Origin of the sequence: Clostridium sulfidigenes, from assembly GCF_000732635.1 — a bacterium.
GTDB lineage: Bacteria > Bacillota > Clostridia > Clostridiales > Clostridiaceae > Clostridium_J > Clostridium_J sulfidigenes.
Genome location: NZ_JPMD01000001.1, coordinates 1 through 115,343 on the forward strand (window position 1 = coordinate 1; position 115,343 = coordinate 115,343).

The window sequence follows — 115,343 nt, forward strand, 5'->3', positions numbered from 1 at the left end:
AATAATATAGATAAGGATATAAAGTAAAATTAGTATTAATAAACTAAATAATTTTTAGATTTTATTGTATAATGTTTGTATAAGATAAAATAATTTATAATTACTATTATAAAAAATTTGTTTTTACTATTTACAATAAGAGGTAAATTTAAATTAGGTAAACAGATTATAAGATTGTTAAATTTCAGGAGTAGGAGATGTTAATGATGAATCTTGCAAATAAGCTTACAGTGCTAAGAATAATGTTAGTTCCGATATTCTTAATATGTGCAATGATTGATACCACCACAACTAATATTATTGCTTTATCAATATTTATTATAGCTTCAGCAACAGATAAATTAGATGGCTATATAGCTAGAAGCAGAAATCAGATAACTAACTTTGGAAAATTCATGGATCCTCTAGCAGACAAGCTTTTAGTTACCTGCGCTCTAATACTTTTAGTTGAAAAAGGAATTGTTGCTGCCTGGGTAGTAGTTGTAATAATTGCTAGGGAATTTATAGTATCAGGATTAAGGACATTAGCTGCTTCACAAGGCGTGGTAATAGCTGCAAGTAATTGGGGAAAGCTGAAGACTGTAATTCAGATGATAGCTATCATAATGGGACTATTATCTCTAGTATATAATCCAGGGTGGCTTAATATTACAACCCAGGTTACCATATACCTAGCAGCTGTTATAACTATTGGATCTGGAGTGGATTATTTTATTAAAGGAAAAGATATTATAAATATTAATGAATAATGTTTATAATTCTATAACTATGTCAAAAATGGTAAAGAGTTCCTTGAAAGAAATTTAAAGGAACTCTTTACTATAACACTTGACCTGATAAATTAAATACTATATAATAAATACATAAGAACTATTGTTCGTGATGGAAGGATGTGAACCCTAAAGGGGAATTTATGAATAACGATAAATTAAAAGCATTAGAAGCAGCTATGGGTCAAATAGAAAAGCAATTTGGTAAAGGCTCAATAATGAAATTAGGGGAAGAGAGCACTTTAAATATAGACTGCATATCTACAGGATGTTTAGGGCTAGATATTGCACTTGGAATTGGCGGAGTTCCGAGAGGAAGAATAATTGAGATTTTTGGACCAGAATCCTCTGGTAAAACTACTGTAGCTTTACATGTAGTTGCAGAAGCTCAAAAGAACGGTGGCTGTGCAGCATATATAGATGCAGAACATGCCCTTGATCCAGTTTATGCAAAGGCATTAGGCGTAGACATAGATAACTTAATAGTATCTCAACCAGATACAGGTGAGCAAGCGCTTGAAATTACAGAAGCCTTAGTTAGATCTGGTGCAATAGATATAGTAGTTATAGACTCTGTTGCTGCCTTAGTTCCAAAGGCTGAAATTGAAGGTGAAATGGGAGATGCCCATGTAGGTCTTCAAGCTAGACTTATGTCTCAAGCTTTAAGAAAACTTACAGGTTCTATAAACAAATCAAAATGCTCTACTATATTTATAAACCAATTGAGAGAAAAAGTTGGAGTTATGTTTGGAAATCCAGAAACAACTCCAGGAGGAAGAGCTCTTAAATTCTATGCCTCTGTAAGAATTGATGTAAGAAAGATAGATACTATTAAACAAGGAGAAACTTTTTTAGGAAATAGAACTAGAGCTAAGATAACTAAGAATAAAGTTGCACCACCATTTAAACAATCAGAATTTGATATTATGTATGGAGAAGGAATATCTAGGGTTGGAGATATATTAGACATTGGTGTTAAAGAAGAAATTGTCCAAAAAAGTGGCGCTTGGTTTGCCTACGGAGACGTAAGACTAGGCCAAGGAAGAGAAAATGCTAAAAACTTTTTTAAGGAAAACCCAGAAATTGCCAATGAAATAGAAAATAAAATAAGAGAAAAATACTCTTTGCCATTAAATAACAATCCAGTAAAAGTTGAGAATAAAGTAGAAGAAAAGTAAATTACTTTATTAAATCAGATAAAAGATATGTGAAGCTTTAAGTAAAAATATATAACTTAAGCTTTACATATCTTTTTTAATTAAAATTTTAAATATTGTGTATGAAATATACAAATAAATGTATAATTAAAGTATGTGATATTTTAATGTAAAAATTAAAGGTGATATTCTAATTAAAAATTTTTTTTAAAAGGTTCAAGTCGAGCCTAAGAGCTAAGTTGAGAGAATTTGTAGTATTTAGTAATAACCTTGACAATGATGTTAAAGTAATATAAAATGAATACAAATACTGGTTTAATATAAGAGGAATTGAATAGAATATGCACCTTTTCGAGCTTTCATTTTACTGCTAATATATGTCATAAAAAAAGCAAAGGAGGTGTTGGAAATTGACTGAACCAAGTCAAATTATTTTAATAATAGCTATTGCGCTAGTTGTTTGTTTAGTCGCTATTTTTGTTTTTATTTATACAAGAAAGAATATATCTTTAGCTAATGTATCTAAATCAGAGGAAGATGCTAAAAAGATTTTAGGTGAGGCACAAAAAGAAGCAGAATCTAAAAAGAAAGAAGCAATCCTTGAAGCTAAAGAAGAAGTTCATAGATTAAGAGCTGATTTTGATAAAGAGTCCAGAGAAAGAAGAAATGAAATTCAGCGATTAGAAAGAAGGGTTCTTCAAAAAGAGGAAACTTTAGATAAGAAAACCCTATCAATAGAAAGAAAAGAAGAAGTATTATCTAAAAAACAACAAGAGGTTGAGACATTAGAATCAGGAATACAAGAATTATATAATAGTGTAAGAGAAGAATTACAAAGAGTAGCAGGATTAACCTCAGAAGAAGCAAAGCAAATACTATTAGACGAAGTAAAAAAAGAAATTAAACATGAAACAGCAATAATGATTAAAGAAATTGAAGCTAAAGCTAAAGAGGAAGCCGATAAAAAGGCAAGAGAAGTTATAACATATGCTATACAGAGATGTGCAGCAGACCATGTAGCTGAATCTACAGTACATGTTGTATCACTTCCTAACGATGAAATGAAGGGAAGGATTATTGGGCGTGAAGGTAGAAATATAAGAGCCCTTGAAACTTTAACTGGAGTTGATTTAATAATAGATGATACTCCGGAAGCTGTTATTCTTTCAGCTTTTGATCCTATTAGAAGAGAGGTAGCTAAAATTGCCTTAGAAAAACTAATAGTTGATGGAAGAATACACCCAGCAAGAATTGAGGAAATGGTTGAAAAAGCGAAAAAAGATGTTGAGAATGACATAAGAGAAGAGGGCGAGCAAGCCACCTTCGAAACTGGTATCCATGGATTACATGTGGAAATAATCAGACTTTTAGGAAGATTGAAATATAGAACTAGTTATGGTCAAAATGTATTAAAACATTCTATAGAAGTTTCATACTTAGCAGGTCTTATGGCGTCAGAGCTTGGAATGGATCCTACCATGGCAAAAAGGTGTGGATTATTACACGATATCGGCAAAGCTGTAGACCATGAAGTAGAAGGACCACATGCACTAATTGGTGCTGAGTTAGCTAAAAAATGTCATGAATCTCCAATAGTTGTAAACGCTATTGCAGCTCATCATGGAGATGTAGAGTATCAATCTCTAGAAGCAGTACTAGTTCAAGCGGCAGATGCTATATCAGCAGCTAGACCAGGTGCTAGAAGAGAAACTCTAGAAGCCTATATAAAAAGATTAGAAAAATTAGAAGAAATCGCAAACTCATATGAATGTGTAGAAAAGTCATATGCAATTCAAGCCGGAAGAGAAATCAGAATTATGATTAAACCAGATGATGTTGATGATGCAGGTGCTATTGAAGTGGCTAGAGATATTGTGAAGAAAATAGAATCAGAACTAGAATATCCAGGTCAAATAAAGGTTAATGTTATCAGAGAAACAAGAGCAGTAGAATATGCAAAGTAAAATTAGGTAATGAAAAAGGTGAGTCTCCTATTTAATAGGAGGCTTTTATTTTTGTCTATTATTTTAAGTGAAACTATAATTTGCAATAATCTAAAATTGTATTTTCAATAAAAGGAATTTTCAATTAAATGTAGAAATAATATATAGGATTCTAATAATATTAGTTTAATAAGTAGTAATAGTAGTAGGAGGTTTAATATGGAAGTATTAAAAGTTTCAGCAAGATCTAATCCTAATTCAGTAGCAGGAGCCCTGGCAGGAGTACTAAGACAAAGTAGTGGGGCAGAAATTCAAGCTATAGGAGCAGGAGCAATCAATCAAGCAGTAAAGGCTGTAGCTATAGCTAGAGGATTTGTAGCGCCTAGTGGAATGGACCTGGTGTGTGTACCGGCATTTACAGATGTAGAAATTGATGGGGAAGAAAGAACTGCAATTAAATTGATAGTACAATCTAAAAATAATTTTTAGGTTATAAAGACATGAAATTAAATTTTTAATTTCATGTCTTTAGTCTTTATATGTAGGTAAATAAGTTTTAAAACTTTGGACAAATGTTATAAAAAGTTAGTATGTAAATATAAAAAGTTAGTATGTAAATATAAAAAATGAGAATAATAATAGTAAGTTAAAATTACCATATAATCTTTACACTATATAGAATAAGTGGTATCATACAGATATGAAGTATATCTTTCATATGAAGTTCTAATGCATTTTAAAATTCATTAGATGTAGAATATACAACTCGTTTATTATATTTTTGAGAATATAATCGAATGAAAAGGTTTAAATAATATTTCTTTTATTTGGATAGTTTTAATTATTTTATATTGTAAAGAATAAATATTAATGGGGGTAGTTATAATGATGCTATCAAAAAAAGCAATGGAAATTTCACCATCACTTACATTAGCAATTACAGCAAAGGCTAAAAAGATGAAAGCAGAGGGGATTGACGTTATAGGCTTCGGTGCAGGAGAGCCAGATTTTAATACTCCAAAAAATATACAGCAAGCTGCTATAAAGGCAATTGAAGCAGGTCAAACAAGATATACAGCGGCTTCAGGTATAATTGAATTAAAGGAAGCAGTTGTAAATAAGTTTAAAAAAGATAATAACTTAACTTATAAAACTTCTCAAATAATTATTTCAACAGGAGCTAAACAATGTTTAGCAAATATTTTTCAATCTATATTAAATCCGGGAGATGAAGTTTTAATAGGTGCTCCATATTGGGTTAGTTATCCAGAACTTGTACAATTGGCTGATGGAGTTCCAACTTTTGTTGACACAGAAGAAAGTAATTCTTTTAAACTAACAATTGAATCTTTAGAAAAAGCAGTAACTAAAAAAACTAAAGCTATGATACTAAATAGCCCTAATAATCCAACAGGAACAGCTTATACGAAAGAAGAGTTAGAGAAAATTGCAACTTTTGCACAAAAACATGATATAATAATTATATCAGATGAAATATATGAAAAACTTTTATATGGAGAAAGTGGTCATATTTCTATAGCAAGTTTATCTGAAGATGCTTATAATAGAACAATAGTAATAAATGGGGTTTCAAAAGCTTATGCTATGACTGGATGGAGAATTGGTTATGCAGCAGCTAGTGAAAAGATAACTTCATTAATGTCAAACATACAAAGTCACACTACTTCAAATCCATGTTCAATATCTCAATATGCATCTGTAGAAGCTTTAAATGGAGATCAAAGCGAAGTTGAAAAAATGAAACAGGAATTTAAAAAGAGAAGAGATTTTATGGTAGATAAAATTAATTCTATAAATAACTTATCCTGCGTTAAACCAGAAGGTGCATTCTACGTTATGGTAAACATATCAAAGGTGTTAAATAAGGAAGTGGACGGAAAGATTATAAAAGACTCTCTTACATTCAGTGACTTACTTCTTGAGAAGGAGAAGGTTGCAGTAATACCTGGTATTGCTTTTGGAGTAGATGATTTTATAAGATTATCTTATGCTACATCTATGGAAAACATAGAAAAAGGATTGAATAGAATAGAAGACTTTGTTAATGGCATAAAATAATTTCTCGTAAATGAGGTGATAATATGCTAACAAAGGAAATAATCATTAATAATCCACAGGGATTGCATGCAAGACCAGCAACTTTATTAGTTCAAAAGGCTACTACTTTTAAGTGTGAAGTTACTATAGAATGTAATGGTAAAGGAGCTAATGCAAAAAGTCTCATTGGAGTATTATCCTTAGGAGTTAATAAGGGATATACAGTAAAAATTATAACTAACGGAACTGATGAGGAACTTGCACTTACAGAAATCATTTCTACTGTAGAAGGATTATAATTCAAATAAAAGAACTGCTTAGGCGGTTCTTTTGTTCTATAGTAGCCTTTGTAAAGGAGGAGGATTTTATGAATGAAATAATATTACATAGTAAAAAGGAACTTTATTTAGAAAAAAATAAACATTTTATTCAATGCTTCCTAGATATTAAGGGTGGAAGAAGTAAATATACAGCCATTAGCTATGAGAAAGACATAAAGGATTTTTTTAATAAGTCAGATGTAACTGAAATAACCATAGAAAATATAAGAGAAATAAATATATTTCATGTTCAAAAATTTATCCTTGATTTGCAAAATCAAGGATTATCTTCTGCAACTATTAATAGAAAGATATCATCTCTTTCTGCTCTTTATAAGTGGCTTATGAAGTATGAAGATAATTACAGTGATATAAGAATTATTAAGTTTAATCCTTTTGCTAATGTGAAGGAAGAAAAACCTATTGTAACTAATAAAGTTACAGAATTTTTGACTGAGGAAGAAACTAAGATTTTACTGGGAAGTATTGATACTACAACTGTATTAGGACTTAGGAATAAAGCTATATTAGCCTTAGCACTCACCACTGCACTAAGAAAATCAGAAATGATAAATATAAAAATATGTCATATAAAAAAGTATGGAGAGTATGATGTAATAGAAGTCACTAGAAAAGGAAATAAAAAAGATTTAGTAAAGCTTCAACCTAAGGTGAAAAGTTTAATTGAAAAATACATTTTAGTTACAGGAAGAGATAAAGAAGAGTATAACAATAGTTATTTATTTATAGGACACTCCTCTAATAATAGAAATGGAGAGAAGTTAAATCCTAGTACTTTAAACTATATGCTTAAAAATATATGTAGTAAGTGCAATATAAATAAAAAATTAAAAGTTCACTCCACTAGACATACAGCTATAACTATGGCCATTACTCAAGGAGCTACCATAGAAAAAGTTAGAGAATTTGCAGCTCACAGTAGTATTGCTACTACCAATAGATATGTTCACTCTATAGACAAGCTTAAAGATAATCCAGGAGATAATATGGATATAATATAAAGTTATAGGAATTTATTAGAGGTTAAAGGCATACATTTTTAATGTAATATAAAAAATGGAGGTATGTTCATGGCTTTTGATAATGAATATGAATTTGTACCCTTGGCGCCTATGACACATAATTCTTTGCCCGATGAAATGAAAGATTTCATATCTGTATGTGGCATGATGGGAATAATGCCAAGAAATAATTTTATACATCCAATGCAAAAAGAGCTGGCTCAAGTTATAGATTTAAAAGAAACTAATGAGGACATAGATATTCCTGCGGAGACTTATTTAGATGAAGACTTTGAAGATGATGTAGAGAGATATGTAGAGGAGAATGGAAATAGATTATTGAAAGACTTTGATGATGAAAAAGACTTTAATCCTACACCGGTTTCATCAAAAGAAGATAATAATGATGAACTTATGAGGATAGAAAAAGTTATTAAATCCATAGAAAGAAATAATCTAGGAGTATTCAAATTTTTAGAAGTTAATGGAATGCCTTATGACAAGGCAAAAAAATTTATTAGAAGAGTAGTAAGGCTATCAATTCGTTATAATGAATAACATGAATAAAAAAAAATCGACTATGTCGATTTTTTAATTTTTATAATAAATTATAATAGTAATATTTACCTTTAATTATATATATAAATTAATAGGACACATTATTTTAAGGTTTAAATTTTAAAGTATAAAATAATGTTTATTAATTAGAAATGGGGGTATAAAATGAAGTACACAAGATACAATATTAAATCTAAACCAAAGAGTAGTAACAGTTTTTTATTTTATTTAGCTATAACCTTACTTTTGGCATTACTATTAGGAACTTTTATATTTAAATTTGTACTTAAAGACTCAGGTAAAATAGGATTTATTAAGGGTATAGATATGAATAATTCTCAGCAACAACAAAATAGCGGTAAAGTGCCTGGTAAAAGTGAAGTAAAGGAAGAAGGAAATTCAACTGAAATAAAGGAAGAAAAAGCTGTGTCAGAATATAATTTTTATATACTACAGTGTGGTGTATTTAAAGTTAAAAGTAACGCTGATGAAACATTAAATAAATTATCAGCCTTTGGTAATCCTTTTATAGGGCAAGAGGGAGAACTATCTAAGGTGTATTTTGGAATGTATTCTGATAAAAACATAGAAAATGGAGCTTCAATATTAAAAGAAAAGGGAATAGATAATACTAAAGTAACTATAAATATACCTATGGAAGATAATTCTACAAAACAATTTTGTGAAATTGTAGATAGTTTGTTGCAAGTTGTAAATAAGACTTCAGAAAGTGGTGTAAAATCTATTAATACCAGTGAACTTAAAAAGTGGATAGATGGATTGGAGAAAATAGATGAGAACATGAAACAATACAATGAAGTTAATTCTTTGAAGGAATATATAAAGGCTCTTCCAGATGAAGTAGATAAAAATAAGGATGGAGAAGTATTAAAATATGTTTATGACCAGCTAATAAAGTTTAAAAAATAAGGTATATATTATTTTTAATAAGTTGATATAAGGCTATCTGTGAACAAAAGTTCACAGATAGCCTTAATTTATAAAAAAAAGTTTAAAAAATTTGTTATAGTCTTGTGTAAAAAAATATTAAATGTTACACTATATTAGATATAAAATGTTATATTGGTTAATACAAATAGTATATTGCACATTTTAAATATACTGGGGGATGTTTTTTATGGGAAAATCATATAAAACCGCTAAAGAGTATGTATTTATAACTCTTCTGGGGGCTATTTCTGGAAGCTTTATTGGAGAATTTTTAGGAAATACTTTTAAAGCCTTAGATTTTTTAGGAAAAAACTACTTTATAGGATTAAAAAATCCTTTAGTCATTGATTTAAAGGTCTTAGAATTAACTTTTGGACTAGGATTTGGTCTGAATTTAATGGCTATAGTAGGTATGGTTTTAGCAATAGTATTATTTAAGAGATTCTAGGAGGAAGTTATGGATATAGTATTAGCTTCTGCATCACCAAGAAGACAGGAATTATTAAAAAGGTTAGTAGATAATTTTAAAATAGAGATTAGTAACTTTGATGAGGATTCTGTTGAATTTCAAGGTGATATAGATAAACATGTGTGTGATTTAGCTGAAGGAAAAGCTAGAAATATTTTGAATAAAGTGCAGAAAGATTGTATTGTCATAGGCTGTGATACTGTAGTATATTTAAATGGGAAAATTCTTGGGAAACCAATAAATGATAAAGATGCATTTGAAATGCTAAGGTCACTCAGTGGAAATGTACATAAAGTTTATTCCGGGCTAGTTTTAATAAACAGTAAAACCAATGAATTAATAAGAAAAAGCGTTTGTACTGAAGTTAAATTTATGAACCTATCTGAGGATATGATACTTAGTTATATTGAATCAGGTCAATGTAATGGTAAAGCTGGTGCCTATGGGATACAAGATAATGCTGCTATTTTTGTGGAGAATATTAATGGCTGTTATTACAATGTAGTAGGATTGCCTTTAAATACTTTATATTTATCACTAAGGGAGATGGGGGTAAATCAATAAAGGAGTTAGTTTATGAACTATAAATTAAAGATTAAAGATTTACCTAAAAATGAAAGACCTAGAGAAAAAATGTTAAGGTATGGGGCAGAATACCTGTCTAATTCTGAACTTTTAGCCCTTATATTGAGGACTGGAACAAAGGAAGATAGTGTTTTAAATCTATGTGATAGGTTATTATCTCATTGTGGAGGCATAAATGGAATTTCCAGCCCCAGTATTAATGATTTAAAGCAGGTAAAAGGAATAGGGGAGGTTAAAGCTACCCAAGTTTTAGCCCTTGCAGAGCTAGCTACCAGATTTAATTCTTTTAAATCCGGTGAAGAGCATATTGTAAGTAGTCCTAAAGATGTGTCTAATTATATGATGAGACAAATGAAAGGTTTAAAAAAAGAATATTTTAAGCTAATTATGTTAAATACTAAAAACATAATTATATCAGTTAAAGATATTTCTATAGGAAATTTAAATAGTTCCATTGTTCATCCGAGAGAAGTCTTTATAGAAGCTATAAAGCTTAGTAGTGCATCAGTGATATTGTGTCACAATCATCCATCAGGTGATCCAACACCTAGCAAAGAGGATATACTAATAACTAAAAGACTAAAGGAGTGTGGAACATTACTAGGAATTGAAGTTTTAGATCATATTATTATTGGTAACGAAGCTTATATAAGCTTAAAAGAAAAAGGTATTATATAGATTGAGAGGAGAGTTTTTATGGGTTTTTTTGGAAGTTCTAGAGACATTGGAATAGATTTAGGAACTGCAAACACATTAGTATATATTAAAGGAAAGGGTATCGTACTTAGAGAGCCTTCCGTTGTAGCAATAAATAAAAATACAGGAAAAGTTTTAGCTGTAGGTAATGAAGCTAAAAATATGATAGGTAGAACACCAGGAAATATTGTAGCTATAAGACCAATGAAAGATGGAGTTATAGCAGATTTTGATGTAACTGAAAAAATGCTTAGACATTTTATTGAAAAAGTTGGAGGTAAAAATTCCTTTAAAAGTCCAAGAATCGTAGTTTGTTTCCCATCTGGAGTAACTGAAGTAGAGAAGAGAGCAATTGAAGAAGCAACTAAGAGTGCTGGAGCTAGAGAAGTTGGATTATTAGAAGAACCAATGGCAGCAGCTATAGGTGCTGGACTTCCAGTTGGAGAACCTACAGGAAGCATGGTTGTAGATATCGGTGGAGGTACTACAGAAGTAGCAATAATATCTTTAGGTGGAGTTGTTACAAGTATGTCATTAAGAGTTGCAGGTGATGAATTAGATCAAGCAATTATAGCATACATAAAAAAACAATATAACTTAATGATTGGTGAGAGAACTTCAGAAAATATAAAAATACAATTAGGTTCAGCTTACGAGGTAGAAGAAAAGGCAGAGAATATGCAAATTAGAGGAAGAGATTTAATAAGTGGTCTTCCTAAAGTAGTAGAAATAGGTGAAGATGAAGTAAGAGAAGCTTTAAGAGAACCTGTATACTCTATTATAGAGGCTATAAAAACAACACTAGAAAAAACACCACCAGAACTTGCAGCAGATATTATGGATAAAGGTATAATGCTTACAGGTGGAGGAGCCTTATTAAAAGGATTAGATGCACTAATAGCCCATGAAACCCATATGCCAGTAAATATAGCAGAAATACCATTAGATTGTGTAGCTGTAGGAGCTGGAAAAGCATTAGATAATGTAGATATTATGAGTAGAAGATAAAAAATGAAGATATTCAAGAATAAGCTGGCAGTAATAGTTATACTACTGTCAGTGTCCTTTTTGGGGTTAATTGGTTATTCAGTTCAAAAAGATAATATGTCAATGGTGGAAAATGGTGTAGGAAGTGCTATAAACTCTGTTCAAGGTGTTGTTTATAAAATAGGTAGTAAAATAAAAAGTTCTTTTAGTTTAGTACTTAATATAGGAAATATAAAAAGTGAAAATGATGAGTTAAAAAGTCAAAATGAGAAGTTGAAATTTAATGCTATTCAAAATGATATTTTAAGAAAAGAAAATGACAGACTTAGAGGCATGTTAAACTTTGCTGATGCAAATGGTCAGTATAATTATATAGGTGTAGATATTTTGGGGTTAGTTGGAAATAATTTTTTGGATGGATATGTAATCAATAAAGGCGAAAAAGATGGAATAGAAAAAGGTATGATTGCATTGGAAGGAGAAGGACTAGTTGGTCAAGTTACTAGTGTTGGTAGTAATTGGAGTATAGTTCAATCTATTTGTAATGAGAATATGGCTGTAGCAGGATATGTATTGAGCACTGAAGAAAGTAATGGTATTGTAAAGGGTTATAAGGGAAATGAAGATAAATTTCTTACGGAAATTACAGGACTTTCCTTAGATTCAAAAATTAAAGAAGGGGACACTATACTAACCTCTGGACGAGGTGGCATATATCCAAAAGGAATTAAAATAGGAGAAGTTCTAGAAATTTATGAGGATAGAGCAAAGGTTGTAAAGAGTGCAATTGTGAAGCCTGCAGTAGATTTTAATAAGGTAGAGCAACTTGTAATTATAGTGCCAAAGGAAAAAAGAGATGTTAAAAACTAATAATAAATTTAAAAAAATATTATATTTATTTTTAATAATCACCATTCTTTTTATTTTTGATAATACCATTATAACTTTTTTTGCTATTAAAAATATATATCCAAGCGTTCTTTTTGTATTTATAGTTTGTTATTCCATTATAAATGGATATGGTGAAGCAACAATTATTGGTGTTATAACAGGGATTCTTCAAGACATTTATTTTCCGGGAGTCATGGGAATTAACATGTTAATAAACATGTTAATTTGTTTAATGGCAGCTAAAATTGGAAAAGGAATTTTTAAGGATAAGGTTGTAATACCTATTTTTTCAACATTCCTACTAAGTTTACTAAAGAGTATTGCTATTTTTGCTATATTTATATTAATAGGAGCTAGTAATAATTTTTTACACTTAATTATATATAAAGCTATTTATGAGATGATAATAGCTTTACTGATATATAGGATTATACTTAAGTTTAGTGAAACCAAAACTATAAAAAAGGAATGGAGATTCTAAAGAAAGTATGAAAAAAAAATAAAAAAAATAATTAGAAATAAAAAAAATAAAAAAAAGTTTTTCAAGATATAATTTATTTTATATAGCTATGGTAGTTATCTTCATTGGAATTACTTCAAGATTACTTTTTTTACAAATAGTAATGGTAGAGGATTATAGAGAAAGAGCAAATAGCAATAAATATAAAACAGTATCCGTTGCAGCAGCTAGAGGAGATATAGTAGATAGAAATGGTAAAGTTTTTGCCCAAAGTGTTCAAAATTATGTATTACAATTTAGTGAGACAGAAGAAAGTAAAGAGCATTTCTTTAAAACTATGTCTAAAGTTTTTGAAATATTAGATAAAAAGCAAATACCAATTGTAGATGAATTTCCTATAATTATAAATAATGAAGGAAAGCTAGAATATAACTTTAAAGCTACCGATGAATCAAGCAGAAAATGGCTAGAACTTAGATTTAAAAAGGATAGAGGTTTTTTAGAGCTGGTAGTAAAGAAAGAATATGGTGAGGGCAAGAAGGTTTCAGAGCTTACGGAAGAGCAAAAAAAATATATGGATGCTTTGTTATTACAGATAACTGCAGAAGAGGCCTATAAAACTTTAGAGAAAGATTATGGTGTAGATAGATACTATGAGTTAACCCTTCATGAAAGAAGAAGATTTTTACTATTAAAAGATGCTATGAAGATGCAAAGTTTTTCAGGGTATAGCCCAGTAGTAATTGCAAATACTTTAGATCAAGAAACTGCCTTTGTATTTGAGCAACTACAACCAGATATGCCAGGTATAATAGTTGATACTCAGCCTATGAGATCTTATCCTAATGGAGAGTTAGGTTCAGCATTTCTAGGGTATATGTCTCAAATTAACCCTTGGGAACAAGATAAATATGAAGAAAAGGGTTATGATGTAAGTACTGATGACATAGGAAAAGCAGGTATTGAAGCAGCCTATGAATCCTATTTAAAGGGAACTAAGGGACAAGAGAGTATAGAAATTAATAAGCAGGGACGTAGAGTTAGAACTCTAGGACAGGTAGAAGCTTATCAAGGAAAAACTGTGCAATTAAATATTGATATGGATGTACAAAGAGCTGCAGAAATGGCACTGGATGAAGTGATGACTAATCTTCAAAAGAGTGGAAAAAATTATTATGGAGATAGTACTAATGCCACTAGAGGAGCAGCCGTAGCCATAAGTACTAAGGGGGAAGTGTTAGCCCTTGTTAGTAAACCAGGTTTTGATCCTAATATATTTACTGACCCTGGAAAATTAACTACTGAATTGTCACAACAATACTTTAACCCAGATTTAGAAGCCATGGGAAAAGAATATATTAAAAAAAGAGGTCTTGCAAATATAAAGGGTATTTTAACAGCTGATGAATTAACAACTTTAAGCTTAGAAAAAAGAGAACAACTATTGCTTGATAGAATGTTCCCAATAGATAAAAGTATACCAGGAAATACTACAAGAAGAGAAGATAGATATGATATATTCCCTAAACCATTTTATAATTACGGAACATTATCACTAGTTCCACCAGGATCTACCTTTAAACCGGCTACTGCCCTTGCGGGATTAGAGGAAGGTGTTATTACTGAAGACACTACGGTTATAGATGATGGATATTATAATCACAGATACCCTAGTTATGAAGGAGCATGTTGGATATATAATATGCATCGTGGCTCTCATGGACCTACCAATGTGAAAAAAGCTTTAGAGGTTTCGTGTAACTATTTTTTCTATGATGTAGCTGATCGTCTTTTTGTAAAAGGTGGTGCAGAGAAAAGCCCTAAAAATGCTTTAGATTTAATAGCAAAATATGGTTGGCAACTAGGACTAGGATTACCACAAGGGAGTGAACTAAAGGCATCTACTGGTATAGAGATTGAAGAAAACTTTGGTCAAGTGTATAATTATGAATCAAATAAAAATGTTCAAGCGAATACATTTATAAATCAAATGGCTGAATATTTACAAAAGGGAATCAGCTCAGTGAATGCATCATCTCACTACAAGCCTTTTGATATTACCCAACAAGATGAAAGTGGTAATGGAAAAGAATTAGAGAAAATAAAGCTTACAAACGCTAAGAAAAAGACTTTAGTAGATACCATTAGGGGTGAAATGAAAAAAGATGAAAGACCTGACTATGATAATATTATGAAAATAATGAAACCTTTAGTTGAAGATATTATTAACACTAATGAAGATATAAAGGCATTAGGATATTCTGAAGATGATATAGATAATATTGTTTTAGCAATGTATAATGCTGTAAATGACACTAATGGATATATTAAATCCGCAGCTAATGCCTATGATGCATCCATAGGTCAAGGTATAAATCAATTTACACCACTACAATTAGCTAGTTATATTGCTACCCTTTTAAATGGTGGAGAAAGATATGAGGTAAAGCTAGTTGATAAAATTATCGATAGTAAGACTAAAGAAGTTATAGAAGATATAGAACCAAAACTTATAAGCAAAGCTAGTTTCAATAAGGCGAATATTGAAATTATTAAAGAGGGAATGGGAAAGGTTACCCAAGGAGAAAATGGTACATCATCTACAGTATTCAATGGGTTTCCTATAACTACAGGAGGTAAAACTGGTACTTCTAACGTGGTAACTCAAACACTACAAGAATCACTAGGAAGGGATGCAGCTTCTGTATATGTAGGGTTTGCACCTTATGAAAATCCAGAGATTGTAGTATGTTCTATAGTATTCGATGCTGCCCATGGTGATGGAACTATTGCCAAGGCAATGTTTGAAGCTTATTTTAAGGAACAGATATTAAAAACTAATCCTAATTATGAATTTAAATATAAATAAAAAAATAACAAATGGATTACCATTTGTTATTTTTTAAAGGAATATTGTTATATAATAAGTATTTCAACAAAAAAATTATTTTTTCTTAATATAAAGAAGGAATTTAGGCTCTATACGTTGAAATAGTAAGAATATCTCGATATGTGGAGGTTGCATATGCAAGATGATGGTATAAAATTTAAAGGCGAAAAAGATGGACTTAATTTAGTTGTAAATATTAAACTCTTTAGCTCTATAGAAAGCTTAATTGAAGCATTGAGAGTAAAGCTTCGAAAGGGTAGAAGGTTCTATAAGGGTGCCTCCATTAAAATAACTGTAGATATGAGGCAATTAGAAGCTAGAGATTTAAGAGCAATAAGAGACTTTTTATCAACGGAATTTATGATAAAGGATTGCTCCTTTATAAATTTAGAAGATAGTAATAAAAAGGTTTTTAATGGTATACATGAAGGAAAAACTAAATTTGTCAGAAAAACTATAAGAAGTGGTCAAAGATTTGAATATTCAGGAAACATAGTTATTGTAGGAGATGTAAATTCTGGAGCAGAGGTATATGCCGCAGGAAATATAGTAGTATTAGGCTCTGTTAAAGGTAGTGTGTACGCTGGGATTAATGGTAATAATGGTGCTATAATAGCAGCCTTTGCATTAACACCACAAATAATGCAAATTGCTGATCTTATCACTAGATCTCCAGAAGATATGGACAAACCTAGGTATCCAGAATTGGCAAGAATTAAAAATGGAAATATTGTTTTAGAACCATATTCAATAAATAAATATATTTAATCGGAGGTATTAGTAAATGGGAGAGGCTATAGTTATAACATCTGGGAAAGGTGGAGTAGGAAAAACTACTACTACAGCAAACATAGGTACAGCTTTAGCATCAATGGATAAAAAAGTAGTTGTTATCGATGGAGACACAGGATTAAGAAACTTAGATGTTCTCATGGGACTTGAAAATAGAGTAGTATTTACATTAGTTGATGTTATTGAAGAAAAGTGTAGATTGAAACAAGCACTTATAAAAGATAAGAGGTTTAACAATTTATTTCTTCTTCCAACAGCACAAACTAGAGATAAAAATGATGTAGATATAAATGAAATGTTAAGAGTGGTAACACAGTTAAAACAAGAGTTTGATTATGTAATTTTAGACTGCCCTGCAGGTATTGAACAAGGTTTTGAAAATGCTATTGTAGGAGCAGACTGGGCTATTGTTGTTGTAAATCCAGAAATCACATCTGTCAGAGATGCAGATAGGGTTATTGGAAAGTTAGATGCTAAGGGGATAGAAAGACAGGAGCTTATAGTTAACAGAATGAACTTTGATATGGCTAAGAATGGGGAAATGTTGACTATAGAAGATATAAAGGAGTGTTTAGCTATTAAAGTTATAGGGGTAGTGCCCGATGATAGAAAGGTAACCATATCTACTAATAAAGGTGAGCCTATAGTGTTAGACAGTTCTGCTTATGCTGGTCAAGCCTTTAAGAATATTGGAAGTAGAATTTTAGGAGAAGAAGTACCATTCCTAGATTTTAATGAAATATACGGTCAAAAAGGATTTATGGGTGCAATAAAAAAATTATTTGGAGGAGGTAGAAATTAGATATGGACTTGTTTAAAATTTTTTCAAGCAAAGTATCTTCAAAGGATATTGCTGCAGATAGATTAAAACTTATTCTAGTCCATGATAGAGCTACCGTTTCGCCAGATTTTTTAGAAAATATTAAAATGGAGTTACTTAAGACTATATCTAATTATGCAGAAATTGAAAGTGAAGAAGAAATTGAAATAAGAATAACTACTAGTGATGAATATGATGGGAATTCCCCAGCTTTAGTGGCTAGTATACCTATTAAAAAAGTTAAGAGAAGGTAATCAAAAAAGCTATGTTTTTCATAGCTTTTTTTCCTTGTTATGATATAATAGGAACAGGTATGGAGGGAGATGCAAATGAATAAATTATTAGAGAAATTTAAAATTAATGATAAGTTAATTAAAAATATAGATTTTAGTATTTTAATTGTAGTATTTTTAATTGTAGCCTTTGGTATAGTTAATATTTACTCTGCAATTGGAGCTAAATATGCCATGCTTCAATTTGCTTGGATGATTGTGGGTATGATAACTATATACTTCATATTAACTTTAGACTATGTACAAATATTAAATTATGCACCTGTTATATATTGGGCAGCAGTTATACTTTTGCTTTTCAATGATATAACTGGTAAGGCAGTAAATGGGGCTAATGCTTGGATTAGTTTAGGAAATAGAGCTATTCAGCCCGGAGAGTTTGCAAAAATTGGGATGATTCTTATGGTTGCAAAAGTTATAGAGGATGCTGAAGGTGATATAAATAATATAAAAACATTTTCTAAAATAGCCATGTATGCAGCTATTCCAATGATACTCATTGTAATACAGCCAGATATGGGGCTTACCATGGTTTCATTTTTTATAATGTTGGGAATTGTAATTGTAGCAAACTTAAATTGGAAAATCATAGTTGGAGGTCTTTCTGCAGTAGTAGTGGCAGTTGTAGGAATTTGGAACTCACCTTTTATGAAAGAATATTGGAAAATAAGATTTAAAGCTGTTATTGATCCAGATAGCTATGCACAAGCAGAAGGGATGCAGCTAATTCAATCTAAAATAGCCATAGGTTCTGGCGGAATATTTGGTATGGGATTTATGAATGGAAAACAATATAAGTTTGTACCAGAAAACCATACAGACTTTATCTTTGCTGTATTAGGTGAAGAGTGGGGATTAGTTGGCGCTCTAGTACTTATGATGTTATATGGAATACTTTTATGCAAACTTATAAATATAGCAAAGAACTCAAAAGATATAGCTGGAGGTATTATAGTGGTAGGTGTAATAGCATCTATACTATTTTCAATAATTCAAAATATCGGGATGACCATTGGATTACTTCCTATATCAGGTATAACATTACCTTTTGTTAGTTATGGTGGAAGTTCTATGTTAACTTATTTTATATCTTTAGGATTAGCTTTAAATATAGGTATGAGAAAGAATAAAATTAATTTTTAGGAGTGATTTAAATGAGAGTTGCATTGGTTGCACACGATAAAAAGAAGGATGACATCATTGATTTTGCTAAAAGATATAAGGATGTGCTAAAGGATCATGAACTTTATGCTACAGGCACTACAGGAAAACTTATAAATGAAATAGTTGGTCTTCCTATATATAGATTTTTATCAGGCCCCTTAGGCGGCGACCAACAAATAGGAGCAAGACTTGCAGAAGGAAATATGGATATGATAATTTTTTTAAGAGATCCTCTTACAGCTCAACCCCATGAACCTGATGTAACAGCCCTTATAAGACTCTCAGATGTTCACTGTATACCTCTTGCAACTAATATAGGTACAGCAGAAGTATTCATGAAGGCTTTAAAAAACAGATAATAAAATTAATAATAATATTAATAAAAGAAGCTGTCTCAACACAATTTGTCAATCTTTTTAAAATGTTGAATTTGTACTTTAATATAAGTCCATGATTAACATTATTTTAGGATTGACATATACTGAGACAGTCTTTTTTTATTATGCTCTTATGAAAATAAATTTTCACACCCATCATAAAGTTAGTTTTTTTTAATATATATAAATTAGTAATAATAAATTATGGGGGGATATTTTATGGGAATTTATAATGAATATTATCAAAAATATTATTCTAATATGAAAAAACAAACAGGGACCAGTGAGTATAAACCTACAAAATATAGTGGAAATAGTACTAAAGGTAGTAACTATAAATTAAATAGTAGAAGAAATACCTTCCCCATTTATTTAAACATTTTTGGGAAAGGCTTTGCTAATATATTGATTATTCAATGCGTAATAGTTCTAGTTCTTCTAGCTGGACTATTTTTCGCTAGAACATATCCTAACAGTTACGTTAATAAGGTATATGATAAGAGCATAGCAATTATAAATAATGGTTTATTGAAGGAAAAAAATATTACTGTGGAAAATATAGTCCAAGCATTTAAAGAAAAAAATATATTGGATGTATTTAAGGAAGAAAAAATAACTGAAGTTTTTAATGAAGTAAAGTCTATGGTTAATTTTGAAGAAAAGAAAGAAAATTATATAAAAGAAAACTATGTAAACCCCATAACCATAAAGGATAAAAATCAAATCACTATAAAAGATAATAGACTTTCTTTAAGCCTAACTAATGAAACTGATATAAAGGCATCCTTCCCAGGAAAGGTAAAGAGTGTAACTGAAGGAAAAGAAATTACCTTAATCCTAGACTATGGTGATGGTATTGAGATGAAATATTATGGTATTAGTGGTAGCAAAGTTAAAATTGGAGATGCTGTTGATACAGGAGAAGTTATTGGTACAGTTAAGGGAGATGAAGGCAATATATTAAGTATAGAAGTATTTTATATGGGAAATATTTTAAACCCAGAGAAATGCTTTAATTTTGAAACTATGATATAGCAAGATTATTAGGGGGAAATCATTGATACGAATAAGCAAATACTTAATACCCTATATAATTTTAATATTGATTATAGGATTTAAAAGTGAGTTAATTATAGGTTTTATAATCATAATCATCCATGAAATCATTCATTTAATAACAGCAAGAATATTAGGTTATTCAGGATTTTCTATAGATATATTACCAATAGGTACTACACTAAAACTAAAGGAGCTAGAAGAGGCAACTCCTAAGGAAGATATTATTATATCCTTAAGTGGTCCTATAGGGAATTTTTTAATTGCTTTAACTAGTTATTTTTTAGGCAGATATTTTTCTAATTCTAGTTTTATTGAGTTTTGCAATTATAATTTAGTTATAGGCATATTTAATCTTATACCAGCATTTCCTTTAGATGGAGGTCGTATATTAAGAGATATTCTTAATATTAAGCTCATATATAAAAAAGCTAATAAGATTGCGCTAAATATAAGTATAGTAATAGGATATATATTTGGAGCAATCTTTTTAATGGGATTATGCATGGAGCGACTGGTTTTAGATTTTGCCTTTTTTTCTATATTTATATTAATGATTTCCTATAAGGAAAAAGGGAGGATAGCTTATATAATAATGGGATATATCATCAAAAAAAAGGAAAAGCTAATAGGTAGAGGATACCTAGAAAATAAAAGTATTTCTGTTTATTACAAAATAAATATATTACAATTAATAGAATTAATAGATAAAAACAAGTATAATGTATTTACTGTACTTGATGATGAAATGAACATGATAGGAGTTTTATATGAAGAGGATATATTAAATGGAATTAAGGAATTGGGAAATATAACTCTTGAAGAGCTTCTAGAAAGCTATGAAAAATAGTATAGTTACTTGAAATATTATATAGTTGTGCTAAAATGAAACTTAGCTTTAGCGGATGTAAAATCCTCTTAAGCTAAGTTGAATTAACTTAAGGAGGATACTCAATGAATAAAATTTCCGACGATATTTTGTACAGAGTTGAGAAACCAGCTAGATATATAGGTGGAGAATTAAACTCATATAATAAAGATAAAAACAGTGTAGATATTAGATATGCTTTCTGTTTCCCAGATGTTTATGAAGTGGCAATGTCCCACTTGGGAACAAAAATTCTATATCATCTTATGAATGAGAGAGAGGATACCTTCTGTGAAAGATGCTTTGCACCTTGGCCAGATATGGAAAAACTACTAAGAGAAAATAACATTCCACTAGGAACTCTTGAAACTAAGGATTCCCTTAGTGAATTTGATATTTTAGGATTTACTCTTCAATATGAAATGAGCTATACTAATATCTTAAATATGTTAGATATGTGTAATATACCAGTTAGAGCTTCAAAAAGGGGAGAAGAATATCCTATCATCATGATGGGAGGTCCTTGTGCTTATAACCCTGAGCCTTTATATGATATAGCTGATGTCTTCATATTAGGTGAAGGAGAAGAAGTTACCCATGATGTTTTAGATGTTTATAAGGAAATGAAGGGTAAATCAAAGGCCGAATACCTAAGAGCTATTTCAAAGATTCAAGGAGTTTATGTACCATCCCTTTATGACGTAAATTACAATGAAGATGGCACTATTAAGGACATGACTCCAAAGTATGAGGATGTACCTAAAACTGTTAAAAAGAGAATAGTTTCAGATTTTAATGCTAACAATTCTCCAGAAAAATTCATAGTTCCTTATACAGAAATTATTCATGATAGAATAGTTATAGAGACCTTTAGAGGCTGTACAAGGGGATGTAGATTCTGCCAAGCAGGAATGATATACAGACCAGTTAGAGAAAAAACCACAGAAAAGCTTATGGAAGAAATCGATGTTCTAGTAAAAAACACAGGTTATCAGGAGATTTCTCTAAGTTCCTTAAGTATTTGTGATTACTCTAATATCCAAAACTTAATATTTTCTTTAATTGAAAAGTATGGAGAAGAAAAAATAGGAGTATCTATACCATCAATTAGAATAGATGCCTTCTCTGTAGATTTAATAAAGGAGATACAAAAGGTAAGAAAGACAGGATTAACCTTTGCTCCAGAAGCTGGAACTCAAAGGATGAGAGATGTAATAAACAAAGGGGTAACAGAAGAAGACTTATTAAGATCTGCTAGAAATGCCTTTGAATCAGGTTGGTCAACTATAAAGCTATACTTTGTTATAGGACTTCCTTACGAAACCGTAGAAGACGTAGAAGGAATTGCACATTTAGCAGAAAAGGTAGTAGAGGAATACTTCCATGTACCTAGGGATGTAAGAAAGAGGGGCTTAAGAGTTACAGTAAGTACTTCTATATTAGTACCAAAGCCATTTACACCTTTCCAATGGGCTCCAATGAATCAAGTGGCTGAAGTGAGAGAAAAAATTTCAAGTCTTAGAGATGCTATAAAAAGTAAGGCTATTAACTACAATTGGCATGAATCGGCACTTAGCTACCTAGAAGCAGTATTTGCAAGAGGGGATAGAAAACTTTGTGATGTTCTAGTGAAGGCCTTTGAAAAGGGTGCTAGGTTTGATGGTTGGAACGAGTATTTCAACTTTGAATTGTGGCAAGAAGCTTTTGAAGAATGTGGGGTAGATGGAGATTTCTATGCTTATAGAGAAAGAAGTTATGATGAAATCTTACCATGGGACTTCATTGATATAGGAGTAAGTAAAAGCTATCTAATAAGTGAAAATGAAAAAGCTAAAGAAATGGTTTTAACACCAGACTGTAGAGAGAGATGTACAGGATGTGGAATCAATACTAGCTTTAAGGAAAGGGAGTGCTTTCATGGTGCGTTATTTAATAAAATACACTAAAGAAAGTGAAATAAAGTTTTTATCTCATTTAGATTTAATGAGAACTATACAAAGAGTTATAAGAAGAGCAAAACTACCAATAGAGTATTCTAAGGGGTTTAATCCTCATATGAGCATATCTATAGCACAACCCCTATCAGTAGGGGTATATTCTACAGGAGAATACTTAGATGCAGTGTTTATTGAAGCATTTGATGAAAAGGAAATCCTAAAGACTTTAAATGAAAATACAGTAGGTGGAGTAAAATTTTTATCCGTTACCAAAGTAGCCAGAAAAGAAGGACAGAAAAATCAACAAGCCATGGCTACCATAGATGCAGCTAAGTATATAATAAAGTTTAAACTTCAGGATGAGTCTGCACTAGATATGGATTCTTTAATGAATTTAAGTCAATGGACAATTTTAAAGAAATCTAAATCAGGAGAAAAGGAAACAGATATTAAACCTTTAGTTAAAGAGATAAAGTACTCCATAGATAATAAAATGTTAACTATAGAAGGACTTCTTAGTTGTGGAAGTAGAGAAAACCTATCAGCAAGTTTACTTAGTGAATTTATAAAAACTCACGTAAAGGGAATTAAGGAAGATGCCTTTGTTGATATAAAAAGAGTAGAAATGTATGCTTTTAAAGGAAAAGAACTACTTACACTTCAAGCGTATTTTGCACAGTACTAGGAGTTGATTTAATGAAAAAAATATTCATTGAAAGACAAAATACATTATTAAAGATTGCAGTGAAATATGGTGATATTCTTAAAGAGTGTTTTATAGAAGAAGATACAGAAGGACCTAAGGTAGGAGACATATATAGAGGTGTAATTAAAAATATAGTACCTTCTATTCATGGTGCTTTCATAGATATAGGTTATGAAAAAAATGGATATCTTTCCCTAGAAAAAAATCAGCATATAAACACCTTAAAAAAAGGTGATGAAGTTATGGTAGAGGTAGTAAAGGAAGAGATAGATAAAAAAGGCCCAAAGGTAACTAGAAACCTTTCCTTACCAGGAGCCTATGCAGTACTTACTAAAGAACATAGCCATATAGAAATTTCAAAAAAGATTAAAACACCAAATTTTAAAGAATTAATAGAAGAAGATATATCAAAACCTGAGGATGTTGGAATAATAATTAGAACAAAAGCAGAAAATATTGATATAAACATTTTAAAGGAAGAAATAAGTGAGTTAATACATAGATATGAAGAAATATGTAATAAGTTTACTTACTCATCTAAAGTAGGACCTCTCTATAAAGATAATGGGATCCTAAGTAGGGTCTTAAGAAATTATACTGAAGGTGGAGCTGAGATAGTAGTTGATAATTATGAAGATTACCTTTACTATGAAAAGTTAATTAAAGAAAAGCGCTTAGAAAATCTTCATCTAAGTTTTTATGAAGGAGATTTATCCATATTTGATAATTATGGCATAGAAAAAGAAATTTTAGCGTTAAGACATAATAAAATTAACTTATCCAGTGGTGGTAACATTGTGTTAGAACGTACTGAAGCCATGAATGTGGTGGATGTAAATACGGCTAAAAACATAAAGCCATCCTTAAAGGAAAAAAATATTTTAGTAACTAATATGGAGGCTGCTAAGGAAGTAGTAAAACAGATAAGACTGAGAAATCTAGGTGGGATAATAGTAGTAGATTTTGTAGATATGAAATCTCATGAAGATAAAGCTGAAGTTTTAAAAGTTTTACAAGAAGAGTTTAAGGATGATAAGCATAATACTAAAATATATCCTTTCACAGAATTAAATTTAGTTCAGATAACTAGAAAAAAATATGGTAAATCCATATGTGATTATGTTTTTAATTCCTGTGTTTATTGTAAAGGTACAGGAGAAAAAGTATCTTTAGAATATATATTAAGCATTTTAAAAGGTAAAGTGAAAAAAATAAAATCAGAGCAGGGAATTAAAAATATCTATATAGAACTAGATAGAAACTATGAGAATGAAATAAACAATGATATTGTAACTTTTGTGGAGAAATTAGATGGGCTAGACTGTGATATTTTTATTAGATTTCAGGAAAATCTAGATAATTTTAAAGTTGAATCTTTAATTTTTCATAGCCAAATTGAAGCTATGGAAGAATTAAAAGTATTTTCTGCAAAAACTAGATGTAAGTAATAATTTTGAATAAGATGGCAATATTAGAGATGATAGTCATCAATAAAAAAATACCATAAGTTGCTTTACAATCATCAGCGTATGTGTTAAAATGTCATTTGTAGACCGCACACATAAGGTTTTTAAACTAACTTATAAAATTTTGTAAAGAATTTGTAAGTTATACCTGAGATGGCGAGACTGGATTGAGGAGGTGTATTTAATGTACGCAGTTTTACTTACTGGAGGAAAGCAATACAGAGTTCAAGAGGGAGACGTTTTATTCGTTGAAAAACTTGAAGCTGAAGTTGATTCAACTGTAGAATTCGATAAGGTTTTAGCAGTTGGAAAAGAAGACGGTTTAGTAGTTGGAAAGCCTGTAGTTGAAGGAGCTAAAGTTGTTGCTAAAGTAGTAGCACAAGGAAAAGCTAAGAAAGTTATAGTTTTCAAATATAAGCCAAAGAAAGACTACAGAAAGAAACAAGGTCATAGACAACCATTTACTAAAGTTGTAATTGAGAAGATTGAAGCTTAATTATGATTAAGGTAACTTTCAAAAGAAAAAAAAGCATGTTAGTATCATTTCATGTATATGGGCATGCTGAGTATTTTGATGTTAAGCAAAATACAACTGTTTATGATGATGTTGTTTGTGGTTCTGTAAGTAATTTAGCCCAGGTAACAATCTTAGGAGTGTTAGAGGTGCTAAAGTTAAAACCTACATATATCGCGGAAGAGGGAAACATAGCTTTAGATGTATCTAAGTTATCTCATGTGGAAATAGAAAGTACACAAGTCCTACTAGAAACGATGTTATTGGGATTAAAGAATTTAGAAATTAGTTATGGAAAATATATCAAAGTTGTAGTAGAGGAGGTGCAGTGATATGTTACTAATAAACCTTCAGTTATGTGCTCATAAAAAAGGAGTAGGTAGCTCTAAGAACGGTAGAGATAGTGAATCTAAGAGATTAGGGGTTAAACGTGCAGACGGACAATTTGTACTTGCAGGAAACATCCTTGTAAGACAAAGAGGAACAAAAATTCACCCAGGTACAAACGTTGGTATCGGTGGAGATGACACTCTTTTCGCTAAGGTTGATGGAGTTGTAAGATTTGAAAGAATGGGTAAAAACAAGAAAAAAGCTAGTGTTTATCCAATCGATGTAGAAATTGCAATAGCTGAATAGTTAATTAAGCACCCGTAAGGGTGCTTTTTTATGACATAGGACAATTATTTACTCATAGGGCAATTATTTATTCTATGTTATAAAAAAACATCCCTAGGTGTTAATTAGTTTTAAAATAAAACATAGGTAAAATTATTATTTTTGTAAATAATAATAATATACTCATACTTAATTCGTAAAAATATCAAAGGATATTTTGTTAGGAAGGTGAAATAATAATGTTTATAGATACAGCCAAGATTTTTGTACAGTCCGGAGATGGTGGTAATGGTTCCATTCATTTTAGAAGAGAAAAATTTGCTCCACTAGGTGGACCAGATGGTGGAGATGGTGGAGATGGTGGAAGTGTCATATTAGTAGTAGATAGTAATATGACTACCCTATTAGATTTTTCTTATCACCGTAAATTCGTAGCTCCTAATGGAGGAAAGGGTGAAGGCTCTAAATGCTACGGAAGAGGTGGAGAAGATATTATTATCAGAGTTCCAATGGGAACTATAGTTAAAGACTTTGAAACAGATAAAGTTATGTGTGACTTAGCTCATGATGGCGATAAATTTGTAGTATGTAAAGGTGGAAAAGGCGGAAAAGGAAATGCAAAATTTTGTACTCCTACAAGACAGGCGCCAAACTTTGCAGAGCCAGGTATGCCAGGAGAAGAAAGATGGATTAAGTTAGAACTTAAACTTTTAGCAGATGTAGGACTTCTAGGATTCCCTAACGTAGGGAAATCAACACTTTTATCCATGGTATCTAAGGCTAGACCAAAGATAGCTAACTACCACTTTACTACTATAAAACCAAACCTTGGAGTAGTAGCTGTGAAGGGTATAGAACCTTTTGTTATTGCTGACATTCCAGGTATCATAGAAGGAGCAGCAGAGGGAGTAGGATTAGGATTAGAGTTCTTAAGACATATAGAGAGAACTAGAATGCTTATTCATGTAGTTGATATTTCTGGAGTTGAAGGAAGAAATCCTATAGAAGACTTTAAAAGGATTAATGAAGAACTTAAAAAATATAGCATAAAGCTATGGGATAGACCACAGATAATTGCAGCAAATAAATCTGATATGCTCTATGATGAAGAAGTTTATGAAAACTTTAAAAAAGAATTACAAGCTATGGGCTATGATAAGATATATAAGATATCTGCAGCTACCAATGAAGGTGTAGATGATCTTATGAAGGCTGCAGCTGAAATGCTTAGCACAATTCCTGTTAAGGAATTAGAGATTTCAGAAGACGATAAATTTATTCCTGAAGAAAAGAGATTTACATATGAAATAAATGAAGTCGAAGAAGGTATATTTGAAATTACAGGATCCTTTGTAGATAGATTATTGACTAGTGTAAATGTAAATGAGCCAGATTCATTAAGATACTTCCATAAAGTTTTAAGAAACAAAGGAATTATCAATGAGTTAAAGGATATGGGAATACAAGATGGTGACCTAGTAAGATTAAATGATTTTGAATTTGAGTTCTTATTATAAAATTAGGGGGAAATAAATAACATGATAACAACAAAACAAAGAAGCTATCTTAGATCTCTTGGAAGTCAATTAGCACCTATATTCCAAGTAGGAAAAGGTGGCATAGAAGAAAACTTTCTTAAGCAGATAGATGGGGCTCTAGAATCAAGAGAGCTAATCAAGATAAAAACTTTAAATAATAGTGGGATTACAGCAAGAGAAGCTTCAGAAATTTTATGTGAAGAATTAGGTTGTGAAGGAATTCAAGCTATAGGAAGTAAATTAGTTATATATCGCAAATCTAAGAAAAATCCTAAAATAGAACTTCCTAAATAATATACATTTAATAGAGTTTTAGAAACCTTTAAATATATGTAACTTTTAAACAAGTATTCCAATTGCAGTTGGTAAAATACTTCATATATGGTATTATAATTTAAAGAGGTAATAGCATGAAAAAGGCGATTTTTGGAGGAACTTTTGATCCTATACATATAGGACATATTCATATAGCTTATGAAGCACTATATAATTTAAGCCTAGATGAAGTCATATTTATGCCAAATGGTCGACCACCACATAAAAGGGCTAGGGCTGTGACAGAGGAGAAAATTAGGTATAAAATGGTTTCTCAGGCCATAAAAGGTGAGAAAAAGTTCTCCATAAGTGATTTTGAGATAAAAAGTGACAGTTTAAGTTATACTTATAATACTCTAATGCAGTTTAACCATAGAGAACCTTATACTCAATGGTATTTCTTAGTTGGAGTAGATAGTTTAATGACTTTAAGGCAGTGGAAAAATATTCACATCATATTAGATAACTGCACTTTAGTTGTGTTTTCTAGAACTGGATATGCTATGGATGATGTATTAAAAATGAAAAAGGATTTAGAGAAAGAGTATGACAAAGAGATAATTTTGTTAGAAATGTCTCTTTTAGATATATCATCTACAGAAATTAAAAAGAAAATTTCAGAAGATAAAATGGTTAATTACCTTCTTCCCCAAGGGGTAGAGGAGGTAATTAATCAATATAATTTATATAGAAATAAGGTGTAAGGTATGTGGCAGGAAAATAGAATAAAAGATTATATAAAAATTCATCTTACCAAGGAGAGATATAACCATAGTTTAGGTGTAATGAAAACTAGTGAAGACCTTGCAAAACATTATGGTATAAATCCTAATAAAGGTAGAATAGCTGGGCTTTGTCATGATTGTGCTAAAAATTTTTCTGCCAATGATTTAATTAATAAAGCAAGGAGTAATGGAATAATTATTTCAGATATATATTACAAATCTCCTCAGCTTTTACATGGTTTAATTGGAGCATATATATCAAAGGAAATGTTCCATGTGGAAGATGAAGATATTTTAAATGCAATAAAATATCATACTACAGGACGAGAAAATATGTCAACATTAGAAAAAATAGTTTATATTGCGGATTGTATAGAGCCTTCAAGAAATTTTAAAGGTGTGGAAGAATTAAGGAATTTAGCCTATGAGGATTTAGATAAAGCTCTTTTAAAATCCTTTGACGATACTATAATGTATATTTTATCTAGAAACTCAATAATGCATATAGATACCATTAAAGCTAGAAATTATTTGTTAGTTACTAAAAGAAACTGATATTACTAGGTAAAAATTATCTAATAATATATAATAATTTAATTTGGGGAGGCAAAAAAATGGATAAAATCATAATCAACACTGAAAAAGCACCTGCAGCTTTAGGACCATACTCACAGGCAGTAAAGGTAGGAAATTTACTATACACTTCAGGTCAATTACCAATAAATCAAGCTGGAGAATTAGTAAATGATGATATACAAAAGGCTACAGCTGTGTGCTTAGAAAATGTTAAAGCTATTCTTGAAGAGGCTGGTACATCCTTAGATAAAGTTGTAAAAACTATGGTATTTATAAAGGATATGAATGACTTTGCAGCCATGAATGAAGTATATGGAAAGTATTTCAATGCAAATCCACCTGCAAGATCTTGTGTTCAACCAGGTAAATTACCAAAAGATGCTTTAATAGAAATAGAAGTAATAGCAATAGTAGAATAATTAAGTATATGATTAAGCCTCCTACACAAGGAGGCTTAAATATTTATAAATAGAGGTGACTAGAAGATGAGTTTTATTACATATAAGGTAGGAAAAGAAGGCCAGGATGTGAAGATAAGAGACTACATGAAGGAAAATTTAAATCTTTCCGGTAGATTCATTCGTGGTTCCGCTATGGATAGAAGATTAAGAGTAAATGGTAAGGAAGTAAAGCTTAACTATAAACTTCAAGAAGATGATGTTATTGAAGTTACTGTTAATGCAGAGGAAAGCCAAAATATAGAAGGTGAAGATTTAAACATAAAGGTTATTTATGAAGATGATGATCTATTAATAGTTGATAAGCCTCCTTTTATGGTAGTTCACCCAACTAAAAGTCATCCTATGGGAACCTTAGCCAATGGAGTTATTCATCATTTTAGAAGTAATAATGATAATTCAATAGTAAGATTAGTTAGTAGATTAGATAGAGATACTTCTGGACTTATTATGATAGCTAAAAATCAATTTTCTCACATGAATTTAGCAAAATCCATGGAGAAGAATTTAATTAAAAAGTCTTATTTAGCTATAATTCATGGAAACCTTGAAAATCAAGAAGGTACTATAGACTTACCTATAGGAAGACCTACAGATGAAACAATAAAAAGAGCAGTTTTAGAAGATGGTCAAAGAAGTATTACTCATTACAAGATAAAAGAGAGCTATAAAGAGGGAACTTTAGTAGAATTGGTCTTGGAGACTGGAAGAACCCATCAAATAAGGGTACACTTAAGCTATGTAGGATGTCCTATATATGGAGAACAACTCTATAGTGATTTTAATGATGAAGAATTAATAAGTCGTCAAGCTCTACATGCTTATGCTCTAACATTGCCACATCCTCGAAGTGGTGAGATTTTAAACTTTGAAAGTACTCTGCCAGAGGATATGACAAAGCTTATACATAACCTTCAATCCAAATAGAAAATTCATAGCCGGAGACCTAGCAGCTCTTTACTCCCACTTTGAAAAAGATAGGAGCCTTAGAGTTGGTAGTCATGGGATAAAGAAATGGTGCTTCATTAGTTAATAATGCAGCACCATTTATATTTTGATAAATTAATATTTGTTTTTATATGAATTATAAGAAGAGAAAAGTTTTTTTTCGTTTTTTAGCTAAATTTCTTTTCTTAATAATATATATAGTAGCCAATATTAGAAGAATAATTCCTAAAACTATTCCACCTATAATCATAAATAGATTTTTATAGCTTATAGTGTTATCCTCTGTAGTAACTAGATTACCAACTACAGGAAGCACTTCTTCTTCATAATCACTACCACTTAAAACCTCACTACTATAGCCTTGACCATTATAATTAACTGCAACAGTGGTAATAGGCTCCCCCTTATTAAAAAATTTATTACTAAGAGTATCCTTATTAATTACTATGGATGGCTTTTCTTTAGAACTGTTATCTTTGGTATATAGTATGTCTTTATCAGCCAACAAAGGAATAATTGAACCATTAGTAGTTTCGTAAGTACCTATTTCTTCACCTTTTGAAAAAGCTTTTTCAGTGGAAAAGTTTTTAAAGGCCCAATCAAAAAGTTTAGGAGTTTCATCATAATAGGCTTTATTTTCATCAAATAATATTGCTATTATAAACTTGTTATCACCCTTACAAGCAGAAGCTACAAAAGAATGACGAGATTCATCAGTATAGCCTGTTTTACCAGCAATGGCATCTGGATAATAGCATTCATAAGCATCGTGAAGTAGTCTATTATCGTTCCAAAGAGGTCTTTTTTCTTTGAAAATATTTGTAGGCTGTAAGAAAGTAGATTTAGTTTTAGATATTTCAATATATTTTTCGTGATTTAATAATTCTTTTTCCATAAGAGCTAAATCATAAGCTGTAGTTCTATGTTTATCATCATAAAGTCCATGAGGATTTACAAAGTTGGTATTTTTACAGCCAAGTTCCTTTGCACGTTGATTCATTAATAGGGCAAACTCTTCAATGGAGCCAGAGATATGCTCTGCTAGAGCAGCAGCACAATCATTTGCAGAAACCATTATTACTGAATATAACATTTCTTCTACAGTCATCTTTTCTCCCACATCTACATAGATTTTTGAACCTTCAATGGTAGGAGGAAATTCACCTACAGTTACAACTTCATCTAGATCACAATTTTCTAGAGTTAGAAGTACTGTCATTAGTTTTGTTGTAGATGCTGGTGGATAAGGTTTATTTTCATTTTTCCCATAGACCACTGCCCCAGTATTAGCATCCATAACTACCACGCTTTTACCAGTTATTGAAGGTGGGTCTGAGTATGCATATGCATTACCATAACTTAATAGGGTTATAGCAAAAAATGATAATATGATAAATAATAGTTTTTTCATAGAAATCTCCTTACTATACATATTTAATTTTTATCTAGTAACTTTTTTAACACATAATACATAATTATATCAAAAAAAAGTTGGAAGTACGATAATAATTTATAAAAAATATGGATAAGATGTTAATTGAGAGGTGTATTAAAGTGAAATTAAAAGAAAAAATAATTGGAGCATTATCCATATTAATACTTAGTATTATATTTTTGGTAGCAGGATACATAATTAATCATAATAAAGAAGAAGAATATAAAGAGGTATTTCTTGATGAACAACAGTATTTCCAAAGCCAAAATTCAAAAGGTAATGGAGAAAATGAAAATACTGAGAATAAAGATAGTAATAATAAAGATAGTGAAAATCAAGAAAATGTAAATGATAGTAAAATAGTTGTAGATATAAAAGGTGCAGTGAAAGCTCCTAAAGAATATGAATTAAAGGCAGGTTCTAGAGTAAGAGACTTAATTGAAATAGCAGGGGGACTGACACCAGAAGCAGATGAGGAAAAGATATATTTTTCTAAAATACTAGAAGATGAACAATGTATTAAAATATATAAAGTAGGCGAAGAAGTATTAGATTCAGAAATTGAAGTTGAAGAACAGCAGGAAAAGGGTACAGGAGCTGTAGATTCAAAAGGAAAAATAAATATAAATAAAGCAACAGTGGATGAACTAATGACCATTCCAGGTATTGGTCAAGTAAAAGCTCAAAGTATAGTAGATTACAGAAATGAAAATGGAAAATTTAACTCCGTAGATGAACTGACAAATATAACGGGTATAGGAGTAAAAACCTTAGAGAAATTGAGAGATAAGGTAGACATAAAATGAGTATTAGTATAGAATTATTAAAGAATTAGTATAATTTTCAATACTAAATAAAGTTAAATTTAATAAAAAATAGTGTTTGTTTTTATTATAAAATAAGGAGGTAAAACCATGTCAAAAAGATTAACAGAACTTTCAAAGACCTCTGGATGAGCAGCGAAAATAGGGCCGGAGACCCTTTCAAAAATACTAGACAAATTACCTAAAATGTCAAATGAAAACCTATTAGTAGGAATAGAAACTTCTGATGATGCAGCAGTTTACAAGCTAACAGAGGATATAGCAGCTATTCAAACCTTAGATTTCTTTACACCAGTGGTAGATGATCCTTATACCTTTGGAGCCATAGCAGCTGCAAATTCCCTGAGTGATGTTTATGCCATGGGAGGAAAGCCTACAGTAGCCATGAATATAGTTTGCTTTCCTAATTGCCTTAATATAGATATATTAGGAGAAATTTTAAAAGGTGGCGCTGATAAAGTCATAGAAGCAGGTGCCGTAGTGATTGGTGGACATACTGTTGAAGATGACGAACCTAAGTATGGGTTATCTGTTATGGGAATAGTACATCCTGAAAAGGTCCTTAAAAACCATGGTTGTAAGGTGGGAGACGTACTTATATTAACAAAGCCTATAGGTACAGGAATTGTTAATACAGCTATAAAGGCAGAAATAGCATCCAAGGAAGTATATGATGAAGCTGTAAAGGTTATGAGTACCTTAAATAAATATGCAGGTGAAATTATAGTAGATTACAACATAAATGCATGCACAGATGTTACTGGCTTTGGAATAATGGGTCACGGATATGAGATGGCATCAGCTTCTGATATCACTATAAAGTTATTTAAAGATAAAATTCCAGTGATTAAAGGTGCTAGAGAATATGCAGAGATGGGTTTAGTGCCTGCAGGAACCTATAACAATAAAGGATATTTAGATGGCAAGTATAAATTAGAGGATATTCCAGAATGGTTAGAGGATGCTTTATTTGATCCACAAACCTCAGGAGGTTTATTAATATCTACTCCTCAAGATCAAGTTCAGTCTATGATGGAAAGATTAATGAAGTTAGATATAAAACCTGCTATTATTGGTGAAGTAATTGAAAAGGGTGAAGTACCCCTAGTGGTGGAATAGATAGCCATACATAAGTTGTATCTTATTAAAATGCATGGGAGAAGTAAAATGAATAAGGAATTATTAAGAAAATTACCTAAGATAGATGAACTTTTAAAACTTCAATCAGTAAATAAGTTAATAGAAGAAAATTCTAGAACCATAGTTTTAGAATCCTTAAGGGAAGCCATAGAATTTTATAGAAATGGTATATTAAAAGGCAATGTAGATAGTTTAAATACAGAGCAAGTACTAGATTTTGCAGTCCATACTCTAGAAAGCAAAAACAAAATGCACCTAGAAAGGGTGATAAATGCCACAGGAACTGTTATACATACTAATTTAGGTCGTTCACTTTTAGGAAAAAAAGCTATAGAAAATGTGATAACAGTGGCAGGGAGCTATAATAATTTAGAATATGACATTGAAAGTGGGAAAAGAGGTTCTAGATATTCTCACATAGAAGAAATTATTAAAAAGGTTACTGGAGCAGAAGCTGCCATGGTAGTAAATAATAATGCAGCAGCTATAATGTTAGTTCTAGATACCTTAGCAAAGGAAAAGGAAGTCATAGTTTCTAGAGGAGAACTAGTAGAAATAGGTGGCTCCTTTAGAATACCAGAAGTTATGAAGTTTAGTGGAGCTAAGCTAGTGGAAATAGGAACTACTAATAGAACTCATCTATATGATTATGAAAATAATATAAGAGAAAATACAGGAGTACTTTTAAAGGTTCATACCTCTAACTTTAAAGTTTTAGGCTTTACAGAAGGAGTGTCCTTAGAGCAGCTTGTAGAACTGGGAGAAAAGCATGAAATTCCAGTGGTAGAAGATATAGGTAGTGGAGTTCTTATAGACTTTGGTAAATATGGTTTTACCTATGAACCTACCGTGCAAGATAGCATAAAAAAAGGTATTGATGTAGTAACCTTTAGTGGAGATAAAATGCTAGGTGGTCCACAGGCGGGAATCATTGTTGGAAAAAAGAAATATATGGATAGAATGAAAAAGAATCAATTAACTAGGGCCCTAAGAGTTGACAAAATGACTTTAGCAGCCTTAGAAGGTACCTTAAAATATTATATAGATGAAAAAGAAGCTATAGATAACATTCCATCTTTAAATATGATTTTGATGCCTAAGGAAGAAGTTAAGAAAAAATGTATACTTCTAAAGAGAAAGCTACAAAGTAAGACTAATGACTTTAAATTTTATATAGACAAAGGTGAATCCATGGTAGGTGGAGGGTCTATGCCTACAGAAAAAATTGAAACCTATGTAGTTAAAGTAACCAGTGAAAAATTTTCTCCAGAGGATATGGAGAGAAAACTTAGATTAGGGGAAACTCCACTAATAGCTAGGGTTTACAATGATGAGCTAGTTTTAGATGGAAGAACCTTATTTAAAGAAGATTTTGATGAAATAGTACAATGTTTTAAGGCTATAGAGTAGATTAGATCAATCAGGTGGGTTACTGCCTACCTGCTCTATTATAAAACAGATGCTTTGAAAGGATGAAGTAAAATAGATGAAGCATATAATTATAGGTACTGCTGGACATATTGACCATGGTAAAACTACCTTAATTAAAGCTCTTACAGGAAGGGAAACAGATACTCTACAAGAAGAAAAAAATAGAGGTATATCTATAAATTTAGGATTTACCTATTTTGACTTACCTTCAGGGAGAAGAGCAGGAATAATTGATGTACCAGGTCATGAAAAATTCATTAAAAATATGTTAGCAGGAATAAGTAGTATAGATGTGGTGTTACTTGTAATAGCTGCCGATGAAGGAATAATGCCGCAAACCAGGGAACACTTTGAAATATTAAAACTTTTAAATATAAAAAAAGGTATAGTAGTATTAACCAAGTCAGATTTAGTGGAAGCTGATTGGTTAGATATGATAAAGGAAGACATAAAGGAAGAATTTAAGGATACTTTTTTAGAGGATGCACCTATTCACGCAGTATCCTCTAAGACTAAAATGGGTTTTGAAGAATTAATTGTGGATATAGATAAATTAACAGAAGAAGTAGAAGCAAAGGATACGGAAGGTCATTTTAGATTACCAGTAGATAGATCCTTTAGTATAAGTGGTTTTGGTACAGTGGTAACTGGAACTATAATAAGTGGAAAGGTATCCCTAGGTGATACCGTGGAGATATATCCAGGTAAGGTTAAGGCCAAGGTTAGAGGAATAAGAGTCCATGATGTGCCTTCAGAACTTGGAGAAGCAGGACAGCGTTGTGCCATAAATCTTGCCAATATTAAGGTGTCAGAGGTACAAAGAGGTAATGTGGTAGCTAAGGAAGATATTATGGAGCCCTCTTTAATCATAGATTGTAAGTTGTACCATATAAAAACAGCTGAAAAGTCTATAGTAAATAGACAAAGGGTAAGGCTATATCATGGCACAGAAGAAATAATCTGTAGAATTATACCTTTAGATAAAGAAGAAATTAAACCTGGACAGTGGGCTTACGTTCAACTGAGATTAGAAAAGCCTATTACAGCGCAAAGAAATGATCGCTACATCATAAGAAGCTATTCTCCTATGAATACCATAGCAGGAGGTATAATAATAGAACCTAATGCTAAAAAATCTAAGAAGGTTACAGCTGAGTATTTAGAAGAACTAAAGTTAAAAGAAAGTGGTAAATCTACTAATATTTTAGAAAATACAGTGAAAAATTTAAGCGATACCTATCCAGATTCTTTAGCTATATTAAAGAGTCTTGGGAAGAACATGGATAACATAGAAACGGAATTAAAAGCTTTAGAAGATCAAGGAACCATAATAAGACTAGGTGGACAGGATAATAGCATATTCATCCATAAAGATTTCTTAAAGGATAAAACAAAAGAATTAAAGGCACTCATAGAAGATTTCCATAAAAAGAATCCATTAAAATTTGGAATGTCTAAGGAAGAAGCTAAAAATAAAATATTTACTAAAAAATTAAAACAAAAGAATTATGATGAGATATTAAACATGTTAGTAGAAAAGAAAACATTAAAAGTAAGTGAAAAATTTATAGCTTTATATGATTTTAATGTAACCTTGAATAAAGAACAAGAAAGAATGAAAAACTTTATAATAAATGAATATAAAAAGTTAAAGTTTACCCCTCCTAAATATGTAGACTTAGGCCAAGGGGAAAAAGATAGAGCTGGATTTAAGATGGTATATGAACTTCTAATAGATAAGGAAATTTTAATTAAATTAAATGAAGACTGCACTCTTCTTAAGGAAGATTATGAAGAAGCTAAGAATAAGGTAAGAAATTATATCCTTGAAAATGGCTCTATATCAGCAGCTATCGCTAAAGAAATTTTTGAAAGTAACAGAAAATATACTATTGCTATCCTAGAACATCTAGATAGTATAAAATTCACTAAACGTGTAGAAAATGATAGAGTAATGTATTAATAGTGAAAAAAATCAAGTATTGATGGTTTTAATACTTGATTTTTTATCTATTACATCTTATAATACCAAGTGTAGGAAGTAGTATGGGAGTAGATAGGTGCTGGTGTGCCTGCCGGTCTTCAAAACCGAGTTGCCGTGCTAAGACCACGACGGGTGAGTTCGATTCTCACATATTCCCGCCAAAAAAACAATGGGCTAGCCCATTGTTTTTTCATTTTTTGGAATGGGGTCATTTTCTGGAATGGGGTCAGACCCCCTCCCAAAAAAAGGGAGGGGGTCTGACCCCATTACTTATTTTGTAAATTTTTCTCTTGCATTTAATTTAATTGTGTATTAAAATGATGTACTACGCATAACGTATTAAGTAATGGAGGTAAAAAGATTAAAGATGGAAGATAAGTATAAACCATTAACAGAATCAACCTATTATGTGATGACAGCATTTCTTTATGAAAAACATGGATATGCTATAAAAATGTTTTTGGAAGATAAAACTCATGGCAGAATTAGTTTAGGACCTGGCACTTTATATGGAATTATAAATAAACTGAATGAAAAGAACTATTTAACCCCTATAGAAGATGATGAGAATGACAAAAGAAACTCTTACGAGTTAACAGATGAGGGAAAAGAAGTACTTAAGAATGAATATGAAAGAATAAAAGAAATCTATACCTTTGGAGAAAGATTTATTGGTAAGAAGTTATAAATTTAAAGGGAGGTAAAAAAGTGATTAAAAAATTTAGGTTTTTTTTAGACCCAATTGAAGGTCAGGAAAGGTGGTTAAACAATATTGCAAAACAAGGATACAAACTAGAAAGTGTATCTCAAAGGGGATGTTTATATACATTTTCAAAGGAAAAAGATAACCACTATATTTACACAGTGGAATTGGTTTCAAATCGCAGTAATGAGTATATTGACAATTATATAAAAGAACTAAATGATTTTGGAATTAAGTGTTTTATAAAGGGAAGTAACCTTGGACAGTATTCTTTTGGAAAATTTAAACTTAGACCATTTATTAAAGAAAGTAAATCTAGAGTTGCAACTTCTAAAAATATAAATAGGGAATTATTAATTTTGGAAAAATCAAAGGAAAAGGATGAAGATAAATTTGAAATATATACAGATGTAGAGGATATTAATCAATATTACTCTAATATGGTTTCCTTATTTAGCTATTTTACATTAATTCCATCATTATTTTTACTTTTAGTTTTATATGATCTTCTATGGAAAGGAAACTATAATACTTTAGAATTAAAGATAATTCTTGCAATTGTTTTATTTATATTCACAGTTTTTTGGGGATATAAAAGTTTATATTATAAGAAAAAAGTCCAAAAGTAGAAACCTAATCAGTAAATAGATAAATAATTAAATGAAATAACAAGTAAAATATACAGAAAAAGTAAGGTCGGTATTGAAGGTGTACAAAAACAATGATATAATAATTATATTATAATACGAGTGACGTATTACAATGTAATTATCAGACAGGAGGTATAGTTAAAATTTCAAGAATATTTGTTTTATTTTTAGGAGGTATATTTTGAAAAAGTTAGTATTATGTTTTTTTATCATTGCATTAACATTTATGTCATTGGTAGCTTGTAATAACTATAGTACAGAGAATTCAAGTTATAAGATTAATAGTGGAGACATAAGTAAAGATAATAATGGGATAAAAGGTTCTTATAAAGAATACAACGGATATTATGAATATAGTGTAAAATTTACAACAGAAGAAGTGAAATTTCATATTGATTCAGAAACTTTAAATGGTGATATAAATATTAAATTGATAGACAAAGAAAAAAATGAAGTTTTTTCAGTAGAAAAACCAGATGATTTTAAAAAAGATGTGGAGATAAACAAAGATGAAAAATATACTATTGTCATAGAAGGAAAAAATCATGAAGGTGATTTTAATATTAAATGGGAATAGGTTAATTAAAATAAATACTTAAAAGGGGGTAAGACTCCCTTCCTTTTTTTGTAACGGGGTCAGACCCCATCCCATAAAATGGGAGGAGGTCAGACCCCGTTACTTTTTTTGGAAACCCGCATGAACACAACAAATAGTTAACTAGTTAACTATTTATATAGTTTTATAGGTAAATAGGTAAATATAGAAATAGTCATATAGTTACCTATACAAATATTTCTATATTTACATATCATTTCATTGATATATTCATACAATTTTATATTTACATACCCTATATTAACTTCAATGAAATTATAAATGAAAATTTTTATTATATAAATAAAGGATTTTCATCCTAAAAAAAGAATAATAGATATTACATTTAAGAATAGAAAACTTATATTCTATATGGGAAATAAGTTATATATTATATTTCTACGATTGTAAGGGAGAAATGGATTATGAAGAAAGTTTTGACAGTGGTATTAGTAGCAATTTTATATTTATCCTATTTCGGAGCAACCGTTGTAAAATCGAATTTTTTTGGGAACATTTTATCTCCCATTGTAACTTTTATAGCAGCTTATTATGTTTTTAAAGGTTTTTATATGGAGGAGAAAAATAAGACATTAAAAACTTCAGGATTATTTTTGGCTCTAAGTATTTTAAACTGGGCTGTTTGTGATGTTATGTGGGCAGTGGAAGCTATAATTCTGAAAATTAATCCAGAACAAGTTAGTGCTATAGTAAGTGGGTATTTATTAACTAATTTACTGTTACTATGTTCCTTAATTATAGGTGGATATGATCAATTTAAAAAATGGAATGCAACCCAGGTTTTAATAGATACTGTTGCAATAACAATCTGTACTATGACTTTAGTTTGGGTTATATTTTTAAATACTGATATGCAAAATGCAATACTTATGAAAAGTGATTGGATTTTTATGATTTGTGTATTTGTAGACTTTTTAATATTTATATGGGTTGCTAGTTGGTTCTTGTCTATAAGAAAAGGGAAAATACCTTTATATTTAAGGGTCACAGCTGGTTCATATATACTTTATATAGTTTTTGATATTATTTATTATTATGAATATTTTTACAGCCTATATGAGCCCAATTCATTATTAGATGCTGCATATGTAATTGCTTTTGGAGTGGCAGCTATAGGGTCAATTATTAAAATTAAAACTCAACATAAGATAGAACGAACTGAATTCATGAATAGTGGTAGAAATAAAAAGGGGCTTTTATTATTAACTGCTCCAATAATTTTAATCCTATTTAAAGGGGTGCAGTTAGAATATTTATTATTAATGCTTATAGTTATTACCTTTTACTATATACATTCAAATCATGTTCAAACCAATATACTTAAAGAAGAATTATTAAAAAATGAAAGGCAATTAAACTTAAAGTTGGAAAGCAAGGTTCAGGAGAGAACAAAAGAGTTAAATGATTTGATAAATAAGGATGTAGTTACAGGATTATATAGTAGGAGATATTTTCTTCAGCAGATAGATAATAATATTAATAATCTGAAAAAAGATGAAAATATTATTCTTTTTTATATTGATTTAAATAAATATAAGATGCTAAAAACCATGTTTGGTAATTATATTGGAGAAGAAGTATTAGTGGAAATAGGAAAGAGACTTAAAGAGTATGTTTACAGAGAAGAAGATATTTTAGCTTCCTTTGGTGAGGATGTTTTTGTTCTTACTAAGGAAGGTTCTTATACCTATGAAGATGGACTAGAAATGGCTAAAAATCTTATACATGCCTGTAGCGACATATTTACCATTGAAGAGTATGATATACGAGTTACTTTAAATATAGGAATATCTATATATCCCCTTGATGCAAAAAATAGAGATGAAATGATTAAACATGCAGATATAGCCATGCTACAAGCTAGGCTATTAGGATTTAATAGGGCAATGGTCTTTACCCAAAAACTAGGAGAATTAGCATTTGCTAAAAATGAAATTGAAATTATGCTTAAAAAAGCTGACTTTAATGAAGAATTTCAATTGTATTATCAACCACAAGTATCCATTGAAGATGAAAGAATTATAGGCTTTGAGGCACTTATGCGCTGGCAAAGAAATGATGGAAAATTCATTTCTCCTGGTGAATTTATTCCCATTGCAGAGGAAACAGGATTTATAATTCCCATAGGATATTGGGTTATGGAAAATGCCATGGCACAGCTATCCCAGTGGAAGAAAAAAACTAAAAAACACCTTAGAATTGCAATCAATGTTTCTGTAAGACAGTTAAAGGATAATAGTTTCATTATAAAATTAAAAGAAATCATGGAAAGATATCATATTGCACCTGAAGAAGTAGAAATTGAAATTACAGAGACTTTAGAATTGGAAGAAGATATAAAAGTTAAAGATACATTGTTAAAGATTAATGCAATGGGTATTTCAATAGCTGTTGATGACTTTGGCACTGGATATTCTTCTTTATATTATTTAAAGCAGTTACCAGTAGATAGGATAAAAATAGCCAAACCTTTAGTAGACCTAATAGATAAAGATAACTATGATTATGCAATCGTTAAGGCTGTAATTACCGTTGCTAAAGCAATAGGGGTTCCTGTAATAGCTGAAGGGGTTGAAAGAAAGGAACAATTGGAATGTCTAAGAAAATTACAATGTGATGAGATTCAGGGATATTACTTTGCAAAGCCAATGCCAGCAGAAGAAATATATAAAAATTGGTTATAAAACTGAATTACATTTTATTACTTTGGCAATGATACTACAGGGTGATATTATGGATAAATCAATGGTTCAGATATGTTTGGCAGGAATTTTTGGATGTACTATATACTTTTTATATAGCTACATGGGAATTTTACCAGCTGTAGTTTTTATAGTAATTTATATACTTTTACTTAAAAAGGATTTTAAGAAACCCCTAGCTTTTATAGTTATGGGGTTTTCTATGCTGTTTTTTATAAACTGCATTATATATTTTTATTCCATGGACCTAGGTGAAAATGTTAAATGCAGAATCGTGGAGGAAGGGAAGGATTACTATATTGGTAGTCTCCAAAATAGAAGAATTAAAATTTTTCCTAAGAACAAGGAGATTCAATTAGGAAGGCAGTACATATTAAAAGGAGAATTTCATAGAAAGGTAGATTATAGTAAAGGAATTGTAGGAGAGTATAACCTAATAGCTTCGAAGCCTTTAAAGGAAGATTTAATATATAAGGGATATTTGATAAAAAGTCATCTTTATAATAAGCTTTTAGCTGTTGCAGGTGAAGAAGGAGCTGCTATTATACTAGCGGTAAGTGGTGGCGATGATAGCTATATTGATTACGATAAAAGAGAAGAATTTAATGCTTTAGGTATATCTCATATAATAAGTGTATCAGGACTTCATGTATCACTAATTTATGGAGTACTTCAAAGTATAATTGGATATAAACTAGCTTTAATAGTTCTTTTCTTTTATGTTATATTTACTGGAGGAAAAAGTTCTACCTTTAGAGCCTTTATAATGATATTTTTGCTGGTATTAGGCCCTAAGGTGAAAAAGACCTATGAAGGTATATCAGCCTTAGCCTTTGCAGCATTTTTGCTTCTGTTAATAAGACCTTACTACATATTAGATATAGGTTATGTACTTAGCTTTTTAGCCGTATTAGGAATCTTCACTTTAAATAATAAAATTAAACGGAAATTTTATAAGCTCCCCAATTTTATAGCTACCTCCCTTAGTTTAACCTTTAGCTCTATGATTTTTACTACACCCTATATAATAATGAGATTTAATGCTGTGAGTTTAGGTGGACTTATTTCTAATCTATTTTTGATTCCCTTTTACACATTTCTATTAGTTTTAGGTAATCTTATGCTTCTATTTATTAAGGTTCCAACGGTGTTTAATCTTTTGTCTCTCATTACTAACTCAGTGCTACTTATAATTAATACCATGGAGGATTTCTTAGTTAATCTTTTGCCCTTACCCTTAGAATTTACTTACATAGAAGGGGTTATGATTCTCATATTATACCTAAGTTATATCCTTATAAGAAGAGGGGTGAAGTCTTTAAGATACTTGCCTATATTACTATTTCTTTTAACTATAAAGCAGCAATATATAATTTATCCGGAAATAAATTTTATAGGGGGTAAAAAGGTTGATATTGTAGAAATAAACTATGGTACCAGAAAAGTAATGGTATGTAATCAAAAGGTGAAGTTGAAATATGTCTATGAAAATTATAAGGGGTTAGATAGAATCTATGATGAATTTGAAGAAGAGCTAACCTTAAAACTTTCAAAGCATTGCAGTATATATGTAGAAGATAAGGATGGAGCTTTCGCTTTGAAAATAAATCATAGGGGTAAAATTAGTAATATAATTATAGACAAGGAATATGAAAAAGAAGCCACTCAATGCTGTTATAAAAGCAATTCTTCATCAACAAGTCCAAACTGTGATATAATAAGGATTAACAGAAAAAGAGAAGGAATTATTCTAGGGCATTATTATGAAAACTATAAACTCATAGGTGGAGAATTATATCATAATTATGTTCACTAGAATAAGTATTATGCTGAAATAAGTATTATACTGAATTAAAGAGTGGAGGAATTTTTCTTGATAACCTTAGAACAATTTGAAAAACACATAAAAGAAAATAAACTAAAAAATTGTTATATACTTTGTGGTTCTGATGAAGGACTTATAAAGACAGCTATAAAAAAAATAAGAAATTCAAAGATAGATGAAAGTTTTGCTGATTTTAACTATACAAGAATTTCTGGAGATAAATTAGATGTAGATGCTTTAATAAATAATTGCGAAACTATACCCTTTATGAGTGAATATAGAATGGTAGAAATCTTTAGAGCTAACTTTTTAAGAGATAAGGGAGAAGATATAGATAGCCTTAGAAACTATCTTAAGGATATTCCTCCCTATACCTTTTTAATTATGTACTATGTATTTGAAGATGATAGAGAAAAACTTAGTAATAAGGTTAAGAAGCTTCAAAATGTATGTGAGGTTGTAAAAGTTGATAAACTAAAGGGCATGGGCCTTCAAAGTAAAGTAAAAGCCATCTTTGAAGAAAAGGGAAAGTCCATAGGAAAAAGTGAAGTTGGATACTTTTGCTCCATCATAGAAAATAACATGAACATAGTAGATAACGAGATAGAGAAGCTTATTTTATATACTGAAGGAAGGGAGATAACTAGAGAAGATATAATAAAGATGTGTCCCTATGAAAAGGAGAATGATATATTTAATTTAGTATCCTATCTTTCAGAAAGAAATATAAAGGCAGCCATAGATACTTTAAATCAATTGATATATAGGGGTGAAAAACCACCAAAAATTTTATCTATGATAGAGCGTCAATTTAAGCTTTTATTTGCCATAAGAATAAAGATTGGAAAAGGGATTAGAAAAGAAGACATAGTAAAGGAATATAACCTAAATCCCTATATTGCAGATAAGATGATAGTTCAAAGTAAAAAGTTTTCTCAGGAAGCTCTAAAGAAGAATATAGAAAATTGCATTGAAACAGAAAGTGAAATAAAAAGTAAATCTGTAGATCAAAAGAATGCCATTGAAATGCTTATGGTAAAAACCATGATGAATAAATAAAAAGGTTAAAATTTAATATATGCAAAAAAATAAATAACCGGTGAATACACCGGTTTATTTATTAAGCAGATAATCCATTTAACTTAGCTGCTAATCTAGATTTTTTCTTAGCTGCTTTATTCTTATGTATTATGCCTTTAGAAGCAGCCATATCAAGGGCTTTAACTACAGTTTTAAAGCTTTCTTGAGCAGCAGCAACGTCATTGCTAGCTAGAACAGCTTCAAATTTCTTTATAGTTGTCTTTAAAGAAGACTTTATCATAGTGTTTCTCATAGTCTTAGCTTGAGTAACTTTGATTCTTTTTTTAGCTGACTTAATGTTTGCCATTATTAATTCACCCCCTTGTAGTTTTATCAATCTCTCAGCGGCAGCTTTGGGGAAGTCTGCTTACGAGTTTCATATAACAAAAGCTATTATAACATTAAATTTTGCGTACTTCAAGTAGAATTTACCTTTAACATATTAGAATTTACCTTTAACATATTAGTATATGAAAGAAACTTTGGGAAAAGATAAATATAAATACTAATGTATATAGGAATGATATGAAAAATACCATAAATGAGGTGTAATGATTATGATGAAGGAAAGCAAGTCTAAGGATAAAGAAGAAGTAGTTTACAGTGTAAGGACAGATTTAGCGTTAGAAGCTAAAGAGATTTATAGTGAGAATAATCCTGGAAAATTATCAGGAGTAAAATCGGAGGAATATATAGATAATAACGTTAGAGTTACTGCAGTAAAAATATTAGATGAAGAAGGAGCTAAAAACATAGGAAAACCTATTGGTGAATATATCACCTTAGAATTTCCAGAATTCGTATACTATGATGGTGAGAGAATAATAGATGTAAGTGAAGTTATGGCTAAAGAGTTATCAAAGCTGATTAATCTAAATGAAGATATGGTAGCTTTAGTGGTAGGGTTAGGTAACTGGAATATCACCGCTGATGCCGTAGGGCCAAAAGTAGTGTCAAAGATAATGATAAGTAGACACTTAAAAGAATATGTTCCAGATAGCATTGATGAGGGGGTAAGACCAGTGTGTGCTATATCCCCCGGTGTCTTAGGACTTACAGGTATGGAAACCAGCGAAATTATAAAGGGTATAGTAGATAAGGTAAAACCTAGTGTAATAATTTGTATAGATGCTCTTGCTTCTAGGAAAACACAGAGGGTAAATAGAACTATACAGCTAGGTAATACAGGTATATCTCCAGGAGCAGGAGTGGGAAATAGAAGATTAGAGCTCAGTGAAAAGACCCTAGGAGTCCCTGTAATAGCCATAGGAGTGCCTACAGTGGTAGATGCAGGAACTATAGCTAATGATACCATAGACTTAGTTTTAGAAAGCTTAATCAAGTCTTCAACTAAGGGAGGTGCCTTTTATAGCATGCTTAAGGAAGTTGACAGAGATGAAAGACAAACATTGATTAGAGAGGTTCTAGACCCAGAATTAGGAGGCATGGTAGTAACTCCTAAGGATATTGATAAAGTAATAGATAGTGTATCTAAAATAATTGCCAATGGCATAAACATAGCCCTTCAACCAGCTTTAACCTTAGATGATATAAATACCTATTTAAACTAAAGTAATAAAATTTATTCCCCCCTCATATAAATTATTAGAGTAATTAATTATACCTATGTATAACTCAAACAGGGGGGGATACGGTGAATAACAAAAGTAAGACAGATGCTGGAAAGTATTGTTCTAGAGCTATCCTTGCTATAATAGCAGTAGTCATGGTAATATCTATAGGTTTATCTAGGTCTACCCAAGCCTTAGATGATGATAACTTAGAAAGTATCAATAGAACTAATTTTTTTATGAAGCTCATAGGGCAAAGTGTCAGTACTTTAAAGCCAGCAGTAAATAAGGATGATACAAAATTTATAGGTAATTTTACCTTGAATCCTTTGGATATAGTTAGAAAGGAAATAAGCTTTTTAGACGAAGAAAATTTAAGGGATAAAACTGCTCTAGAGAATGTGAAGGAACATGCTAAGGTAGTACAGAAAATTACAATAAATCCTTTCGAACTAAAAGATACGGACATAAATAAATTTCAAGAAGGGGTAGATGTAGTTGGTGATCCTAAAGATAATTCTAAAAAAAAGATATTGATATATCATACTCATACTAATGAAGCTTATGCAGAAGGAAATGGTGGATTATCTACCACCGTAGCAGGAGTTGGGGATGTTCTTACTTCTGAACTAGAAAAATTAGGCTTTACAGTTGTCCATGATAAAACAATTCATGATAAGGCTGATTATAATAGAGCTTACCATGCTTCTAGAGAAACCATAAGTAAAAATATAAGTAGTTATGGAGAGTTTGATTTAGTAATAGATCTTCATAGAGATGGTGGTCCTAGAAAAGAAGATGTTACTGGAAACATAAAGGGCGATGATGTTGCAAAGCTTACTTTAGTAACAACTATGCAGGACCCTAAATATCCTAAGCATATAGAAAATGTTAAATCCATATTTGCTATAGCAAATAAGCTTTATCCTGGGTTGTATAGAGAGAGGGGCATTATAGCCTATGACCATGGAGGTATTTTATTTTATAACCAAGATTTAAGTGATAATGCTATACTCATGGAGGTTGGAGCAGATACAAACAAATTACAAGAAGCTAAAAACTCCATGAAATATATGAGTATAGTTTTTGCACAATATTTAAATTCTAAGTAAGGCATCTGAAAATAAATAAATAGACGAGCATTCTGACTTATTTATTTTTTGAAGATGCCTAAGAAAGAATAAAAATATAAGAAAAAGTACATCATTAAATGTGAGGTACTTTTTTTATTTTGAGCACCTATAGGTAAAGGAGAATAGATAAGATGGATAGTAAGACACTAAGGACAGGATTATGCAAGTTTTTAATAATAATTTCAGTAGGATTTATGATATACGGAATTTTAGTGGTAAATATGAATTTACCTCAGGTGGTGAGACAAAGCTCTAGTTTTTATGTAAGCTCTAATGACAGGGATTCGAAGGTTAATATAAAAATAGGGGAATTTAATATAATCCTTAATGGTCAGCCTTTTAAGAATTTTGTTAAAGGCACTAAGGTTATAGGAGATACCATTAAGGAACTAGTATTGCCATCCAATGAAACTTAAAAGTTAACATTATAAAGTATATTGACAAGGAACCTTTATTTTATGGTATAATTTACTTTGGTTTATTATCTAACTAAGTATAGTTGATAATTAGATTAGAAACAGTGACTTTAATAAAGAGTTAATATAAATTTACGGGGGTATTTGAGTAGATGCAAACTAACAGACAAAAACACATAAGAAATTTTTCTATAGTAGCACATATAGATCACGGCAAGTCTACTTTAGCAGATAGATTACTTGAAAAAACAGGTACTTTAACAGCTAGGGAAATGGAAGCCCAAGTACTAGATAACATGGAATTAGAAAGAGAAAGAGGAATTACAATCAAGGCTCAAGCAGCAAGACTTATACATAGAACAGAAGAGGGCGAAGAGTATATTTTAAATCTAATAGATACTCCAGGTCACGTAGACTTTAACTATGAGGTTTCTAGAAGTTTAGCAGCTTGTGAAGGAGCTGTATTAGTTGTGGATGCAACTCAAGGTATACAAGCACAGACCCTTGCAAACTGTTACTTAGCCTTAGATCATGACCTTGAAATTGCTCCAGTTATAAACAAAATAGATCTTCAAAGTGCAAGACCTGATGAGGTTAAGCAAGAAATTGAAGATGTTATTGGAATTCCAGCAGATGATGCACCATTAATATCTGCTAAAACAGGATTAAATATAGAGGATGTAATTAAAACTGTTATAGCTAAAGTACCAGCACCAGAAGGGGATGAAGAAGCTCCTCTTAAGGCCTTAATCTTTGACTCTTACTATGACTCATATAAAGGTGTAGTAACCTACATCAGAGTATTTGATGGGGTAGTAAAGCCAGGAACTAAAATCAAATTAATGAATACTAATAAAGTGTACGATGTAACTGAGGTAGGAGTATTTACTCCAGGTCCATTAAAGGTAGATGAACTTAGAGCTGGAGACGTTGGATACTTAAGTGCAGCTATTAGAAATGTAAAAGATGCTAGAGCTGGAGATACCATCACAGAAGCAGGAAGACCAGCAGCTCAACCGCTAGAAGGATATAGACCAGCTATACCTATGGTGTTTAGTGGAATATACCCTGTAGATGGAGCTAAGTATGAAACATTAAAGGAAGCTCTTGAAAAGCTACAGCTTAACGATGCAGCCCTATCCTTTGAACCAGAGACATCTATAGCTCTAGGTTTTGGATTTAGATGTGGATTTTTAGGATTACTTCACATGGAGATAATTCAAGAGAGAATAGAGAGAGAGTTTAATCTAGATATAATTACCACTGCACCTTCTGTTGTTTACAAGGTAGCTAAAACTGATGGGGAAATTATAGAGATTACAAACCCTACTAACCTACCAGAGCCAAGTGAAATATCTTATATGGAAGAGCCAGAAGTTAAGGCTTCAATAATATCACCTTCAGATTATGTAGGAGCAATCATGGAGTTATGCCAAGAGAAGAGAGGAACCTTCATAGATATGCAATATATCGAAGAAACTAGGGTTGTAATTAATTATGATATTCCACTTAATGAAATAGTATATGATTTCTTTGATGCTTTAAAATCTAGAACTAGAGGATATGCATCCTTTGACTATGAACTTAAAGGATATAAGAGAACTCAACTTGTTAAGCTTGACATACTTCTTAATGGAGATGTAGTGGATGCACTATCTATGATAGTTCCAGCAGATAGAGCTTACCACAGAGGAAGATCCATGGTAGAAAAGCTTAAGGAGATTATTCCAAGACAAATGTTTGAGATTCCAATTCAAGCAGCCATAGGAGCTAAAATAATAGCTAGAGAAACTGTAAAAGCTATGAGAAAAGACGTACTTGCTAAGTGTTACGGTGGAGATATCTCAAGAAAGAAAAAACTTCTTGAGAAACAAAAAGAAGGTAAGAAGCGAATGAGACAAGTAGGAAGCGTTGAAGTTCCACAAGAAGCATTCATGGCAGTACTTAAAGTTGACTAGTTAGTAGTACTTATAATTAATTAATTTATTAATGTCATGAAAATTCTTCGCAATGACAATAGGTAATCGGCGTAGAAACAATCATAAATTTGATTTTAGAAATTCTTAGTCGGAGCGTTATAAAATTACCGTAATTCTTGCCACGACCGCAAGAGCCGAACCCTGAGCCATGACGGCGAATGGTGAGGGTAGGTAAATTTATAAAAGCGAAGACTTAGAATTTCTTAATCAAATTTAGTTTCCTAGCGATTAACCTTGTCATGGAGAAGAAGTTTCAGAAGTTAATGAAGTGGATATTAAAGGAGAAGAAAAATGGATACAGTAGGATTAAATACAGTGGGATTATATATTCATATACCCTTTTGTAAGATGAAATGTCATTACTGTGATTTTCCTTCCTATAGTGGTAAAGAAAGTTTAATGATGGATTATGCTAAGGCATTGAGTGAGGAAATTAAAGTATCTTGCCAAGATAAAATTATAAGCACCATATTTATAGGTGGGGGAACTCCCACCTATTTGTGCATTGATGGATGGAAAATTATAGAAAAAACCCTTAGGGGATTAAATAGGATAGAGGAAGGTTTTGAGTTTACTATTGAGGGAAATCCTAAGACCTTTAATGAGGAGCAACTAAAAATTTTTAAAGCCATGGGAGTAAATAGAATTTCTATGGGACTTCAAGCTGTGCAACAGTGTCACCTTAATTCACTAGGAAGAATTCATTCCCTTGAGGATTTTAAACATAGCTATGAAATGTTAAGGAATTTTGGTTTCAATAATATAAATGTAGATTTAATGTTTGGACTTCCAGAGCAAAGTTTAGCTCAGTGGAAGGAAACTTTAAGTCAGGTTGTAGAGTTAAAGCCAGAGCATATTTCTTGCTACAGCTTAATCATAGAAGAAGGAACTAAGTTTTATAATCTTTATGAAAAGGATAAATTAATTTTACCTGATGAAGATGTGGAAAGGGACATGTATGCTGAAGCCATTAATTTTTTAGAGATGAAAGGATATCACCAGTATGAGATTTCCAATTTTGCAAAGGATGGATTAGAGTGCAGGCATAATAAAATATATTGGAATTTAGAAAATTATATTGGTTGTGGCTCATCTTCCCATTCCTATGTTAATGGCATTAGGTATAGAAATGAAGAAAAAATAGAAACCTATATAATGTCTATGGAAAATAAAAGCTCTGCAGTGGTGGAGAGTAATGAAAATTCCTTAAAGGATGATATAGAAGAGTTCATGTTCTTAGGGTTAAGAAAAATAGAAGGTATAAGTATAGAAGAATTTAAGAGAAGGTTTAACATCTCCATTTTTGAAAAATATAAAGAGGTTATAGATAAGTATGTAAAGTTGGATTTATTAAATTTAAAAGGAGATAGATTATACCTTACTAAAAGAGGGATAGAACTGAGTAATCAAGTAATGGCAGATTTAATTTTGTAAATAATTTATCAATCAGATAATTTTGTAAATAATTTATGAATCATATTGACATTAAATTTTATAAGTGATATATATTAAATATAGTCATTAGCACTCGTGAGTAGTGAGTGCTAACAAAGAGGTGATAACATGGATATGGATGAAAGAAAGATTAAAATCTTACAGGCTATAATAAATGATTATATAACTTACGGAGAACCTGTAGGTTCAAGAACCATATCTAAAAAATACGATTTAGGAATAAGTTCAGCTACTATTAGAAATGAAATGGCTGATCTTGAAGAAATGGGATTTTTAGAACAACTCCATTCATCCTCTGGAAGACGACCTTCTGATAAGGGTTATAGACTTTATGTAGATAGACTTATGACCCCTAGCAGACTTACAGAAGAAGAGCATGAAACTATAAGACATGACCTGATAAAGGACACATCTATAAGTGAAATAGATAGTATAATTAAGGGTGCTATAGATGTACTTTCTAATATTACTAGACTAACTTCTGTAGTAAAAGTTGCTCCTGTTAAAAAGTCAAGTATTAAGTATATAAAGTTATTAGCAATAGAAAAGCACATAATTTTATCTACAATAATAACAGACAATGGTAATATAAAAAATAATACTATTAGAGTAACAAATCCAGTAGATGACAATAAGCTAGTAAAAGTAAATAATGCTCTTAATAGACTACTTGTAGGGATTAGCATAGAACAAATTACTCTAGATTTCCTTGTTAATTTAAAAAATGAATTAGTTGGTTACGAAGAGATATTTGACTGTATAATTCCTGTTCTTCATGAAACACTAGTGTTGGGAGATTATGGTGAAATTTATACTAAGGGTGCTACAAATATATTTAACTATCCTGAATATAATAACATCGATAAGGCAAAGGCATTTTTAGGGTTAGTAAATAATGAAGAAAACCTAAATGAAATTCTTAGCAAAGGAAACAAGGAATCTTTATTTATTAGTATAGGAGAAGAAAACTTTGTGGAGTGCGCTAAAGAGTGCAGTATAATCACTGCTAGCTATAGTTGTAATGGCCGTATTATGGGTACCATAGGAGTTATAGGACCTACAAGAATCCATTATGATAAAGTTATAGCTGTTCTTGATACTGTGGTTAATGAAATAAACGACAAGATCTCTAGCATATATGATCCAGAATAACTATGGGTTTATATATATTCAAAATTCAAAGTAAATGAGATAAGCATTTAGATTGGAGGAAAGAGCATTGGAAAATAATATGGAAGAAAACCAAGAGCTAGATAAAAAAGATATGGAAGATAATGCGGATGAAATTTTAGAAAATGACCCTTCTGAAAAAGAACAAAATGAAGAGGAAGGCACTTCCGGTGAAGAAACCTCAGAGGTTAAAGAGGAAGATGATAAGGAAGATGAGATGAAAAAATTCAGAAATCGCAAAGAAGAAATTAAAGAGCTTAAAGAAGAAAATGATTCTTTGAAAGATAAATTACTAAGAACTGTAGCTGAATATGATAACTTTAGAAAAAGAACTTCTAAGGAAAAGGAAAATATATACACAGAGGCTTGTGCTGATGTATTAAAGGAAATACTACCTGTATTAGACAATTTAGAAAGAGCTGTTGCAGTAGATGGTAGTGCAGAAGATCTTAAAAAAGGTATTGAATTAACTATAAATCAGTTTACAGCTTCCTTTGAAAAGCTAGGCGTTGAAGAAATCTCATCTGATGGAGAATTTGACCCTAACTTCCATGATGCAGTAATGCATATAGAAGATGAAAACTTAGGAAAAAATCAAGTAGCTGAAGTATTCCTAAAGGGATATAAAAAAGGCGATAAAGTATTAAGACATAGTATGGTTAAAGTAGCAAATTAATCTATGATTTATAAAGATTTTAATCTTTAATTAAAAATAAATGTATATAGTAAATTAGAAGAAAATAAGTGTATTAATTTATAGGAGGAAATTACAATGGCAAAAATTATAGGAATTGATTTAGGAACAACAAACTCTTGTGTATCAGTTATGGAAGGTGGAGATCCAGTTATAATACCAAACGCAGAAGGTGCTAGAACTACTCCATCAGTAGTATCTTTCTTACAAGATGGCGAAAGACTTGTTGGTCAAGTAGCAAAAAGACAATCAATAACAAACCCAGATAAAACTATAATCTCAATTAAAAGAGAAATGGGAACAAATCATAAAGTAAATATAGATGGAAAAGAATATACTCCACAAGAAATATCTGCAATGGTACTTCAAAAATTAAAAGCAGATGCTGAAGCATACCTTGGAGAAACAGTTACAGAAGCTGTTATCACAGTTCCAGCATACTTCAATGATAGCCAAAGACAAGCAACTAAAGACGCAGGAAGAATTGCAGGTCTTGATGTTAAGAGAATTATAAACGAGCCAACAGCTGCATCTCTTGCTTATGGTCTTGACAAAATGGATACAAACCAAAAGATATTTGTATATGACCTTGGTGGTGGTACTTTCGACGTATCTATCTTAGAACTTGGAGATGGAGTTTTCGAAGTTAAATCTACAAATGGAGATACTCGTCTTGGTGGAGATGACTTTGACCAAAAGGTTATGGATTATATAGCTGAAGATTTTAAAGCTTCTAATGGAATTGATTTAAGAAATGATAAAATGGCACTTCAAAGATTAAAAGAAGCTGCTGAAAAAGCAAAAATAGAATTATCATCTTCTACTCAAACAAACATCAATCTTCCATTTATCACAGCTGATGCTACAGGTCCAAAACATATAGATATGAACCTAACAAGAGCTAAATTCAATGAATTAACTCATGATTTAGTACAAAGAACTATTGAGCCAATGAGGAAAGCTCTTCAAGATGCTGATCTTTCAATAGGAGAAATTGACAAGGTTGTATTAGTTGGTGGATCTACAAGAATCCCAGCTGTTGTAGAAGCAGTTAAAAACTTTACAGGAAAAGAACCATCAAAAGGAGTTAACCCAGATGAATGTGTTGCAGCAGGTGCAGCTATTCAAGGTGGAGTTTTAACAGGAGATGTTAAAGATGTATTACTTCTTGACGTTTCACCATTAACATTAGGAATTGAAACTTTAGGAGGAGTTGCTACTCCATTAATCGAAAGAAATACAACAATTCCAACTAAGAAGAGCCAAGTATTCTCAACTGCAGCAGACGGTCAAACATCTGTTGAAATTCACGTAGTTCAAGGTGAAAGACAAATGGCAGCTGACAACAAAACTTTAGGAAGATTCACTCTTTCTGGAATTGCAGCAGCTCCAAGAGGAATTCCTCAAATTGAAGTAACTTTTGATATAGATGCTAACGGTATAGTTAAAGTTTCTGCTAAAGACAAAGGAACTGGAAAAGAAGCTAATATAACTATCACAGCTTCAACTAACTTAAGTGATGATGAAATCCAAAATGCAGTAAATGAAGCAGAAAGATTTGCAGAAGAAGATAAGAAGAGAAAAGAAGCTATAGAAGTTAAAAATACTGCAGATCAAATGGTTTACCAAACAGAAAAAACTTTAACTGACCTAGGAGATAAAGTATCTGCTGATGATAAAGCTAAGGTAGAACAAAGAATCCAAGTATTAAAATCAGTTAAAGACGGAGAAGATATAGAAGCTATTAAAAAAGCTACAGAAGAGTTAACACAAGAATTCTACGCTGTATCTTCAAAGGTATACCAAGCTGAAGGCGGACAGCCAGGAGCAGAAGGTTTTGATCCAAACAACATGGGCGGAGCAGCAGGAGCAGGAGCTCAAGATGCACCACATGATGACAATGTTGTAGATGCAGATTTTAAAGTAGATGGAGAATAATATTCATTAAATTAGTTAAGGGATGATGAAACACTCATCCCTTAAAACTGATTTTAATGTTAAATTTTAATGTGAAAATTTAATGTTCCCATTAATACATGGTTGCAATTATACATAATATATCTTAATATATTATTCGAAGTAAAATAGGTGGTGAATTTTAAATATGGCTAATAAAGATTATTATGAAGTACTTGGCATAGATAAAAGTGCCAGTGATGATGAGATAAAAAAAGCTTTTAAAAAGGCTGCTTTAAAGTATCATCCAGATAGAAATCAAGGAAATGCTGAAGCAGAAGAAAAGTTTAAAGAAATAAATGAAGCGTATCAAGTTTTATCAGATCCAGAGAAGAAACAGAGATATGATCAATTTGGTACTGCAGACTTTAACGGAGCCCAAGGTTTTGATGGATTTGATTTCGGTGGAGGCTTTGGAGGCTTTGGAGATATTTTTAGCGATATCTTTGGTGGAGGATTTTCATCTTCATCTAATAAGAATGCTCCAAGAAAGGGTGCAGATTTAGAATTTAATTTAAATTTAACCTTTGAAGAGGCTGTATTTGGCTGTGAGAAGGAAATTAAAGTTACTAGAAGAGAAAAATGTGAAACTTGTGGAGGCACAGGAGCTAAAAAAGGTACTACTCCTAAAACTTGCTCTAAGTGTAGCGGTAGAGGTAAGATAAATGTTCAAAGAAGAACTCCATTAGGAGTGATTTCTACAACTACAACTTGTGATGCTTGTGGAGGTAAAGGTACTATAATAGAGGAATCATGCTCAACTTGTAGAGGAACTGGTAAAGAAAGAAAAACTAGAAATTTAACAGTTAATGTTCCAGCAGGTGTTGATACAGGTAATGTAATGCCGCTAAGAGGACAAGGTGAAGCAGGAGAAAATGGAGGTCCAGCAGGAGATCTTTATATAAATATAAGAGTTACATCTCATAATATATTTAAACGTAAAGGCTTTGACATCCACATGGAAACTCACATATCCTTTGCGAAGGCTGCTCTTGGTACAGACATAAAGGTTCCAACAGTGGATGGAGATGTTACTTATAAGGTTCCAGCAGGAACTCAACCTGGAACTGTATTTAGATTAAAAGCTAAAGGGGTTCCTAGAGTTAACTCTGTAGGTAGAGGAGATCACTATGTTAAGGTAATAGTGGATGTACCAAAATCTCTTAATGAGAAACAAGAAGAAGCTCTAAGAATGTTTATGGAGGCTAGTGGAGAAGCTCCAGAAACTACTGTGGAAAAGAAAAAACACAAAAAAGGAATATTTGGAAAGTAATAAAGAAATTAATATAACCACAAATATTTAAATATAGCTAAAGTCTTGTAATAGTTAGTATAGGACTTTAGCTATTTTTAGTGCTTATATATCCTATCACTGTAATTTTCAACAGAGCCAATTTATATTAAAATCTTAAATTTCAGTATATTAATGGTAAAATCGATCATTGGCAAAATAGAGATAACAATATGAATATTTTAAAAATTTAATAATTGACTTTTTTAGACAAAATATTTATAATATTACTGTAGAATTTAATGATATTTTAGGGTTTATTGCGCTTTTATTACTAGTGGTGTAGAAGTTAAGTTTTTTAGCACATGTAAACCTTTTAGTCATGTCTGAATCATGTTAATTTCTACAAAATCATAAGATATAACTTTAATAAAAAGGTTGGAGGCAATAACATGAAAATTGAAAAACAAAAGATCTATGACATTACCATTGATACCTTCTATGACATCATTGGTAGTATACTTTATGCTGCTGGTATTTATACCTTTGCATTATCAGCTAACTTTGCTCCTGGTGGAATTTCAGGTTTATCAATAATTATAAACTTTTTTACTAAAATACCAATAGGTGTATGTAGTTTATTACTTAACATACCAATAATAATAATTAGTTATAAAGTGCTTGGAAAATGGTTTTTAGTTAAATCTCTAAAAACCATGGTAATTTCAGCCTTCTTTATGGATGTAGTGTTTCCACTTATCCCAATTTATTCAGGAAATCCTATACTGGCAGCTGTGTTTGCAGGAGTATTATCTGGAGCTGGACTAGCACTCATATATATGAGAAATTCATCTACTGGAGGAACAGACTTTTTAATTCTTTCTGTAAGAAAAAAAGCACCTCACCTATCTATTGGACAGATTACAATTGCTATTGATGGTTGTGTTATCCTTCTAGGTGGATTAGTATTTGGAACTATTGATGCTGTATTATTAGGAATTATTATGACTATATCAAGTTCTACAATTATAGATAAGATTATGTCTGGTTTTGAAGCAGGAAAAATGGCAATGGTAATAACTAATCATGGAAAGGAAATTGCAGATGTCATTGGAAAGGAAGTTGGACGAGGAGTAACTATAATGAATGTTACCGGTGCTTTTTCAGGAGAGAGTCGTCAAATGTTAATGTGTGCTTGCAGTAAATCTCAGGTATATAATTTACGTAGAATTGTAAGTACCATAGACCCAACAGCTATGACTATGATTTCTTCCTTTGATGAAGCCTTTGGTCTTGGATTTAAAGATAACCTAATTGACTAAGGCTATATAGAACAGTAGAATATTAGGGGCCGATGAAAATTACAGAGCCAAATAAAACTCTTTCTTGCAATAGAAAAGATTCACTATTGCCAAGGAAGAGTTATTTTGTTATTTTGTAATATGTGATATATAATTACACAATAAAGATTATTTAGTGTATAATACCATAGACATCTTTTAAAATAATGGCAATAATATTAATTAAAACCTATTACCTATTGTTCATATAACTTAAGTATAATTTAATATATAGATATGGAGGAAGTAGAAATGGATCAGGATTGGATTGAAGTAACGGTACTTACCAGCAGTGAGGCTACAGAAGCTGTGGCTGGTTTTCTTTATAACTGTGATGTAGAAGGAGTTTCCATAGAAGATGTGGCAGATGTGGAATTTAAGAAGGAAAACCTGGGCTTTGCAGATTTTATAAATGAGTCAGTTTTAACTATTGAAGAAGGTGCTATGGTTAAAGGGTACTTTAAAGATAGTGAAAACTTTATGAATACACTAAACTACATAAAGGAAAGTGTAGATAAGTTAGGTGAATTTGGCTTTGATAAAGGTGAAGGCATAGTAACTTATCATAAGGTAAATGAAGATGATTGGGCAAATAATTGGAAGCAGTACTATAAACCAGCTAAGGTTGGGGAGCACATTGTAGTAAAGCCTACCTGGGAAGATTATGAAGAAAAACCTGGAGAGGTTGTAGTAGAGCTAGACCCAGGAATGGCCTTTGGAACAGGAACCCACGAAACTACAAGAATGTGCATAAAAGCTCTAGAGAAAAAAGTTAAGAAAGATACCACTGTATTTGATATAGGTACTGGTTCAGGAATATTATCTATAGCTGCAGCTAAATTAGGAGCAAAACATGTAGTAGGAGTAGATTTAGACCCAGTAGCTGTAGAATCTGCAAAGAAAAATCTGGAGTTCAACAAGGTAAATAACATCGAAATTCTTTACGGAGATTTAATGGAAGTAGTAGAAGGTAAAGCTAATATAGTAGTAGCTAATATCTTAGCTGATATAATCATGTTTTTAAGTGAAGGTGTAAGAGCCTTTATAGAAGATGAGGGATACTTCATAGCTTCTGGTATCTTAAACACTCAAAGAAATAAAGTTGCTGACAAGTTAAAGGCCCTAGACTTTACAATTGAAGAAGTCATGGAAGATGGAGAATGGATTTGTATTATTGCTAAAAAGTAAAATTGTGTGATGGGAGTATATTTAAAATGCATAAATTTTTTGTGGAAGATAATAGCATAAATGAATCTCTGTGCATCATTGAAGGCGATGATGTTAAGCATATATATAAGGTGCTTAGACTTAAAGAAGGGGATAAAGTAAATATCAATAACTGTAAGGGTGTTGAATATATAGGAGAAATTTTAGAGGTAAATAAAAAAGAAGTAAGAGTAAACCTAATTGAAAAGGTTGCTTTAAATAATGAAAGTCCTTTAAGAGTTCAGCTTTTTCAAGGATTACCAAAGGCAGCTAAAATGGATTTAATAGCTCAAAAGTGTACTGAGCTAGGAGTCAGTGAAATCACCCCTATAATTACAGAGAGAGTTGTAGTTAAGGGCAATGAGTCCTCAGAATTTAAAAAGGTAGATAGATGGAACAGAATAGCCTTAGAAGCTTGCAAACAAAGCAAAAGAAGTATAATTCCAACTATAAACCAACCTATAGATTTTAATAACCTAAAGGAAGAGATAAAGAACTTTGATTTAGTTATAGTACCCTATGAAAATCAAGAAAATCAAGGAATAAAATATGTAAAAAACCAAGTATCAGATAAAAATATAGAAACAGCAGCCATTATCATAGGACCTGAGGGTGGCTTTGAAGAGGATGAAATTCAGGCATTAAAGGATGCTGGAGCATTTATAGTAACCTTAGGGCCTAGAATACTAAGAACGGAGACTGCTGGCTTTGTAGCTCTTAGCTTAATTATGTATGAGCTTGGTGACTTAGGAGGAAATTAAAATGAAAGTAGCACTATATACACTAGGATGTAGGGTTAACTCTTATGAATCAGAAGCCATGGCAGAAAAATTCATAAAAGAGGGATATGAAGTTGTAAGTTTTGATGAATTTTCAGATGTGTATGTAATAAATACATGCACAGTAACTAACATGGGAGATAAAAAGTCAAGACAGATGATAGGAAGAGCAAGACGTCATAATCCAGAGGCTATAATAGCAGTAGTTGGATGCTATTCACAAATAGCTTCCGATGAAATAGCACAAATTGAAGGTGTAGATGTAGTCTTGGGAAGTAGAAATAAAGGAGACATTGTTTACTGGGTTAATAGAGCAAGAGAAGAAAGTAAGCAAGTAGTAGAAGTTAAAGATGTTCTTAAAAACAATAAATTTGAACAGCTAGCTATAAATGAATATCAGGATAAAACTAGGGCCTTTTTAAAGATACAGGATGGATGTAATAGATTTTGTTCATACTGCCTTATTCCCTTTGCTAGAGGGGGAGTTTGTAGTAAAGAGCCTGAGAAAATATTAAAGGAAGTAAAAGAACTAAGTAAAAATGGTTTTAAAGAAATAATTTTATCAGGAGTTCACACTGCTTCCTATGGAGTGGATTTAGAAGGTAATTGGGATTTAGTTAAAATCCTAGAAGAGATAAATAAAATAGAAGGAATAGAGAGAATTAGAATAGGCTCTATAGATCCAACCTTCTTCACTGAAGGGGTAATAGAGAGAATCTGCAACCTAGAAAAGATGTGTCCCCATTTCCACCTATCCCTTCAAAGTGGCTGTGATGCAACAATTAGAAGAATGAATAGAAAATATACAGCACAGGAATATAAGGATGTAGTAGAAAATCTTAGAAAGTATATGAAGGACGTGTCTATAACTACGGATATAATTGTAGGTTTTCCAGGGGAGTCTAATGTTGAATTTGAAGCTACCTATGAATTTTTAAAAGGGATAAAACTAAGTAAAATGCATATCTTTAAGTATAGTAAAAGAACAGGAACTAAGGCAGCGGAAATGCCTTTCCAAGTAGATGGTCTTATAAAGGAAGAAAGAAGTAAAAAGTTAATAGAACTAAATAATGCTTTAGAAGTAGAATTCATGGAGAAATTCCTTGGGAGAGAAATGAGAGTACTTTATGAGGAAGCTATAAGTGGAAAAGAAAACACTTATGTAGGCTATACAGAGAACTATATAAAAGTAATAACAGAAAGTGATGAAAACCTAGAGGGTAAAATAGTGCCTACAAAACTGGCAGCTGTAAAACAGGAAAACATGGTAGGAATCATAGAATAATACAAAATATAGATACACTAACATGGATTTTTAGAGTATAATATAAGATATGAGAAATCATATTATACATTATAGGAAACTATAAATGTAGGTTTTTACTACTGAGAATGGAGGTGAAAAAATGTCAGATTGTTTATTTTGTAAAATTGCAAAGGGTGAGATTCCTTCAAATAAGGTCTATGAAGATGATAAGATATTAGCATTTCATGACATAAGTCCTGAAGCACCTGTGCATATTCTTATAATCCCAAAGGAGCACATAAGCTGTGTTAATGATATAAATCATGAGAATAGTAGCATTATAGCTCATATTTTCGCCACCATACCAGAACTGGTAAAAAAACTAGGAATAGATAAAAGTGGATATAGAGTTGTAACTAACACTTTAGACCATGGAGGTCAGACTGTTCCACATTTACATTTTCATTTGTTAGGTGGAAGAAATTTAAAATGGCCACCAGGCTAAAAATAAGGACTAAAAATATGTAAATAAAACTAATGAAAATCTTGACATAAGTTAATGTGAATTGTATAATTGAAAATGTGCTATTTAGGCCTCGCATTGGCTACTTTTAATTAAAATTAAATTGAGCTAGCGGAGGGAGGGATATAAATGTCAGAGATAAAAGTTGGAGAAAACGAATCATTAGAGAATGCATTAAGAAGATTTAAAAAGAAATGTGCAAGATCAGGTGTGCTTTCAGAAGTTAGAAAGAGAGAACATTACGAAAAACCAAGCGTAAAGAGAAAGAAAAAATCAGAAGCTGCTAGAAAAAGAAAATTTAAGTAGAATTTGAAAGAAGGTTTATTAATGTCATCCATTAAGGAAACATTACAGGACGACTGGAAAAATGCTATTAAACAAAGAGATAAGTTTAAAGCAAATGTAATAAGCATGGCTAAAGCTGCTGTTTTAATGGTTGAAAAATCAGGGGCAGGAGAAGTAGATGATAGTAAAGTCATCGAAATTTTAGCAAAGGAAGTTAAACAAAGAAGAGATTCTTTGGTTGAGTTTGATAAAGGAAATAGACAAGATTTGGTTGATCAAACAAAAGCTGAAATCGAAATCTTATTACAATACCTTCCTCAGCAGTTAACGGAAGAAGAAATCCGAAAAATTGTTCTGGAGTCAGCCGAAAAACTTGGTACTAGTAGCATTAAAGATATGGGAAAACTTATGGCAGATGTTAGACCTAAGGTAAATGGTCGAGCAGATGGCAAAGTAGTTAGTCAAATAGTAAAAGAATATTTGAATAAATAAAGAACTCAGTTTACTGAGTTCTTTTTATTTTAAGTAATTTATCATGAAAAGAAATCATAAAATTTAAAAGAGAAACTTTGTAAGTAAAAATTATGATTTAGAGGTGATGAAGTTGAGTGATAAATTAGTGAGGGTAAAGGAAAAGGTCATTTATGGATTAGACTTACCAGTAGATGTAGCCCTTAGTTTACCTAAAATAATAGTGATAGCAAGAAAAGAGGTAACGGTAGAGAATCATAAAGGGATAATAAAATTTAGTGACAGTGAATTGGTTATAAATACCAGTATTGGACCTTTGAAAATTTTAGGTGAGGATTTTGAAATTATTTTTGTAGGAGGTACCACCATAACTTTAAGTGGATATTTTAGCTCTATGGTGTATGAAAACTATGAAGAAGATTAATAATTTTAATAAAAGCTATATAACTGTTCAAGTAGATTCCCTTGAAGGAGAAAAAATTCTCAATTATCTCTGGAATAAAAATGTCAGTGTAAAAAATATAAAAAGAAATAACGCCTTTTCTATTACACTAGAAATATCAGTATCAGATTATCTTCATTTAAAAGAAGCTGTTAAAAAAGTAAAGGGAAAAGTAAAGATTTTGCATCGTAAAGGGATAAACTTTTTTTATCTTAGATTAAGTACTAGGAAACTTTTAATTGCAGGTATTGCTGCATTTTTCTTTATTTTATACTATTTGAGTAGCTTTATTTGGAGTGTGGATATAAATACAGATAAATATCTAGCTCCCCTTGAAGTTAGAAATATACTGAAAAGCTATGGAATAATGGTTGGAAGTAAAAAGGGTTCAATAGATGTTCTAAAGGTTGAAGAAAAGTTAGTTGCTGATATAGATGAAATAATGTGGGTTAAAGTTAGAATTGAAGGTTCTATGCTCACTGTAGATATAGTAGAGAGGCAAGAACCACCAAAGATAAAAGAAAAGGAGTACACAGGAGATTTAGTAGCTAAAAAAAGTGGAGTTATAAATCGAATATATACTAGTGCTGGAACTCCTGTGAAACAACTTGGCACAGTAGTTGACAAAGGTGAGCTGATTGTAAAAGGGCAAGAAGGAAAAGAAGGGATGGAGTTCTCTGTAAAGGCTGAAGGGAAAATATATGCTACTACTTTTTACGAAGAATTTACAAAGGTACCTTTATCTATTACCTCAAAAAGAAGAACGGGAAATAAGCAGGTACGATATGGAGTAAATGTAAACAATAATAAAATTTATATTAAGAAATCATTAAATAACTATACAACTTATGATAAAATAGAAGAAAACTGGGGCATCTTTATAAAAGAGACTTATTATGAAACAGAAGAGGTGGAAGAAGCTACTGACACTGACACTGTAATAAAGGAACTACAAAACAAAATTACATTAAATTTAGATAGAGGAGTTAAAATACTAGATATTACTCCAGAAGTTAAAAAGCAAGAGAAGGAATATGAAATTAGAGTATTAGTTACAGTAGAAGAAGACATTGCAGAAAGCCAAGTTGTAGCTACAGAAACAGAAACAGAAAAGGAAGATGAATCCCCTGAGACTTAAAAAGAGGTGTAAATATGGGACATAAAAAAAGATTATCAAGGATAAGATTTCCAAGAGTAAAACCCTATATTACTTTTATAATTACAACTTTAATAGTTTATTTGATTTTAAGCACTGTAGTAGTAAGTAAAAAATATAAATTTCAAGTAGGTGAAATAGCTAAATTTGATATTAAAGCACCAAGAGATGTGGAAGATAAGGTAGCAACTCAAAAGAGTATTGAAGAAGAGCTAAAACACGTACAAGAAACCTATACCTATGATGCTAATATAAGAAAAGGTGCTTTAGATAATATAAATAAACTTTTTGAATTAGTTAAAAAGATAAATTCTGAAAATCCTCCTTATAATCCTTCCAGTGAAGATGATAATGAAAAAATTAAGTCAGAACAGGATAAAATCAATGGGATAAAGCTGAAAAAGTTAAAAGAGGAAAGTGTTATAAAAAATCTTTCTACTGAAAACTATGGATTACTTTTATCCCTAAATGATACTGGATTAAATAGCCTAAATGAAGAGATAGTAGAATGTATGAATAATTTATATGATACTACCCCTATATACGAGAATAAACCTCAGGATATAGTTTCAGCACAAGGATATATAACCGCCTTTTTTAATAATACTAGCTATGCTAAAAATGTTAAGGATTTAGCCATGGCCATAGGTTATTCACAAACTAAGGCCACCTATTTTATAGATCATGAAAAGACAGAAGAAGCAAGACAAAACATAACTAAAAATGTAACACCTGTAATCTATAAAAAGGATCAAACTATAATAGCAGAAGGTCAACCTATTACTGAATCACAAATTGAGCTTCTAAATGACTTAGGCCTTCTAGATAATGATAAATCTACAGGCATTTATATGAACCTAGTTTTACTTCTAGTTGTTGCAGGAGTATTAGGATTACAGTGGAGATATATAAAAGAAAAGCGTAGAGACATATATGAAGATAATAGTAAGGTTATCCTAATAAACCTACTGACAGTACTAACTGTAGTATTAGCTAGGATATCTATTCTCATATCTCCTTATGTTATACCCTTTGCTTGTATTTCAATTTTATTATCTGTACTAATTGATAGTAAAACCTCTGTAACCATAGGAATCTTAAATGTAATATTTATATCCTTTATTGTTAAGTTTTCAGTAGATTTAACTCTTATAGCTATGGTCAATGCAGTAATAGTTCCAATGGTATTAAAAAGGGTTCAACAAAGAAATGACATATTGTATTCTTCCTTGCTAATTGGAGCTATAAATGTAGTATTTACTGGTGCCATGGGATATTTCCTAAGCACTAATGTGACTAGTATAATCAATAAGGCTATGCTTACAGGAGTATCTGCCATAGTTTCAGGAATATTAGCCATTGGAATACTACCAGTTTTAGAAAATATATTTGACGTATTAACTAATATTAAACTTCTAGAGTTAGCTAACCCTAATCATCCATTAATGAGGAGATTACTTTTAGAAGCACCAGGCACTTATCACCACTGTGTGTTAGTTGCAAACTTAGCAGAGATGGCTGCAGAAAGTGTGGGAGCCAATCCAATACTGGCTAGGGTAGCGTCCTATTATCATGATGTTGGAAAGCTAGAAAGGCCATATTATTTTAAGGAAAATCAAATAGGTATAGCAAATCCTCATGATGATATGTCACCAGCTATGAGCTCTGCCATAATACTATCCCATGTGGAAGACGGGGTTAAATTGGCAGAAAAATATAACTTGCCTGAAGGCATCACTGATGTTGTGAGAGAACATCATGGAGATTCCCTTGCTAAGTATTTTTATATAACTATGAGAAATAAAAGTGAGAATCCCGATGAGGTAAATGAGGCAGATTATAGATATGGGGGACCACCACCAAGAACAAAGGAATCGACCATTATAATGTTAGCAGATGGGGTTGAAGCCTCTGTGAGGTCCATTAATAAGCCTAATAAAAAGAAGATAGAAGAAATGGTAAATAACATAATTAAGAGTAGAATTGATGAAAATCAGTTTGTCAACTCTGACCTAACCTTTAAAGATTTAGAGAAAATAAGAGAGAGTTTTCTAAAGGTTCTATCTGGAATTTACCATGAAAGAATTGAATATCCTAAAGACAAGATTAATTTAACAAAAGAAAACAATGAAAAAAAACTTGAAGAAGATAAAGAAGTGGTATCAACTAAGGAAGAACAGTTTAAGTTAAAAGAGCCAGAAGCAGTTATACAAACTAAAGAAGTTGAAAAAGAAAAGCAGATATAGGATAAATAGGAGATAGAATATGATTTATATGGACGATAGGCAAAGTCTTATTTCCGTTGAAAAAGACTTAGAAGAAAACATTAAAGAAATTATAGATTATGCTTTAAAAGAGGAACAGGTTCTGATTCCCTATGAAGTAAGTCTAATTTTTGTAGATAATGAAGCCATAAGAGAAATAAATTCAGATACAAGAGGAATAGATAGGGCTACAGATGTACTATCTTTTCCCATGCTAGACTATGATGAGAAAAAAGTATTCAAGGAGTGCTATTTAGATCATGAATTTTCAATTATTGATTTAAATGAAGGAAATTTAGTCCTTGGAGATATTGTGTTATCCTTAGAGAGAGCAAAGGAGCAGAGTGAAGAGTTTGGACACTCCTTTATAAGGGAAGTGTGCTACCTAGTAACTCACTCCATTCTTCACTTGCTAGGATATGATCACATGGAAGATGATGATAAAGTAATAATGAGAGCTAGAGAAGAGGAAATTCTAAGTAAGTTTAACATTGAAAGGTAATAGACTATATATAGGTTATATCAGCTTTAATTAAGGTGGGGTTATTATGAAGGTAAAGAAGTTAGTGGATAGTTTTAACTATGCTATAGAGGGAATAATTTATTCAATACGAACTCAAAGAAATATGAGAATACATATGATAATAGCTATGTTAATACTAACAGCTTGTTTTTTCTTTGACATGACAAAGATGGAACTTTTAGTAATTGCAATTACAATAACAATGGTTGTGGTTGCAGAGATGATAAATACAGCAGTGGAATGTGCCATAGATGCCACCACCAACTTTTATCATCCCCTAGCAAAGATTGCGAAAAATGTAGCAGCAGGAGCAGTATTAGTCACTGCAATTAATGCAGTTTTAGTAGCCTATATAATTTTTGGTGATAAAGTTCTACCTTTTTCTATAATTATTCTTTTAAAAATTAAAAATTCTGACCCTCACATGATATTTTTAATGTTAGTAATAGTTAGCATTGCCACTGTAGTAGTAAAGGCTGTATATGATGAAGGTACACCTTTAAGAGGTGGAATGCCAAGTGGTCATAGTTCCATAGCCTTTGCTGTGGCAACTACCATTACATTATTAACCACAGAGCCACTAATAATGATATTAGCATTTTTATTAGCCTTCATAGTAGCCCAAAGCAGAGTAGATTCTAACGTACACTCCATCCTTGAAGTAGTCCTTGGAGGAGCCTTTGGATCACTACTAACCTTACTGTTATATCAGCTTATTGGATAATTACTAAATGAATGAAGCTAAATAAAATATAAGCAATAAAAATAATGTGATAAAATTCGTATTATATGGTAAACTAATATAACTAAGAAACTAAAAAACTAAAGAAATGTGTGATTATTATAAACCATGGATAGATTTGAGTAATTAGGTTGGAGGAAGATAAAATGGATATAAAAGAATTGGTAAAACTTGCTATAGAGGCTAGAGAAAAAGCTTATGTACCATATTCTAAGTTTAAAGTTGGAGCGGCAATTGAAATGGAAGATGGCAGTGTATTTACAGGCTGTAACATAGAAAATGCTTCTTATGGTGCTACTAACTGTGCTGAAAGAACGGCTATATTTAAGGCTATATCTGAAGGGCATACTATAATGAAAAAAATTGCCATAGTAGGAGATATGTCAACATATACAGCTCCATGTGGAATATGTAGACAGGTTATTGCTGAGTTTGCAGCTAAAGATATAGAAATAGTATTAATTAAAAATCAAGATGAGTATCTAGTAAAGACCTTAGAAGAAATACTACCAGGAGCTTTTACTAAAGAGGACTTACTTAAATAAGGAGAGATATATGTTTAAATCAGGATTTATAACTATAATAGGAAGACCAAATGTGGGTAAATCAACCCTTTTAAATTATTTAATGGGAGAGAAATTATCTATAGTATCAAGTAGACCACAAACTACAAGAAACAATATACAAACAATACTTACAAGGGATAACTTTCAAATAGTATTTGTAGACACCCCAGGTATGCATAAACCTAAACATAAGTTAGGTGAGTACATGGTGAAGATAGCTAAAGATTCCATGCAGGATGTGGATGTGGTGCTATTTTTAACAACACCAGAAGGGGAGATAAACAAGGCAGACCTTCATATTTTAGAACAACTAAAGCAGTGCAATACTAAAGTATTTTTAGTGGTAAATAAAATAGATGAAAACCCTGCTGATAGAGTAGCTAAAACTCTAGAAGAATACACTAAAGTTTTAGATTTTAAAGAAATAATACCTATTTCAGCTATTAACGGAAAGAACACCGAAAAATTATTAGAATTAGTAGTTGATCAGTTACCAGAAGGACCAATGTATTACCCAGAAGACATGATAACAGATCAGCAAGAAAGATTTATAGTAATGGAGACCATAAGAGAAAAAGCTCTAAGACTTTTATCTCAAGAAGTACCTCATGGTATTGCTGTAGAAATTTTAACCATGAAGAAGAATGAAAATGGAAGTTATCTTATTGAGGCAAATATGCTATGTGAGAAGAACTCCCACAAGGGTATAATAATTGGTAAAAATGGAGCTATGATGAAGAAGATATCTACCTATGCAAGACAAGATATTGAAAAGTTCCTAGGCTGTAAAGTAAACCTAAAGATTTGGGTTAAGGTTAAATCAGAGTGGAGAGATAGTGCATTTGTACTCAAGGAACTTGGTTATAAGTAGAATTGCAGGTGTTATTCATTGAATACTATCAAGACTAGAGGGATAGTTTTAAAAACCCAAGAATACAAAGAAAATGATAAATTACTATGGATATTTACAGAGGAATTTGGAAAGGTATCTGTCATTGCAAAGGGAGCTAGAAAAAGTAAAAATAGAAATTTTTCAAATACCCTACCTTTCTCCTTTGGTGAGTATGTATTATATAAAGGAAGAACTTTATATACCTTAAATGAAGGGAGAATTATAGATTCCTTTCAAGATATATTAAATGACTATGATACCTTAATATATGGTTCTTATTTTAATGAACTCATAGATATTGCCATAGAAGAAGGTGAGAGTCATCCCATATTTATAGATTTAGTGAAATGCTTTTATCTTATGAGAAACAAGGCTATAGACTTAGATCTTTTAGCAAGAGCCTTTGAAGTTAAGGTTCTAAAGGCTACAGGCTATGGTATATCTTTAGAAAATTGTGCCCTATGTGGAAATAAGATAAATACCGCAGACTATATTTCTTTTCAGTTCTATGGTGGAATTTGTAACCAATGTGAAAAACAATATGGTACGAAAGTATCTGCTGCCACATATAATGGATTAAAGTTTCTAAGTAAAGTGGAGCTGGAGAAGGTAGGAAGACTTAATTTAGATATGAATACAAAGGAACAAATAGGAAAAATCCTAGAAACCTTTATAAGTCTAAATTATAGAAAAAAACCTAATAGCCTATCCTTACTTAAAAAGTTTTAGTATATAAGTGATATAATATACTTAAGTATTAAATATTGCTAGGGAGGAAATATTTATGGATGAAGCTACATTGAAAAAGATAAATATATTAAAAGAAAGAGCAAATCTATCTGAAGAAGAAGCTAAGGACTTATTAGAAAGATTTAATGGGGACTTAATCGAAGCATTAATTCATTGTGAAAGAGAAAAACAAAAGGATAATAGAAATTTCAATGAGAAAATTTCTCAAAGTGAATTTGTAACCTATATAAAAGAGCTGATAAAGGCTGGTAATGTTTCTAGAATTATCATCAGAAAGGATGATTCTATCCTAGTGAATATTCCTGTAAATGCAGGAATTGTGGTGGGTATAGCATTATTATTGCAACCGGTTTTAATAGTTTTAGGAGCTGCTACTGCAGTATTTATTGATTTAGAAATAGATATAATTAAAGAAGATGGAACTGTAGAAGTAGTTAATAAAATTGTAAAGAGCACCATGGAAACAACTGCAAAGAAAGCTACAGAAGTAACCCATGATCTAAAAGAAATCTTCTCTGAAACCTCAGGAAAGATTAAAGAAAAAATTTCTGAAGCCAAGAATAATATGAAAAGATAACATAAATTAAAGATGAGCATATACTCATCTTTTTTTATTTAGAATAAAATTTACCAAAGAATTAACGAAATATTTTAAAAATTTTTAGAGAAAGTTGCAAATTAAATAAATCTCTTATACAATATAATAGAAAATTACTTAAAAATAACACTTACTCGCCCCAATGTGTGATATAATTAAAACTATAGAATTTGGAGTGAATAATAAAATTTTGAAAGGTGGCGAATTGTCATTAAACTCTCGCTTAGACAGGAACAAATAATAGAATTAGTTAAAGAAAATGAACCAATAACCAGTGAAGCTATCGCAAAAGAGTTAGGGCTTACGCGATCCGCCATAAGACCAGATTTATCTATATTGACTATGACAGGTATACTTCAAGCAAGACCTAAAGTTGGATATGTGTGTGTTAAGAATTCAAATAAAGGACCTAAAAACAGTGAAATTAGAAATATAAAGGTTAAGGATGTAATGTCTGAACCGGTTTTAGTAAAGGAAGACACACCTGTTTATGAGGCCATTCTAACACTTTTTTTAAATGACACAGGAACTTTATTCATTGAAAATGAAGGAGCACTATTAGGAGCTGTATCAAGAAAGGACTTTATAAAGATGGCTATGGGAACAGCTGATATGCATAGAGTACCCGTTGGAATTATCATGACTAGAATGCCGAATATTGTTAGTGTATCAGAGGAAGATTCAGCCTTCGATGCTGCAAAAAAAATAATTGAGCATCAGGTAGATTCATTACCTGTTGTAAGACTAGAACTTTTAAGGGGAAAAGAAGTTCCGAAAATTGTAGGAAAAATATCTAAGACAACAATTTCTATGGTATTTGTAAAATTGGGTGAAAATGAATAATTTTATTCATTTGACTATATAACTATAATTTAAGAGTTAAGGGGTTGTATAACATGGAAAAGAAAAAATATGTGTACCTTTTTAATGAAGGCAACGGCGGCATGAAAAATTTACTAGGTGGAAAGGGTGCAAACCTTGCAGAAATGACAAGCATAGGAATTCCAGTGCCACAAGGCTTCACAGTAACAACTGAAGCTTGTAATAAATACTATGATGATGGAAAGAAAATTGCAGAAGAAATCGTTGACGAAATTCATGAAAAAATGGCTGAATTAGAAAAACTTACAGGTAAAAAATTTGGAAGTTTAGAAAATCCACTTTTGGTTTCAGTAAGATCTGGTGCTAGAGCATCTATGCCTGGAATGATGGATACTATCCTTAATCTAGGATTAAACGATGAAACCGTTGAAGTAATGGCTAAAAAAACAAACAATCCTAGATTTGCATACGATTCATACAGAAGATTCATTCAAATGTTTGCTGATGTAGTTATGGAAGTAGAAAAGAGAAACTTTGAAGATATCATGGATGAGATGAAGGATGCTAGAGGCGTAAAACTTGATACAGAATTAAATGCAGAAGACTTAAAAGAATTAGTAGCTAAATTTAAAGCTTACTACAAAGAAGCTAAGGGAGAAGAATTCCCAAGCGACCCTACAGAACAATTAATAGCTTCTATCACTGCTGTATTTAGATCTTGGAACAATCCTAGAGCTATAGTATACAGAAGAATGAACGATATTCCTGGTAGTTGGGGAACTGCAGTAAACGTTCAAGAAATGGTATTTGGTAATAAAGGAAATACTTCTGGAACAGGGGTAGCATTCTCAAGAAATCCATCTACAGGAGAAAAGAAAATATTTGCTGAATACTTAATGAATGCTCAAGGAGAAGATGTTGTTGCTGGTATCAGAACACCTCAAAAAATAGAGCAATTAGAACAAGAAAATCCAGAAGTATATAAACAATTCATGGATATTGTAAATACCTTAGAAAACCATTACAGAGATATGCAAGATATGGAGTTCACTATAGAAGAAGGTAAGCTTTACTTCCTACAAACAAGAAACGGTAAGAGAACAGCTCAAGCTGCCCTTAAAATAGCCGTTGACCTTGTAGAAGAGAAAATGCTTACTAAGGAAGAAGCAATTCTTAAAGTTGAACCAAAACAATTAGATACATTATTACATCCTGCCTTTGATTCAGCATCACTTAAGGCTGCAACAGTTATAGCTAAAGGACTTCCAGCATCTCCTGGTGCTGCTTGTGGTAAGGTTTACTTCACTGCAGAAGATGCAAAAGCTGCCCATGAAAATGGAGAAAAGGTAGTTTTAGTTAGACTTGAAACTTCACCAGAAGATATTGAAGGTATGATTGCTTCTGAAGGTATATTAACAGTAAGAGGTGGAATGACTTCTCACGCTGCTGTTGTTGCTAGAGGAATGGGAACATGTTGTGTTGCTGGTTGTGGTGACTTAACAGTAAATGAAGGAAATAAGACCTTTGCAGTAGGTGGAGTTACTTATAAAGAAGGAGACTACATCTCAATAGATGGAAGTACAGGAAATGTATATGCAGGACAAATTAAAACTGTAGATCCTGAAATAAGTGGATACTTTGGAACATTCATGGCATGGGCTGATGAACTAAGAAGCTTAAAGGTAAGAACTAATGCTGATAATCCAAGGGATACAGCTCAAGCAGTTAAATTCGGAGCAGAAGGAATAGGACTTTGTAGAACAGAGCACATGTTCTTTGAAAGCGATAGAATCATGGCTATAAGACAAATGATCGTTGCTAAGGATGAAGCTACAAGAAGAGCAGCTCTAGAAAAATTATTACCAATGCAAAAGGGTGACTTTATAGGAATCTACGAGGAGTTACAAGATAGACCAGCTACCATAAGATTCTTAGATCCACCACTACACGAGTTCCTTCCTCATGAAGATGATGAAATAGTAGAATTAGCTAAAGAACTTGGAATTACCTTTGAAGAGTTAAAAAATACTGTTGAATCATTACACGAGTTCAACCCAATGATGGGTCACAGAGGTTGCAGACTTGCAGTTTCTTACCCAGAAATAGCTGAAATGCAAACAAGAGCAGTAATAGAAGCTGCTATAGATGTTAAAACTAGAAAAGGTTATGATATAGTACCTGAAATCATGATACCATTAGTTGGAGAAGTAAAAGAGCTTAAGTATGTTAAAAACATAGTTACAGAAACAGCTGATAAAATCATAAAAGAAGCAGGCATAGATATGAAGTACATGGTAGGAACAATGATAGAAATTCCAAGAGCTGCTTTAACTGCTGATGAAATAGCCAAAGAAGCTGAGTTCTTCTCTTTTGGAACTAATGACTTAACACAAATGACCTTTGGATTCTCAAGAGATGATGCTGGAAACTTCTTAAAACACTACTATGACAAGAGCATATATGAATCTGATCCATTTGCAAGATTAGACCAAGTTGGAGTTGGAAAACTTGTTAAGATGGCTGCTGACCTAGGAAAATCTGCTAGACCAGACATCAAACTTGGAATATGTGGAGAGCACGGTGGAGATCCATCTTCTGTTGAATTCTGCCACGAAGTAGGGTTAAACTATGTATCATGCTCACCATTCAGAGTTCCAGTAGCAAGACTTGCAGCTGCTCAAGCTGAAGTTAAAAACCCAAGAAAAAAATGCTGCTGTGGATGCAAATAAAATAATAAATAATAATTAACAAAGAGGCTATCTGAAAAGAATTAAAATATTTTCAGATAACCTCTTTATATATCTTAAAGAGTCTTATTTAAAGGAAATTTTAGTGCTGAATTTATTTTCAATATAATCCAGTAGTTTATAACTGAAATCAATATGGATATCATTGTGGATTACAGCTTTATTAAGAAGATTTATAAAGGCCTTTTTATTACATTTTGATATATTTTTATAGTAATCCCTAGATAATTTCCAATATTTCTGTGGGAAGGCTAAGTAGGCAAGGATATACTTATAATCATCAAAGGTCAAAGGGTGACTGCTCTCATATTCCTGTAAAAAGTTTATGGCTAAATCTCCATTCCAGCAAGTGTTTTCTCTTCTCATCAGTCTCCTTAAACAATAAGAAATATCAAAGGCTGAATAGTCGTGTCTACATTTATCAAAGTCGATTACATAAATTTTACCCTGATTTACAATAAGATTTTTACTTACATAATCATTGTGACAAATGGAAACAGATAAGTTGTCATAGTCTATAGTATTGGCTACATTAGTTGATAAATTTGCTAGGCACATGCTATTAGTAAAGCTAACCCTATATATTTTAGAAAAATAATCTTTATACTTTAATGCTAGCTTCTCATTTTTAACAAGTTGAAGAGTATGTTTATTTAAAGAGTCTGTAAGATTGGTGAAACCTTCCTTATGTTTACTACCTAAAATTGGGGAGAATCCTAAAGAAGTCTCATGAATTTGTCCTAAATTTCTACTTGAAATATTTACATTATTTATATCATCAAAATCGCATTTATCCCCTTGAATCCAATCTGTGAGAATAAATAACATATCATTATACCTTACATATCTTCCATGATTAGTAGTAGATAGTATTCTAGGTACATTTATATTGTTACGATATAACCATTCTATGGCTGAATAAATAAAAAGCAGTTCATCTACATCATAATATACTTTTTTCAAGCAATACTCATGGGAATCACTTTCTATTTTATATACAGCTCTTTGCTTATCTGTATCCTTAAACTTCACCTGATATATACTACAGTTACTAGATAAATTATAATAAGGTAATACATTTTTCTTAATATTACTTGGCGATAGTAAATTTGAACTAGAACTATCTGCTATTGCGTTACTCATTGTACTTCTCTCCTTAAAAATACTATAAGATAATATTAAATATCTCTACTATAATTATGTTTATGAAAAATTTATGATAAATATATCAACTCCTTGAAATATTGAAAAAATTTTATGGTCCATTAAAGGAATATTCATGGATAGTAAAGAAACTATATACATAATAAAGAAATTATATACATACATAATATAGTTATTAAATATAATAAGAAGGGATTAAATTTAATATTTTAAATATATAGAATACTTAAAGGCTATAGAAATAAAACTATAATTTATGTTATAATAAAAAAGTTTTTATAAGCTAAATTTGAACATCTAAGCATAACTTTAAGTATTCAATAAGATATAAAGGTAGGTGCAATGATGAATATTAGGGAAAACATAGAAAAGAGTGAAGAGTATAGTATAATACCACAAGGCTCAAAATCAAAAAACTCTATGGGTAGGGTTAGAAGCGAAGAATTAGATGAAGTTAGAACTGCCTATATGATTGACCGAGATAGAATAATACACTGTAAATCCTTCAGGAGGCTAAAGAGAAAGACTCAAGTATATATTAAAACCTGGAGCGACCACTATAGAACTAGGCTTACCCATACCTTGGAAGTGGCGCAAATTGCTAGAACTATAGGTAGAGGCATAGGACTAAATGAAGACTTAATAGAAGCCATAGCCCTAGGTCATGATATTGGCCATGTTGCCTTTGCTCATAGTGGAGAAGAAGTGCTTAATGAATTACTTACCAATGGTTTTAGCCATAACCAAAATAGTGTTAGGGTATTAACATATATAGAAAATAATGGACAAGGGTTAAATTTATCAAAGGAGGTACTGGACGGAATACTATATCATAGTGGTTTTTCTAATAACAGTAGCAAGGCTTTTACCTTAGAGGGTCAAGTAGTAAAGTATAGCGATAAAATAGCTTATGTAAATCATGACATTGATGACTCCCTAAGAGCAGGAATTTTATCTATGGAGGATATACCAAAGGATATACTTGAGATTTTAGGGAATACTCATGGAGAGAGAGTAGATACCTTAGTTAAGGACTGTATCTATAGAACAAAAAGCAATATAAATTCCAATGATATTCAAGTGTCATTATCTAAAGATATAGATTATAACTTTAAAAAGCTTAGAGATTTTATGTTTAAAGAAGTCTATAATGGAGAGTTTCTAAAAGAAGAAAGGGATAAAGCTAGGTTTATTCTTATTCAGCTTTATAAATACTTTTATTTTCATGAAGAAAAACTACCTGAATTTTACAAGTCCATAGCCAAGGAAGAAGGACTTAATCAAGGTGTTGCTGATTACATAGCAGGAATGAGTGATGAATACTGTATAGATCTGTTTAAGGACATATATATACCTAGTTAAGGATATTTATTTAAAGTAATGATTTTATCTATATAAATATTTAAATAAAGTAACTCTTTATGAAGGAAAACTATATCTTATAAAGAATATATATAACATACAATACAATTATACTACAAAAAACTTTTTTTAAAAAAAGGGTTTAAGAAATATATGTCGAATTATAAGAGCTAGGAATTTGTACGTAAAGTTGAATTCTTTTAGACTTAATGAATAATATATTTAGTAGGTTTCTTTAAGTTCAGAATCACTTGAGAGTGAGGTGAGTTAATAATGTTTTCTGAAGAAATAATACAAAAAATAAAAGAGGAAAATGATATAGTGGATATCGTTTCAGAGGTAGTAACCTTAAAAAAAACGGGGAAAAATTATTTAGGAAGATGTCCATTTCACAATGAAAAAACACCTTCATTTACTGTATCAAGTGAAAAACAAATTTATAAATGCTTTGGATGCGGAGAGGCTGGTAATGTAATAAGTTTTGTTATGAAAACTAGGAACATGGCTTTCCCAGAAGCAGTAAAACTTCTTGGAGAAAAGGTAGGCATTGTAGTAGATGATGCAGATTCACCAGGTAAAAGTTCAGCAGCTAATGAAAAATTTAAGCGAATGTATAATATAAACATACAAGCGGCCAGATATTTTTATACTAATTTAAAAAGATTTAAGGCTCCTTATGAATACCTAAAGGGAAGAGGTATAACAGATGAAACTATTAAAAAGTTTGGTATTGGTTTTGCACTAGACAATTGGCAGGGAATACGTTCCTATTTAAAACAAAGAGGCTTTAGTGAAGAAGAAATATTAGAACTAGGACTTACTACAAAAAATGAAAAGGGAAATATATATGATAGATTTAGAAATAGAATTATATTTCCTGTATTTAATGTCAGTGGTAGGGTGATAGGCTTTGGTGGAAGGGTTTTAGATGATTCTAAACCTAAATATTTAAACTCTCCCGAAACCCCAATATTTCATAAAGGAACAAATCTTTATGGATTAAATTTAGCAATAAAGAATAATCCAGCTAGAACAGTTATCATGGTTGAAGGTTATATGGATGTAATCTCTCTTTCTCAACAAGGAGTAACAAATGTAGTTGCCACCCTAGGAACTGCATTAACAGAAGGTCAATGTAAATTATTAAAGAGATATATTGATACTGTAATAGTATCCTTTGATTCAGATGTAGCAGGTGAAAATGCTACTATAAGAGGATTAGAAATATTACAAAAATCTGGATTTGACCTTAAAATTCTTCAAATCCCTAGTGGAAAAGACCCCGATGAATTTATTAGATCCTTCGGTAAAGAAAAATTTCTAAATCTAGTAGACGGGGCTCTACCAATTATAGATTTTAAACTAAGGATGGCAGAAAAGGGAATTGACTTTTCAAAACAGGAAATGGTGATTAAATATCTAAAGAGAGTAGTTAACGTGCTAAAGGATCTTGATCCACTAGAAAAAGCTGTATATATTAAGCAGGTTTCAGAGAAAAGTGGCATAGGTGAAGAAGCTATAATGGAGTCCTTAGATAAAAACCCCAATAAATCTATACAAAATAACAAAAATCATAATATAAATAGGAAATTTGGGCAAAAATTATATTTAGAGCCTGGGTTTGTTAGGGCTGAAAGAACGGTATTAAGCCTTGCCCTTGATAAAAGGCTAAGTGATAAAATATTTAGTAATGTAAGTGAAGATGATCTTATATTAAAGGCACATAAGGTAATTTATACAATCATTAAAGAAAATAATATGTGCTCTAAGGAAGAATTGATAAAGATTATTAACCTGCAAACTATGCAGGATAGTGAATTCACAAAGGAATGGATAAAAATTCAAGAATATAAAGTTGATATAGATGAAGGATCCATAGACAAAATGGTAAGTGACTGCGTGAATAACATAAAAAAATACAAGTTAGAGGAGTCAAGAAAGAAAATTATGGATAAAATTAGAAAGTGTGAGTCTGAAGGGTTGGTTGAGGAAACTTTGATGTTAGCTAGAGAGCTTATGGATATACAAAAGGAAATGGGAAAACTATAGAAGAGAGGAGGTAATGGAATGAAGGACAAAGCAGGAAAAGTTGCTATAGTAAAGAAATTAGTAGAAAAGGGTAAGAAAAAAGGGAATCTAACTTATAAAGAGATAATGGAAGAAGTAGAAGGCGTAGAACTAACTCCAGAGCAAATAGAAAAGATTTATGAAGTTCTAGAATCTATGGGCATAGACGTTATAGGTTTAGAGCCAGAAGTTGAGGATGAAGAAGAAGTAGAAATAGAGGTTGACATAACAATTCCAGAAGGAATTGCCATAGATGATCCAGTTAGAATGTACCTTAAAGAAATTGGTAAGGTGCCTCTATTATCAGCTGAAGAAGAGATGAGACTTGCTAAGCTTATAGAAAATGGTGATGAATATGCTAAAAAGAAATTAGCAGAAGCAAACCTTAGATTAGTTGTAAGTATTGCTAAAAGATATGTTGGTCGTGGTATGTTATTTTTAGATTTGATTCAAGAAGGTAATTTAGGACTTATAAAAGCTGTAGAAAAGTTTGACTACAGTAAGGGATTTAAATTCAGTACCTATGCTACATGGTGGATTAGACAGGCGATTACAAGAGCTATTGCAGACCAGGCTAGAACTATTAGAATACCAGTACACATGGTAGAAACTATTAATAAATTAATTAGAGTATCAAGGCAGCTTCTTCAAGAATTAGGAAGAGAGCCATTACCAGAAGAAATTGCAAAACACATGGATATGAGCGTAGATAAAGTTAGAGAAATAATGAAAATTGCTCAAGAACCGGTATCTTTAGAAACACCTATAGGTGAAGAAGAAGATTCTCATCTTGGAGATTTTATTCCTGATGATGATGCCCTTGCTCCAGCAGAAGCAGCAGCTTTCACCATGTTAAAGGAACAATTAATAAGTCAACTTAGAACTTTAACTCCAAGGGAAGAAAAGGTGTTAAGACTTAGATTTGGTCTTGATGACGGAAGAGCTAGAACCCTTGAGGAAGTTGGTAAAGAGTTCAATGTAACAAGAGAAAGAATTAGACAGATTGAAGCAAAGGCATTAAGAAAGTTAAGACATCCAAGTAGAAGTAAAAAACTTAAGGATTATTTAGATTAGTGAGGGGCTGTCTTTTGGCAGCTCTTTTGTTATATATACAAAATTTGTAATAGACAAAATCCCTTAGTATAATATAAAATAAAAGTATATACAATTTATAAGGAGGTAATCATGAATAGTTTCAATAGCAATAAGAAACTAGAAATAATTCCAACTATATTCACATTTGTTATGTTTAATGTAATAGGGGTTTGGTCTGCCTATGTTCTAGATTCCTATCTTATGTTGAGTTTAGTAAGAGTGATGTTGGTGATTTGTAATATATTCTACTTATATCATATTGGAATATGGTTAACTGTAAAGTATGAAATAACAAATAGTGAAGTGAGAATAAATGCGCTGGGAGGACTTAAAAAAGTAATTTTACCCTTAAGTGATGTAGAATGCTACACTGTAGAAAAGGGAAAAATAAGAGGTATAAGCCTTTCAGGTATATCCTCTAATAAATTTGCAATAGGAAGAATTGCAGTAAAAAATTTAGGAACCGCTAGAATGTTTGTAACAAGCGGAAGTAGTGTTATATATTTAAAAACTCAAGAGATAAGCTATGCTGTGTCACCTAAGAACTCTGAAAAATTCCTAGAAATTTTAAATTACCTAGGTATTGAAGAAAAGACTTGGACAAAGAAATATAATAAGGTAAGTAAACTACATAAGGATAAAAAGTTTATATATCCATTGATTTTAACTAGTACAATAATTTTATTTACAACTTTTTTTCCAATGGTTTTATATATATTAAATAAACTTCCAGATGTAATGCCTTTAGTTATTAACGTGTCCAAAGAAGCAGGAGAAGTAGGTACAGACAAGCAATTTGCTTTTGCTCAGATGCTCTATGGTCTGTTAAATATGGCAGTGATGTTCTGTATGTATTATGCAGCTCACTTTTGTGCAAAATATGATAAAAAGTCTGCTTATAGGTATATGTATATATCACTTTTAGTGGCAATAGTATTCCTATATCTTCAAATGAGACTTATTATGTCTGTTATATAATTAAGGTGTTAGGTGAAAATATGATAATTAGCAAAAGATTAAAGTTAATAAGTGATTTAATCACAGGGGTTAAATCTATGGTAGATGTAGGAACAGACCATGGATATGTACCCATAGAACTTTTAAAAAGAAATAAAATAGACTTTGCCATAGCCAGTGATATTAATAAAGGTCCCGTGGAAAAGGCTAAAAAAAATGTTAAAGATAATAATTTGCAACATAAGATACAATGCAGACTTGGAGGAGGACTTACAACGGTAACTCCTAGAGAAGTAGAGGCAGCTGTCATTGCTGGTATGGGAGGAAACTTGATAAGAGATATCCTAGAGGAAAGTAGGGATGTCTTTAAAGAGTTAAACTATGTTATAGTTCAGCCAGTACAAAATCCAGAAGTCCTAAGAGAATATCTTTATACATCAGGGTGCAATATCCTAGATGAGTGGATAATATATGATGAAGAAAAATACTATGAAATTATGAAGATATCCTGGGGAGATAAGCCTAAAGTTATTGAGCCTATTTTTTATGAAATAAGTAAGCTACTTTTAGGTAAGAAAGATAATACCTATAGGGAATATTTAAATTATAAGTTAGAAAAGTATTTAAGAATCCATGAAGAACTTAAGGGTGACACAGAAAATTCAAGAAAAAGAAAGCTGGAGTTATGGGATAAAATTCAAAGGATAAAGGACTTTTTACTTGAGTAAATGGGTGGAGGTATATTCTTATGATAAAAATAAATGAAATTATTAATATAATGGAGGACCTTGCACCATTAAACCTAAAAGAAAGCTACGATAACGTTGGGTTTATGGTTGGTAATAGAGAAAGGGAAGTAACAAAGGTCCTAGTTGCTCTAGATTGCACCATAAAGGTCATAGAGGAAGCGAAGGAATTAGGAGCTCAGCTTATTCTAACTCATCATCCACTGCTGTTTATAAAGCCTAAAACCATAACTACAGATAGTCTCCAAGGTAGAAAGCTAATGAAGTTAATAGAAAATGGTATAGCACTGTATTCTAGTCATACTAATTGGGATACTGTAAAGGGTGGCTTAAATGATGAATTTGTAAAGATTCTTGGCTTTCAAGAAAGTAAAATCATTGAAGTAGCTCCATCAGATCCTACAGCAGGAGTGGGAAGAGTAGTTAAGTTGAAGGAAGAGACTACCCTAGAGGAAATAATAAAGGGAATTAAAGATAAATTAAAATTACAAAATTTAAGATACTCCGGGGAGTTAAATAAAAAAGTAAGAACCATAGCTTTAGTCAATGGAAGTGGAGAAGATTACTTGCAGCAATCCTATGACCTAGGTGCTGAACTATTAATCACAGGTGATACTACCTATCACTTTGTATCTGACTATGAAGAGATGGGACTCTCTGTAATAGATATAGGACATTTTAATTCAGAATGGCCCCTTGTAATGGGTTTATCAGAAAAGATTAAAAAAATATTAGAGCCTAGGGGTGTGGAGGTTATTATATCAAAAGCTACTAAGGATCCCTATAATTTTATTTGATGACTACCAGCTCTAATACTCCCATATAAATAGGCCTTATAGAGGTGAAAACTCTGAAACCCGCACTACGCCAACAACTAGTTAACTATTTAAATAGTTAACTAGTTTAAATTTTATATATTAAACTAGGGATATAGTTAAAATTTTCTATAGTTTCATAGGTAAATATAAACATAGGTATATAGGTCTATATTAATCTATTAATCTAGTTAAATAGTTTCATATATGGATATTATAACTAAAAATAGAAAATTTAAAGGCGTTGCAATGATAAAAGATTTATGTTAATATTAATTTTGCGAGTAAGCCAGACAATCGCTGCTGAGAAATCAGGAGAGGAAAGTCCGAGCTCCATAGGGCAGGGTGCTGGGTAACTCCCAGTGAAGGCGACTTTAAGGAAAGTGCAACAGAGATATACCGCCTTAATGACTTTTTTAGAGGAATACATTCTAACAAGTTAGAATGTATAAATTCCACTAACCAAATCGTAGATTTGGAGTGTCATTTAAGGTAAGGGTGGAAAGGCGAGGTAAGAGCTCACCAGCGCAATGGCGACTTTGCGGCTATGTAAACCCCATCTGGAGCAAGATCGAAAGTGGAACATTATGGGGCTGCCCGTCCCGTTCCCGGGTGTATCGCTTGAGCCCATTAGTAATAATGGGCCTAGATAGATGATTGTCTAACACAGAACTCGGCTTATAGGTTTACTCGACCCATTAAAAACACTAGGTTTTATAACCTGGTGTTTTTATTTTGACATTCTTTTGCCATTCTAAAATAAAAAACACTAAAATTTTAGAATTTCAGACATTCTATCAGTGGCTTTAATCTGCATTTCTTTTGTAACATGAGAGTAGATATTCATTGTTGTTCTTATATCACCATGACCTAGACGCTCTTGAATAGTTTTAAGATCAGTATTTTGTTGTAACAATAAAGTGGCATTAGTATGTCTAGAATCATGAAATCTTATTTTTTTATTTATACCACACTGTTTTAGTACTTTAGGTAGTTTGTTAGTAAAATACATAGGATGAACATGTTTACCATCACACCATTTAAGAATAAAATCATAATTCTTATCATTAAAAACATTAGTTTTGTAAAATTCTCCATATGTAGCAGCTTGCTTTAACTGCTTTTCTTTTAGCTCACCTAATAAATTTATTAAATCATCAGATATAGTAAGGACTCTATAACTATCGTCATTTTTTAAACTCCCAACATATACATGACCATTACTATAGATCATATTATTTGATATTTTAATAACTTTGTCTTTAAAATTAATATCGGACCACTCGAGCCCGCAAAGTTCCCCACGTCTTAAACCGAGTTCTAAAACTATTCTTAGACCTATAAAAAATATATAATCATTTTCTTTATCTAAATTTAAATGGTTAAATATTGTATGAATATCATTTTGATCTAATGTATCAGGTATAAATTTATCTCTTTTGGGTCTTTCAACATATTTACATGGATTGTCTCTAATTAATTTCCATACTAAAGCTCTATTCATTATAGTCTTTAATAAGGTGTATATAGATTGCATCGTAGCACCACTAATATTATGCTCAGCTTTTATAGTAGATAACATACGTTCTACATTATAAGGTTTAATATCCACAATGTTCATATTGCCAATGTAAGGTATTAAATAATTGTTTAGAATCTCTCTATATCTATTATAAGTTGATATTTTGCGTAACGGCTTAACATATTCGTCAAGCCATTTCAATGATACTGTGGCCATTGTTACTTTTTTAGGTTCCACATATCCTTCATTTTCAAAATCGCATATAGCTTGTGACAAAGCCTTACTAGCCTCTCCTTTAGTCTTAAACCCTCCTTTCGATTTATATTTCTTTTTTCCATCAATTATTCCCAAGAAGTATTGATAGGACCAGGTATTACCCCTTTTTCTTATACTTCCTTGCATAATAGTACCTCCCTTTGAACTTATGTTCGATAAAAATATAAAAAAAATATATACTTAATTTAAATTAAGTCAAATTTAAGTTTTAGTAATTCTACGGGTATATTTTCGATAGTACTAATTTCATTTATTGTATAACCATAATAGTTATTTAATAAACTATCTGGAATTAATAAATTAGCAGCAAAAAAGTTAGCCTGCCATTCAAATTTACTTGTTAGCAATAAAGTATTATTTTTCATAAAATAACAATTTTGAGTTTTATGAAGAATGGCATGACCAAGCTCATGAGCTAACACTATTCTTTTTAGTGCTTCATCAAGAGAACTATTAATAAAAATAGTTTTAGTTTTCTTAATGTACATATAGGCACCAAGTTTATCGCCTAATGGTCTTTCTATTATAACTACGCCTAAGTAATCAGCTAACTCACAAGGTTCACATGTATCATATTTTTCTGCTAATTTATTAATTATATTTAATATTATTTTTTTCATAATCCCCATCCCCTAACGCTATAAATAATTATTTTTTATACTTCTTGGGGGTGTATTTTTCTTTATTTCTAACTTTTATTGTCTTTAGTGCAAATTCTAAAGCATCCTTAAATAATTCTCTATTTTCATCATCTAATTCATCACCATCAAAATAAAGTGGACCATCTTCTTGGTTATCAAGTTTTTTCATTATATTATCCAAATCTTTAGATATATCTTTATAGTCTTTAGATGTTAGTTCTTTTGAAATAGATGAAGTTTTATTTTCACTATCATTAAAGAAATCATTTACTGATACATCTAAAGCATCAGCTAACTTTTTTAAAGTACCCATTCTAGGATTCGTGGACGTCCCTGTTTCTATATCAGAAATAGTACTAGGTCCTACACCGCTTTTATCAGCAAGTTCCTTAAGTGTTAGATTATTTTTCTCTCTTAAACTTCTTAAAAATTCACCTGTATTCATTCTTTATCTCCCTTTTATTTCGGTTTACAGGAATATAATATCATTTAATTTCGGTAAAGTAAATAGTAATTTACAGAAAACCGAAGAAAATCGAAGATACAGCGAGTTATTTTCCTTTAATAACCGTTATTCCGTATAAAAATGTTTGCTTAAACGGAATAACGGATGTATTATAAGAATATAAATTACGGATAACCGTTTGAAGGGGAGTGAAGTTATGAACAATAAGATAAAAGAAACAATTCAAAAAAAGGGGATGAAAACTACTTATGTTATAGAAAAGGTAGGGTTATCCACTTCATCATTTTATGAAATTATGAACGGGAGAGCGGTTCCAAGCCTTATGAACGCTCGTAAAATTGCAGATGTTTTAGAAGTTCCACTAGATAAACTTTTTCCGGAAGATGATTTTAAAAAGGAGGATTAATTTTGGAAGATTATTTATTAAGTGTTGCAGAAACTGCCAAAAGACTTGGTGTAGCTAGTAATAGAAATTTTGTTTATGAATTAATAGAAAAAGGATTATTAAAATCTATAAAACTTAAAAGCCTTAAAGTACGAAATTCGGAAATAAATAGATTTTTAGAATGGGCAGAAGGAAAGGATTTATCAAATTTAAACAATATAAAAGAATTAAATTAGTATTCAAGTAGCTCCAGTGCGAGGGTAAAAGTATCAAAGCGGCTCCAACGTGAGGGTAAAGAAATATGAGGAGGATTTAAAATGAACGAATCAATTAAAATTAATGGCTTAAAAGAAATTGATGGAATGAAATTCCATGATATCGAGGGAGGTTTTGGCAAAGGTAAAAAAGCAATGTTAGTTAAAGATATTGCAAGTATTCATGGAAGAGATACAGGGAGAATAAATGAAGCAATAAATAGAAATAAAAAAAGATTTAAAAACAATGTAGATATTATTGATTTTAAAGGAAGTAAATTCGCTATCGATTTGTGCGAAAGCGGAATTTATACTAGGAACTCAATTAATGCAAGTTCTAATATTTATCTACTATCTGAAAGAGGATATGCAAAGTTACTTAAGATTTTAGAAGATGATGTTGCTTGGGAACAATATGAAAAATTAGTTGATGGATATTTCAATATGAGAGCAGAACAACCTAAATTATCTAAAGAGCTACAGGCAATATTTACTTTAGATGAAAGAACAATAGAAATTGATAATAGAGTGTCCAAGCTAGAAAACACTATGACAATTGATTATGCACAGCAAGAAGAATTAAATTCTTTAGCAAAGAGAGTTGTAGTACAAGCCTTAGGTGGAAAAGATGCACCAGCATATAGAGAACTTAATAAAAAAGCTTTTAGTCAGATTTGGAAAGATTACAAGAGGGTATTACAGGTTAATAGTTATAAAAATACATCAGTTAAAGATTTAGAATTTGCTAGAAAGGTAATTATAGATTGGAAGCCTAGCAGAGAGTTAGATTTAATGGTTAAAGGTTGTAACGCTCAAATCAGAATATAGAGGAGGAAATTTAAATGAAAGCAACAGGAGTAGTAAGAAAAGTAGATGACTTAGGAAGGGTAGTATTACCAGTAGAACTAAGAAGAACTTTAGGAATAGACATTAAGGACCCATTAGAAATTTATGTGGATGGTGACCAGGTTATATTAAAGAAATATGAACCTACGTGTATCTTCTTCGGTGAAGGTAAGGATATAAAGACCTTTGATGGAAAGAATATTTGTCCAAGCTGTATTAAGAAGATAGGAAGGTTATAAAAGTGTCTAAGAAAGAAAAAATAATAGATTACATCTTAGGTAGTCTAGCAACATGGTTAATATTCGGAGCACTATTTTTAATAGCAGATAAGATTTATTAGGAGGACAAGCTATGATGCTTAAAATCATAAATGATATAGCTAAAGAAGTAGCTATGAAAACACAAGAGAGATTAAGAACAGAAGGAGGAGACTTGCAAACAATAATTTCAGAAGAACTTTTAAATGAAATACAAAAGAAAAGTCGCAAGCTTACCGACCAAAGCAAAGCGAGCGACCTTAACAAAAATAACTTTGAAACCATTATAGCACCTGGAGAAGGTATAGACAATGGAGAAATTTACAACGAGGGCACATGTGACACTATTAGAGATTTAGATTATAAGGGGGAATGTATATGTCAGAAGTAAAAGAGACAGCTAAGAAACTAAATATATATCAAAAGATTCAAAGAGCTAGAGTAGAGCTCCAAAGCAAAGAACTAAAGAAAACAGGATACAATAAGTTTTCTAACTATAAATACTTTGAACTTGGTGATTTTTTACCTCATATTAATGAAATATGCGATAGATTAGGACTTTATTGTGAATTTCAATTTACATCAGAACTAGCAACATTAGAAATAATAGACTCAGATAAGAATGAAGAAAAAAGAAGATGGTCTACACCTATAGAGATAGCTTCATTAAAAGGTTGCAGTAGTATACAAAACATAGGTGGATCACAAAGTTATGCTAGAAGGTATTTATATCTAATGGCCTTTGAAATAGCTGAAAGTGATGTTATTGATGGTGGAGAGATAGACCAGGATGCAGAAGAAGGAAAAGCTAAAATAGGTAAAGCTGCAGTAATGACTATTAAAAAGCTTATAGATGAAACTGGAACAGATATTAATAAATTCTTAGCATGGGCCAATGTTGATAAAGTTGAGAGTATTCAAAACTCAATGCTACATGAGTGTATAAACATGTTAAGAGAGAAAAAAGAGAAACAGGAAGAAAAGAAGAAAGAAGAAAACTTTAATTTTTAGGAGGATATGTAAATGAAAGAGATAGTTTTAAAGAAAGAGTTACCAATAATAAATATGAACTTTGAGGAAGTAAAGGCTTCATTAATAGAAACTACAGAAAAGTACAAAGGAATAATAGTTACAGAAGAAGGGTTAAAGGATTGTAAGGCTACTCAAAAGGAATTAGCAGGAGTTAGAAATAAAATTGATGATTATAGGAAAGCTGTTAAAAGAGATATGGAAAAACCTATCAAGGCATTTGAAGGGCAATGTAAGGAGTTAATTGGACTTGTAGAAGAGGCAGAGAAACCAATAAAAGATGGAATCTTAGTCTTTGATAATAAGCGAAGAGATGAAAAGAAACTTAAGGCAATAGAGTTAATAAATGAATGTGTACAAGCATTAGGACTAGAAGAAAAGTATGCAAGTAGATTAACTGTGCTAGATAAATATTTAAACCTTAATGGAAGCGTAAAGAGTGTTAGAGAAGATATAGAGCTAAGAGGGAATATGCTTAAGAATGAACAAAGCATGGAGAAAGCTAAATATGAAATGCTTAAGGGAACTATAGAAACTACATTAGAAAGCATAAATAAAACTATAAAAACACCATTGAAATATGAGGACTTTCAAAAGTATATAGATTTTGGTTGGGATGCAGCAAGAATCATTAAAGAGATAAATGATAGAGCTGAACTAATTAGAGAGGCTGAGAGACCTAAAGAAGAACCAAAACCAGTAGAAAATGTAGAAGTTCCTAAGCAACAAGAAGTACCTAAAAAGGAAGATGTAATTCAACCACAAACTGAACCTAAGAAAGAAGAGCCTCTTTACTTTGTAGATATTAAAGTAATTCATACTATGGAGAATATAACTAAGTTAAGCCAATTCCTTAAAGATAATGGTTATGAGTATTTAGTTAAGAGTAAGGGTAGATATTTGGAGGAATAGCATATGGAAGATGTTAAGGACATGCTTCATGAAGTAGAGAAGTGGGCAAAGGCTTATGAAATATTAGAAACATTTAAAAACAGTAGTTGTGATGAATGTAATTGTGATGAATGTGGATTTCTTCAATTTTGTGATAAGGCATGTAATTTAGTTAACAAGTAGGTGAAGTAATGGCAGAAGGATGGATAAAGCTCCATAGAGCAATACGTAAAAACTGGATATGGGAAGATGCTCAAAAATTAAAATGGTGGTTAGATATCCTTCTTCAGGCTAACCACCAGGAGAGGAAAATTCTTATCGGAAATGAGCTTATTTTAGTTGAAAGAGGGAGTTTTCATACTTCAATAATTAAGTTGTCAGAGCGGTGGAAAGTGGACAGAAAAACGGTCAAAAGATTTCTTGAATTATTACAAAATGATAACATGATTTCTCTAAAAACTTCAAAAAAGGGGACAACGATTAAAGTGAGTAATTACAAGGATTTTCAAGCAATTTCAGATGACAAAAAGGACAACGGAGAGGACAACGAAGTCCCAACACATGCCCCAACGGTAGGGACAACAGAAGGGACAACACCCTCCCCAGATAAGTCCCAGATAAGTCCCAATAAGAGGGACACAAACAAGAATGATAAAGAATTATATAAGAATGAGGAAGAAGGAAAAGAAGGAGAAGAAGGGAAAGAAAAACCTCCTTCACTTCCACCTCTATCCTTTCCTACTCCGTATCATGAAACTATATTTAACCAGTGGTCAGAGAATACCTATAGGACCTGGTTCATGCATACAGAGATAGAGGATAAGGAAAATGAAATAGTTATGTTAGTAGGTTATGAATTAGCAAAAGAAATAATTGAAACTAAGTTCAAGGAGCAGCTAGATATATTACTAGGTAAAAAAGTAGTAGTTAGATTAAAAGAAATATAGAAAAGAGGTAGAAAGATGATTGATTTAAATAAAATAGTAAATGATACTTTGGTTGAAATGGAAAAGGAAAACTACGTAGAGAAAGTGGTTAAAGATACTTTAGAAAAAACAATAAAAAGTATAGTTGAGGATGTATTTAGAAGTTATAGTGATTTTGGAAAAAATCTTCAAACTCACATAGAAGAAAATCTAAACATTAATTTTAGAAATTTGGGAATGGAAGGATATAACGGATTAGTATTAGCAGCAGTACAGGAGCAACTAGATAAGGCAATAACTATTCAAGGTATAGATAAAATTAAGGAAAGTATGAATGAGATGCTAAAGGATACTAAAGATGAATATATGCTTACTGAAATAATAACAGCTCTAAAAGGAGAATCTTGTAAGGAAGAATACGAATTTGATTATGATGAAAGAATCGGATTAATAATTGTGGATGCTGGTAATGGGTATAAGCACATTTACTTGGATGAAGAAGAAAAAGATAGAAAATACGAATGTGATTATCAAATTGACATAGATGGTGAAGGAAAGCCATACAGCATAAAGCTTAAAGGTAGTGAGATAAATACTAAAAAAATAATGGGTGGTTTATATGGACTAGATAAGCTTTTGTTCAAGATATATTCTTCGGGAGCAAAAATTGTATTAGATCAGGGAGAATGTGATGAAGATTACGAGTATGAAACATATTATACTCATGAGGATTAGGAGGTAGTTAGAAATGAATATAATTTTAGGCTTAGGAATAGGTGTTATAGGTGTTTTAGTTCTTATGGGACATATTACCCTAGAAAAGAAATTAAATGGTATAGACAAGAAGATGGACAAGCAAAAAGACTATTGGAAAAGCTTAGAGTACTCTATAGAGATTAAAAGCAATAGAACTTCTAAGGAAATACAAGAGGGAAACAATTTTCTGGTTGATAGCATTGGTACATTAGCAAGCAATGTAGCTGCAGTAAGTTATGACATTAAATCAAGTAAAGAGGCTCTAGAAAATACTCTAGAGCAAACAAAAGAAGATATAAATAGTAATACCAATAAACAAGTTGCTAGAGTTATCTATCTAGCACCAACATTAAAGATTACTAAGTAGGAGGATATATGGACATTAAAGAGTTACTTATAATGCAGAAATCCTTTGATAGATATTTAGCTGCTAAACAAATAGGTCAATCTGATAATGAAAAGTTAGATGAATGGAATAGATCTGTATTAGATAAAAAGTTATTAGCTTTAAGTGTGGAAGTTGGAGAACTAGCTAATGCTACCAGGTGTTTTAAGTACTGGAGCACTAAAGAGGATGAAGGTAAGGAAAGAATACTAGATGAATTTGCAGATGTGCTTCATTTTCTCTTATCCGTTGCAAATAGTCTTCAATTCACCTCAGAAGATATAGAACATGCTTATATCCGAAAACACTCTGAAAATTATCGTAGACAGGCAGAAGGATATTAGCAGAAAGGGGGAATAACATGGTTACCAACGAGGAAATAAAAAACATGAATGATGAAGAGTTCTATGAAACTGCAAGAGCAGAACTTACAGGATTACCAAGGTCACAGCGAAGAGCTAAGGAAAGAGAATTAAAAGAAAATATTAAACTTATGAAATCTTTCAATCCAGCTCAATTAAGGCTTATAGATGCAGTAACTTCTGAAAGAAGTAAGTTGGAATGTGAACAGCAGATATCAAGATATATTACTATCATGGATACGTGTTTATCGGCTTATATGTATCTTAAAGATGAAAATATAACTGAAGATGAAGTATTAAAAGAATTAAAGATTATAGATGATTTAGTAACAGAATACAGAGATGTATTAAATGATATTTATAAGGAAAATAGGGGGAATGATGAAATGGCAGCAAAGCAAATAGAAAAGATAACTAAAGAGGTTAGAAAGAAGTGTGAGGAACTAATTAAAAATGGTATGAACCAAAGTAAGGCATTGGTTATATTAGGAACACAATTTCCTACTTTAAGTAAAGCTATGTTAGTAAATTCCTATAAGAAGGTTAAGAAAGAAATGAAAGAAGATGTAACACAAGAGAAAATTACAGAAGAAGAAAAACAGATAATTGCAGCAGCTGAGCATATATTCCCAGAGATTAAAGAAGAACCAAAGGATCCAGTAGTTGCAGAAAATGCAACAACTGAAATTAAACAAGAATCAAAAGAAGAGCTCAAGTTGGAAGTTAAGCCAGAAAGTAAAAAAGAGGAGGAGCCAAAGGTGGAAAGCAAATTAAAGGTTGTTAGTAAGGAAATCATAGTTGAAGGTGAGTTCGGGAAGTACAGTATAGATCAAGTTGGAGTAACTGTAGGAGAGCTACAATTCACAAGTATAGCAGATGTTGAAGAATATAAGACAGATGAACTTGCAGCATTTGAAAAGAGAATAGCAGAGATTAAACAAGTAGTGGCAGGTGAGTTTTAGTGAATAAGGTAGTTTTAATTGGAAGATTAACTAAGGATCCAGAGCTAAAGTTTACACCAGGCACAGGAACTGCAGTATGTACATTTACAATAGCAGTAAGCAGAAGATTTAAAAAAGAAGGACAACCAGAAGCTGATTTTATACCAATAGTAGTTTGGGGGAAACAAGCTGAAAGCACTGCGAACTACATGAGTAAAGGTAAGCTTTTAAGTGTAGCTGGAAGAATTGAAACTAGGTCATATGAAGCTAAAGACGGAGGAAGAAGGTATGTTACTGAGGTTGTAGCTGATGAAGTGAGTTTCTTAGAGTTTGGGAATAAGAATGAACAAACAACTCAGCAGAATAATGGCAGCATTCCAGGAGATTATTTTGGAGAAGAAGATAATTCGGATATGCCATTTTAAATAAATAATAAGGAGAATCAATTATGGAAAAGATGATTAATATACTCTCCTAGTCTAGGAATAAGATCATATGGGAGCATTGCTACAAGGTGGTATTCTCATATGACAATCATATAGTAAAAAGTTCTTTGAAAATTGAATAGTATGGTATTGAAAATTGATTGTTTTATCTCTTAAATCATATAAATATTTTTAAATTTTGATAATGCTTTTATATTTTATATTTTATATAATAAATGTTATAATTTTATTCATAACAATAGTAAATGTTAGAATAATTATTGATGAGGTGAAATATGTATTACTTAATTATAGATACATGTGTATGGTTAAATATAGGTAAGGATATTATAAATACAGAAGTTATTGATCAATTGACTAACTTTGTAAAAAGTGACAAAGTACGTATAATATTACCTGACATAGTTAAAAATGAGTGGGACAAGCATAAACAAGATAAAATTATTGATTTAAATAAAAAATCAGTACAAGGTAAATTAAAAAATGTTAAAGAACTTTTAGTTTTAGTGGAAGAAGATAAACAAAAAATTATTGAAGATTTACTGAAGTCAAAAGTTGAAGTAGAAAATGAAGTAGAAAAAAAAGCTAAAGAATTAATTAGAAAGATTGAAGCATTATTTAGCTATCCAACTACTAAAAGAATTTGTCCAAACAAAGAAGTAGCAACTGAAGTTGTTGAATGGGGACTTATGAAAAAAGCTCCACATCATAAAAAAAGTAGTATGGCTGATACATTGTTACTATTAAATTCGATATATTATATAAAGAAGCACTCATTAAGAAATGTGATATTTGTAACAGCCAATAAAGAAGATTTTAGTAGTATTAGCAATCCTAAAATAATCCATGAAGATTTAAAAATGAAATTTGAAGAAAATAAAATAAGTTATTTCATTAATATTGGTGAGGCTCTAAATAAAATTGAAAGAGATGCTATTAGCGATGAAGTAGTAAATAAAATAGAAAAGCTTTCAGATATAATGATATGCTATAGATGTGGTGGCAATATGGATGATGGGGCCTATAAAATGTCTCAATATGGTGGGTTAACATTTCAGTATACTTGCTGTGCTTGCGGAGCTAGATTTGATACTGGAGAATATTTTGATTAACACTTATATATTTTAGTAATGATTACATTTGAATTATTAATTTAATAACAATACCGTACTATTCAGAGATAAATATGCGGTATTTTTTTATTCAAATTTAATGAAATAAAGAAGGAAATAAGTTATGAAGTTAATAGAGTTTTTAGAGAAATATATATTTGTTAGTAATGATGCGGAGGGAAAAGATGATAGTAGTCGAAGGAAAGATAAAAGGTAAAGCTAGACCAAGAGTATTTAATGGACATGCTATGACTCCAAAGGATACAGTTAACTATGAGAATTGGGTAAGAATTAATTACAGGGAGCAAGATGGAAAATACTTAGATGGACCAATTAAAGCTAGAATAACAGCCTATTACCCAATAATGAGTAGTTATTCTAAAAAGAGAATAAAGTCAATAAAGGAAGGAGTAGAATATCCAACTAAAAAGCCAGATGGAGATAATATTGCAAAGATAATTTTAGATAGTTTGAATGGAATAGCATTTAAGGATGATAGCCAAGTTATAGAACTTACTATACTTAAGAGATATACAGAAGAACTGGAGAGAGTCGAGTTTGAACTGGAGGAGATAAGACTTGAATAAAGAACTATTTAGAAAGACAGAAGGTAAGCTATATAGCTATTTTAGAGAAAAAAAAAGAACTTAATGATATCAGAGTTAGAATAGATCAGTTAGAGAAACAAATTGAATCTATAGAATATGATATTAAAAATACTAATATTAAGATAGACTATTATCAACCAGGGATGGGAATTAATGAAAGAGTACAAACAAGTACTAATAGTACAAGCTATGCAGAGAATGAAATAATGAGAGCTATAGGAAAACTAGAAGAAGAAAGAGCTATAAAGATAAGAAATTTATTTAAACTTAAAGCTAAGCTTAGAGATACAGAAAGCTTTATAACTCATATGGAACAGAATTTAAAAGACTTAAGTCAAGAAAATAAAAAGTTTATAGAGCTTAAATATAGAGATGAGATGAATGTTAATATTATAGCTGAAAGATTAAATATTGCTACAGCTACGGCTTACAGAATGAGGGATGACTTAGTGGAAGATATAGCAAAGCATGAAGGGAGTTTTCTATATTAAAATCTGAGAAAAAAATGAGAAAAAAACGAGAATATATAGAGAGTTATAGATGTTATAATTATATTGTAAAAGAAAGTTGAATTCCCCATAAACCCCAATAAAAAAGGCGCTTATGAAAATAGGTGCCTTTTTTATGCATAATATTGTAATAATATTCAATATATTATACAATTCAGTAAGAGGGGGATTAAAATGGGAAATATAGAAAGTACTATAGAATATATTGAAGATACAATAACAGAACAACATATTAAAGAAGGAATAAGCAAAGAGTATGTAAAAGCAATAGCTTATTATACTGGTTTAAATATAAAAGAATATGAATATGATTATGGTATAGATGGAACTTTTTCAGGTGTAAAAGTAAGAGATGGTAGGATTGTATCAAATGGGTTTAATTTAGATTTTCAATTAAAAGCTTCAGTAAATGTTGTAGAAGAGGGAGATGCAGTTAAATATAATTTAGAAGCAAAAAATTATAATGATTTAGTAGATGAAGAGACAGGAACTCCAAGAATTCTAATATTATATAAATTGCCTAGAGATAAAGAAACATGGATTAATGTGAATAAGGATAAAACAATATTTAATTGCTGTGCATGGTGGTGTTATTTACGTGGTAAAGAACCAACAAATAATAAAGAAAAAAAGACAATAAGGATTCCTAAAAATCAGCAGTTTGATGAAAAGTCGTTGAAACAACTGATGAATCAAGTAATGAGAGGGGAGTTAATATAATGATTAATAATATTAATTTGAAAAATATTACTGTTGATTCTCTTCGAAATTATTTAAAAAATGATGGGTGGAAATTAGACGAAAGTTTTCCGAATAAAAAAGTGTTTCTTTACAAGAAGAAATTAGATGATGATACTTTTTCTATAACAGTTCCTGCTAGTAGTAATTTTAAGGATTATTCAATTAGAGTCAATGATATTATTGAATTATTATCAGAGTTATACGGAAAAAGCTCTAATATTATAACTGAAAGAATATTAAACAATAGTGGTGATTTATATGTTATTGATAATAAAGAAATAGAGGAAATAAAAAATGATAAGGATATAATGAGTTTCAGGATTATGTCTAAGGAATGTGAAAATGGAAGTATACCATTGGAGTATGGTGCAAATATAGTTGAAGGATTAAAAAAATTAATTTTATCAGCTATATTTAGTGAAGAGAATCCTAGACCATATTTTTTTAGACCGAGTAGAGATACACATATTGAGTTATCAAGGTATAAATTAGCGCAAACTGAAGTAGGCAGCTATATATTTAATATAGAAATAGAAAATGATTATGCAAATCAAATTGAATTTGATAATACTGGTATAATACAGGATATATCGCATCAAAGGAAGGTAATAAAAAGAATTCAAAATGGGATACAAAAGGTTATACAAGTAAGAGACAATGGTAATACTGAAGAACTTTTTAAGACTGGGTATAAGAGTGGATTAAATGCAAATATGTGTGATGCATTACTAAGTTTAAAAAATGAAGATAATGATTTAAGTATTGAATCTACAGTTAAATGGTCAAATAAGTTACCACAACCTTATGGTATAGTAGATAAAGTTGTTTTAAAAAATGATGATTTTTATATTATAAAGAATATATCTGAAAAGTACAAAGAGAATAAGCCAATGAATACTGAGGTAAAAGGTAAGATTACAAGACTAAGTAATAACAAAAACTCACAGGGGATATCAATAGAAAGAAATATAGTTATTAAGGGAAAAGTAGATGGTAAGGATAGAAGAATTAAAGTTGACTTAAATGATTATGATTACATGGATGCATGTGAAGCTCATAAAAAGGATCTTGAAATATCAGTAAAAGGGGAACTAACAAAGAACGGAAAAAATTGGCTCATTGACAATTATAAAGAATTTAAGGTTTTCGATAAATAGACTGTTAAGAGACACTTATAGAAATATAGGTGTCTTTTATTGTTATATTTTAGAAAGTATTGTAAAATTATTATGGGGTGATAATGATATGGATAGAATTAAAAGGTGGTTTAAAAAGAAATTTTCCAAAAAATATATAAAAGAACTACTTAACAAGATAAATTTTACTAAATTTACATGGGTAGTAGTTATAGCATTTATAGTTGGATTAAGCTTGATTTTTTATGGTAATATAGAAAAATTTTTCACGATAAAATTAATAGGTATAATTTTAATGTTAGTTGACTTGATTTTGGGAGTTATTGAATTATTTTTATATCAATTAAAATTTATTATAGATGATATAGATAAAATGTTTCTTTTTATTTCATTTGGTATAACTTATATATGTTTAATAATAGGTTATGCAACTTTAACAGATAAAATAGTATCTGGTTTTCCTGAATATAGAGAAGAATTAACAGAATTATTTATTTATTCATTTACAGGTCTGGTTCCAGCAATAATAACTGTAATAGCTACGTATCTTGCAGCAATACATGGCGGTAAAAAAGCTATGGAAGCAACTGAGAAACAACTAGATGCACAAGCTGATAAGGAAAAAGATAGATTGAAGAAAAGCAGGAGTATTGCTATAAGAATAATAGTTAAACTTCTTAAGGAAGAAATAGAGGACAATGTAAACTATTTGAAAAAGGCACAACTTTTAGAGAAAAAAAATATATACAAGAGTAATCATGAATATGCTGCAATAAAACGATATTTAAAATTTGTAGATTATGATAATGTCAAGTATGAAATTATAAAATATTGTGATGAAGATATCGTAGAAGAAGTTATAGATATATATGAAATTTTTCGTATATTTGCAAGGCATGATAATTTAAACGAAATAGATGGAAAAGAATTTAAAAAAATAACTAAATTAGAACAAAAATATAATAGTTTTTTAAAAACAATAGAAAGCAAGGAATCTTATTAGCTTAGTTTTTTAAAATTCATATGTAATATATTGTGTATCATATGGGCAAGTATACTATATATAGAAAGTGAGGCAGGATTATGGCTGATAAACCAGATCCATGGGATAATAATTAATAACTAAGGAACTCTAGTAATTTAGGGTTCTTTTTATTTTACAGAAAGTGAGGTGGCATTATGGCTAAAGTACAATCATTAATAAATAAAATAACCAAGGCATTGAAAGCAAAAGGCTGGATGCCACTGATAAATCATGAACAATTTTATGGTGATGATGGACAGCCTATTACTAAATATATAGTTCACTATGGAAAGCCTAGAGGAAAAGAAAATGATGTTGTAGATATAGTATATAGTAAAGTAGACTTGCTAAAGGTACTCATAGAAATACTTAGGGCAGGTGATAGTAATGGATAAAATGACACCTAAGCAAAAGGCATTTGTAGATTACTATATAGAACTAGGGAATGCTACAGAGGCTTATATAAGAGCGGGATATAACAAGAAAGGTGCTAGAGCTAATTCATCAAGACTGATAGCAAATGATAGCATAAAACAATATATAGATGAACGATTAAAAGAAATAGAGGATAAACGTATAGCAAAAGGAGAAGAGGTTCTTCAATATCTCACAAAGGTAATGAGAGGAGAAGAAAAGGACCAATTCGGATTAGATGCTTCATTGCAAGATAGAACAAAGGCAGCTGAATTGTTAGGTAAGAGATACAGGTTATTTACTGAGAATATTAAGGTTGAAGGAAATCAACAAGTTCAGATAGTAGATGATATAGATGATTAAGGTTAAGTTAAAGAGTATAATAGCTTCAAGTTTTTATGAAGTGCATAAAGATATTAAACAAGGACTTCACACTCACTATTGGTTTAAAGGTGGTAGAGGTAGTACGAAGTCCTCTTTTATTTCTATAGAAATTGTCTTAGGTATAATGAAGGATGCACAACAAGGAATTATGTCTAATGCATTAGTATTAAGAAGAGTAAAGGATACTCTATCAGAATCAGTAAGAGACCAGATTAAATGGGCAATAGATACATTAGGTGTAAGTGATGAATGGCATGTACCAGAAGCGAAACTAACAATAACTTATAAACCTACTGGACAAGTAATAAGATTTAAAGGTGCTGATAATCCTAAGAAAGTTAAGTCTACTAAAGTACCTAAGGGATATATTAAGTATCTTTGGTATGAAGAGGTTGATGAGTTTGAAAGCAAGAGTAAAATAGATACAATTAATCAATCTATTTTAAGAGGTGGACCTAAATTTTGTGTATTCTATTCATTTAACCCTCCTGAAAGTCAAAGGAATTGGTGTAACCAGGAAGTAGTAGAGAAGAGAAAAGATAAATATATACATCATAGTGATTACAGAAGTGTTCCTAAAGAATGGCTAGGTGAACAGTTCATAATTGAAGCAGAGCATATGAAGAAAGTTAATCCAACTAAGTATGAGCATGATTACTTAGGAGCAGTTACTGGAACTGGTGGAGAGGTATTTAGAAACTTAACTATAAGAGAAATATCAGACGAAGAAATAAAGATATTTGATAGATTAAAGAATGGATTAGACTTTGGTTATGCTGCTGATCCATTAGCTTATATGTTAATGCACTATGATAAGACTAGAAAGAGATTATATATATTTGGTGAAATATATAAGATTCAATTAAGTAATAGTAAAGCGGTACAAGAAATTAAGAAGTTAAATCCACTTAATAAAAGAGTTACTGCTGATAGTGCAGAGCCTAGAACAATAAGTGAATTTAAAAGATTAGGATTAAATATTATAGGTGCAAAGAAAGGACCAGACTCAGTAGAGCATGGTCTTAAATTTTTGTCTGAAGAAATAGAAGAGATAATAATAGATCCTGTAAGGTGCCCTAATGCTAAAAGAGAATTTGTAGGGTATGAAATAGAAAAAGATAAAGAAGGTAATTTAAAAGGAGAGTATCCAGATAAAAACAACCATACTATTGATGCTGTTAGATATGGTATGGAGGACGAAATTAGAGGAAGTAGTATGTCAGTATTAAAATAAGAAAGGAGATAATCATGGGATTTTTAAGTAATATAATAAAGCCAGCTAGTCAGCCTATGAGTAAAGAGGATGTAATACATACTTATATACAAGACTTTGAGAGTAGCAAAACTAGAAAAGATATGCTTACAGGTGAAAAGTACTATAAAAATGAGAATGATATTAATGAAAGAAAGCTATATAAGTATGTAAATGAGTCTAAGGTGGAGGATACAGAAAGGCCCAATAATAAACTATCTCATAGTTTCGCTAAGTTGTTAGTAGATGAGAAGGTGAATTATTTATTAGGTAAGTCTCCGATTATAGCTGCAGATGACGAGAAGTTCCAGGAGAAACTTATAGAAATACTAGATGATGAATTTGACGATACTATACAGGAGATAGGAATAGAAAGCTCTAACAAAGGTATAGCATGGCTACAGCCTTATATAGATGAAGAAGGAAGTTTAAAGTTTGAAAAACATGATAGTGAAAAGATTATTCCAGTATGGAAGGAAAGTTCACACAAGACGCTTGAAGCTATCATAAGGGTTTACTATGTTGAAACATATGAGGGAAAAGAGAGAAAAGATGTAAAGAAAGTAGAGTATTGGACTAAAGATGATGTAACATACTACACATATTTTAATGGGTCAATGATACCTGATGTTGAAGCTCCAGGAGAGGGTGAACCAATTGGACATTTTAAAATAAATAATGGTTCAGAATATAAAGGATGGGGCAGAGTTCCTTTTATACCTTTTAAGAATAATACTAGAGAGCTTAATGACCTAACTTATTTTAAATCATTAATAGATGACTACGATAAAAATACCTCGGATACATCTAACACATTAGATGATATTGCGAGGTTTGTTTATATCCTTAAGAATTATGGAGGTACTGATTTAGGTGAGTTCTTAAATGATTTAAAGCTATATAAAGCAATAAAGGTTGATACTGATGGTGGAGTTGATAAGTTAAGTCCAGATATAGAAATAGATGCAGTAGAGAAGCATCTAGATAGAATAAAAAAAGATGTCTATATATTTGGTCAAGGTGTAGACATGGATACTGATAAGTTTGGTAATAGTCCAAGTGGTATAGCTCTTCAATTCTTATACTCTGCATTAGATTTAAAATGTGATCAGATGGAAAGAAAGTTTAAGAAGGCCTTTAAATATATATTTTGGTTTATAGCTGAGTATTTCAAAACAATAAATCAAGGAACTTATGATCCTAAAAAGGCTAAAGTAACTTTTGTAAGAAGTATGATAATAAATGAAACGGATACTATAACTAATATTAGAAACTCAAAAGGTATAGTATCTGATAAGACACTTCTTGAACACCACCCATATGTTGGAGATGTAGATGAAGAAGAGAGTAGAAAAAAAGAAGAAAGAAAAAATTCACTTGAGCCTGATCTAGACTTTGGTAATAGAAATAGTGGAAGTGAAGTAGATGAAGAATAGTGAGTACTGGAAACAAAGGCAAGAAGCAAAGTTCTTAAAATCTGAAAAAGATATTATTGAGTTTCATAATGGTTTAGTAAAGTCTTTTAGGAGAGCTAAAAAAAGTATTCATAGTGTAATCAATAATTTCTATATTCGATATGCTGATAATAATGAATTGACCTATGATGTGGCAATGGAAGAACTAAACTTTGATGAGCTTAAAGAACTAAAGGATGAGCTTGGAAAGTTTAAGGCATTAGCTTTAGATTCTATAGGAGAGTTTAATCTAGAGTTAGAGAATATGTCTATGAGAGCGAGAATAACAAGATATCAGGCATTAGAAATGCAGATAGATGCTATATTAAATAATCTCTATGATATTGATTATGAAGCATATGGAACAGATAAATTTATAGAGATATACAAGGACCAATATTATAGAACTATATTTAATATAGAACAATATAAAGGCTTTCATAGTGAGTTTGCACAGATAAGTAATAGAGCTGTAGAAGAATTGATAAACTATCCATTTAGTGGGGCTTCATATAGTGATAGGCTATGGAGACAAAAGGATGATTTGATTTTCAAGTTAAAAGATAGTCTAATGGATACTATTATAAAAGGAACTAACCCTAAAGAGTTATCAGAAGGGTTTGCTCACCATTTTGGTAATAAAGAGCATGAAGCATATAGATTACTACAGATGGAAAATGCTTTTATAGTTGAACAGGCCACACTTAAAGGATATAGTGAGGATGGAATAGAAAAATATGAAATACTAGCTACATTAGATTTAAAGACCTCTGATATATGTAGAAGGCAGGATGGAAAGATATATGATGTTAAGAAAGCTCTAACAGGAGTAAACTCTCCACCATTTCATTGGTTTTGTAGGACAACTACTATTCCTCATATACAAGATGATGAAGCCGGAAAAAGAATAGCAAGAAACCCGATAACAGGAAAAAATTATACTGTACCTGCTGAAATGAAGTATGAACAATGGTATAATAAGTATGTAGCTAATGATCCTAAAGCACTAGCAGAAGAAAAGAAGATAAAGAATAGATATAGTGATAAGAAACAACATACTTTATATAAAGAAGTACTGGGGAAAGAAAGCCCTAAATCTTTTGTGGACTTCCAGGAATTAAAGTATAATGATAGTAAGTCATGGAATATAAAACAAAGGGAATACTCTACTATTGATTCTATAAATAATAAAGAGTGGTCTGATACTTATAAAGAGAAAATTAAGTCAACTTATTATAATTTTAGAAAAGAAAATATTGAATTATCTTGGCATGGTGCTCAAAGATTCGTTGATAGAAATGTATCTAAAAATGGAGTTGTTAGATTTACTAAAGAAGATATAATAAATATATTTGATAAAAGACCTAATTATATACAACCTGATGGTAGATTAGTTAACTATGAAAATAATATAGCTATTATTAGAAATAGTGAAACAAACGAAATTGTTAGTATCGTATGTAGGAATAATCCAAAGGAGGAGTGGAGAAAGAATGATTAAAAAGGTTCTTGATATAATTGAAACATATTTAGATGGAAAATATGAAGAAGATGAAAATTATCCATTTTATCTTGAGTTAGAAACTGAATTATTACTTGATAATTATGATGAAATGTATCAAGAGGATAGGAAAGTTACAGAGTTATTAAATGAAGAAATTCCAGATATTTGTGCAGCGGTTGGAGAAATAGACGTTGAGGAATTTAAAAGACTTTTAAGAATTGAATTTTTAAAAGCTAAAGAATTATATAACAAATAGTAAGCACTTACTTAAATAAAGAGTAGGTGCTTTTATTATGTTTAAAAGCGAGATGATAAACATAGCTAATTTAAGTAAAATAGATAGTAGATGTGAGAAATGTAAGCATAAAGATAGTTGCAATAATAAAAGAATGGTGGCTTATAAATTGGATGAAATGCCTAAGATTAATATGAAAAGTGCAACTATTCCTAACAATCAACCTTTAACACAGCCTTTGTCTATAAAACATACTCCTATAACAGTAAAGATGGGTGAGTATGGAACTATTCACACTAGTTTAGAAGAGGTTGTAGAAAATCTAAATAGAAAATTATATAAAGGGTTTAATTACGTTTAAATTTAAGGAGGAAAAGAAAATGATTAAATTAAACACTATTCAAAAAAGAGAGAAGTTAAATGAGGTTTTTATACATGATGAGAAGGGAAATGGGGGAGCAAACCATGTGTATATAATAAAAGGTAATTCTGATGTACATCTTCCTATTGAATTTCAAAATGGGGCTAGAAATACAGAAGGAAGTAAATCAGGTGTAATTGACTCTGATTTGTTAGAAATAGTAAGACATAGACTTCAATGTTTCCAAGCTGGACCATTTAGTTCAGAGTATAATGCAAAGGCTTTAGAGCATATAGAAATTGCACTAATGTATATGAATAGAAGGGTAGAAGATAGAATTGAAAGAAATGTACTAGGGACAAATAATAAGTAATTAAAGTCTTAGGAAACTAAGGCTTTTTATTATGCTTAAAATCGGTCAGAAGATTAGACCTAAAATAGTCAATTCGTGGTGGATAGTAACACACCTAAAACTACTTAATACGAAAGGAGATTTTATATCATGAAAACAGAGTTTTTAAAAGAGCTAGGATTAACAGAAGAACAAATTAAATCTGTTATGGCTGAGAATGGGAAGGACGTTGAAGCAGAAAAGGAAAAAGTAAAGAATGCTACAACAGAGTTAGAAGGTACCAAAACTCAATTATCAGAAGCCAATAAGACAATTACAGATTTAAAGAAAAGCAATGGTGATAATGAAACATTACAAACAAAGGTCAAAGAGTATGAAAAAGCAATAGCAGACCAAAAGGCTGAGAATATCAGAATACAAAAAGAGTCAGCTATAAAGGTAGCTCTTAAAGGTGCAGGGTGTACTGATGAAGATTACTTTATGTTTAAGCACAAAGATAAGATTGAGTTTGATGAAAATAACACTCCTAAGAATTTAGATTCAATTATATCTACAGAAAAGGAAGGTAAATCTTTATTATTTAGCAGTACTGTAATTGGTACTCCTCCTATAGATGGGAAGAGTGATCCAACACCACAAGCACCAACAGATTTAAAAAGTGCATTAGCACAAAGATATGAAAATAAATAGTAGAGGAAAGGTGATATATAATGGCAATAACATTAGCAGAAGCAAAAGTATCAATGGCAGACAAAGTTGACCAGATGGTTGTAGACGAGTTTAGAAGGAGTTCTTTATTATTAGATAGTTTAATATTTGATGATGCGGTTTCTCCAGGTACAGGAGGAAGTACTTTAACTTATGGATACACTAGACTATTAACTCCAGCTACAGCAGGATTTAGAGCAATAAACAGTGAATATGCTCCACAAGAAGCAAAGAGAAAAAAGGAAAGCGTAGATTTAAAAATATTTGGAGGATCATTCCAACTAGATAGAGTTATAGCAAATACTTCAGGAGCAGTAGATGAGGTTGACTTTCAACTCAAGGAGAAAATCTTAGCAGCAAGTAACTTATTTCATTACACAGTTATTAATGGGGATAGTGCTACAGATAGTAAATCATTTGATGGATTAGACAAGGCTTTAGTTGGAACAGATACAGAAATTAATACTGATGCATTCATAGACTTATCTTCAAGTGGAGCTATAGATACTAATTATAAAGAGTTCTTAGATTTACTTGATTCTTTCTTATCTGAATTAGCTGGTAAGCCTACTATGTTAATGGGAAATTCTAAATTAATGACAAAGATAAGATCCGTAGCAAGAAGAGCTGGTTATCTAACCCAATCAGAAGATGCCTTTGGAAGAAAAGTAGATGCTTATGATGGAATACCTCTTATGGACTTAGGATATTACACAAATGGGGCTAACACAAGTCCAACAGTTAAGATTGCAGATACAAGAAAACCAGACGGTTCAACTATTGTTACAGGTCTAACAGACTTATTTGCAGCTACTATTGATATAGGAGGTTTCCATGGAGTAACCGTTAAAGGTGATAAGATGATTAACACATATCTTCCTAACTTAACTGCACCAGGAGCAGTAAAAACAGGTGAAGTTGAAATGGTAGCTGCTATAGCATTAAAGAACTCTAGAAAAGCTGGAGTACTAAGAAATATAAAAGTAAAATAGGAGGCGTATTTTATGAAATATAAAATAACTACTCCAGAAGAAGGATACACTGGTATTATTGCTGGTGTATCCTTTGCTAATGGAGTAGGAGAAACAGAAAGTAATTGGTTAGTTAATTGGTTTACTGAAAAAGACTATGGAGTAGCAGAAATTGCAGAAGGTGAAACTAAACAAGAAGTCACAAAAGAAACTCTTAATTTATCTGAATTAAACTCAAATGAATTAAAGTACCTAGCCAAAGAAAGAGGAATACGGGGTTATTCTTCTTTAAATAAAGAGGAACTTATAAAGGTTTTAGAGGAATAAGGTTATGATAGAAGAAATAAAAGCATTATTAGGAATTACTGACAATAGTAAAGATGTATTGATTAATTATTATGTTAAAAGTATTAGTAATGAAATAATGAGCTATTGTAACATAAAACAAGTTCCTACAGAACTAGAAACCTTTATACAGAACAAAGTAATTAGTATCTTAAGGTACGAAGATAATGAATATAGAGGAGTTAAAAGTATATCTGAAGGAGATACAAAGCTTGAGTTTGCAATAGAAAATAACGGAGCTGATACTCTAACTTATTCAATAAATGATTCAGATAAGAAGATTTTGAGGAATTTTAGAAGGTTAAAGTTTTAAGGAGGGAATATTATTGAATGGTTCAATATTAGCAAAACTCCATAAAGATAAAATGACTATACTTAGGTATGAGGAAGTTAAAGTTAATGGCATAACTAGGATGCAAGATGTTGAAAAGTATATAGATGTCCCTTGTAGGCTATCTAAAGAGAAATTAAGTGGTATAAGTGATGAAAATACACCAATATTAACAATAGCCCATAAAGTCTTTACCGGTCCTAATGTGGATGTTTTAAAAGGTGATAAGCTAGTAATTAAACAAAAGAGTGGTAGGATATATACCTTTAAAGCAGGAGAAAGCTTTCCATATTCAGCCCATATAGAAATAGATGTACAGAAGGAAGAGACTGCATAATGGGAAGTAATGCAAGAAGAAATAAAGCCGCAATAGATCAATATAGAAAAGAACTCGAATCTATGGTTAAGGATATTAAAGAGATAGATAAAAAGGTATTAAACAAATCCTTAAATATTGGACTTAGAGAGGTTAAAAGAATAACTCCTGTAAAATCAGGGCATATGAGAGAAAATTGGTTTACTAATCCAGTTAAAGAATCTTATGATGGGGTTTCAAAAGAACTGTTTAATATTGCTGATTACGCCTCATATGTTAATTATGGACACAGAATTGTAAGTAATGGAAAGACAAAAGGGTTTGTAAAAGGAAAATTCATTCTTGAAATAGCTATAACTAAAGTTGATAAAGCAATGGTAGAAGAGTTCAAGAAAGCTGTAGAAGAGGTGAATAGGAAACATGGTAAATAGTATTAATGATGAAGTAAAGAATAAATTATTAAGTTTATATCCAGGTATAACTATATATGATGAGAAGGTGCCACAGAAATTTAAAACACCTTCTTTTTTTATATCTATTTATGACCAAGACTATGAGAAAAAACTTAATACAAAGTATGGATCAACTATAAGTTATGATGTCTCCTATTTTCCTAATGAAGAATATAACAAAAACAATGAAATGTATTTAGTGCAAGAAAACTTATTAAGGGAATTTAGGGATTTAGGTACATTTAGAGCTCTTAACATTAAAGCTAATATTACAGATGATGTACTTCATATCATGTTTGATGTTAAATATTCAGAAGCATTAATTATAGACGGTATAAAGATGAACAATTTAGATACTAATACAGAAATTAAGGAGGTATAGCATGGGAGGAACATGGATCAAACAAGATAAGATATTACCTGGTGCTTATATCAATATATTAGGAGAAACACCACTATCTATTGATATAGGCAGTAGAGGTGTAGTAGCTTTACCAATAGAACTTGATTGGGGAGTGAAAGGTCAGATTAATAAAATAAAGAATGATAGTGATACTCTAAGTACCTTGGGTTATAGAGTTGACGACATAATAGCACTTAGAGAAATATTTAAAAATGCTATTGAGGTATTGGTTTGTAAAACAAACTCTGGAACAAAAGCTGAAGGACAAGTGGTAACAGGTGTTACTGCTACAGCTATATGTGAAGGATTAAGAGGAAATGATATAAATATTGTAGTTCAAGAATCAGGAAGTGAGTTCGACTTCATTACTTATATAGATGGTGAAATGGTAGATAAACAAACTATAACTACATTTGAAGAGTTTAAGGATAATGATTATGTAAGTTTATCAGGTACAGGAGTTATAGGAGCAGCTACTATTAAATTATCTGGAGGGGAAACAACTTCAACGAGTCAAGAAGAATATAAAGCATGTTTAGAGTCTATTAAAACCTATAATTTTAATACCCTTTGTTATGGTGGGGATAACTCAAGTGTAAAATCAGATATTGAAAAATATATAAGAAGTCTTAGGGAGAATGAAGGAGTTAAAGTCCAGGCTGTTGTTTCTAATTACTCTTGTGATTATGAAGGAATCATAATCGTGGGAAATGGAGTTGTTTTAGAAGATGGGACAGAATTAACTCCTAGTCAGACTTGTTACTGGGTAGCAGGTGCTACAGCAGGAGCAAATTTAAATCAATCTAATACGGGTAAAGTATATCAAGGGGCTATAGATGTGGTTCCTAGATTACTTAAGGAAGGTATGGAAACAAAGACACTAGAGGGAAAGATGGTATTTAAGGTTGATAATAATCAAAGAGTTACCTTAGTTTACGATATAAATTCTTTAACTACTTTTGGTGAAAAAAAGAAAAAGTCATTAAGGAAGAATAGAGTTATAAGGACTCTAGACAATATGGCAAATGATATATCTAATATATGGGAATATGGATATAAAGGCAAGATAGATAATAATGAGTCAGGAAGAACACTTTACAGAGGGGATTTAGTAGAATACTGTAAAAACCTACAAAAGTTAAATGCTATTGAAAACTTTACACCAGAGGATATAACTGTAGGACCTGGTACTGACAGTGACGCTATGGTAGTTAGAACTGGGGTTGAAGTAGTAGACTCTGCTGAAAAATTATATATGACTATATTAGTATAGGAGGGACAATAAATCTATGAGTAATAATCATGTTAGGTTAAAGGATACTATATCCTCTAAGGAAGGAAAGGCCTTTATAACCATAGATGGACAAAATAGAGAATTATTTGAGATATCAGCACTTAAAGCACAACTAGATTTAATTGTGCAAGCAAAGCCAATGTTAGGTCATAGAATGACTCAACATAAAGTAGTTGGTGCAGAAGGTACAGGCTCTATGACAATGTATTTTATGAACTCAGATATGTTAAGAATGGCAATTAAGTATATTAAAGATGGGACTTTGCCAGATATCAAATTACAAATAACTAATGAGGATCATCAATCAACAATAGGAAAGCAAACAATAATGCTTTTAGGAGTATTATTTGCTACGATTCCAGTTACTAACCTTGATGATTCAAGTGATGACCCTATAACAATAGACACAGATTTTACTTTTGATGATATTGAAGGATTAGATTTCTTTGACTTACCTTCAAACTATAGATAGTCGTGGATACAATAGTATTTCAATTATTTAAGTTATCAATATCAGCAACAGCCTTATTCTTAGGGATAGGGCTTTCTTTAACAATATTAATATGTATAATGGAGGAATATTTTATGGAAAGAAATTTAAGTGCATTTTTAAACCCTATAAAAATAGAAAATGAGTTTGTGGTGGTATCAAATAGATTTAAGGATGAAAAAGGAGTTCCAATTTCATGGGAAATTAGAGCTATCATGTCAGAAGAAAATGATATTCTTATGAAAAAACATACTAGAAGAGATAAGAAAACTAAACAAGAAATCTTTGATAGAGCTGCTTACGTAAATGACCTTGTAGCTTCTGCTGTAGTATTCCCGGATTTAAAAAATGCAGAGTTACAAAAGGGTTATGGAGTTATGGGAGAAGTAAGTTTATTGTCTAAAATGTTATCTTTAGGTGAATTTACTACTCTTAGTGGAGCAGTTCAGAAATTATCTGGATTGGAGGAAGAGGATGAAACTAAAATAGAAGAGATAAAAAACTAATAGAGGAGGGTGAAGTGGATTATGTTATAGCCCATTTCGCTCTCCAAAAGTTACATTTACTACCCTCGCAAATAGTCAATCTTCCAAAAGAAGAAAAGATATTTGTATATGCGTCAATTATAAAAAGAATTGAGGCAGAAAAAGAAGAACAAGATAAGATTAAAAAGAAAGCTCAATCTACTGGAAGGGGAAGGAGGAAGAGATAGCATGCCTACTTTAAATGCAATGTTTAAACTTACAGATAAATATACTAAAACACTTAATCTTATGGATGCAGGAAATAGAAGGTTCGGCAATTCTATCTTAGGAACTTCAACAAAGGTAGATAGTTTTAACAATAAGTTATCTAATCAAAGCGGGGCTAATTCATTCATAAATGGTATAAAAAGAATGACAGCAGCAGTGGGTGGATTTATGGCTATTAAACAAGGTACGGCCATAAGTGATGATTATATGAATACCAGAGCTAGAATAGACATGATGAATGATGGTCTACAGACCACTGCTAAGTTACAGGATAATATTTTTGTAGCAGCAGAAAGGTCTAGAGGTGCTTACTTAGACATGCAGAAGGCAGTAGCTAAGATTGGAATGATGGCAGGGGATGCTTTTAGTTCTTCGCAAGAGATAGTTGATTTTACTGAATTAATTCAGAAGTCATTTAAAGTTGGTGGTGCAAGCAAAGTAGAACAACAGTCCGGAATGCTTCAACTAACTCAAGCCTTATCTTCAGGGAAATTACAAGGTGATGAACTTAGAAGTATTTCAGAAAATGCACCTATGATAACACAAGCTATTTCTAAATATTTAGGGGTAACTAAAGGTGAACTTAAACAATTAGGAGCTGATGGAGAACTTACAGCTGATATTATTAAAAATGCTATGTTTGGTATGGCTAATGATATAAATGGTAAATTTGAAACTATTCCTATGACCTGGTCTGATATAGGAACTTCTATAAAAAATCATGCAATAAAGTCTTTTGAAGAAGTTATAGAGAAATCTAATGCTTTAATTAATACAGCAGGCTTTCAATCATTTGTAACAGGAGTTAAAGGAGCCATAGATATATTAGCTCAAGGGTTTTTATGGGTAGTACAAATTATATCATTTTTAGGCCAAGCTATAGTAGATAATTGGAACATAATCCAACCTCTATTATTAGCGGCAGCATTTGTATTAATACCTTTACTTATAAAACAACTATGGGCAATGGTTCCACCTATATGGTCTGCAGCTATAGGATTTTTAATTGCTCAGTGGCCAATACTTTTATTGATAGCAATAGTAGGTATATTAATATATGTACTCATGCAGTTTGGAGTAACTACGGATCAAATAGTTGGAGCAGTTACCGGTTCTTTTATGATGATGTTTGCAATAATCTATAATGGATTTGCATGGTGCTATAACATAGTAGCCTCTTTTGCAGAGTTCTTTGCGAATATCTTTATAGATCCTGTATATGCTGTGAAGAAACTATTTTGGGATTTAGCTTTATATGTAAATGAGATTTTCACTTCAATAGCACAGCAAGTTGAAAATATGCTTAATGCCATTCCAGGAATTTCAGTAGATTTAACTTCAGGTATGAATAATACAATATCCTACATTGAGGGTAAAATAGCTGATTTAAGATCAGATAAAAAGGTAGTAAAACTAGATCGTATGGAATATAAAAACCTTAATGATTCATTTAATAAAGGATATAATTGGGGTTCGAATGCTATTAAAGGAATGTCTACAGGAGGTATAGGAAAACCTGAAATACCTGGGGGAATTGGTGCTATGGGTGATATGGGTAAATATATGAATAATGGAGCTTTACCTGTTACTAATGGTAAAGGGGGAAGTGCTGGAAGCTTAAATGTATCTATAGATAAGGAAGATATTAAGTATTTAAAAGATATAGCAGACAGAGATTATATGCTTAAATATACTCAAGCAACTCTTGCACCTAATGTTCAGATATCTTTTGGTGATGTAAAAGAAACAGCAGATGCTAATAAATTAGTTGGTATCATAGAGAAAATATTAAGAGAAGAAATAGCAGTTGTGGCAGAGGGGGTTTAAGTATGAGTTACGCAATATTCTTTAGAGATGAAGAAGAGAAAGTGACTATTAGGCTACCGACGAATCCGGAAGAGATAAGCAAAAGTATAGAATGTGAGAGTGAAGAATATGAAGTTCTTAAACTTGGTAAAATATCAGTTCCAGGAGTTAAAGGATTGATGGAGGTAAAGTTTGAAGCACAATTTCCTCATAGAGCTTCAACTCTTGTAGAGACTAAAAATAAGTTTAAAGGTCCTGATTATTATATAAGTAAATTTAATAGTTGGATGAAAAATAAGAAGACTGTACGCTTTATATGTACTAATGGTATCACTAGAGATTTATCTATATTAGTGACTATAACAAGTTTAGAAATAAAAGAAACTGCAGGAGAAGAGGGAGACTATTATACTAGTTTCTCTCTTAAAGAGTATGTTCCTTATTCTCTTAAGGAACTTAAAACAAACCCATCTATAGCATATAAACCACCAACTCCAACAAGAAAGGCTTCACCCCCTAAACCAGCTAATAAAATGTACACTATAGTCAGAGGAGATTGCTTATGGAATATAGCTAAGAAATACCTAGGTAATGGGGCTAGATGGACAGAAATATACAAAATTAATAGACCACCATTAGGTAATAATCCTAATTTAATTTATCCAGGACAAAGAATAAAAATACCATAAAAGGAGGGAGCAATAAATGGCTAAAAATAAAGAATATGAGTTTATAATACAAGATAGCAAAACACAGAAAATTTATGACTTATCTGAGATTGTTGTTGATGATATAAACTGGGATTCAGAAGTTCAAAATGGTGCCTCAAAGCTTACTTTCTCCTATAAAGATGGGTATATATTTCCTAATGGTTCTGTAGTTAGATTTAAGTATATGGGTGCTAATATATTCTATGGTTTTGTATTTAAGATAAGCAATGAGGGTGGTTTAAAAGAAGTTACAGCTTATGACTCTCTTAGATATTTTAAATATAAAGATACTAAGGTGCTTAAAGGTCATTCTACGGATAAACTCGTAAGAGAAATAATAGCGGAAAGACCTAATATGAGAGTAGGTAATATAAGAACTACTAAGTATACTCTACCTAATAAAATAGAGGATAATAAAACATATTTAGATATGATATATGACAGTATAGCGGATACATTGCTAGCAACAGGAAGAAAGTATATTTTGTATGATAAGTTCGGATTTATTGAACTCGTTGAAGCAGGCGAACTTAAATTACCTATAGTATTAGGTGATAAGAGTTATGCATTAGGTTATAGTTATGAGATTAGTATAGATGGAGAAACCTACAATAAAATTAAACTAGCCAAGGACAATAAAGAAACTGGTACTAGAGAGAGTTATATAGTCCAAGATAGCAAAAGTATGGCGCAATGGGGAACATTACAGTTTTATGATAAAGTTGATGAAAATCTTAATCCGGCTCAAATAAAAGAAAAAGCTGAGAAGTTACTTAAGTACTATAATAAGGAAGAAAAAACATTCAGTATACCAGCTTTGGGTGATACAAGAGTTAGAGGTGGTTCAGGAATATATATAGATATATCTGAACTAAAACTTAAACAATGGGCTATGGTTAAGAAGGTATCACATAAATTTAATAAGGGTCATCACCATACAATGGATTTGGAGTTGATAATATGATGACAGATGCAATAAAAGTAATAGTATCTAATTACTTAAACTATGCAAATCTTTCTGACGTAGTTTTTGGTACAGTGATTAATGCTAATCCAGTCAAAATAAAATTAGATAGTAATTCAAAATTGCAAATAGAAGAACCATTTCTGGTTATAACTAATAGGTTTAAAAAAGAACCTTTAAAAGTTAGTGAAAAAGTAGCGCTCATTAAAGCTCATGGAGGGCAAAAGTTTGTGATTTTAGATAAATTATAGAGGAGGTAAACATGATACCTAATGATAACTTTAATAATGTTATAGATAATCTTCCTCAACAAACAAATAATTATGGTAATAAAACATATAGGATTGATACTAATAAAAAATGTATTGATGGGTATATAGAAGATATAGAGGCACTTAAACAAACTATTGATTGTATTCTTGATACTGAAAGGTACGAGTATCTTATTTATAGTTATGATCATGGTGTTGAGCTTCAAGACTTGATTGGACAAGACCCTCTATATGTAAAAGCAGATATTCACAGAATAGTGGAAGAGGCACTTTTACAAGATGATAGGATAATATCTGTAAATATTGTAAAAATAACTTCTTCAGGAGAGAATCTTTATTATACTGGAAAAGTTGAAAGTATTTATGGAGATATAGAGATTAGAAAGGAGGTAGGTTAATGGTTGATTTGCAAAGTGATAAATATACTTACGAATTTATACTAGCTGATATGTTGGAACAAATTCCTTCTTATATAGATAAAAGAGAAGGATCTATAATTTATAATGCATTAGCCCCAGCTGCTTTAAAATTAGCTGAGGCTTATTTTATTATGCAGAGTGAAAGAGATTTATATTTTTTAGACACAACAGAAGGTGAGTATTTAACTAAAAAATGTAGTGAATATGGAATAACTAGAAGGTTGGCTACTCATGCAACAAGAAAAGGAACCTTTAAGGATAACAATTCCTCGCTTGTAGATGTGCCTATAGGAGCGAGATTTAGAATAGAAGATACAACTTATCTGGTTAGGGAAAGAATAAGCGAGGGAGTATTTCAGTTGCAATGTGAACAGCCTGGAGTTATAGGCAATAATTATACAGGAACTTTACTACCCTTAGATAATAATTCAAATATAGCAGCAGCAACTTTAGATGACATACTTATATACGGGGAAGATATAGAAAGTGATGATGCTTTAAGAATGAGAACTAAAGATAGCATAGTAAATCAATCTTCTGATGGTAATATAAATCAATATTTAAAATGGGCTAATGATTTTGATGGAATAGGAATACCTAAGGTATTTCCACTTGCACTTGGCCCTAATACTGTTAAAGTGAGTATAACTAATTCAAATAATCAAGTAGCCTCTACTGAATTAATCAAATCTTTCCAGGATTATATAGATCCAGGGTCAACAGGACTTGGTAATGGTAAAGCTCCAATAGGCGCTAAAGTAACTGTAACAACAGGAAATGTAAAGACTATTGATATTAGTGGAAATATATCTTTAAACAATGGATTTTCACAAGTTGTAGGAGCAGAAGAGGCGATAACTAATTATTTATCAGGTTTAACATATAGAGCTAATAAAGTTAGTTATATAGGACTTGCTAGTGTGATTTTAGGATTAGAGAGTGTATCTGATGTAAGTAATATACTTATAAATGGAGCTATTGAAGATATATCTCTGTTAGAAGAGGATATACCAACACTAGGAGCTTTAAGTTTGGTGGTGGTCTAAAATGTTTTATGAAGTTAATATTAAAGATTATATACCATCCTATCTAAAAGATATAAGAGAATTTGAGCTTATATCTCAGGTGGAATCTACTAAGATTAATGAACTAACCAATGATAT

The 115,343-nt window shown here is 31.1% G+C and carries 130 protein-coding genes, 1 tRNA gene and 1 other RNA gene (1 of these 132 running past the window's edge); 126 read left to right on the forward strand and 6 right to left on the reverse strand.

What is annotated here, in order from left to right; genetic code table 11:
• Positions 1 to 206: 206 nt before the first annotated feature.
• The 35 genes from pgsA (at position 207) to IO99_RS00175 (ending at position 30,904) form a co-directional block, all read left to right on the forward strand.
• A complete protein-coding gene (gene pgsA / locus IO99_RS00005) occupies positions 207 to 749 on the forward strand; it encodes a CDP-diacylglycerol--glycerol-3-phosphate 3-phosphatidyltransferase (protein WP_035128734.1) in 543 nt (180 codons plus the stop codon).
• Between the two features lie 164 nt (positions 750 to 913).
• A complete protein-coding gene (gene recA / locus IO99_RS00010; RefSeq protein WP_035128736.1) occupies positions 914 to 1,948 on the forward strand; it encodes a recombinase RecA in 1,035 nt (344 codons plus the stop codon).
• A 389-nt stretch (positions 1,949 to 2,337) separates the two neighbouring features.
• Complete coding sequence (gene rny / locus IO99_RS00015) at positions 2,338 to 3,891, forward strand: ribonuclease Y (protein WP_051823775.1); 1,554 nt, start codon at positions 2,338 to 2,340, stop codon at positions 3,889 to 3,891.
• Positions 3,892 to 4,089: 198 nt separating this feature from the next.
• Positions 4,090 to 4,359 (forward strand): stage V sporulation protein S, encoded by a 270-nt coding sequence (locus tag IO99_RS00020; protein WP_035128739.1) that lies wholly within the window; start codon positions 4,090 to 4,092, stop codon positions 4,357 to 4,359.
• Between the two features lie 396 nt (positions 4,360 to 4,755).
• A complete protein-coding gene (locus IO99_RS00025; RefSeq protein WP_035128742.1) occupies positions 4,756 to 5,949 on the forward strand; it encodes a pyridoxal phosphate-dependent aminotransferase in 1,194 nt (397 codons plus the stop codon).
• Positions 5,950 to 5,972: 23 nt separating this feature from the next.
• On the forward strand, positions 5,973 to 6,227 hold the full coding sequence (locus IO99_RS00030; RefSeq protein WP_035128745.1) for an HPr family phosphocarrier protein: 255 nt from the start codon (positions 5,973 to 5,975) through the stop codon (positions 6,225 to 6,227).
• A gap of 68 nt (positions 6,228 to 6,295) precedes the next feature.
• The gene (locus IO99_RS00035) at positions 6,296 to 7,270 is read left to right on the forward strand and encodes a tyrosine-type recombinase/integrase (RefSeq protein ID WP_035128748.1); all 975 of its coding nucleotides are present in this window, start codon (positions 6,296 to 6,298) and stop codon (positions 7,268 to 7,270) included.
• 69 nt (positions 7,271 to 7,339) lie between these two features.
• Entirely contained in the window at positions 7,340 to 7,828 is a 489-nt protein-coding gene (locus IO99_RS00040) for a hypothetical protein (protein ID WP_035128751.1), read from the forward strand.
• A gap of 165 nt (positions 7,829 to 7,993) precedes the next feature.
• Positions 7,994 to 8,758, forward strand: a complete 765-nt coding sequence (locus IO99_RS00045) for an SPOR domain-containing protein (protein ID WP_035128754.1) — start codon at positions 7,994 to 7,996, stop codon at positions 8,756 to 8,758.
• Between the two features lie 208 nt (positions 8,759 to 8,966).
• The gene (locus IO99_RS00050) at positions 8,967 to 9,227 is read left to right on the forward strand and encodes a DUF4321 domain-containing protein (RefSeq protein WP_035128757.1); all 261 of its coding nucleotides are present in this window, start codon (positions 8,967 to 8,969) and stop codon (positions 9,225 to 9,227) included.
• A gap of 9 nt (positions 9,228 to 9,236) precedes the next feature.
• Positions 9,237 to 9,812 (forward strand): Maf-like protein, encoded by a 576-nt coding sequence (locus tag IO99_RS00055; protein WP_035128760.1) that lies wholly within the window; start codon positions 9,237 to 9,239, stop codon positions 9,810 to 9,812.
• A 12-nt stretch (positions 9,813 to 9,824) separates the two neighbouring features.
• Positions 9,825 to 10,511, forward strand: coding sequence for a RadC family protein (gene radC, locus IO99_RS00060; protein WP_035128763.1), 687 nt, complete (start codon positions 9,825 to 9,827; stop codon positions 10,509 to 10,511).
• 18 nt (positions 10,512 to 10,529) lie between these two features.
• Complete coding sequence (locus IO99_RS00065) at positions 10,530 to 11,537, forward strand: rod shape-determining protein (protein WP_035128766.1); 1,008 nt, start codon at positions 10,530 to 10,532, stop codon at positions 11,535 to 11,537.
• 3 nt (positions 11,538 to 11,540) lie between these two features.
• Positions 11,541 to 12,386 carry a rod shape-determining protein MreC gene (gene mreC / locus IO99_RS00070; RefSeq protein WP_035128769.1) on the forward strand — a complete coding sequence of 282 codons (846 nt, stop codon included), beginning with the start codon at positions 11,541 to 11,543 and terminating at the stop codon, positions 12,384 to 12,386.
• Positions 12,373 to 12,888 carry a rod shape-determining protein MreD gene (gene mreD / locus IO99_RS00075; RefSeq protein WP_035128772.1) on the forward strand — a complete coding sequence of 172 codons (516 nt, stop codon included), beginning with the start codon at positions 12,373 to 12,375 and terminating at the stop codon, positions 12,886 to 12,888. Before mreC ends, mreD begins: the two co-directional genes overlap by 14 nt.
• A gap of 88 nt (positions 12,889 to 12,976) precedes the next feature.
• Positions 12,977 to 15,736, forward strand: a complete 2,760-nt coding sequence (locus IO99_RS00080; protein WP_051823777.1) for a penicillin-binding transpeptidase domain-containing protein — start codon at positions 12,977 to 12,979, stop codon at positions 15,734 to 15,736.
• Between the two features lie 156 nt (positions 15,737 to 15,892).
• Entirely contained in the window at positions 15,893 to 16,525 is a 633-nt protein-coding gene (gene minC, locus IO99_RS00085; RefSeq protein WP_035128775.1) for a septum site-determining protein MinC, read from the forward strand.
• A 16-nt stretch (positions 16,526 to 16,541) separates the two neighbouring features.
• Complete coding sequence (minD, locus tag IO99_RS00090; protein ID WP_035128778.1) at positions 16,542 to 17,351, forward strand: septum site-determining protein MinD; 810 nt, start codon at positions 16,542 to 16,544, stop codon at positions 17,349 to 17,351.
• A 2-nt stretch (positions 17,352 to 17,353) separates the two neighbouring features.
• Positions 17,354 to 17,623 carry a cell division topological specificity factor MinE gene (gene minE / locus IO99_RS00095; protein WP_035128781.1) on the forward strand — a complete coding sequence of 90 codons (270 nt, stop codon included), beginning with the start codon at positions 17,354 to 17,356 and terminating at the stop codon, positions 17,621 to 17,623.
• Positions 17,624 to 17,698: 75 nt separating this feature from the next.
• Positions 17,699 to 18,805 carry a rod shape-determining protein RodA gene (gene rodA / locus IO99_RS00100; RefSeq protein WP_035128784.1) on the forward strand — a complete coding sequence of 369 codons (1,107 nt, stop codon included), beginning with the start codon at positions 17,699 to 17,701 and terminating at the stop codon, positions 18,803 to 18,805.
• Between the two features lie 11 nt (positions 18,806 to 18,816).
• A complete protein-coding gene (gene mgsA, locus IO99_RS00105; protein ID WP_035128787.1) occupies positions 18,817 to 19,185 on the forward strand; it encodes a methylglyoxal synthase in 369 nt (122 codons plus the stop codon).
• 237 nt (positions 19,186 to 19,422) lie between these two features.
• Positions 19,423 to 20,238: a M23 family metallopeptidase gene (locus IO99_RS18180; RefSeq protein ID WP_051823780.1), complete on the forward strand. Its 816-nt coding sequence runs from the start codon at positions 19,423 to 19,425 to the stop codon at positions 20,236 to 20,238.
• A 22-nt stretch (positions 20,239 to 20,260) separates the two neighbouring features.
• Positions 20,261 to 21,109, forward strand: coding sequence for a site-2 protease family protein (locus IO99_RS00115; protein WP_035128790.1), 849 nt, complete (start codon positions 20,261 to 20,263; stop codon positions 21,107 to 21,109).
• A gap of 104 nt (positions 21,110 to 21,213) precedes the next feature.
• Positions 21,214 to 23,073 (forward strand): TIGR03960 family B12-binding radical SAM protein, encoded by a 1,860-nt coding sequence (locus tag IO99_RS00120; protein ID WP_035128793.1) that lies wholly within the window; start codon positions 21,214 to 21,216, stop codon positions 23,071 to 23,073.
• Positions 23,045 to 23,749, forward strand: a complete 705-nt coding sequence (locus tag IO99_RS00125; RefSeq protein ID WP_198028534.1) for a TIGR03936 family radical SAM-associated protein — start codon at positions 23,045 to 23,047, stop codon at positions 23,747 to 23,749. The genes IO99_RS00120 and IO99_RS00125 overlap by 29 nt, the downstream gene beginning before the upstream one ends.
• An 11-nt stretch (positions 23,750 to 23,760) precedes the next feature.
• Entirely contained in the window at positions 23,761 to 25,218 is a 1,458-nt protein-coding gene (locus IO99_RS00130; RefSeq protein WP_035128797.1) for an Rne/Rng family ribonuclease, read from the forward strand.
• 202 nt (positions 25,219 to 25,420) lie between these two features.
• A complete protein-coding gene (gene rplU, locus IO99_RS00135; RefSeq protein WP_035128800.1) occupies positions 25,421 to 25,732 on the forward strand; it encodes a 50S ribosomal protein L21 in 312 nt (103 codons plus the stop codon).
• Positions 25,733 to 25,734: 2 nt separating this feature from the next.
• Positions 25,735 to 26,082 (forward strand): ribosomal-processing cysteine protease Prp, encoded by a 348-nt coding sequence (locus IO99_RS00140; RefSeq protein WP_035128803.1) that lies wholly within the window; start codon positions 25,735 to 25,737, stop codon positions 26,080 to 26,082.
• Between the two features lies 1 nt (position 26,083).
• On the forward strand, positions 26,084 to 26,386 hold the full coding sequence (gene rpmA / locus IO99_RS00145) for a 50S ribosomal protein L27 (protein WP_035128805.1): 303 nt from the start codon (positions 26,084 to 26,086) through the stop codon (positions 26,384 to 26,386).
• A 218-nt stretch (positions 26,387 to 26,604) separates the two neighbouring features.
• Positions 26,605 to 27,882, forward strand: a complete 1,278-nt coding sequence (obgE, locus tag IO99_RS00150) for a GTPase ObgE (RefSeq protein WP_035128808.1) — start codon at positions 26,605 to 26,607, stop codon at positions 27,880 to 27,882.
• 21 nt (positions 27,883 to 27,903) lie between these two features.
• Positions 27,904 to 28,197 carry a ribosome assembly RNA-binding protein YhbY gene (gene yhbY, locus IO99_RS00155; protein ID WP_035128811.1) on the forward strand — a complete coding sequence of 98 codons (294 nt, stop codon included), beginning with the start codon at positions 27,904 to 27,906 and terminating at the stop codon, positions 28,195 to 28,197.
• 116 nt (positions 28,198 to 28,313) lie between these two features.
• Entirely contained in the window at positions 28,314 to 28,922 is a 609-nt protein-coding gene (gene nadD / locus IO99_RS00160; protein WP_035128814.1) for a nicotinate-nucleotide adenylyltransferase, read from the forward strand.
• Between the two features lie 3 nt (positions 28,923 to 28,925).
• Complete coding sequence (gene yqeK / locus IO99_RS00165) at positions 28,926 to 29,498, forward strand: bis(5'-nucleosyl)-tetraphosphatase (symmetrical) YqeK (RefSeq protein ID WP_035128817.1); 573 nt, start codon at positions 28,926 to 28,928, stop codon at positions 29,496 to 29,498.
• 59 nt (positions 29,499 to 29,557) lie between these two features.
• Complete coding sequence (locus IO99_RS00170; RefSeq protein ID WP_035128819.1) at positions 29,558 to 29,938, forward strand: RidA family protein; 381 nt, start codon at positions 29,558 to 29,560, stop codon at positions 29,936 to 29,938.
• Between the two features lie 66 nt (positions 29,939 to 30,004).
• Complete coding sequence (locus IO99_RS00175) at positions 30,005 to 30,904, forward strand: RluA family pseudouridine synthase (RefSeq protein WP_035128822.1); 900 nt, start codon at positions 30,005 to 30,007, stop codon at positions 30,902 to 30,904.
• 157 nt (positions 30,905 to 31,061) lie between these two features.
• Here IO99_RS00175 and IO99_RS00180 read toward each other — a convergent pair whose 3' ends face one another.
• Positions 31,062 to 32,336 (reverse strand): D-alanyl-D-alanine carboxypeptidase family protein, encoded by a 1,275-nt coding sequence (locus IO99_RS00180; RefSeq protein ID WP_035128825.1) that lies wholly within the window; start codon positions 32,334 to 32,336, stop codon positions 31,062 to 31,064.
• Between the two features lie 143 nt (positions 32,337 to 32,479).
• On the opposite strand from IO99_RS00180, the gene IO99_RS00185 reads away from it, so the two are divergent.
• From IO99_RS00185 to holA, 11 genes are all read left to right on the forward strand, one after another.
• Positions 32,480 to 33,166 carry a helix-hairpin-helix domain-containing protein gene (locus tag IO99_RS00185; protein ID WP_051823782.1) on the forward strand — a complete coding sequence of 229 codons (687 nt, stop codon included), beginning with the start codon at positions 32,480 to 32,482 and terminating at the stop codon, positions 33,164 to 33,166.
• 108 nt (positions 33,167 to 33,274) lie between these two features.
• A complete protein-coding gene (selD, locus tag IO99_RS00190; protein ID WP_084178008.1) occupies positions 33,275 to 34,303 on the forward strand; it encodes a selenide, water dikinase SelD in 1,029 nt (342 codons plus the stop codon).
• A gap of 48 nt (positions 34,304 to 34,351) precedes the next feature.
• A complete protein-coding gene (gene selA, locus IO99_RS00195) occupies positions 34,352 to 35,734 on the forward strand; it encodes an L-seryl-tRNA(Sec) selenium transferase (protein WP_035128831.1) in 1,383 nt (460 codons plus the stop codon).
• Positions 35,735 to 35,810: 76 nt separating this feature from the next.
• The gene (gene selB / locus IO99_RS00200) at positions 35,811 to 37,718 is read left to right on the forward strand and encodes a selenocysteine-specific translation elongation factor (RefSeq protein WP_035128834.1); all 1,908 of its coding nucleotides are present in this window, start codon (positions 35,811 to 35,813) and stop codon (positions 37,716 to 37,718) included.
• An 85-nt stretch (positions 37,719 to 37,803) separates the two neighbouring features.
• A tRNA-Sec gene (locus IO99_RS18890) sits at positions 37,804 to 37,900 on the forward strand.
• A gap of 206 nt (positions 37,901 to 38,106) precedes the next feature.
• A complete protein-coding gene (locus IO99_RS00210; RefSeq protein WP_035128840.1) occupies positions 38,107 to 38,427 on the forward strand; it encodes a PadR family transcriptional regulator in 321 nt (106 codons plus the stop codon).
• A 20-nt stretch (positions 38,428 to 38,447) separates the two neighbouring features.
• Positions 38,448 to 39,071: a DUF2812 domain-containing protein gene (locus IO99_RS18185; protein WP_051823784.1), complete on the forward strand. Its 624-nt coding sequence runs from the start codon at positions 38,448 to 38,450 to the stop codon at positions 39,069 to 39,071.
• A gap of 202 nt (positions 39,072 to 39,273) precedes the next feature.
• Positions 39,274 to 39,669, forward strand: coding sequence for a hypothetical protein (locus IO99_RS00220; protein ID WP_035128844.1), 396 nt, complete (start codon positions 39,274 to 39,276; stop codon positions 39,667 to 39,669).
• Between the two features lie 443 nt (positions 39,670 to 40,112).
• Complete coding sequence (locus IO99_RS00225) at positions 40,113 to 42,392, forward strand: putative bifunctional diguanylate cyclase/phosphodiesterase (RefSeq protein ID WP_051823786.1); 2,280 nt, start codon at positions 40,113 to 40,115, stop codon at positions 42,390 to 42,392.
• A gap of 49 nt (positions 42,393 to 42,441) precedes the next feature.
• Entirely contained in the window at positions 42,442 to 44,226 is a 1,785-nt protein-coding gene (locus IO99_RS00230) for a ComEC/Rec2 family competence protein (RefSeq protein ID WP_035128847.1), read from the forward strand.
• 57 nt (positions 44,227 to 44,283) lie between these two features.
• Complete coding sequence (holA, locus tag IO99_RS00235) at positions 44,284 to 45,294, forward strand: DNA polymerase III subunit delta (protein ID WP_035128850.1); 1,011 nt, start codon at positions 44,284 to 44,286, stop codon at positions 45,292 to 45,294.
• Positions 45,295 to 45,355: 61 nt separating this feature from the next.
• On the opposite strand, the gene rpsT is transcribed toward holA, so the two are convergent.
• A complete protein-coding gene (gene rpsT / locus IO99_RS00240) occupies positions 45,356 to 45,622 on the reverse strand; it encodes a 30S ribosomal protein S20 (RefSeq protein WP_035128853.1) in 267 nt (88 codons plus the stop codon).
• 250 nt (positions 45,623 to 45,872) lie between these two features.
• On the opposite strand from rpsT, the gene gpr reads away from it, so the two are divergent.
• The 27 genes from gpr to ppdK all read left to right on the forward strand — a co-directional run bounded on the left by gpr (position 45,873) and on the right by ppdK (position 74,254).
• A complete protein-coding gene (gene gpr / locus IO99_RS00245; protein ID WP_242844057.1) occupies positions 45,873 to 46,886 on the forward strand; it encodes a GPR endopeptidase in 1,014 nt (337 codons plus the stop codon).
• A gap of 83 nt (positions 46,887 to 46,969) precedes the next feature.
• Positions 46,970 to 47,998 carry a stage II sporulation protein P gene (locus IO99_RS00250; RefSeq protein ID WP_051823787.1) on the forward strand — a complete coding sequence of 343 codons (1,029 nt, stop codon included), beginning with the start codon at positions 46,970 to 46,972 and terminating at the stop codon, positions 47,996 to 47,998.
• A 152-nt stretch (positions 47,999 to 48,150) separates the two neighbouring features.
• Positions 48,151 to 48,435, forward strand: coding sequence for a hypothetical protein (locus IO99_RS00255; protein WP_035128856.1), 285 nt, complete (start codon positions 48,151 to 48,153; stop codon positions 48,433 to 48,435).
• A 152-nt stretch (positions 48,436 to 48,587) separates the two neighbouring features.
• Complete coding sequence (gene lepA, locus IO99_RS00260; RefSeq protein ID WP_035128858.1) at positions 48,588 to 50,393, forward strand: translation elongation factor 4; 1,806 nt, start codon at positions 48,588 to 48,590, stop codon at positions 50,391 to 50,393.
• 312 nt (positions 50,394 to 50,705) lie between these two features.
• The gene (gene hemW, locus IO99_RS00265; protein ID WP_035128861.1) at positions 50,706 to 51,848 is read left to right on the forward strand and encodes a radical SAM family heme chaperone HemW; all 1,143 of its coding nucleotides are present in this window, start codon (positions 50,706 to 50,708) and stop codon (positions 51,846 to 51,848) included.
• Between the two features lie 135 nt (positions 51,849 to 51,983).
• Positions 51,984 to 53,021 carry a heat-inducible transcriptional repressor HrcA gene (hrcA, locus tag IO99_RS00270; protein WP_198028541.1) on the forward strand — a complete coding sequence of 346 codons (1,038 nt, stop codon included), beginning with the start codon at positions 51,984 to 51,986 and terminating at the stop codon, positions 53,019 to 53,021.
• A 67-nt stretch (positions 53,022 to 53,088) separates the two neighbouring features.
• Positions 53,089 to 53,715, forward strand: coding sequence for a nucleotide exchange factor GrpE (gene grpE, locus IO99_RS00275; RefSeq protein WP_278245209.1), 627 nt, complete (start codon positions 53,089 to 53,091; stop codon positions 53,713 to 53,715).
• A 96-nt stretch (positions 53,716 to 53,811) separates the two neighbouring features.
• Positions 53,812 to 55,671 (forward strand): molecular chaperone DnaK, encoded by a 1,860-nt coding sequence (dnaK, locus tag IO99_RS00280; RefSeq protein ID WP_035128867.1) that lies wholly within the window; start codon positions 53,812 to 53,814, stop codon positions 55,669 to 55,671.
• Between the two features lie 166 nt (positions 55,672 to 55,837).
• Entirely contained in the window at positions 55,838 to 56,962 is a 1,125-nt protein-coding gene (gene dnaJ, locus IO99_RS00285) for a molecular chaperone DnaJ (protein WP_035128870.1), read from the forward strand.
• 410 nt (positions 56,963 to 57,372) lie between these two features.
• Positions 57,373 to 58,242, forward strand: coding sequence for a YitT family protein (locus tag IO99_RS00290; RefSeq protein ID WP_035128873.1), 870 nt, complete (start codon positions 57,373 to 57,375; stop codon positions 58,240 to 58,242).
• A gap of 270 nt (positions 58,243 to 58,512) precedes the next feature.
• Entirely contained in the window at positions 58,513 to 59,448 is a 936-nt protein-coding gene (prmA, locus tag IO99_RS00295; protein WP_035128876.1) for a 50S ribosomal protein L11 methyltransferase, read from the forward strand.
• A 26-nt stretch (positions 59,449 to 59,474) separates the two neighbouring features.
• The gene (locus IO99_RS00300; RefSeq protein WP_035128879.1) at positions 59,475 to 60,227 is read left to right on the forward strand and encodes a 16S rRNA (uracil(1498)-N(3))-methyltransferase; all 753 of its coding nucleotides are present in this window, start codon (positions 59,475 to 59,477) and stop codon (positions 60,225 to 60,227) included.
• 1 nt (position 60,228) lies between these two features.
• A complete protein-coding gene (mtaB, locus tag IO99_RS00305; RefSeq protein ID WP_035128882.1) occupies positions 60,229 to 61,530 on the forward strand; it encodes a tRNA (N(6)-L-threonylcarbamoyladenosine(37)-C(2))-methylthiotransferase MtaB in 1,302 nt (433 codons plus the stop codon).
• A 121-nt stretch (positions 61,531 to 61,651) separates the two neighbouring features.
• Complete coding sequence (locus tag IO99_RS00310; RefSeq protein ID WP_035128885.1) at positions 61,652 to 61,996, forward strand: histidine triad nucleotide-binding protein; 345 nt, start codon at positions 61,652 to 61,654, stop codon at positions 61,994 to 61,996.
• A 147-nt stretch (positions 61,997 to 62,143) separates the two neighbouring features.
• On the forward strand, positions 62,144 to 62,320 hold the full coding sequence (gene rpsU, locus IO99_RS00315) for a 30S ribosomal protein S21 (protein ID WP_035128888.1): 177 nt from the start codon (positions 62,144 to 62,146) through the stop codon (positions 62,318 to 62,320).
• A 21-nt stretch (positions 62,321 to 62,341) separates the two neighbouring features.
• Positions 62,342 to 62,791, forward strand: coding sequence for a GatB/YqeY domain-containing protein (locus IO99_RS00320; RefSeq protein ID WP_035128891.1), 450 nt, complete (start codon positions 62,342 to 62,344; stop codon positions 62,789 to 62,791).
• A 112-nt stretch (positions 62,792 to 62,903) separates the two neighbouring features.
• Entirely contained in the window at positions 62,904 to 63,194 is a 291-nt protein-coding gene (gene yqfC, locus IO99_RS00325; protein WP_035128893.1) for a sporulation protein YqfC, read from the forward strand.
• Positions 63,181 to 64,350, forward strand: coding sequence for a sporulation protein YqfD (yqfD, locus tag IO99_RS00330; RefSeq protein ID WP_242844058.1), 1,170 nt, complete (start codon positions 63,181 to 63,183; stop codon positions 64,348 to 64,350). The genes yqfC and yqfD overlap by 14 nt, the downstream gene beginning before the upstream one ends.
• 14 nt (positions 64,351 to 64,364) lie before the next feature.
• A complete protein-coding gene (locus tag IO99_RS00335) occupies positions 64,365 to 66,614 on the forward strand; it encodes an HD family phosphohydrolase (protein ID WP_084178012.1) in 2,250 nt (749 codons plus the stop codon).
• A 19-nt stretch (positions 66,615 to 66,633) separates the two neighbouring features.
• Positions 66,634 to 67,134 carry an rRNA maturation RNase YbeY gene (gene ybeY / locus IO99_RS00340; RefSeq protein ID WP_035128897.1) on the forward strand — a complete coding sequence of 167 codons (501 nt, stop codon included), beginning with the start codon at positions 66,634 to 66,636 and terminating at the stop codon, positions 67,132 to 67,134.
• A gap of 46 nt (positions 67,135 to 67,180) precedes the next feature.
• On the forward strand, positions 67,181 to 67,879 hold the full coding sequence (locus IO99_RS00345) for a diacylglycerol kinase (RefSeq protein ID WP_035128900.1): 699 nt from the start codon (positions 67,181 to 67,183) through the stop codon (positions 67,877 to 67,879).
• A 164-nt stretch (positions 67,880 to 68,043) separates the two neighbouring features.
• Positions 68,044 to 68,442, forward strand: coding sequence for a cytidine deaminase (locus IO99_RS00350; RefSeq protein ID WP_035128903.1), 399 nt, complete (start codon positions 68,044 to 68,046; stop codon positions 68,440 to 68,442).
• Positions 68,443 to 68,452: 10 nt separating this feature from the next.
• Entirely contained in the window at positions 68,453 to 69,334 is an 882-nt protein-coding gene (gene era, locus IO99_RS00355) for a GTPase Era (protein ID WP_035128906.1), read from the forward strand.
• Positions 69,335 to 69,352: 18 nt separating this feature from the next.
• The gene (gene recO / locus IO99_RS00360; RefSeq protein WP_035128909.1) at positions 69,353 to 70,084 is read left to right on the forward strand and encodes a DNA repair protein RecO; all 732 of its coding nucleotides are present in this window, start codon (positions 69,353 to 69,355) and stop codon (positions 70,082 to 70,084) included.
• Positions 70,085 to 70,139: 55 nt separating this feature from the next.
• Entirely contained in the window at positions 70,140 to 70,682 is a 543-nt protein-coding gene (locus IO99_RS00365) for a DUF4342 domain-containing protein (protein ID WP_051823788.1), read from the forward strand.
• Between the two features lie 231 nt (positions 70,683 to 70,913).
• Positions 70,914 to 71,546, forward strand: coding sequence for a transcriptional regulator CcpN (gene ccpN / locus IO99_RS00370; protein ID WP_035128912.1), 633 nt, complete (start codon positions 70,914 to 70,916; stop codon positions 71,544 to 71,546).
• A gap of 53 nt (positions 71,547 to 71,599) precedes the next feature.
• Positions 71,600 to 74,254 (forward strand): pyruvate, phosphate dikinase, encoded by a 2,655-nt coding sequence (ppdK, locus tag IO99_RS00375; RefSeq protein ID WP_035128914.1) that lies wholly within the window; start codon positions 71,600 to 71,602, stop codon positions 74,252 to 74,254.
• 84 nt (positions 74,255 to 74,338) lie between these two features.
• Here ppdK and IO99_RS00380 read toward each other — a convergent pair whose 3' ends face one another.
• The gene (locus IO99_RS00380) at positions 74,339 to 75,415 is read right to left on the reverse strand and encodes a CotS family spore coat protein (protein WP_035128916.1); all 1,077 of its coding nucleotides are present in this window, start codon (positions 75,413 to 75,415) and stop codon (positions 74,339 to 74,341) included.
• A 366-nt stretch (positions 75,416 to 75,781) separates the two neighbouring features.
• On the opposite strand from IO99_RS00380, the gene IO99_RS00385 reads away from it, so the two are divergent.
• From IO99_RS00385 to rnpB, 7 genes are all read left to right on the forward strand, one after another.
• Complete coding sequence (locus IO99_RS00385) at positions 75,782 to 76,798, forward strand: deoxyguanosinetriphosphate triphosphohydrolase (RefSeq protein WP_035128919.1); 1,017 nt, start codon at positions 75,782 to 75,784, stop codon at positions 76,796 to 76,798.
• 273 nt (positions 76,799 to 77,071) lie between these two features.
• Positions 77,072 to 78,847: a DNA primase gene (gene dnaG / locus IO99_RS00390; RefSeq protein WP_035128922.1), complete on the forward strand. Its 1,776-nt coding sequence runs from the start codon at positions 77,072 to 77,074 to the stop codon at positions 78,845 to 78,847.
• Between the two features lie 18 nt (positions 78,848 to 78,865).
• On the forward strand, positions 78,866 to 79,939 hold the full coding sequence (gene rpoD, locus IO99_RS00395) for an RNA polymerase sigma factor RpoD (RefSeq protein ID WP_035128925.1): 1,074 nt from the start codon (positions 78,866 to 78,868) through the stop codon (positions 79,937 to 79,939).
• Positions 79,940 to 80,050: 111 nt separating this feature from the next.
• On the forward strand, positions 80,051 to 80,938 hold the full coding sequence (locus tag IO99_RS00400; RefSeq protein WP_051823789.1) for a PH domain-containing protein: 888 nt from the start codon (positions 80,051 to 80,053) through the stop codon (positions 80,936 to 80,938).
• A 20-nt stretch (positions 80,939 to 80,958) separates the two neighbouring features.
• Positions 80,959 to 81,645, forward strand: coding sequence for a tRNA (adenine(22)-N(1))-methyltransferase (locus IO99_RS00405; RefSeq protein WP_035128926.1), 687 nt, complete (start codon positions 80,959 to 80,961; stop codon positions 81,643 to 81,645).
• A gap of 23 nt (positions 81,646 to 81,668) precedes the next feature.
• A complete protein-coding gene (locus IO99_RS00410) occupies positions 81,669 to 82,460 on the forward strand; it encodes a Nif3-like dinuclear metal center hexameric protein (protein WP_084178027.1) in 792 nt (263 codons plus the stop codon).
• A gap of 299 nt (positions 82,461 to 82,759) precedes the next feature.
• Positions 82,760 to 83,175: RNase P RNA component class A (gene rnpB, locus IO99_RS18225), an RNA gene on the forward strand.
• Positions 83,176 to 83,247: 72 nt separating this feature from the next.
• Here rnpB and IO99_RS00415 read toward each other — a convergent pair.
• Genes IO99_RS00415 through IO99_RS00425 form a run of 3 tightly spaced genes read right to left on the reverse strand, consistent with a single transcriptional unit; the run spans position 83,248 to position 85,362 of the window.
• Positions 83,248 to 84,402 carry a tyrosine-type recombinase/integrase gene (locus IO99_RS00415; RefSeq protein ID WP_035128931.1) on the reverse strand — a complete coding sequence of 385 codons (1,155 nt, stop codon included), beginning with the start codon at positions 84,400 to 84,402 and terminating at the stop codon, positions 83,248 to 83,250.
• 59 nt (positions 84,403 to 84,461) lie between these two features.
• On the reverse strand, positions 84,462 to 84,896 hold the full coding sequence (locus IO99_RS00420) for an ImmA/IrrE family metallo-endopeptidase (RefSeq protein WP_035128933.1): 435 nt from the start codon (positions 84,894 to 84,896) through the stop codon (positions 84,462 to 84,464).
• A 28-nt stretch (positions 84,897 to 84,924) separates the two neighbouring features.
• Complete coding sequence (locus IO99_RS00425; RefSeq protein ID WP_035128935.1) at positions 84,925 to 85,362, reverse strand: helix-turn-helix domain-containing protein; 438 nt, start codon at positions 85,360 to 85,362, stop codon at positions 84,925 to 84,927.
• Positions 85,363 to 85,579: 217 nt separating this feature from the next.
• On the opposite strand from IO99_RS00425, the gene IO99_RS00430 reads away from it, so the two are divergent.
• From IO99_RS00430 to IO99_RS00650, 46 genes are all read left to right on the forward strand, one after another.
• Positions 85,580 to 85,789, forward strand: coding sequence for a helix-turn-helix transcriptional regulator (locus tag IO99_RS00430; RefSeq protein ID WP_035128938.1), 210 nt, complete (start codon positions 85,580 to 85,582; stop codon positions 85,787 to 85,789).
• 2 nt (positions 85,790 to 85,791) lie between these two features.
• The gene (locus IO99_RS00435) at positions 85,792 to 86,004 is read left to right on the forward strand and encodes a helix-turn-helix domain-containing protein (RefSeq protein ID WP_035128941.1); all 213 of its coding nucleotides are present in this window, start codon (positions 85,792 to 85,794) and stop codon (positions 86,002 to 86,004) included.
• Positions 86,005 to 86,085: 81 nt separating this feature from the next.
• Entirely contained in the window at positions 86,086 to 86,850 is a 765-nt protein-coding gene (locus tag IO99_RS00440) for an ORF6C domain-containing protein (RefSeq protein WP_035128943.1), read from the forward strand.
• Positions 86,851 to 86,864: 14 nt separating this feature from the next.
• Positions 86,865 to 87,107: an AbrB/MazE/SpoVT family DNA-binding domain-containing protein gene (locus IO99_RS00445; protein ID WP_035128946.1), complete on the forward strand. Its 243-nt coding sequence runs from the start codon at positions 86,865 to 86,867 to the stop codon at positions 87,105 to 87,107.
• A gap of 112 nt (positions 87,108 to 87,219) precedes the next feature.
• Positions 87,220 to 87,516 (forward strand): hypothetical protein, encoded by a 297-nt coding sequence (locus IO99_RS00450; protein ID WP_035128949.1) that lies wholly within the window; start codon positions 87,220 to 87,222, stop codon positions 87,514 to 87,516.
• The gene (locus IO99_RS00455) at positions 87,504 to 88,136 is read left to right on the forward strand and encodes an ERF family protein (RefSeq protein WP_035128952.1); all 633 of its coding nucleotides are present in this window, start codon (positions 87,504 to 87,506) and stop codon (positions 88,134 to 88,136) included. The genes IO99_RS00450 and IO99_RS00455 overlap by 13 nt, the downstream gene beginning before the upstream one ends.
• 12 nt (positions 88,137 to 88,148) lie before the next feature.
• Positions 88,149 to 89,066 (forward strand): DUF1351 domain-containing protein, encoded by a 918-nt coding sequence (locus tag IO99_RS00460; RefSeq protein WP_035128954.1) that lies wholly within the window; start codon positions 88,149 to 88,151, stop codon positions 89,064 to 89,066.
• A 3-nt stretch (positions 89,067 to 89,069) separates the two neighbouring features.
• Positions 89,070 to 89,228, forward strand: coding sequence for a hypothetical protein (locus tag IO99_RS18895; protein ID WP_156964254.1), 159 nt, complete (start codon positions 89,070 to 89,072; stop codon positions 89,226 to 89,228).
• 8 nt (positions 89,229 to 89,236) lie between these two features.
• Positions 89,237 to 89,992: a hypothetical protein gene (locus tag IO99_RS00465; RefSeq protein ID WP_035128958.1), complete on the forward strand. Its 756-nt coding sequence runs from the start codon at positions 89,237 to 89,239 to the stop codon at positions 89,990 to 89,992.
• 15 nt (positions 89,993 to 90,007) lie between these two features.
• Positions 90,008 to 90,706, forward strand: a complete 699-nt coding sequence (locus IO99_RS00470) for a hypothetical protein (protein ID WP_035128961.1) — start codon at positions 90,008 to 90,010, stop codon at positions 90,704 to 90,706.
• 13 nt (positions 90,707 to 90,719) lie between these two features.
• Complete coding sequence (locus IO99_RS00475) at positions 90,720 to 91,094, forward strand: hypothetical protein (RefSeq protein WP_035128966.1); 375 nt, start codon at positions 90,720 to 90,722, stop codon at positions 91,092 to 91,094.
• A gap of 8 nt (positions 91,095 to 91,102) precedes the next feature.
• Positions 91,103 to 91,456 (forward strand): dUTPase, encoded by a 354-nt coding sequence (locus IO99_RS00480; RefSeq protein WP_035128969.1) that lies wholly within the window; start codon positions 91,103 to 91,105, stop codon positions 91,454 to 91,456.
• Between the two features lie 17 nt (positions 91,457 to 91,473).
• Positions 91,474 to 92,436, forward strand: a complete 963-nt coding sequence (locus tag IO99_RS00485) for a hypothetical protein (RefSeq protein WP_035128972.1) — start codon at positions 91,474 to 91,476, stop codon at positions 92,434 to 92,436.
• A complete protein-coding gene (locus tag IO99_RS00490; RefSeq protein ID WP_035128975.1) occupies positions 92,436 to 92,840 on the forward strand; it encodes a single-stranded DNA-binding protein in 405 nt (134 codons plus the stop codon). The genes IO99_RS00485 and IO99_RS00490 overlap by 1 nt, the downstream gene beginning before the upstream one ends.
• Positions 92,841 to 93,136: 296 nt before the next feature.
• On the forward strand, positions 93,137 to 93,973 hold the full coding sequence (locus IO99_RS00495; protein ID WP_035128979.1) for a PIN domain-containing protein: 837 nt from the start codon (positions 93,137 to 93,139) through the stop codon (positions 93,971 to 93,973).
• A 185-nt stretch (positions 93,974 to 94,158) separates the two neighbouring features.
• Positions 94,159 to 94,560 carry a RusA family crossover junction endodeoxyribonuclease gene (locus tag IO99_RS00500; RefSeq protein WP_035128982.1) on the forward strand — a complete coding sequence of 134 codons (402 nt, stop codon included), beginning with the start codon at positions 94,159 to 94,161 and terminating at the stop codon, positions 94,558 to 94,560.
• Between the two features lie 164 nt (positions 94,561 to 94,724).
• Positions 94,725 to 95,072, forward strand: coding sequence for a hypothetical protein (locus IO99_RS00505; protein ID WP_051823790.1), 348 nt, complete (start codon positions 94,725 to 94,727; stop codon positions 95,070 to 95,072).
• 192 nt (positions 95,073 to 95,264) lie between these two features.
• Positions 95,265 to 95,810: a DUF4365 domain-containing protein gene (locus IO99_RS00510; RefSeq protein ID WP_051823791.1), complete on the forward strand. Its 546-nt coding sequence runs from the start codon at positions 95,265 to 95,267 to the stop codon at positions 95,808 to 95,810.
• A complete protein-coding gene (locus IO99_RS00515) occupies positions 95,810 to 96,988 on the forward strand; it encodes a hypothetical protein (protein ID WP_035128984.1) in 1,179 nt (392 codons plus the stop codon). Before IO99_RS00510 ends, IO99_RS00515 begins: the two co-directional genes overlap by 1 nt.
• Positions 96,989 to 97,076: 88 nt before the next feature.
• Positions 97,077 to 97,970: a hypothetical protein gene (locus IO99_RS00520; RefSeq protein WP_156964255.1), complete on the forward strand. Its 894-nt coding sequence runs from the start codon at positions 97,077 to 97,079 to the stop codon at positions 97,968 to 97,970.
• Positions 97,971 to 98,146: 176 nt separating this feature from the next.
• Positions 98,147 to 98,386 carry a hypothetical protein gene (locus tag IO99_RS00525; protein ID WP_035128991.1) on the forward strand — a complete coding sequence of 80 codons (240 nt, stop codon included), beginning with the start codon at positions 98,147 to 98,149 and terminating at the stop codon, positions 98,384 to 98,386.
• Entirely contained in the window at positions 98,379 to 98,768 is a 390-nt protein-coding gene (locus IO99_RS00530) for a terminase small subunit (protein WP_035128994.1), read from the forward strand. Before IO99_RS00525 ends, IO99_RS00530 begins: the two co-directional genes overlap by 8 nt.
• On the forward strand, positions 98,761 to 100,023 hold the full coding sequence (locus tag IO99_RS00535; RefSeq protein WP_035128997.1) for a PBSX family phage terminase large subunit: 1,263 nt from the start codon (positions 98,761 to 98,763) through the stop codon (positions 100,021 to 100,023). The genes IO99_RS00530 and IO99_RS00535 overlap by 8 nt, the downstream gene beginning before the upstream one ends.
• A gap of 14 nt (positions 100,024 to 100,037) precedes the next feature.
• Positions 100,038 to 101,477 carry a phage portal protein gene (locus tag IO99_RS00540; RefSeq protein ID WP_035128999.1) on the forward strand — a complete coding sequence of 480 codons (1,440 nt, stop codon included), beginning with the start codon at positions 100,038 to 100,040 and terminating at the stop codon, positions 101,475 to 101,477.
• A complete protein-coding gene (locus IO99_RS00545) occupies positions 101,467 to 102,996 on the forward strand; it encodes a minor capsid protein (RefSeq protein ID WP_035129002.1) in 1,530 nt (509 codons plus the stop codon). The genes IO99_RS00540 and IO99_RS00545 overlap by 11 nt, the downstream gene beginning before the upstream one ends.
• Positions 102,989 to 103,255 (forward strand): hypothetical protein, encoded by a 267-nt coding sequence (locus IO99_RS00550; protein WP_035129005.1) that lies wholly within the window; start codon positions 102,989 to 102,991, stop codon positions 103,253 to 103,255. The genes IO99_RS00545 and IO99_RS00550 overlap by 8 nt, the downstream gene beginning before the upstream one ends.
• 37 nt (positions 103,256 to 103,292) lie before the next feature.
• Positions 103,293 to 103,595, forward strand: coding sequence for a hypothetical protein (locus tag IO99_RS00555; protein ID WP_051823792.1), 303 nt, complete (start codon positions 103,293 to 103,295; stop codon positions 103,593 to 103,595).
• A 19-nt stretch (positions 103,596 to 103,614) separates the two neighbouring features.
• Entirely contained in the window at positions 103,615 to 103,968 is a 354-nt protein-coding gene (locus IO99_RS00560; RefSeq protein WP_035129008.1) for an Acb2/Tad1 domain-containing protein, read from the forward strand.
• Between the two features lie 129 nt (positions 103,969 to 104,097).
• A complete protein-coding gene (locus IO99_RS00565) occupies positions 104,098 to 104,637 on the forward strand; it encodes a phage scaffolding protein (protein ID WP_051823793.1) in 540 nt (179 codons plus the stop codon).
• Between the two features lie 20 nt (positions 104,638 to 104,657).
• Positions 104,658 to 105,647 carry a major capsid protein gene (locus tag IO99_RS00570; protein ID WP_035129011.1) on the forward strand — a complete coding sequence of 330 codons (990 nt, stop codon included), beginning with the start codon at positions 104,658 to 104,660 and terminating at the stop codon, positions 105,645 to 105,647.
• A 12-nt stretch (positions 105,648 to 105,659) separates the two neighbouring features.
• A complete protein-coding gene (locus IO99_RS00575) occupies positions 105,660 to 105,953 on the forward strand; it encodes a Rho termination factor N-terminal domain-containing protein (RefSeq protein WP_035129014.1) in 294 nt (97 codons plus the stop codon).
• Positions 105,954 to 105,957: 4 nt separating this feature from the next.
• Positions 105,958 to 106,284, forward strand: coding sequence for a phage head-tail connector protein (locus IO99_RS00580; RefSeq protein WP_035129017.1), 327 nt, complete (start codon positions 105,958 to 105,960; stop codon positions 106,282 to 106,284).
• A 13-nt stretch (positions 106,285 to 106,297) separates the two neighbouring features.
• On the forward strand, positions 106,298 to 106,639 hold the full coding sequence (locus IO99_RS00585) for a hypothetical protein (RefSeq protein WP_035129021.1): 342 nt from the start codon (positions 106,298 to 106,300) through the stop codon (positions 106,637 to 106,639).
• Positions 106,639 to 107,049 (forward strand): HK97 gp10 family phage protein, encoded by a 411-nt coding sequence (locus tag IO99_RS00590; protein ID WP_035129024.1) that lies wholly within the window; start codon positions 106,639 to 106,641, stop codon positions 107,047 to 107,049. The genes IO99_RS00585 and IO99_RS00590 overlap by 1 nt, the downstream gene beginning before the upstream one ends.
• On the forward strand, positions 107,039 to 107,452 hold the full coding sequence (locus tag IO99_RS00595; protein ID WP_035129026.1) for a phage tail terminator family protein: 414 nt from the start codon (positions 107,039 to 107,041) through the stop codon (positions 107,450 to 107,452). The genes IO99_RS00590 and IO99_RS00595 overlap by 11 nt, the downstream gene beginning before the upstream one ends.
• Before the next feature lies 1 nt (position 107,453).
• Entirely contained in the window at positions 107,454 to 108,746 is a 1,293-nt protein-coding gene (locus IO99_RS00600) for a phage tail sheath family protein (RefSeq protein WP_035129029.1), read from the forward strand.
• Between the two features lie 16 nt (positions 108,747 to 108,762).
• Positions 108,763 to 109,239, forward strand: a complete 477-nt coding sequence (locus IO99_RS00605) for a phage tail tube protein (protein WP_035129033.1) — start codon at positions 108,763 to 108,765, stop codon at positions 109,237 to 109,239.
• Positions 109,240 to 109,352: 113 nt separating this feature from the next.
• A complete protein-coding gene (locus tag IO99_RS00610) occupies positions 109,353 to 109,763 on the forward strand; it encodes a phage tail assembly chaperone (RefSeq protein WP_035129036.1) in 411 nt (136 codons plus the stop codon).
• Between the two features lie 14 nt (positions 109,764 to 109,777).
• Positions 109,778 to 109,969 (forward strand): hypothetical protein, encoded by a 192-nt coding sequence (locus tag IO99_RS00615; protein WP_035129039.1) that lies wholly within the window; start codon positions 109,778 to 109,780, stop codon positions 109,967 to 109,969.
• Between the two features lies 1 nt (position 109,970).
• Positions 109,971 to 111,836: a tape measure protein gene (locus IO99_RS00620; protein WP_035129041.1), complete on the forward strand. Its 1,866-nt coding sequence runs from the start codon at positions 109,971 to 109,973 to the stop codon at positions 111,834 to 111,836.
• A 2-nt stretch (positions 111,837 to 111,838) separates the two neighbouring features.
• Positions 111,839 to 112,504, forward strand: a complete 666-nt coding sequence (locus tag IO99_RS00625) for a LysM peptidoglycan-binding domain-containing protein (protein ID WP_035129044.1) — start codon at positions 111,839 to 111,841, stop codon at positions 112,502 to 112,504.
• A 16-nt stretch (positions 112,505 to 112,520) separates the two neighbouring features.
• Positions 112,521 to 113,489: an XkdQ/YqbQ family protein gene (locus IO99_RS00630; RefSeq protein WP_035129047.1), complete on the forward strand. Its 969-nt coding sequence runs from the start codon at positions 112,521 to 112,523 to the stop codon at positions 113,487 to 113,489.
• Positions 113,486 to 113,740 (forward strand): DUF2577 family protein, encoded by a 255-nt coding sequence (locus IO99_RS00635; protein WP_035129049.1) that lies wholly within the window; start codon positions 113,486 to 113,488, stop codon positions 113,738 to 113,740. Before IO99_RS00630 ends, IO99_RS00635 begins: the two co-directional genes overlap by 4 nt.
• An 11-nt stretch (positions 113,741 to 113,751) precedes the next feature.
• A complete protein-coding gene (locus tag IO99_RS00640) occupies positions 113,752 to 114,159 on the forward strand; it encodes a DUF2634 domain-containing protein (protein ID WP_035129052.1) in 408 nt (135 codons plus the stop codon).
• On the forward strand, positions 114,159 to 115,226 hold the full coding sequence (locus tag IO99_RS00645; protein ID WP_035129055.1) for a baseplate J/gp47 family protein: 1,068 nt from the start codon (positions 114,159 to 114,161) through the stop codon (positions 115,224 to 115,226). The genes IO99_RS00640 and IO99_RS00645 overlap by 1 nt, the downstream gene beginning before the upstream one ends.
• Before the next feature lies 1 nt (position 115,227).
• On the forward strand, positions 115,228 to 115,343 hold the beginning of the coding sequence (locus tag IO99_RS00650; protein WP_035129058.1) for a hypothetical protein. It continues 475 nt past the right edge of the window; only the first 116 of its 591 coding nucleotides appear in the window; its start codon is at positions 115,228 to 115,230; its stop codon lies beyond the right edge, outside the window.

Bases quoted from the DNA above. Each gene is read 5' to 3' on its own strand.
- IO99_RS00640 (WP_035129052.1), top strand. From the start codon at position 113,752: ATGATACCTAATGATAACTTTAATAATGTTATAGATAATCTTCCTCAA.
- rpoD (WP_035128925.1), top strand. From the start codon at position 78,866: ATGAAGGACAAAGCAGGAAAAGTTGCTATAGTAAAGAAATTAGTAGAA.
- prmA (WP_035128876.1), top strand. From the start codon at position 58,513: ATGGATCAGGATTGGATTGAAGTAACGGTACTTACCAGCAGTGAGGCT.
- mtaB (WP_035128882.1), top strand. From the start codon at position 60,229: ATGAAAGTAGCACTATATACACTAGGATGTAGGGTTAACTCTTATGAA.
- IO99_RS00475 (WP_035128966.1), top strand. From the start codon at position 90,720: ATGAATATAATTTTAGGCTTAGGAATAGGTGTTATAGGTGTTTTAGTT.
- IO99_RS00120 (WP_035128793.1), top strand. From the start codon at position 21,214: ATGAATAAAATTTCCGACGATATTTTGTACAGAGTTGAGAAACCAGCT.
- era (WP_035128906.1), top strand. From the start codon at position 68,453: ATGTTTAAATCAGGATTTATAACTATAATAGGAAGACCAAATGTGGGT.
- IO99_RS00635 (WP_035129049.1), top strand. From the start codon at position 113,486: ATGATGACAGATGCAATAAAAGTAATAGTATCTAATTACTTAAACTAT.
- IO99_RS00175 (WP_035128822.1), top strand. From the start codon at position 30,005: ATGAGTTTTATTACATATAAGGTAGGAAAAGAAGGCCAGGATGTGAAG.
- IO99_RS00335 (WP_084178012.1), top strand. From the start codon at position 64,365: ATGGGACATAAAAAAAGATTATCAAGGATAAGATTTCCAAGAGTAAAA.
- IO99_RS00595 (WP_035129026.1), top strand. From the start codon at position 107,039: ATGGTAAATAGTATTAATGATGAAGTAAAGAATAAATTATTAAGTTTA.
- radC (WP_035128763.1), top strand. From the start codon at position 9,825: ATGAACTATAAATTAAAGATTAAAGATTTACCTAAAAATGAAAGACCT.
- dnaJ (WP_035128870.1), top strand. From the start codon at position 55,838: ATGGCTAATAAAGATTATTATGAAGTACTTGGCATAGATAAAAGTGCC.
- IO99_RS00350 (WP_035128903.1), top strand. From the start codon at position 68,044: ATGGATATAAAAGAATTGGTAAAACTTGCTATAGAGGCTAGAGAAAAA.
- mgsA (WP_035128787.1), top strand. From the start codon at position 18,817: ATGAGAGTTGCATTGGTTGCACACGATAAAAAGAAGGATGACATCATT.
- hemW (WP_035128861.1), top strand. From the start codon at position 50,706: ATGGATACAGTAGGATTAAATACAGTGGGATTATATATTCATATACCC.
- IO99_RS00320 (WP_035128891.1), top strand. From the start codon at position 62,342: ATGTCATCCATTAAGGAAACATTACAGGACGACTGGAAAAATGCTATT.
- IO99_RS00555 (WP_051823792.1), top strand. From the start codon at position 103,293: ATGTTTAAAAGCGAGATGATAAACATAGCTAATTTAAGTAAAATAGAT.
- pgsA (WP_035128734.1), top strand. From the start codon at position 207: ATGAATCTTGCAAATAAGCTTACAGTGCTAAGAATAATGTTAGTTCCG.
- IO99_RS18895 (WP_156964254.1), top strand. From the start codon at position 89,070: ATGGAAGATGTTAAGGACATGCTTCATGAAGTAGAGAAGTGGGCAAAG.
- minC (WP_035128775.1), top strand. From the start codon at position 15,893: ATGCAAGATGATGGTATAAAATTTAAAGGCGAAAAAGATGGACTTAAT.
- IO99_RS00065 (WP_035128766.1), top strand. From the start codon at position 10,530: ATGGGTTTTTTTGGAAGTTCTAGAGACATTGGAATAGATTTAGGAACT.
- IO99_RS00140 (WP_035128803.1), top strand. From the start codon at position 25,735: ATGATTAAGGTAACTTTCAAAAGAAAAAAAAGCATGTTAGTATCATTT.
- rpsT (WP_035128853.1), bottom strand. From the start codon at position 45,622: ATGGCAAACATTAAGTCAGCTAAAAAAAGAATCAAAGTTACTCAAGCT.
- IO99_RS00575 (WP_035129014.1), top strand. From the start codon at position 105,660: ATGAAATATAAAATAACTACTCCAGAAGAAGGATACACTGGTATTATT.
- IO99_RS00290 (WP_035128873.1), top strand. From the start codon at position 57,373: ATGAAAATTGAAAAACAAAAGATCTATGACATTACCATTGATACCTTC.
- IO99_RS00645 (WP_035129055.1), top strand. From the start codon at position 114,159: ATGGTTGATTTGCAAAGTGATAAATATACTTACGAATTTATACTAGCT.
- IO99_RS00610 (WP_035129036.1), top strand. From the start codon at position 109,353: ATGGAAAGAAATTTAAGTGCATTTTTAAACCCTATAAAAATAGAAAAT.
- IO99_RS00495 (WP_035128979.1), top strand. From the start codon at position 93,137: ATGTATTACTTAATTATAGATACATGTGTATGGTTAAATATAGGTAAG.
- IO99_RS00530 (WP_035128994.1), top strand. From the start codon at position 98,379: ATGGATAAAATGACACCTAAGCAAAAGGCATTTGTAGATTACTATATA.
- IO99_RS00600 (WP_035129029.1), top strand. From the start codon at position 107,454: ATGGGAGGAACATGGATCAAACAAGATAAGATATTACCTGGTGCTTAT.
- IO99_RS00445 (WP_035128946.1), top strand. From the start codon at position 86,865: ATGAAAGCAACAGGAGTAGTAAGAAAAGTAGATGACTTAGGAAGGGTA.
- IO99_RS00630 (WP_035129047.1), top strand. From the start codon at position 112,521: ATGGCTAAAAATAAAGAATATGAGTTTATAATACAAGATAGCAAAACA.
- IO99_RS00300 (WP_035128879.1), top strand. From the start codon at position 59,475: ATGCATAAATTTTTTGTGGAAGATAATAGCATAAATGAATCTCTGTGC.
- IO99_RS00415 (WP_035128931.1), bottom strand. From the start codon at position 84,402: ATGCAAGGAAGTATAAGAAAAAGGGGTAATACCTGGTCCTATCAATAC.
- rplU (WP_035128800.1), top strand. From the start codon at position 25,421: ATGTACGCAGTTTTACTTACTGGAGGAAAGCAATACAGAGTTCAAGAG.
- IO99_RS00605 (WP_035129033.1), top strand. From the start codon at position 108,763: ATGAGTAATAATCATGTTAGGTTAAAGGATACTATATCCTCTAAGGAA.
- IO99_RS00040 (WP_035128751.1), top strand. From the start codon at position 7,340: ATGGCTTTTGATAATGAATATGAATTTGTACCCTTGGCGCCTATGACA.
- IO99_RS00425 (WP_035128935.1), bottom strand. From the start codon at position 85,362: ATGAATACAGGTGAATTTTTAAGAAGTTTAAGAGAGAAAAATAATCTA.
- obgE (WP_035128808.1), top strand. From the start codon at position 26,605: ATGTTTATAGATACAGCCAAGATTTTTGTACAGTCCGGAGATGGTGGT.
- rodA (WP_035128784.1), top strand. From the start codon at position 17,699: ATGAATAAATTATTAGAGAAATTTAAAATTAATGATAAGTTAATTAAA.
- gpr (WP_242844057.1), top strand. From the start codon at position 45,873: ATGATGAAGGAAAGCAAGTCTAAGGATAAAGAAGAAGTAGTTTACAGT.
- IO99_RS00430 (WP_035128938.1), top strand. From the start codon at position 85,580: ATGAACAATAAGATAAAAGAAACAATTCAAAAAAAGGGGATGAAAACT.
- IO99_RS00625 (WP_035129044.1), top strand. From the start codon at position 111,839: ATGAGTTACGCAATATTCTTTAGAGATGAAGAAGAGAAAGTGACTATT.
- minE (WP_035128781.1), top strand. From the start codon at position 17,354: ATGGACTTGTTTAAAATTTTTTCAAGCAAAGTATCTTCAAAGGATATT.
- IO99_RS00130 (WP_035128797.1), top strand. From the start codon at position 23,761: ATGAAAAAAATATTCATTGAAAGACAAAATACATTATTAAAGATTGCA.
- IO99_RS00520 (WP_156964255.1), top strand. From the start codon at position 97,077: ATGGATAGAATTAAAAGGTGGTTTAAAAAGAAATTTTCCAAAAAATAT.
- IO99_RS00465 (WP_035128958.1), top strand. From the start codon at position 89,237: ATGGCAGAAGGATGGATAAAGCTCCATAGAGCAATACGTAAAAACTGG.
- IO99_RS00385 (WP_035128919.1), top strand. From the start codon at position 75,782: ATGAATATTAGGGAAAACATAGAAAAGAGTGAAGAGTATAGTATAATA.
- IO99_RS00080 (WP_051823777.1), top strand. From the start codon at position 12,977: ATGGTAGTTATCTTCATTGGAATTACTTCAAGATTACTTTTTTTACAA.
- IO99_RS00405 (WP_035128926.1), top strand. From the start codon at position 80,959: ATGATAATTAGCAAAAGATTAAAGTTAATAAGTGATTTAATCACAGGG.
- rpsU (WP_035128888.1), top strand. From the start codon at position 62,144: ATGTCAGAGATAAAAGTTGGAGAAAACGAATCATTAGAGAATGCATTA.
- IO99_RS00035 (WP_035128748.1), top strand. From the start codon at position 6,296: ATGAATGAAATAATATTACATAGTAAAAAGGAACTTTATTTAGAAAAA.
- dnaG (WP_035128922.1), top strand. From the start codon at position 77,072: ATGTTTTCTGAAGAAATAATACAAAAAATAAAAGAGGAAAATGATATA.
- IO99_RS00620 (WP_035129041.1), top strand. From the start codon at position 109,971: ATGCCTACTTTAAATGCAATGTTTAAACTTACAGATAAATATACTAAA.
- IO99_RS00055 (WP_035128760.1), top strand. From the start codon at position 9,237: ATGGATATAGTATTAGCTTCTGCATCACCAAGAAGACAGGAATTATTA.
- dnaK (WP_035128867.1), top strand. From the start codon at position 53,812: ATGGCAAAAATTATAGGAATTGATTTAGGAACAACAAACTCTTGTGTA.
- IO99_RS00510 (WP_051823791.1), top strand. From the start codon at position 95,265: ATGGGAAATATAGAAAGTACTATAGAATATATTGAAGATACAATAACA.
- IO99_RS00345 (WP_035128900.1), top strand. From the start codon at position 67,181: ATGAAGGTAAAGAAGTTAGTGGATAGTTTTAACTATGCTATAGAGGGA.
- IO99_RS00230 (WP_035128847.1), top strand. From the start codon at position 42,442: ATGGATAAATCAATGGTTCAGATATGTTTGGCAGGAATTTTTGGATGT.
- IO99_RS00045 (WP_035128754.1), top strand. From the start codon at position 7,994: ATGAAGTACACAAGATACAATATTAAATCTAAACCAAAGAGTAGTAAC.
- IO99_RS00580 (WP_035129017.1), top strand. From the start codon at position 105,958: ATGATAGAAGAAATAAAAGCATTATTAGGAATTACTGACAATAGTAAA.
- IO99_RS00565 (WP_051823793.1), top strand. From the start codon at position 104,098: ATGAAAACAGAGTTTTTAAAAGAGCTAGGATTAACAGAAGAACAAATT.
- IO99_RS00525 (WP_035128991.1), top strand. From the start codon at position 98,147: ATGGCTAAAGTACAATCATTAATAAATAAAATAACCAAGGCATTGAAA.
- IO99_RS00210 (WP_035128840.1), top strand. From the start codon at position 38,107: ATGGAAGATAAGTATAAACCATTAACAGAATCAACCTATTATGTGATG.
- IO99_RS00470 (WP_035128961.1), top strand. From the start codon at position 90,008: ATGATTGATTTAAATAAAATAGTAAATGATACTTTGGTTGAAATGGAA.
- IO99_RS00025 (WP_035128742.1), top strand. From the start codon at position 4,756: ATGATGCTATCAAAAAAAGCAATGGAAATTTCACCATCACTTACATTA.
- IO99_RS00540 (WP_035128999.1), top strand. From the start codon at position 100,038: ATGGGATTTTTAAGTAATATAATAAAGCCAGCTAGTCAGCCTATGAGT.
- IO99_RS00455 (WP_035128952.1), top strand. From the start codon at position 87,504: ATGTCAGAAGTAAAAGAGACAGCTAAGAAACTAAATATATATCAAAAG.
- IO99_RS00535 (WP_035128997.1), top strand. From the start codon at position 98,761: ATGATTAAGGTTAAGTTAAAGAGTATAATAGCTTCAAGTTTTTATGAA.
- IO99_RS00180 (WP_035128825.1), bottom strand. From the start codon at position 32,336: ATGAAAAAACTATTATTTATCATATTATCATTTTTTGCTATAACCCTA.
- IO99_RS00050 (WP_035128757.1), top strand. From the start codon at position 8,967: ATGGGAAAATCATATAAAACCGCTAAAGAGTATGTATTTATAACTCTT.
- selB (WP_035128834.1), top strand. From the start codon at position 35,811: ATGAAGCATATAATTATAGGTACTGCTGGACATATTGACCATGGTAAA.
- hrcA (WP_198028541.1), top strand. From the start codon at position 51,984: ATGGATGAAAGAAAGATTAAAATCTTACAGGCTATAATAAATGATTAT.
- IO99_RS00020 (WP_035128739.1), top strand. From the start codon at position 4,090: ATGGAAGTATTAAAAGTTTCAGCAAGATCTAATCCTAATTCAGTAGCA.
- IO99_RS00505 (WP_051823790.1), top strand. From the start codon at position 94,725: ATGGGAATTAATGAAAGAGTACAAACAAGTACTAATAGTACAAGCTAT.
- lepA (WP_035128858.1), top strand. From the start codon at position 48,588: ATGCAAACTAACAGACAAAAACACATAAGAAATTTTTCTATAGTAGCA.
- ybeY (WP_035128897.1), top strand. From the start codon at position 66,634: ATGATTTATATGGACGATAGGCAAAGTCTTATTTCCGTTGAAAAAGAC.
- IO99_RS00450 (WP_035128949.1), top strand. From the start codon at position 87,220: ATGATGCTTAAAATCATAAATGATATAGCTAAAGAAGTAGCTATGAAA.
- minD (WP_035128778.1), top strand. From the start codon at position 16,542: ATGGGAGAGGCTATAGTTATAACATCTGGGAAAGGTGGAGTAGGAAAA.
- yhbY (WP_035128811.1), top strand. From the start codon at position 27,904: ATGATAACAACAAAACAAAGAAGCTATCTTAGATCTCTTGGAAGTCAA.
- selA (WP_035128831.1), top strand. From the start codon at position 34,352: ATGAATAAGGAATTATTAAGAAAATTACCTAAGATAGATGAACTTTTA.
- IO99_RS00560 (WP_035129008.1), top strand. From the start codon at position 103,615: ATGATTAAATTAAACACTATTCAAAAAAGAGAGAAGTTAAATGAGGTT.
- ppdK (WP_035128914.1), top strand. From the start codon at position 71,600: ATGGAAAAGAAAAAATATGTGTACCTTTTTAATGAAGGCAACGGCGGC.
- IO99_RS00170 (WP_035128819.1), top strand. From the start codon at position 29,558: ATGGATAAAATCATAATCAACACTGAAAAAGCACCTGCAGCTTTAGGA.
- IO99_RS00480 (WP_035128969.1), top strand. From the start codon at position 91,103: ATGGACATTAAAGAGTTACTTATAATGCAGAAATCCTTTGATAGATAT.
- IO99_RS00365 (WP_051823788.1), top strand. From the start codon at position 70,140: ATGGATGAAGCTACATTGAAAAAGATAAATATATTAAAAGAAAGAGCA.
- recA (WP_035128736.1), top strand. From the start codon at position 914: ATGAATAACGATAAATTAAAAGCATTAGAAGCAGCTATGGGTCAAATA.
- IO99_RS00380 (WP_035128916.1), bottom strand. From the start codon at position 75,415: ATGAGTAACGCAATAGCAGATAGTTCTAGTTCAAATTTACTATCGCCA.
- IO99_RS00420 (WP_035128933.1), bottom strand. From the start codon at position 84,896: ATGAAAAAAATAATATTAAATATAATTAATAAATTAGCAGAAAAATAT.
- IO99_RS00400 (WP_051823789.1), top strand. From the start codon at position 80,051: ATGAATAGTTTCAATAGCAATAAGAAACTAGAAATAATTCCAACTATA.
- yqfD (WP_242844058.1), top strand. From the start codon at position 63,181: ATGAAGAAGATTAATAATTTTAATAAAAGCTATATAACTGTTCAAGTA.
- mreC (WP_035128769.1), top strand. From the start codon at position 11,541: ATGAAGATATTCAAGAATAAGCTGGCAGTAATAGTTATACTACTGTCA.
- nadD (WP_035128814.1), top strand. From the start codon at position 28,314: ATGAAAAAGGCGATTTTTGGAGGAACTTTTGATCCTATACATATAGGA.
- IO99_RS00515 (WP_035128984.1), top strand. From the start codon at position 95,810: ATGATTAATAATATTAATTTGAAAAATATTACTGTTGATTCTCTTCGA.
- IO99_RS00570 (WP_035129011.1), top strand. From the start codon at position 104,658: ATGGCAATAACATTAGCAGAAGCAAAAGTATCAATGGCAGACAAAGTT.
- IO99_RS00550 (WP_035129005.1), top strand. From the start codon at position 102,989: ATGATTAAAAAGGTTCTTGATATAATTGAAACATATTTAGATGGAAAA.
- IO99_RS00255 (WP_035128856.1), top strand. From the start codon at position 48,151: ATGGATAGTAAGACACTAAGGACAGGATTATGCAAGTTTTTAATAATA.
- mreD (WP_035128772.1), top strand. From the start codon at position 12,373: ATGTTAAAAACTAATAATAAATTTAAAAAAATATTATATTTATTTTTA.
- IO99_RS00485 (WP_035128972.1), top strand. From the start codon at position 91,474: ATGGTTACCAACGAGGAAATAAAAAACATGAATGATGAAGAGTTCTAT.
- yqeK (WP_035128817.1), top strand. From the start codon at position 28,926: ATGTGGCAGGAAAATAGAATAAAAGATTATATAAAAATTCATCTTACC.
- IO99_RS00225 (WP_051823786.1), top strand. From the start codon at position 40,113: ATGAAGAAAGTTTTGACAGTGGTATTAGTAGCAATTTTATATTTATCC.
- IO99_RS00500 (WP_035128982.1), top strand. From the start codon at position 94,159: ATGATAGTAGTCGAAGGAAAGATAAAAGGTAAAGCTAGACCAAGAGTA.
- IO99_RS00310 (WP_035128885.1), top strand. From the start codon at position 61,652: ATGTCAGATTGTTTATTTTGTAAAATTGCAAAGGGTGAGATTCCTTCA.
- rpmA (WP_035128805.1), top strand. From the start codon at position 26,084: ATGTTACTAATAAACCTTCAGTTATGTGCTCATAAAAAAGGAGTAGGT.
- IO99_RS00125 (WP_198028534.1), top strand. From the start codon at position 23,045: ATGGTGCGTTATTTAATAAAATACACTAAAGAAAGTGAAATAAAGTTT.
- IO99_RS00030 (WP_035128745.1), top strand. From the start codon at position 5,973: ATGCTAACAAAGGAAATAATCATTAATAATCCACAGGGATTGCATGCA.
- IO99_RS00590 (WP_035129024.1), top strand. From the start codon at position 106,639: ATGGGAAGTAATGCAAGAAGAAATAAAGCCGCAATAGATCAATATAGA.
- IO99_RS18180 (WP_051823780.1), top strand. From the start codon at position 19,423: ATGGGAATTTATAATGAATATTATCAAAAATATTATTCTAATATGAAA.
- IO99_RS00545 (WP_035129002.1), top strand. From the start codon at position 101,467: ATGAAGAATAGTGAGTACTGGAAACAAAGGCAAGAAGCAAAGTTCTTA.
- IO99_RS00440 (WP_035128943.1), top strand. From the start codon at position 86,086: ATGAACGAATCAATTAAAATTAATGGCTTAAAAGAAATTGATGGAATG.
- IO99_RS00460 (WP_035128954.1), top strand. From the start codon at position 88,149: ATGAAAGAGATAGTTTTAAAGAAAGAGTTACCAATAATAAATATGAAC.